This is a genomic window from Maribacter sp. 6B07 (assembly GCF_002700155.1).
Lineage (GTDB): Bacteria > Bacteroidota > Bacteroidia > Flavobacteriales > Flavobacteriaceae > Maribacter > Maribacter dokdonensis.
The window spans coordinates 2,046,619-2,161,961 of the sequence record NZ_PDUT01000001.1 but is presented as its reverse complement, the minus strand read 5'-3'; the positions used below and the strand labels follow the sequence as shown (position 1 = coordinate 2,161,961).

100 protein-coding genes and 1 tRNA gene (2 of these 101 only partly in view) are annotated in these 115,343 nt (G+C 36.1%); 58 read left to right on the top strand and 43 right to left on the bottom strand.

All coding sequences use genetic code 11. The features are described 5' to 3' along the window. The 8 genes from gldN to CSC80_RS09070 form a co-directional block, all read right to left on the bottom strand. Window positions 1–479: the 5' portion of a gliding motility protein GldN gene (gene gldN / locus CSC80_RS09105; protein ID WP_058105077.1), read on the bottom strand. The gene continues 409 nt to the left of window position 1, outside the view; only the first 479 of its 888 coding nucleotides appear in the window; it begins with the start codon at window positions 477–479; its stop codon lies off the left edge, out of view. A 64-nt stretch (window positions 480–543) separates the two neighbouring features. Next, the gene (gene gldM, locus CSC80_RS09100; protein ID WP_058105076.1) at window positions 544–2,103 is read right to left on the bottom strand and encodes a gliding motility protein GldM; all 1,560 of its coding nucleotides are present in this window, start codon (window positions 2,101–2,103) and stop codon (window positions 544–546) included. Window positions 2,104–2,159: 56 nt separating this feature from the next. Further along, window positions 2,160–2,816, bottom strand: coding sequence for a gliding motility protein GldL (gene gldL / locus CSC80_RS09095; RefSeq protein WP_058105075.1), 657 nt, complete (start codon window positions 2,814–2,816; stop codon window positions 2,160–2,162). 85 nt (window positions 2,817–2,901) lie between these two features. Beyond that, window positions 2,902–4,266 carry a gliding motility lipoprotein GldK gene (gene gldK, locus CSC80_RS09090; RefSeq protein WP_091601660.1) on the bottom strand — a complete coding sequence of 455 codons (1,365 nt, stop codon included), beginning with the start codon at window positions 4,264–4,266 and terminating at the stop codon, window positions 2,902–2,904. A 122-nt stretch (window positions 4,267–4,388) separates the two neighbouring features. After that, window positions 4,389–5,546 (bottom strand): formimidoylglutamase, encoded by a 1,158-nt coding sequence (locus CSC80_RS09085; protein ID WP_058105073.1) that lies wholly within the window; start codon window positions 5,544–5,546, stop codon window positions 4,389–4,391. 59 nt (window positions 5,547–5,605) lie between these two features. Beyond that, entirely contained in the window at window positions 5,606–8,095 is a 2,490-nt protein-coding gene (gene topA / locus CSC80_RS09080) for a type I DNA topoisomerase (protein ID WP_074670025.1), read from the bottom strand. Between the two features lie 212 nt (window positions 8,096–8,307). Continuing rightward, entirely contained in the window at window positions 8,308–9,573 is a 1,266-nt protein-coding gene (locus CSC80_RS09075; RefSeq protein WP_099191154.1) for a hypothetical protein, read from the bottom strand. A 72-nt stretch (window positions 9,574–9,645) separates the two neighbouring features. Continuing rightward, complete coding sequence (locus tag CSC80_RS09070; RefSeq protein WP_091601655.1) at window positions 9,646–10,374, bottom strand: hypothetical protein; 729 nt, start codon at window positions 10,372–10,374, stop codon at window positions 9,646–9,648. Window positions 10,375–10,525: 151 nt separating this feature from the next. On the opposite strand from CSC80_RS09070, the gene miaB reads away from it, so the two are divergent. The 7 genes from miaB to groL all read left to right on the top strand — a co-directional run bounded on the left by miaB (window position 10,526) and on the right by groL (window position 17,480). Continuing rightward, window positions 10,526–11,971 (top strand): tRNA (N6-isopentenyl adenosine(37)-C2)-methylthiotransferase MiaB, encoded by a 1,446-nt coding sequence (gene miaB / locus CSC80_RS09065; RefSeq protein WP_099191152.1) that lies wholly within the window; start codon window positions 10,526–10,528, stop codon window positions 11,969–11,971. 19 nt (window positions 11,972–11,990) lie between these two features. Continuing rightward, window positions 11,991–13,277 carry a sigma-54 dependent transcriptional regulator gene (locus CSC80_RS09060; RefSeq protein ID WP_074670029.1) on the top strand — a complete coding sequence of 429 codons (1,287 nt, stop codon included), beginning with the start codon at window positions 11,991–11,993 and terminating at the stop codon, window positions 13,275–13,277. Between the two features lie 21 nt (window positions 13,278–13,298). Continuing rightward, window positions 13,299–13,820, top strand: coding sequence for an LptE family protein (locus CSC80_RS09055; RefSeq protein WP_091601649.1), 522 nt, complete (start codon window positions 13,299–13,301; stop codon window positions 13,818–13,820). A 4-nt stretch (window positions 13,821–13,824) separates the two neighbouring features. Then, entirely contained in the window at window positions 13,825–14,940 is a 1,116-nt protein-coding gene (locus CSC80_RS09050; protein ID WP_099191150.1) for a hypothetical protein, read from the top strand. Between the two features lie 6 nt (window positions 14,941–14,946). Next, the gene (secG, locus tag CSC80_RS09045) at window positions 14,947–15,306 is read left to right on the top strand and encodes a preprotein translocase subunit SecG (protein ID WP_058105065.1); all 360 of its coding nucleotides are present in this window, start codon (window positions 14,947–14,949) and stop codon (window positions 15,304–15,306) included. Window positions 15,307–15,448: 142 nt separating this feature from the next. After that, window positions 15,449–15,727 (top strand): co-chaperone GroES, encoded by a 279-nt coding sequence (locus CSC80_RS09040; protein ID WP_036156781.1) that lies wholly within the window; start codon window positions 15,449–15,451, stop codon window positions 15,725–15,727. 118 nt (window positions 15,728–15,845) lie between these two features. Then, window positions 15,846–17,480 carry a chaperonin GroEL gene (groL, locus tag CSC80_RS09035; RefSeq protein WP_058105064.1) on the top strand — a complete coding sequence of 545 codons (1,635 nt, stop codon included), beginning with the start codon at window positions 15,846–15,848 and terminating at the stop codon, window positions 17,478–17,480. Between the two features lie 400 nt (window positions 17,481–17,880). Here the strand turns inward: groL and CSC80_RS09025 are convergent, their stop codons facing one another. The 3 genes from CSC80_RS09025 to CSC80_RS09015 all read right to left on the bottom strand — a co-directional run bounded on the left by CSC80_RS09025 (window position 17,881) and on the right by CSC80_RS09015 (window position 21,153). Then, window positions 17,881–18,246 carry a cation transporter gene (locus CSC80_RS09025; RefSeq protein WP_058105147.1) on the bottom strand — a complete coding sequence of 122 codons (366 nt, stop codon included), beginning with the start codon at window positions 18,244–18,246 and terminating at the stop codon, window positions 17,881–17,883. A gap of 22 nt (window positions 18,247–18,268) precedes the next feature. Then, on the bottom strand, window positions 18,269–20,560 hold the full coding sequence (locus CSC80_RS09020; RefSeq protein WP_099191148.1) for a TonB-dependent receptor: 2,292 nt from the start codon (window positions 20,558–20,560) through the stop codon (window positions 18,269–18,271). A 179-nt stretch (window positions 20,561–20,739) separates the two neighbouring features. Continuing rightward, window positions 20,740–21,153, bottom strand: a complete 414-nt coding sequence (locus tag CSC80_RS09015; protein ID WP_143751731.1) for a hypothetical protein — start codon at window positions 21,151–21,153, stop codon at window positions 20,740–20,742. Window positions 21,154–21,336: 183 nt separating this feature from the next. Between CSC80_RS09015 and CSC80_RS09010 the strand changes: the two genes are divergently transcribed. The 8 genes from CSC80_RS09010 to rodA all read left to right on the top strand — a co-directional run bounded on the left by CSC80_RS09010 (window position 21,337) and on the right by rodA (window position 30,342). Then, window positions 21,337–22,434 carry a hypothetical protein gene (locus CSC80_RS09010; RefSeq protein WP_099191144.1) on the top strand — a complete coding sequence of 366 codons (1,098 nt, stop codon included), beginning with the start codon at window positions 21,337–21,339 and terminating at the stop codon, window positions 22,432–22,434. A 114-nt stretch (window positions 22,435–22,548) separates the two neighbouring features. Further along, a complete protein-coding gene (locus CSC80_RS09005; RefSeq protein WP_058105061.1) occupies window positions 22,549–22,998 on the top strand; it encodes a GAF domain-containing protein in 450 nt (149 codons plus the stop codon). Window positions 22,999–23,090: 92 nt separating this feature from the next. Beyond that, window positions 23,091–24,623 carry a bifunctional phosphoribosylaminoimidazolecarboxamide formyltransferase/IMP cyclohydrolase gene (gene purH, locus CSC80_RS09000; RefSeq protein WP_099191142.1) on the top strand — a complete coding sequence of 511 codons (1,533 nt, stop codon included), beginning with the start codon at window positions 23,091–23,093 and terminating at the stop codon, window positions 24,621–24,623. A 56-nt stretch (window positions 24,624–24,679) separates the two neighbouring features. Continuing rightward, window positions 24,680–25,708, top strand: coding sequence for a rod shape-determining protein (locus tag CSC80_RS08995; RefSeq protein ID WP_027066022.1), 1,029 nt, complete (start codon window positions 24,680–24,682; stop codon window positions 25,706–25,708). Window positions 25,709–25,880: 172 nt separating this feature from the next. Next, the gene (mreC, locus tag CSC80_RS08990) at window positions 25,881–26,705 is read left to right on the top strand and encodes a rod shape-determining protein MreC (RefSeq protein WP_099191140.1); all 825 of its coding nucleotides are present in this window, start codon (window positions 25,881–25,883) and stop codon (window positions 26,703–26,705) included. Then, complete coding sequence (gene mreD, locus CSC80_RS08985; protein ID WP_058105058.1) at window positions 26,695–27,204, top strand: rod shape-determining protein MreD; 510 nt, start codon at window positions 26,695–26,697, stop codon at window positions 27,202–27,204. Before mreC ends, mreD begins: the two co-directional genes overlap by 11 nt. Beyond that, window positions 27,201–29,069, top strand: a complete 1,869-nt coding sequence (gene mrdA, locus CSC80_RS08980) for a penicillin-binding protein 2 (RefSeq protein WP_058105057.1) — start codon at window positions 27,201–27,203, stop codon at window positions 29,067–29,069. The genes mreD and mrdA overlap by 4 nt, the downstream gene beginning before the upstream one ends. Next, window positions 29,059–30,342 carry a rod shape-determining protein RodA gene (gene rodA, locus CSC80_RS08975; protein ID WP_071340391.1) on the top strand — a complete coding sequence of 428 codons (1,284 nt, stop codon included), beginning with the start codon at window positions 29,059–29,061 and terminating at the stop codon, window positions 30,340–30,342. The genes mrdA and rodA overlap by 11 nt, the downstream gene beginning before the upstream one ends. Here rodA and CSC80_RS08970 read toward each other — a convergent pair. Continuing rightward, window positions 30,339–31,151 (bottom strand): DNA/RNA non-specific endonuclease, encoded by an 813-nt coding sequence (locus tag CSC80_RS08970; protein ID WP_099191138.1) that lies wholly within the window; start codon window positions 31,149–31,151, stop codon window positions 30,339–30,341. The genes rodA and CSC80_RS08970 overlap by 4 nt on opposite strands. 92 nt (window positions 31,152–31,243) lie before the next feature. On the opposite strand from CSC80_RS08970, the gene msrB reads away from it, so the two are divergent. The 3 genes from msrB (at window position 31,244) to CSC80_RS08955 (ending at window position 32,775) form a co-directional block, all read left to right on the top strand. Further along, complete coding sequence (msrB, locus tag CSC80_RS08965) at window positions 31,244–31,702, top strand: peptide-methionine (R)-S-oxide reductase MsrB (protein ID WP_071340393.1); 459 nt, start codon at window positions 31,244–31,246, stop codon at window positions 31,700–31,702. Then, a complete protein-coding gene (msrA, locus tag CSC80_RS08960) occupies window positions 31,695–32,237 on the top strand; it encodes a peptide-methionine (S)-S-oxide reductase MsrA (RefSeq protein ID WP_074670044.1) in 543 nt (180 codons plus the stop codon). Before msrB ends, msrA begins: the two co-directional genes overlap by 8 nt. 130 nt (window positions 32,238–32,367) lie before the next feature. Then, on the top strand, window positions 32,368–32,775 hold the full coding sequence (locus CSC80_RS08955; RefSeq protein WP_091601616.1) for a DoxX family protein: 408 nt from the start codon (window positions 32,368–32,370) through the stop codon (window positions 32,773–32,775). Window positions 32,776–32,839: 64 nt separating this feature from the next. Here CSC80_RS08955 and CSC80_RS08950 read toward each other — a convergent pair whose 3' ends face one another. Then, window positions 32,840–34,978 carry a carboxy terminal-processing peptidase gene (locus tag CSC80_RS08950; protein ID WP_099191474.1) on the bottom strand — a complete coding sequence of 713 codons (2,139 nt, stop codon included), beginning with the start codon at window positions 34,976–34,978 and terminating at the stop codon, window positions 32,840–32,842. 190 nt (window positions 34,979–35,168) lie between these two features. Here CSC80_RS08950 and surE point away from each other — a divergent pair, with 190 nt between their 5' ends. The 5 genes from surE (at window position 35,169) to CSC80_RS08925 (ending at window position 40,029) form a co-directional block, all read left to right on the top strand. After that, entirely contained in the window at window positions 35,169–35,942 is a 774-nt protein-coding gene (surE, locus tag CSC80_RS08945; protein ID WP_058105051.1) for a 5'/3'-nucleotidase SurE, read from the top strand. Between the two features lie 30 nt (window positions 35,943–35,972). Continuing rightward, complete coding sequence (locus tag CSC80_RS08940; RefSeq protein WP_058105050.1) at window positions 35,973–36,257, top strand: hypothetical protein; 285 nt, start codon at window positions 35,973–35,975, stop codon at window positions 36,255–36,257. A 1-nt stretch (window position 36,258) separates the two neighbouring features. Continuing rightward, a complete protein-coding gene (lpxB, locus tag CSC80_RS08935; protein WP_099191136.1) occupies window positions 36,259–37,380 on the top strand; it encodes a lipid-A-disaccharide synthase in 1,122 nt (373 codons plus the stop codon). 68 nt (window positions 37,381–37,448) lie between these two features. Next, window positions 37,449–38,015 carry a C40 family peptidase gene (locus CSC80_RS08930; protein WP_099191134.1) on the top strand — a complete coding sequence of 189 codons (567 nt, stop codon included), beginning with the start codon at window positions 37,449–37,451 and terminating at the stop codon, window positions 38,013–38,015. Between the two features lies 1 nt (window position 38,016). Next, on the top strand, window positions 38,017–40,029 hold the full coding sequence (locus CSC80_RS08925) for a ComEC/Rec2 family competence protein (RefSeq protein WP_099191132.1): 2,013 nt from the start codon (window positions 38,017–38,019) through the stop codon (window positions 40,027–40,029). A 6-nt stretch (window positions 40,030–40,035) separates the two neighbouring features. On the opposite strand, the gene CSC80_RS08920 is transcribed toward CSC80_RS08925, so the two are convergent. Both CSC80_RS08920 and CSC80_RS08915 read right to left on the bottom strand, forming a co-directional pair. Further along, window positions 40,036–41,568: a peptide MFS transporter gene (locus CSC80_RS08920; protein ID WP_058105046.1), complete on the bottom strand. Its 1,533-nt coding sequence runs from the start codon at window positions 41,566–41,568 to the stop codon at window positions 40,036–40,038. 16 nt (window positions 41,569–41,584) lie between these two features. Then, window positions 41,585–43,750 (bottom strand): S9 family peptidase, encoded by a 2,166-nt coding sequence (locus CSC80_RS08915; protein WP_099191130.1) that lies wholly within the window; start codon window positions 43,748–43,750, stop codon window positions 41,585–41,587. A gap of 210 nt (window positions 43,751–43,960) precedes the next feature. Between CSC80_RS08915 and CSC80_RS08910 the strand changes: the two genes are divergently transcribed. Together CSC80_RS08910 and CSC80_RS08905 are read left to right on the top strand one after the other, a co-directional pair. Beyond that, window positions 43,961–45,277 carry a hydroxymethylglutaryl-CoA reductase, degradative gene (locus CSC80_RS08910; protein ID WP_099191128.1) on the top strand — a complete coding sequence of 439 codons (1,317 nt, stop codon included), beginning with the start codon at window positions 43,961–43,963 and terminating at the stop codon, window positions 45,275–45,277. Window positions 45,278–45,288: 11 nt separating this feature from the next. Further along, entirely contained in the window at window positions 45,289–46,200 is a 912-nt protein-coding gene (locus tag CSC80_RS08905) for a GYDIA family GHMP kinase (protein ID WP_099191126.1), read from the top strand. Between the two features lie 50 nt (window positions 46,201–46,250). Here CSC80_RS08905 and CSC80_RS08900 read toward each other — a convergent pair whose 3' ends face one another. From CSC80_RS08900 to CSC80_RS08870, 7 genes are all read right to left on the bottom strand, one after another. Continuing rightward, complete coding sequence (locus CSC80_RS08900; protein ID WP_099191124.1) at window positions 46,251–48,368, bottom strand: peptidylprolyl isomerase; 2,118 nt, start codon at window positions 48,366–48,368, stop codon at window positions 46,251–46,253. Between the two features lie 110 nt (window positions 48,369–48,478). Beyond that, window positions 48,479–49,765: a hemolysin family protein gene (locus tag CSC80_RS08895; RefSeq protein ID WP_074670064.1), complete on the bottom strand. Its 1,287-nt coding sequence runs from the start codon at window positions 49,763–49,765 to the stop codon at window positions 48,479–48,481. Further along, window positions 49,765–49,971 carry a hypothetical protein gene (locus tag CSC80_RS08890; protein ID WP_058105041.1) on the bottom strand — a complete coding sequence of 69 codons (207 nt, stop codon included), beginning with the start codon at window positions 49,969–49,971 and terminating at the stop codon, window positions 49,765–49,767. The genes CSC80_RS08895 and CSC80_RS08890 overlap by 1 nt, the downstream gene beginning before the upstream one ends. After that, a complete protein-coding gene (gene lptC / locus CSC80_RS08885; RefSeq protein ID WP_058105040.1) occupies window positions 49,964–50,578 on the bottom strand; it encodes an LPS export ABC transporter periplasmic protein LptC in 615 nt (204 codons plus the stop codon). Before lptC ends, CSC80_RS08890 begins: the two co-directional genes overlap by 8 nt. A 5-nt stretch (window positions 50,579–50,583) precedes the next feature. After that, the gene (locus CSC80_RS08880) at window positions 50,584–51,957 is read right to left on the bottom strand and encodes a hypothetical protein (RefSeq protein WP_074670066.1); all 1,374 of its coding nucleotides are present in this window, start codon (window positions 51,955–51,957) and stop codon (window positions 50,584–50,586) included. 39 nt (window positions 51,958–51,996) lie between these two features. After that, window positions 51,997–53,283 (bottom strand): hypothetical protein, encoded by a 1,287-nt coding sequence (locus tag CSC80_RS08875; RefSeq protein WP_074670069.1) that lies wholly within the window; start codon window positions 53,281–53,283, stop codon window positions 51,997–51,999. Continuing rightward, window positions 53,284–54,012 (bottom strand): type III pantothenate kinase, encoded by a 729-nt coding sequence (locus CSC80_RS08870; RefSeq protein ID WP_058105037.1) that lies wholly within the window; start codon window positions 54,010–54,012, stop codon window positions 53,284–53,286. 101 nt (window positions 54,013–54,113) lie between these two features. Here CSC80_RS08870 and CSC80_RS08865 point away from each other — a divergent pair. Then, window positions 54,114–54,186 (top strand) — tRNA-Phe (locus tag CSC80_RS08865). A 325-nt stretch (window positions 54,187–54,511) separates the two neighbouring features. Here CSC80_RS08865 and CSC80_RS08860 read toward each other — a convergent pair. Beyond that, entirely contained in the window at window positions 54,512–56,083 is a 1,572-nt protein-coding gene (locus CSC80_RS08860) for a glycoside hydrolase family 32 protein (RefSeq protein WP_236973350.1), read from the bottom strand. Window positions 56,084–56,150: 67 nt separating this feature from the next. Here CSC80_RS08860 and CSC80_RS08855 point away from each other — a divergent pair, with 67 nt between their 5' ends. From CSC80_RS08855 to CSC80_RS08835, 5 genes are all read left to right on the top strand, one after another. Continuing rightward, complete coding sequence (locus CSC80_RS08855) at window positions 56,151–56,657, top strand: rhodanese-like domain-containing protein (protein WP_099191122.1); 507 nt, start codon at window positions 56,151–56,153, stop codon at window positions 56,655–56,657. Window positions 56,658–56,728: 71 nt separating this feature from the next. Next, window positions 56,729–57,400 (top strand): TIGR04282 family arsenosugar biosynthesis glycosyltransferase, encoded by a 672-nt coding sequence (locus CSC80_RS08850; protein ID WP_236973364.1) that lies wholly within the window; start codon window positions 56,729–56,731, stop codon window positions 57,398–57,400. Then, window positions 57,397–58,212: a purine-nucleoside phosphorylase gene (locus CSC80_RS08845; RefSeq protein ID WP_099191120.1), complete on the top strand. Its 816-nt coding sequence runs from the start codon at window positions 57,397–57,399 to the stop codon at window positions 58,210–58,212. The genes CSC80_RS08850 and CSC80_RS08845 overlap by 4 nt, the downstream gene beginning before the upstream one ends. A 44-nt stretch (window positions 58,213–58,256) precedes the next feature. Then, window positions 58,257–58,961: a TIGR04283 family arsenosugar biosynthesis glycosyltransferase gene (locus CSC80_RS08840; protein WP_099191118.1), complete on the top strand. Its 705-nt coding sequence runs from the start codon at window positions 58,257–58,259 to the stop codon at window positions 58,959–58,961. A 159-nt stretch (window positions 58,962–59,120) separates the two neighbouring features. Continuing rightward, complete coding sequence (locus CSC80_RS08835) at window positions 59,121–60,680, top strand: hypothetical protein (RefSeq protein WP_099191116.1); 1,560 nt, start codon at window positions 59,121–59,123, stop codon at window positions 60,678–60,680. 102 nt (window positions 60,681–60,782) lie between these two features. Here CSC80_RS08835 and CSC80_RS08830 read toward each other — a convergent pair whose 3' ends face one another. The 4 genes from CSC80_RS08830 to CSC80_RS08815 all read right to left on the bottom strand — a co-directional run bounded on the left by CSC80_RS08830 (window position 60,783) and on the right by CSC80_RS08815 (window position 64,938). Beyond that, window positions 60,783–61,784, bottom strand: a complete 1,002-nt coding sequence (locus tag CSC80_RS08830) for an N-acetylmuramoyl-L-alanine amidase (RefSeq protein WP_236973349.1) — start codon at window positions 61,782–61,784, stop codon at window positions 60,783–60,785. Window positions 61,785–61,883: 99 nt separating this feature from the next. Next, entirely contained in the window at window positions 61,884–63,176 is a 1,293-nt protein-coding gene (locus tag CSC80_RS08825) for an outer membrane protein assembly factor (protein ID WP_236973348.1), read from the bottom strand. 140 nt (window positions 63,177–63,316) lie between these two features. Next, the gene (locus tag CSC80_RS08820; RefSeq protein WP_058105033.1) at window positions 63,317–64,192 is read right to left on the bottom strand and encodes a hypothetical protein; all 876 of its coding nucleotides are present in this window, start codon (window positions 64,190–64,192) and stop codon (window positions 63,317–63,319) included. Between the two features lie 29 nt (window positions 64,193–64,221). Further along, window positions 64,222–64,938: a DUF547 domain-containing protein gene (locus CSC80_RS08815; RefSeq protein WP_099191112.1), complete on the bottom strand. Its 717-nt coding sequence runs from the start codon at window positions 64,936–64,938 to the stop codon at window positions 64,222–64,224. Window positions 64,939–65,216: 278 nt separating this feature from the next. On the opposite strand from CSC80_RS08815, the gene CSC80_RS08810 reads away from it, so the two are divergent. From CSC80_RS08810 to CSC80_RS08780, 7 genes are all read left to right on the top strand, one after another. Continuing rightward, a complete protein-coding gene (locus CSC80_RS08810; RefSeq protein WP_099191110.1) occupies window positions 65,217–66,563 on the top strand; it encodes an FAD/NAD(P)-binding oxidoreductase in 1,347 nt (448 codons plus the stop codon). Between the two features lie 30 nt (window positions 66,564–66,593). Beyond that, window positions 66,594–68,177 (top strand): 4Fe-4S dicluster domain-containing protein, encoded by a 1,584-nt coding sequence (locus CSC80_RS08805; protein WP_099191108.1) that lies wholly within the window; start codon window positions 66,594–66,596, stop codon window positions 68,175–68,177. Window positions 68,178–68,301: 124 nt separating this feature from the next. After that, on the top strand, window positions 68,302–70,707 hold the full coding sequence (locus CSC80_RS08800; RefSeq protein WP_099191106.1) for a family 78 glycoside hydrolase catalytic domain: 2,406 nt from the start codon (window positions 68,302–68,304) through the stop codon (window positions 70,705–70,707). A 48-nt stretch (window positions 70,708–70,755) separates the two neighbouring features. Beyond that, window positions 70,756–71,247: a hypothetical protein gene (locus CSC80_RS08795; RefSeq protein WP_074670092.1), complete on the top strand. Its 492-nt coding sequence runs from the start codon at window positions 70,756–70,758 to the stop codon at window positions 71,245–71,247. Next, window positions 71,247–71,936: a glycosyltransferase family 2 protein gene (locus CSC80_RS08790; RefSeq protein WP_099191104.1), complete on the top strand. Its 690-nt coding sequence runs from the start codon at window positions 71,247–71,249 to the stop codon at window positions 71,934–71,936. The genes CSC80_RS08795 and CSC80_RS08790 overlap by 1 nt, the downstream gene beginning before the upstream one ends. Window position 71,937: 1 nt before the next feature. Then, the gene (locus CSC80_RS08785; protein WP_099191102.1) at window positions 71,938–73,422 is read left to right on the top strand and encodes a cellulose synthase family protein; all 1,485 of its coding nucleotides are present in this window, start codon (window positions 71,938–71,940) and stop codon (window positions 73,420–73,422) included. A 186-nt stretch (window positions 73,423–73,608) separates the two neighbouring features. Further along, on the top strand, window positions 73,609–74,070 hold the full coding sequence (locus CSC80_RS08780; RefSeq protein WP_099191100.1) for a RidA family protein: 462 nt from the start codon (window positions 73,609–73,611) through the stop codon (window positions 74,068–74,070). Between the two features lie 31 nt (window positions 74,071–74,101). Here CSC80_RS08780 and CSC80_RS08775 read toward each other — a convergent pair whose 3' ends face one another. Beyond that, entirely contained in the window at window positions 74,102–74,773 is a 672-nt protein-coding gene (locus tag CSC80_RS08775) for a class I SAM-dependent methyltransferase (RefSeq protein WP_071340419.1), read from the bottom strand. Window positions 74,774–74,939: 166 nt separating this feature from the next. Beyond that, window positions 74,940–75,566 carry a LysE family translocator gene (locus tag CSC80_RS08770; RefSeq protein WP_099191098.1) on the bottom strand — a complete coding sequence of 209 codons (627 nt, stop codon included), beginning with the start codon at window positions 75,564–75,566 and terminating at the stop codon, window positions 74,940–74,942. A gap of 99 nt (window positions 75,567–75,665) precedes the next feature. On the opposite strand from CSC80_RS08770, the gene CSC80_RS08765 reads away from it, so the two are divergent. Beyond that, entirely contained in the window at window positions 75,666–76,544 is an 879-nt protein-coding gene (locus CSC80_RS08765; protein ID WP_099191096.1) for a LysR substrate-binding domain-containing protein, read from the top strand. Between the two features lie 9 nt (window positions 76,545–76,553). Here the strand turns inward: CSC80_RS08765 and CSC80_RS08760 are convergent, their stop codons facing one another. Then, window positions 76,554–76,802, bottom strand: coding sequence for a DUF983 domain-containing protein (locus CSC80_RS08760; protein ID WP_232231326.1), 249 nt, complete (start codon window positions 76,800–76,802; stop codon window positions 76,554–76,556). A 194-nt stretch (window positions 76,803–76,996) separates the two neighbouring features. Between CSC80_RS08760 and CSC80_RS08755 the strand changes: the two genes are divergently transcribed. From CSC80_RS08755 to argH, 16 genes are all read left to right on the top strand, one after another. Beyond that, window positions 76,997–77,872 (top strand): helix-turn-helix transcriptional regulator, encoded by an 876-nt coding sequence (locus tag CSC80_RS08755; RefSeq protein WP_099191094.1) that lies wholly within the window; start codon window positions 76,997–76,999, stop codon window positions 77,870–77,872. Between the two features lie 19 nt (window positions 77,873–77,891). Beyond that, the gene (locus tag CSC80_RS08750; RefSeq protein WP_099191467.1) at window positions 77,892–78,296 is read left to right on the top strand and encodes a nuclear transport factor 2 family protein; all 405 of its coding nucleotides are present in this window, start codon (window positions 77,892–77,894) and stop codon (window positions 78,294–78,296) included. Beyond that, on the top strand, window positions 78,289–79,071 hold the full coding sequence (speB, locus tag CSC80_RS08745) for an agmatinase (protein WP_099191092.1): 783 nt from the start codon (window positions 78,289–78,291) through the stop codon (window positions 79,069–79,071). The genes CSC80_RS08750 and speB overlap by 8 nt, the downstream gene beginning before the upstream one ends. An 80-nt stretch (window positions 79,072–79,151) precedes the next feature. Then, window positions 79,152–80,471: a mannosyltransferase gene (locus CSC80_RS08740; RefSeq protein WP_236973347.1), complete on the top strand. Its 1,320-nt coding sequence runs from the start codon at window positions 79,152–79,154 to the stop codon at window positions 80,469–80,471. A 237-nt stretch (window positions 80,472–80,708) separates the two neighbouring features. Then, window positions 80,709–81,338: a GNAT family N-acetyltransferase gene (locus CSC80_RS08735; RefSeq protein WP_099191088.1), complete on the top strand. Its 630-nt coding sequence runs from the start codon at window positions 80,709–80,711 to the stop codon at window positions 81,336–81,338. Window positions 81,339–81,557: 219 nt separating this feature from the next. Next, on the top strand, window positions 81,558–82,745 hold the full coding sequence (locus CSC80_RS08730; RefSeq protein WP_099191086.1) for an argininosuccinate synthase domain-containing protein: 1,188 nt from the start codon (window positions 81,558–81,560) through the stop codon (window positions 82,743–82,745). A gap of 110 nt (window positions 82,746–82,855) precedes the next feature. After that, window positions 82,856–83,830, top strand: coding sequence for an N-acetyl-gamma-glutamyl-phosphate reductase (gene argC, locus CSC80_RS08725; RefSeq protein WP_099191084.1), 975 nt, complete (start codon window positions 82,856–82,858; stop codon window positions 83,828–83,830). Window positions 83,831–83,964: 134 nt separating this feature from the next. Next, window positions 83,965–84,759, top strand: a complete 795-nt coding sequence (proC, locus tag CSC80_RS08720; protein WP_071340427.1) for a pyrroline-5-carboxylate reductase — start codon at window positions 83,965–83,967, stop codon at window positions 84,757–84,759. 48 nt (window positions 84,760–84,807) lie between these two features. Then, a complete protein-coding gene (locus CSC80_RS08715) occupies window positions 84,808–85,932 on the top strand; it encodes an aminotransferase class III-fold pyridoxal phosphate-dependent enzyme (RefSeq protein ID WP_099191082.1) in 1,125 nt (374 codons plus the stop codon). Next, on the top strand, window positions 85,929–87,125 hold the full coding sequence (locus CSC80_RS08710) for a glutamate-5-semialdehyde dehydrogenase (protein WP_099191080.1): 1,197 nt from the start codon (window positions 85,929–85,931) through the stop codon (window positions 87,123–87,125). Before CSC80_RS08715 ends, CSC80_RS08710 begins: the two co-directional genes overlap by 4 nt. Before the next feature lie 48 nt (window positions 87,126–87,173). Further along, window positions 87,174–87,941 carry a glutamate 5-kinase gene (gene proB, locus CSC80_RS08705; RefSeq protein WP_091608706.1) on the top strand — a complete coding sequence of 256 codons (768 nt, stop codon included), beginning with the start codon at window positions 87,174–87,176 and terminating at the stop codon, window positions 87,939–87,941. Next, window positions 87,938–88,879, top strand: coding sequence for an acetylornithine carbamoyltransferase (locus tag CSC80_RS08700; protein WP_180268591.1), 942 nt, complete (start codon window positions 87,938–87,940; stop codon window positions 88,877–88,879). The genes proB and CSC80_RS08700 overlap by 4 nt, the downstream gene beginning before the upstream one ends. Then, the gene (locus tag CSC80_RS08695) at window positions 88,869–89,051 is read left to right on the top strand and encodes a hypothetical protein (RefSeq protein ID WP_058105011.1); all 183 of its coding nucleotides are present in this window, start codon (window positions 88,869–88,871) and stop codon (window positions 89,049–89,051) included. Before CSC80_RS08700 ends, CSC80_RS08695 begins: the two co-directional genes overlap by 11 nt. Then, complete coding sequence (gene argB, locus CSC80_RS08690) at window positions 89,041–89,820, top strand: acetylglutamate kinase (protein ID WP_099191076.1); 780 nt, start codon at window positions 89,041–89,043, stop codon at window positions 89,818–89,820. The genes CSC80_RS08695 and argB overlap by 11 nt, the downstream gene beginning before the upstream one ends. A gap of 1 nt (window position 89,821) precedes the next feature. After that, the gene (locus tag CSC80_RS08685; protein WP_099191074.1) at window positions 89,822–90,895 is read left to right on the top strand and encodes a M20 family metallo-hydrolase; all 1,074 of its coding nucleotides are present in this window, start codon (window positions 89,822–89,824) and stop codon (window positions 90,893–90,895) included. Window positions 90,896–90,957: 62 nt separating this feature from the next. Beyond that, window positions 90,958–92,238 (top strand): argininosuccinate lyase, encoded by a 1,281-nt coding sequence (gene argH / locus CSC80_RS08680; protein ID WP_071340433.1) that lies wholly within the window; start codon window positions 90,958–90,960, stop codon window positions 92,236–92,238. Here the strand turns inward: argH and CSC80_RS08675 are convergent. Beyond that, entirely contained in the window at window positions 92,231–93,112 is an 882-nt protein-coding gene (locus tag CSC80_RS08675) for a YihY/virulence factor BrkB family protein (protein WP_074670124.1), read from the bottom strand. The two genes, argH and CSC80_RS08675, sit on opposite strands and share 8 nt — an antisense overlap. A gap of 236 nt (window positions 93,113–93,348) precedes the next feature. Between CSC80_RS08675 and CSC80_RS08670 the strand changes: the two genes are divergently transcribed. Both CSC80_RS08670 and CSC80_RS08665 read left to right on the top strand, forming a co-directional pair. After that, complete coding sequence (locus CSC80_RS08670) at window positions 93,349–101,004, top strand: BspA family leucine-rich repeat surface protein (protein ID WP_099191072.1); 7,656 nt, start codon at window positions 93,349–93,351, stop codon at window positions 101,002–101,004. Window positions 101,005–101,008: 4 nt separating this feature from the next. Next, entirely contained in the window at window positions 101,009–101,935 is a 927-nt protein-coding gene (locus tag CSC80_RS08665; protein ID WP_074670127.1) for a PorP/SprF family type IX secretion system membrane protein, read from the top strand. On the opposite strand, the gene CSC80_RS08660 is transcribed toward CSC80_RS08665, so the two are convergent. From CSC80_RS08660 to mvaD, 5 genes are all read right to left on the bottom strand, one after another. After that, window positions 101,932–102,993 (bottom strand): putative zinc-binding metallopeptidase, encoded by a 1,062-nt coding sequence (locus tag CSC80_RS08660; protein ID WP_099191068.1) that lies wholly within the window; start codon window positions 102,991–102,993, stop codon window positions 101,932–101,934. The two genes, CSC80_RS08665 and CSC80_RS08660, sit on opposite strands and share 4 nt — an antisense overlap. A gap of 34 nt (window positions 102,994–103,027) precedes the next feature. Beyond that, on the bottom strand, window positions 103,028–103,870 hold the full coding sequence (locus CSC80_RS08655) for a S4 domain-containing protein (RefSeq protein WP_071340436.1): 843 nt from the start codon (window positions 103,868–103,870) through the stop codon (window positions 103,028–103,030). Window positions 103,871–103,945: 75 nt separating this feature from the next. Next, window positions 103,946–104,851: a geranylgeranylglycerol-phosphate geranylgeranyltransferase gene (locus tag CSC80_RS08650; RefSeq protein ID WP_074670131.1), complete on the bottom strand. Its 906-nt coding sequence runs from the start codon at window positions 104,849–104,851 to the stop codon at window positions 103,946–103,948. Window positions 104,852–104,863: 12 nt separating this feature from the next. Beyond that, a complete protein-coding gene (locus CSC80_RS08645; RefSeq protein ID WP_099191066.1) occupies window positions 104,864–105,802 on the bottom strand; it encodes a mevalonate kinase in 939 nt (312 codons plus the stop codon). Between the two features lie 146 nt (window positions 105,803–105,948). Further along, complete coding sequence (gene mvaD, locus CSC80_RS08640; protein ID WP_099191064.1) at window positions 105,949–107,031, bottom strand: diphosphomevalonate decarboxylase; 1,083 nt, start codon at window positions 107,029–107,031, stop codon at window positions 105,949–105,951. An 81-nt stretch (window positions 107,032–107,112) separates the two neighbouring features. Here mvaD and CSC80_RS08635 point away from each other — a divergent pair, with 81 nt between their 5' ends. Then, window positions 107,113–107,586, top strand: a complete 474-nt coding sequence (locus CSC80_RS08635) for a TspO/MBR family protein (protein ID WP_058105001.1) — start codon at window positions 107,113–107,115, stop codon at window positions 107,584–107,586. Here CSC80_RS08635 and CSC80_RS08630 read toward each other — a convergent pair. The 7 genes in view from CSC80_RS08630 to CSC80_RS08600 are tightly spaced (at most 58 nt apart) and all read right to left on the bottom strand, a layout consistent with a single transcriptional unit that may run on beyond the window. Then, window positions 107,583–108,122 (bottom strand): DUF1697 domain-containing protein, encoded by a 540-nt coding sequence (locus tag CSC80_RS08630; protein ID WP_099191062.1) that lies wholly within the window; start codon window positions 108,120–108,122, stop codon window positions 107,583–107,585. The genes CSC80_RS08635 and CSC80_RS08630 overlap by 4 nt on opposite strands. 1 nt (window position 108,123) lies before the next feature. Further along, a complete protein-coding gene (locus CSC80_RS08625; RefSeq protein ID WP_099191060.1) occupies window positions 108,124–109,404 on the bottom strand; it encodes an NAD(P)/FAD-dependent oxidoreductase in 1,281 nt (426 codons plus the stop codon). Further along, on the bottom strand, window positions 109,404–110,096 hold the full coding sequence (locus CSC80_RS08620; RefSeq protein ID WP_099191057.1) for a glycerophosphodiester phosphodiesterase family protein: 693 nt from the start codon (window positions 110,094–110,096) through the stop codon (window positions 109,404–109,406). The genes CSC80_RS08625 and CSC80_RS08620 overlap by 1 nt, the downstream gene beginning before the upstream one ends. A gap of 58 nt (window positions 110,097–110,154) precedes the next feature. Beyond that, window positions 110,155–111,930: an alpha-amylase family glycosyl hydrolase gene (locus tag CSC80_RS08615; RefSeq protein WP_099191055.1), complete on the bottom strand. Its 1,776-nt coding sequence runs from the start codon at window positions 111,928–111,930 to the stop codon at window positions 110,155–110,157. A gap of 38 nt (window positions 111,931–111,968) precedes the next feature. After that, on the bottom strand, window positions 111,969–114,272 hold the full coding sequence (locus tag CSC80_RS08610; RefSeq protein WP_099191053.1) for a glycoside hydrolase family 65 protein: 2,304 nt from the start codon (window positions 114,270–114,272) through the stop codon (window positions 111,969–111,971). A 52-nt stretch (window positions 114,273–114,324) separates the two neighbouring features. After that, complete coding sequence (gene pgmB, locus CSC80_RS08605) at window positions 114,325–114,987, bottom strand: beta-phosphoglucomutase (protein WP_099191051.1); 663 nt, start codon at window positions 114,985–114,987, stop codon at window positions 114,325–114,327. A gap of 13 nt (window positions 114,988–115,000) precedes the next feature. Further along, window positions 115,001–115,343 carry the 3' portion of a LacI family DNA-binding transcriptional regulator gene (locus CSC80_RS08600; RefSeq protein ID WP_058104994.1) on the bottom strand. The gene runs 680 nt beyond the window's last position, so only the last 343 of its 1,023 coding nucleotides appear in the window; its start codon lies beyond the right edge, outside the window — the gene reads right to left on this strand; its stop codon occupies window positions 115,001–115,003.

The following is a 115,343-nucleotide window of genomic DNA, read 5'->3' as shown; positions in this document are numbered from 1 at the left end:
GAAATAGTTCTACGAGTAATATACTCTTCAGAAACAGCTTCACCTGCATTCATTTGCTCATACCCATAATCTAGGGTATCAACCATTTGCAAGGCATCTTTTAAATCTGCATAAGTTCTTTTTTGTGTAAAATAAGAATCTGTATAAGTATCTAATTTTCCACTTTTTAAATTTTTAACCAGTACGTGGTATAATGACCTTCTATCTGGTCCAATATCCATAGTATCTGTTGGGTAGTATAATGGGAAGTTTACTCTCTCATCTAAATCAATGGTCTCCCATAAAGTTTTAGACCAAAGTATATCCCTATCATCTACATAACCATATTCTAATGGAGCATCATTATCCACAGCCTTTTGAGCTTCTGTACGAATACCAACCTCACTAGGTTTCTTTGCGTTCAATACATTTGCCTGGGCCATCATTGATAAAGGTAACATTGTTACCGCTCCCATTACTAAAACATTTTTCCAATTCATGTTTGTTTCACTTTAAAATTAACCGGGCAAGACCATAGGGCTTACCCGGTATCATTCCATTTATTTAGTTTGTAATCTCCACTACTACTGGAGATACTTTCTTTAACTTGTAACTCTTATTGTTTGTGATATAAGCTTCGATATCGAATATTTGTACAACATCTCCTCTTTTAGCACGTGATAAAGCTTGTTTAGCCTTAGCATTCATTTTGTTTCCTCTAACAGATACGGTTGGCTGACCTGGTACTTTGAATTTGAAACCGCTTACCGCTAAGTTCAAATCAAAATCGAAGTCTTCTAAACCAGCACCTATAGTAGCGATCTCAACATTTCTCTTTGGAAGTTTAAGACTACCAGTTTGCTTGCTTATGCTACCTTCCGGTCTTGGAATATCCTTAATTCTGAATTCAGACTTAGAAGATACGGACTGACCATCTGGCAATGTACCTGAAGCTGTAATAGTAACATTTCTACCAGTACCTGGTGTCATTACATACTTACTACCACTTACCGCTTTAAGACCTGGAGCAGATGCTCTAACCTTATTGTTAGGTATACCTGGTATAGAGATAGACATTGGGTTAGCAACACCTCTATAAACAACATTCATTTTATCTGCAGCGATCAAAGCAGCATTTGGCTTAGAAATCGTTGCGAAAGAGTTATTAACCTCAACAGGAATTTCTTCACCGTCTTGCTTAAAGTAGATCGTACCTTTTACTTCATGATCACCGGCAGAACCAGAACCAATCAACATTTTAACACCACCTGCCTCTAATTTATAATCAGAACCTTCAGATAATTTTCTTCCGTCTAAAGTCAATTCAGCTCTTACTGGAGTAGAAGAATTATCAGTTTTGCTGATAATGATCTTACCATCGTACTTTTCACCTGCATAGTATGCAGATTTAGTAGCCGAAAGAGATGTTGCAAAGTTCTTTAAAGAAACTTGCTCGGTCAACTCACCTGCCAACATAGATTTCAAAGCTGCTTCTTCAGTTATTTTAACATCAGCTTGTAACTGTGTTAATTTCGCCAAAGATGCTACTAAAGGATACCCTTCGTAGTGGTAGTTGATCCAATCTTGCTTTGTACCGTCTCTTTTTTCAACTTTACCGTTCTCATCTCCTGTTTGGAAACGATCGATAACAGATTGCTTTAAAGCAGCTGGTACTATTGCAGCAACTTGATCTCTATAACCTGTAAGGTTACTCATGAACTTTTTACCGTCTTCCGATAAATTTTCACCTTGAAATAATTTCTGGTCCAAGTAATCGGACATATCCATACGAGCATAATCTTTAGGATCTTCGATCCCTTCCATCATACCTTTTTTAAGTCCTTCCAAATAATCATAATACTCTTGAGACATTGCTTTGATCTGCTGAGCATTTTGATATAACTTGTCATACTTTGCAGCATCTTCAGATGCTTTAGTTCCAAGACTTTCCAAGAACGCATTGTTACTTGCTGTTGTCTTTTCGTTAGAAGTCTCTAGCTTTTCATTCATAATACCGAATGCCGCTAGCACCTCTTTACTCATGTTTAACGCCAACATTGCGATGAAGATCAAATACATTAAGTTGACCATCTTCTGACGTGGTGATTGTTTTCCTCCTGCCATGGATTTTTAATTTAGATTTTTAATTAATAATTGATTCGGGTCGGTAAAAATCCAAATTAGTTTTTGCTCATTGCAGATAACATACCACCATATACACCATTCAATGAAGAAAGGTTTGTAGACAAAGATGCCATTTGATCTTTAAGTGCACTTGCATTTTGAACAACCTCTTCATTAACTGAAGCTTGTTTGCTAGCACTTTCCAATTGTACTTTATAAAGACTGTTCAAAGACTCCATTTGAGCTGCAGCTTGAACCATTTCGCTTGAATATTTCTTAGTAGACTCCATTGCATCAACAGTTGGAGCAATACCTTTAGCAGCACCTTCAAAGTTCTTGATGCTAGTACCTAAGCTTTCCATAAGATTTGCATCTACACCAGCTTCTTTTAATAAGTCATCCAATTTCTTAGATAAAGATGCCTCAGCTTCTTTTACTTCTGTAGCAGCTTGTGCTTTCTTAGGAGCTTTGCTCTCACCACCAGCTAATTCTGGGTATACCAATGACCAATCTAAATCGTCATCTACTGGTTCAAATGCACTGATCGCAAAAATAAGTGCTTCTGTTATAAGACCTATCGCTAGAAGAATACCACCATTTAAAGGTCCTAACTCCCAGTGAAGAATTTTAAATAATGCACCGATAATTACAACTGATGCTCCAAGGCCGTAGGCCATGTTAAATAATTTTTTTGTGGATTTTGACTGTGCCATGATTTTAATTTAATTTAAGGTTTAATAAAAAAGATTTGGTTAAAAAATGAATTTGAATTTATTATAAAACTGTTAATATTATTATTTATTGTGTTGAATCTTCCTCACCCATATAATCTTGTACTGTTCTGAAACCTATGTAACTACGAGCTGAATCTGCATACTCAAAGTCTCTTGTACTTACTTGTAAAAAGTATGCTACATCTTTCCAAGAACCTCCTCTAATAACTTTTCTTGTGTTAGATTGATCACCTCCGTTAGGGTTCATTGTTGAAACATAATCGTAAGCACTTGGATCGTAGCTAGAGTTTGTCCACTCAGATACATTACCGGCCATATTATACATGTTATAATCATTTGGCTCGTAAGATTTGGCTTCTACCGTATATAAAGCGGCATCTGCTGCATAATCTCCACGTTGTGGTTTAAAGTTTGCCATAAAGCAACCCGTATCACTAATTACGTATGGTCCACCCCAAGGATAAGTACCACCTTCGATACCACCTCTTGCCGCATATTCCCATTCTGCCTCTGTTGGAAGTCTAAATTGGTTTACGAACTGCTTTCCACGACTCTTATTATCATCATTCTTGAACTTGGTTCTCCAATTACAGAATGCTTTTGCCTGTTGCCAGCTAATACCTACTACAGGATATTCGCTATACGCATCATGCCAGAAATAATCATTATGCATAGGCTCATTGTACGAGTATGAGAAATCTCTGATCCATACCGTAGTATCCGGATAAATTTCTACCTCTTCTGTTCTGATAAAGTCTTTACGGCTAGTATTTCCTTTTACAGATGCTCTTGCCGCTGCTTCAATATCCATCCAGCTGTACTTATATTTTAATTGCTTAACGTCAATAGTACGTTGACCATTATAAGATTCTTCTTCAGACAAATAGATAGAATCCATAATTTCGGTATAATATTCATCTGGATATTCCGATGTGTCCCACACAAGGTCTTCATCTTTGCTCAACGCTCTACCTTCGTATCCTGTTTCGCCCATACCAGAGTAATTATCCAACATATACTTATCATATACAGATGCTCTTGTTGTATCTGCATCTTTAAATGCATAATCACCAATACCACCTTCTTCTGGACCAATACCTAATTCATCTGCTAAAATGGCCAACTTGGTTCTAACAATAGAATCTTTTACCCATTCTACAAACTGACGATACTCACTATTGGTAATTTCAGTATCATCCATGTAAAAAGAACGTACCGTAACTGTCTTAGTTGGTGCATTCAATAATTTTCCTTGGTCTTCCTCACTCTTACCCATGATAAAAGAACCCCTTGGGATAAGTTCCATTCCATATGGTTTTTCTGGATACCACTTTTTTCCCTGGACTCCGGTTAGCTCACCTTTCTGTTTAGACCCACAACTTGTGAGTAAAAAAACAAACGCTATAGAGGATAACAATAGCTTCTTCATACTTTAGGTTAAATTTCGATTATGGTTTAAACTCAGAATACAATAATTTATTCTAACAACTAAAACTAGGTTTTATATAAAATATTGTATTAAAGTCTTTTAATGCTTTAAAAAAAATTATGTTAATTAAAGCCTTTCTTATAGGCCTTGAACCACCTTTCAGGAATCTGTTGATTACATGCGTCTACATAATCCTTCTCGGTGCAAGGTAATAACGCAGGTGTATTGGCTTTAGTATGTGAAGTAAAAATAGATGGCACTTCTGTCCACCATCTTTCTGTTAATAAGCTTTTGTAGAACACCAATTCTTCATCTTCGCTAGGTACGTTATACTTAACAAAATCATCTGTTTTGGTGTATGGAGATTCTTTAATCCTAAAATTGATACCTTCTATAAAGTACCATATTATTTGTGCTATTAGCTGTTGTGATTGTACGGTATTCTCCATTTCGTACAATCCAAAAACAGACACTTTATCACTGATACCGGCATATCTGGATATTGCACATATTTCTCTACCATTAAATCCGTTAGGAGAGAAATTTGCCGACATAGAAATTTCACTTGCTTTTACAGATCGTAAGTCTAAACTTACCATGTGCGCATTTCTTAGCACAGGCTCTGCCAAAGAAATATCATTTGCAACCTCACCAAGTCTATAGGCATCAAAAAATAAACGCTCCATAAGATCTATTTCTTCCTGGGCATTAAAATAACTTTGATAACCAATATTTGAAAAATTGAAAAGGTTATTAGGTTTGTCTGTAATGATTTTACTCATGTAGGAATGCGAAGATATAAGCTCATCTTCTATACCAAAATCGAACCTGCTATCAATAGCTACCAGGTTGATCATATCCCTAATACCATCAAAAGCCCTGTATGCAGGATATGTAATATCTTGTGTAGCTCCTAAAATGATAGGAATGATATCTTCTTCAAGTAAACCGGCAACTACTTCTTTTACCACAAAATAAGTATCCTCTACAGTTGCGCCTTCTTCTATATCCCCTAGATCTACAATAGTTGCGTTCCAATTTCCTATTAAAAGTTTGTAGAACTGTAATCGTATAGCGGAAACATCTAGCTTTTCGTGTTTTTTCTCATATGCATTTCTAGACTCCCTTACCCCTAAAATGGCTACTGTGGCATTTGCCAATACCGGCAAACCATCCTTTTCAGTATGTATATAGGTGTTTTTACCAATAGATTGACTTGGCAATAACTCATTATGGGCTAAAACTTTGTCCGATACCGGAACTAAAAAATCAAAGGCCATTATTGAATAGGTTTAGAAATCATAAAATTACTACACTCTTATAAAGACTTAAAAATAGATTACTTTTTTTTCTTAGCCTTGGCTTTTGTCTTTTTCTTTGGTGTTTTTTGTTCAATTAATTTCTGAGCTTCTTCCAACGACATTTTTGTAACATCTACCGTTTTAGCCAATTCAACCTTGATCTTGCCCTTAATAACATTATGGCGCCCCCATCTGGCTTTCTCTATCCGAATACCTTCTTCTTCCCAGTTTTGAACGACCTTATCTATTTCTTTTTGTTTTTTAACTTCAATAAGCTCAACAATATCGTCATTTGATAAGTTGTCAAAATCATACTTCTTATTAACGTTGATGAACATACCGTTCCATTTTATGAACGGACCAAACCTACCTACGCCTTTGGTAACCTCTTTTTCTTCGTACATCGCAATTGGCGCGTCCGCTTTTTGCTTGGCAACTATTAATTCTATTGCTCTATCCATCTCTATTTCAAAGGCACTTTCCCCTTTATCCATAGAAATAAATTTATCGCCGAATTTTACATAAGGTCCAAATCTACCCACGTTGGCCAATACCTCTTCTCCTTCATAAACCCCTAATTTTCTAGGAAGCTTAAACAGATCCATTGCTTCTTCATAAGTAATGGTATTCAAAGATTGCTCTGGCAACAAACTGGCGAATGTTGGCTTCTCTTCATCATCTACGGTACCAATTTGAACCATTGGCCCGAATCTACCTAAACGTACAGATACTTGTTTACCACTCTTAGGATCTTTACCTAAAATTCTTTCGCCACTTGCGCGATCCGCATTTTCTTCAACATCTACCACATTTGGATGAAAATCTTTATAAAAGTCTTTCATCATTTTCTTCCAATCTTCATCACCAGAAGCTATTTCATCGAAATCTTCTTCTACCTGTGCGGTAAAGTTGTAGTCTAATATATTGGCAAAATTACTTACCAAGAAATCGGTAACGATCATACCTATATCCGTAGGTACCATTTTTCCTTTGTCCGAACCTACATTTTCACTAAGATTCTTTTCTTCTATTTTATTTGATGCTAATATCAATTGTTGATACTTACGTTCTGTACCCTCAATTGTACCTTTTTCTACATAACCTCTATTAAGGATCGTAGAAATTGTTGGGGCATATGTAGATGGTCTACCAATGCCCAGCTCTTCTAGCTTTTTAACCAAAGAGGCTTCTGTAAATCTATATGGCGGTCTTGTAAAGCGTTCCGTCGCAGAGATAAAATTATTCAGCAAACGCTCACCTTCTTTCATGGCGGGCAACATACCTTCTTGTTCTTCGGCAACATCTTCATCATCTACGCCTTCCATATACACTTTTAAGAATCCGTCGAATTTTATCACCTCACCGTTCGCCGTGAATTCTTCTGAATGTTTATTGGTCTTGATCTTTACATTGGTACGCTCTAACTGTGCATCGCTCATTTGAGATGCAACCGTACGTTTCCATATTAAATCATATAACTTAGATTGATCACGTTCTAATGATGGGGACTGATTACCCATATCAGTAGGCCTAATGGCCTCATGGGCCTCTTGCGCCCCTTTAGATTTACCGGTAAAATTTCTAGTCTCGCTATAAGATTCACCATAGTTCTTTATGATAGCTTCTTTTGCCGAAGCCAATGCTTCATTGGACAAGTTTACACTATCCGTTCTCATATAGGTAATTAAACCTGCTTCATATAAACGTTGTGCCACCTGCATGGTTCTACCCACAGAAAAATACAATTTCCTTGATGCCTCTTGCTGTAATGTCGATGTTGTAAACGGCGCTGAAGGCGATTTCTTTGCTGGTTTCTTATCTAATTTGCTTACCGAGAAATCTGCAGAAATATTCTTTTCTAAAAATGCCTTGGCCTCTTTTTCAGAAGCAAAGGTTTTATTCAGCTTGGCAGAAAACACACTACCCTCTTCAGTCTTAAATTCTGCAGCGATCTTAAATGATGCTTGCGGCTCAAACGCCTCAATATCCCTTTCTCGTTCTACGATCAACCTTACAGCTACAGATTGTACACGACCGGCAGAAAGACCCGGTTTAATTTTTTTCCAAAGTACCGGAGATAATTGATAACCTACCAAACGATCCAAAACTCGCCTAGCTTGTTGTGCATTTACAAGATTAAAGTTGATTTCTCGCGGATTCTCTATTGCCTTCTGAATTGCAGCCTTGGTTACAGAGTTAAAAACAATTCTTTTTGTTTTTTTCTTATCTAGCCCCAATTCTTCTGCCAAGTGCCACGAAATGGCTTCTCCCTCACGGTCCTCATCACTCGCAAGCCATATAGTTTCTGCTTTATCCGCAAGACCTTTAAGCTTTTTAACCAAAGCCTTCTTTTCTTTATCTACTATATATTTAGGGGTGAAATCATTCTCTACATCTACTCCCAACTCCTTAGAAGGTAAATCCGCAATGTGACCAAAGCTCGATTCTACCTTAAAATCCTTTCCCAAAAACTTCTCTATAGTCTTGGCCTTTGCAGGAGACTCAACAATTACTAAATTTTTCGCCATCAACCTTGTTTATACTTACAAATGTATACTAAAAATTATACTTTGAAATTTCAGGAATTTATTTTTTCCCATATTTCAACAGAGATACGCTCGTAATTTCATGAAATTCACAGCTATAAACAAACCAATTGCTCGCCTTCAACGGCTAAAGCTTACGAAATAAAAAGGGGAGGCTATAAATGCCTCCCCTTTTTTTTAACCATTTCATAATTTTACAGCTGTAATGTACTTAACAGCCTAATATCATTATTTACATATTCGTATTGATACAAGGTACCTTCTCCAATCATCAAAAGAGATGATGATAATGGTATAACATCATAAGCAACAATATCTTCAAAAGTGTTGATTAAAGATATATTAGGAGCATTGCTCTTGTCATACACTTTTAAACCAGCAGTACCGTCACAAACAAATAAGGTATCTCCTTTTATTCCCAAACCGTTTGGACCGACCATTGGATAAATCACTTTTAATTCTGGATTTTCCAAGTTGGACACATCTACAACGTAAAGACCACTTTCCGCAGTGCCACAAAAATTACCGCCTTTTAACGTTACATATGCATAATCACCATCAACGACTACGGGATCACAGGCAGTACCGTGCCTAAATTCTGAAATAAACTCTGGCTTTTGAGGGTTTTCAATACTATAAATATACATGCCTTGTGAACCTCCGATAAATAGTATATCACCTTGATTATAAATAGTCTCAATATCCCAAGCTACTTGCACATCATCCAACACCTTTACATTTTCTACATCGGTAATATCAAATATGTTAATATCACTGTAATCTACCACGTATAGATAATTGCCAATAATCTTAAAACGAGCCAAAGAACCGCCCTGCCCTGTTGTTGGCGATTGATTATTAAAATTTTCGGCTACATCTGCAAAAACACCGTCGATGCTATCAAACCTGGCCTCATACTCCTTTACAGGGCGCCTTTCCGTGTTTACTTCCCACCCAACTACAATATCTTTATCATAATCAATATCTCCGTATTCATAAAAATCGGCTTGTGGAAATTCTGTATTGAACAACCAAACATCATTATTATATATGGCATTGACAATACGACTGGTTAAGGTGATATTATTTATATCCGAAATATCGAAAATCACCAAATCACCATAGCTATCCGCATATATCTCATCGTTTTTAATAGATATATCATTGTTGCCTTCCAATTTAATAAATGCGATAGGCTCTGGGTTTGAAGGATTTTGGTTATTTATGACATGAAAACCTTGATTTACATCATTCACAAAAATATAATCTCCGTAAGCGTATATCTTGCCCGAAGTCACAATGGGCACAGGTTCCGTAACGGCTACGGCTTCTGCCTTAAAAGAAACTGCATCTTGTAAAATTGGTCTAGCTACAAGGTAATCTTCATACGGTCCGTCATCATCGCATGACACCAATGCTGATGTAGCAATTACACACAAAACAAAAAAGAAATTTCTCATGGTTTAAATTTAAACGGTTGTACCCTATAGATTAAAGTTACCGCTAATAGTTGCGTTATCAACTAGTTAAATTTACGACCCCTCATTAAAACCTACACCATCCTTATACATATAGTATGCAGGTACTTTACTCAACATTACGGTAAACAATACACCAATACAACATAAAACAAAGCCCAATTGTGCCACAAACGACATGACCAATACCAGACCAAAAATGACCAGCCAATTTTTGTTGCCTAACGTAAAACTTGCCTTAACCATATCTAATGCTGACAGATCATTTGAGAACGCCAAAAAAGCGGGTAGTAATGACATAGGCACTATCAAATAGAACACACCTAACCCACAAGCAAGCCCACCTAAAAGTGAGAGTCCTAAAAGATATAAGGACAAAATGAATACTTTACCCAATCTACCTTCCTTAAAAAAATAAAAGTAGTCATCATTAGCAACCTCATCCATATCCTTTTGCTTACAAATCTTTAGAAAAGCCGCATTCAACGCCAACGCCATAGTGGTAATAGCCAACAGCAAAACAGGAAGCAAAATTACCATGGCAATGACCATCATTGGCGGAAGTTCATTCTGTTCCAGCGCTTCACGATCCGTAATTCCGGCAGCTATCATTGGCACGTAAAACAAAATATAAAATGGCAGTATAACTACAAATGTCAACAATAATGTAATGAAGCCTTGTAGCCACACTTTTTTAAAAAGTTCTATTGATCTGCTAAAAATGGTACCAAAGTCTAGATCTGGTCTACTTTGTATGTGCTGTGCAAGGTTTTCTAAATTCATAGGAGTAAGTGGTTATTTTTAAAGTTAAATCTAAATAATTAATAAGCGCAAAGCTTAAACTATACCTAAATAATCATGTCATCTTGTCATATTTTTGATTATAATAGTATCTTTGCCATCCAAATTATTTTATACGCAACGTATTACAAAAATGGAGAAAACCATAGACGAAAATGTGCAGGGCACAACTTTGGTAGTAGAAGGAAAAGAGACGAACAAACGTAATCTTTATATTGAGAGTTACGGTTGTGCCATGAACTTTTCGGACAGTGAAATTGTAGCTTCTATACTAGCGACCGAAGGTTTTAACACCACCCAAACGTTAGAAGAAGCAGATTTAGTACTTGTAAATACATGTTCTATTAGAGATAAAGCTGAACAGACTATACGTAAAAGACTTACGGAATACAATAAAGTAAAAAAATCTAGACCCCATTTAAAAGTTGGTGTTCTTGGCTGTATGGCAGAAAGATTAAAAGACAAGCTTTTAGATGAAGAAAAAATAGTGGACATGGTCGTTGGACCAGATGCCTACAAAGATCTACCCAACCTGATTAAAGAAGTAGATTCTGGCAGAGATGCCGTTAACGTCATTCTTTCCAAAGATGAAACTTATGGTGATATTGCACCGGTTAGATTAAACACCAACGGCGTAACGGCTTTTGTATCTATCACCAGAGGATGCGATAATATGTGCACCTTTTGCGTAGTCCCTTTTACCAGAGGTAGGGAAAGAAGTAGAGACCCACAGTCCATTCTTGCCGAAATACAAGAGCTTTCGCAAAAGGGCTTTAAAGAAGTTACATTACTTGGTCAAAATGTAGATAGTTACTTATGGTATGGCGGCGGACTTAAGAAAAATTTTGAAAATGCATCTGAAATGCAAAAAGCCACCGCTACCAATTTCTCTAAGCTTTTAGACATGGTAGCACTTGCCTACCCTAAAATGCGCATACGTTTTTCAACATCCAACCCTCAAGATATGACCTTGGATGTTATAAAGACTATGGCGGCACATAAGAATATTTGCAACCATATTCACCTACCCGTTCAAAGTGGAAGCAATCGTATTCTAAAGGAAATGAACCGCTTACACACTATTGAAGAGTATTTTGAACTCATAGACAACATTAGAAAAATAATACCTGACTGCGCTATTTCCCAAGATATCATTAGCGGTTTTCCAACAGAAACAGAGGAAGACCATGCCGACACCTTAAAAGCGCTTGAATATGTAAAATATGACTTTGGTTATATGTACGCCTACTCTGAAAGACCAGGTACTTTAGCAGGTAGAAAAATGGAAGATGATGTTCCTGAACCTATAAAAAAGAGACGTCTTTCTGAAATTATAGCCCTACAAAGAAGCCACTGTCAATTTAGAACGGAAAAGCACGTAGGTAAAATTCAAGAAGTCCTGATCGAAGGAACCTCTAAAAAATCAGAAAATGAGTGGATGGGCAGAAACTCTCAAAGCACCGTGGTTGTTTTTCCTAAGGAAAACTACAAAATAGGGGATTTTGTAAATGTTCAAATCAATGATTGCACTTCAGCAACCTTAAAAGGTCTTGCTGTTGGGTATTCTGACAATAATTAACTTTTAGTAGCCATTTTATATGGAAAGCATACAAAGTATAAAACAACGTTTTGAAATTATTGGGCAAGACCCAAAATTGAATCGTGCTTTAGAAAAAGCAATGCAGGTTGCCGCAACAGATATTTCTGTTTTGGTTACCGGTGAAAGCGGTGTAGGTAAAGAATCGATCCCAAAAATTATTCATTCGCTTTCTCACAGAAAGCATGCTAAATATATTGCGGTGAACTGTGGAGCCATACCGGAAGGTACTATAGACAGTGAACTTTTTGGCCATGAAAAAGGTGCTTTTACAGGTGCAACACAAACCAGAAGTGGTTATTTTGAAGTTGCCGATGGCGGTACCATATTTTTAGATGAGGTTGGCGAGCTACCTTTAACCACACAGGTTCGTTTATTACGTGTATTGGAGAACGGAGAATTTTTAAAAGTTGGCTCCTCCCAAGTTCAAAAAACAGATGTACGCATTGTTGCCGCCACAAATGTTAATATGTTCGAGGCGATTAAAAAAGAACGCTTTCGCGAAGATCTTTATTACCGACTAAGTACCGTTGAAATCAACATACCACCTTTACGTGAACGCCAAGACGATATTCATTTATTGTTCAGAAAATTTGCATCTGATTTTAGTCAGAAATACAAGATGCCCACGATCAGACTAGATGACCATGCCGTTTCTTTACTTACCAAATATAGGTGGCCGGGTAACATACGTCAGTTAAGGAATATTGCTGAACAAGTGTCTGTTCTTGAAGAAAACAGAGCCATTACAGCATCTACCCTGCACGGATATTTACCTAACAACAATACAAGCAATTTACCTGCGGTAGTTTCCAATTCTAAATCTGAAAGTGATTTCAGCAACGAAAGAGAAATCCTATACAAGGTTTTGTTCGATATGAAAGGTGACCTTAACGATCTTAAGAAATTAACCATGGAGCTACTTAAGAACAATGATTCTCAAAAAGTTCAAAAAGAGAATGAAAATCTTATACGTAAAATCTATGGTAATGAAGATGATGAGGATGTTGATTTTGATCATGACACCCAAGATGACACTTCTTTAAACGTTCTGCACTTACCCGAACCTAAAAACGAAGAAGCATCTATTATTCAAGATTCTTACGAAGACAAATATCATTTTGCCGAAGAAATTCAAGAAGAAGAAACCCTATCTTTACAGGAGAAAGAGGTAGAATTGATTAAAAAGTCATTAGAAAGAAACAGAGGAAAAAGAAAGGCAGCCGCAACTGAGTTAGGTATTTCTGAGCGCACACTTTACCGCAAAATAAAACAATACGACCTTTAAATTTAAATGAATCGCATTTCAATGAGATATCTTAAACAATCCATACTATACCTACTACCTATATTTTTATTTTTAAGTTGTGGTGTATACAATTTCACTGGCGGAAATGTGGGTGAAGCAAAAACCTTTAAGGTCAATTATTTTCAAAATTATGCCACTCAAAGTCCCGGTTCTACTTTTGAACCTGGTATGGATAGAGACTTCACACTTGCATTGCAAGATAGAATTCAAAACCAAACCAGCTTAGAATTGATCAGTACGGGCAATCCAGATTTACTATACGAAGGTGAAATTACAGAATATAAAATTTCACCAATGTCTGCAACTGCAGCGCAAACAGCAGCGCAAAACAGGCTTTCCATACGGGTTAAAGTCAGGTTCTACAATCAGTTGAAAGAAGATGCCGCATTTGACCAAAGCTTTTCTTTCTTTTACGACTACCCTGCAGACACACAGTTAGCAACTATAAAAAGTGAAGCCCACGAGGTAATTTTTGAAAGACTAACCCAAGATATTTTCAACGCCTCTTTGGCAGACTGGTAATTACATGAACGTTAAGGACTTTACATATTTTCTAGAAAACCCTACCAAAGTGGTAGAACCCATTCATACCAAACATTTAGAAGATATTATAGCCGAGTATCCTTATTTTCAAGCTGCACGGGCACTTCACTTAAAAGGACTCAAAAACTTAAACAGCTACAAATACAACAAAGCTCTAAAAGCAACGGCTGCTTTTACGACAGATAGAGATGTGCTTTTTGATTTCATTACATCTAGAGACTTTTTACAATATGATACAGCTACGGCAACTATTGCCGAAATTGAGGTCAATAACGCCATTGAAGTTCAAGAAGAAAATAAAGACCTAACAATAGTTCATTCAACTGAAACTAAAGAAAACACAGATTCTCTTGACATTTCTGATGAAGTAATTACCACAAATGACAGTAGCCCCACTGAAGAAACTGAAGATCTAAATGACCCTATTGAAGAAGCACCTACACCTTCTTTTATTACACCATCTCAAGACAACCCCCTACCACAAGACGAAAAAGATGCAGAGCAAATTTTGGACCCGGAGTTGTTTCAATCTAAAAACCCTGATAATACCGAAGAAGAAAATGCGCTAGACATTGGTAAACCTCTAACTTTTGATGCCAAAGAGAAGTATTCTTTTTCAGAATGGTTAAGCCTTGCCTCCAAAAAACCATTAGAAAAATCAGTTGAAGAAGATTCCACTCCTTCAAAAGAGGACGACACCAAAAAGCAACAAACCGTTATTGCAGAAAACAAGGTAGAGGCAGAAAGCCAAAATACAGACAGTGTCAAAGAAAAAAAGACAACAGACAAACCTGTAAAAAAACCAAGGGTAAAAAACGAGGCCATCAAAAAGAAATATGACCGTATTGACAAGTTCATAGCTTCCAACCCCAAAATTGTACCTACGGAACAAAGTACAACCATAGACATTTCACAGTCATCTACCATTAACCAGAACGAGCTAATGACAGAGACTTTAGCAAGGGTTTACCTGGAACAAAAAAAGTATAAAAACGCTATTCAGGCCTACAAAATTTTAAGTTTGAAATATCCAGAAAAAAGTAGTTTCTTTGCAGACCGAATTAAGGCGGTAGAAAAATTACGAAAAGATAATAAATAATTTAGAATGAGTACATTTTCAATTTTCCTAATACTTATCATAGTCGTTTGCTTATTGTTGGTATTAGTGATCATGGTACAGAACCCAAAAGGTGGCGGACTTTCCTCTTCTTTTGGCGGAGGTGGAAACCAAGTAGTTGGCGGAGTAAAAAAAACAGGTGACTTTTTAGACAAGAGTACTTGGACGCTAGCTGGTTTATTAATAGTTTTAATTTTAGCATCTAACATTGCACTTAAAGGCAATTTTGGCGATGCAGATTCTAAATTATTACAAGGTGACGACATTGAAACCGTAGTTCCTGAAACATTACCTGAGGAGGTAACACCACCAGTTACAAATGAAGCTACGCCTTCAGATAGTTTATAGACTACACACTACAATATATTTAAAATGCCAGCTTATGACAAGCTGGCATTTTTTGTTTACAATTTGTCAGTAAAAAGGCAATGGCATAATTTCTGCCTTTACATTTGCACAAAACTAAAAATCAATTTAAAAATTAATAATTATGGCTAAAGTTAATATCAAACCATTGGCAGACCGAGTTCTTATTGAGCCAATGGCAGCTGAGACTAAAACTGCATCTGGACTTTACATTCCTGATACCGCAAAAGAAAAACCACAGAAAGGTAAAGTTGTTGCTGTGGGTCCTGGTACAAAAGATGACAGTGTTACCGTTAAAGTTGGAGATACAGTTCTTTACGGAAAGTACGCCGGTACCGAATTAAAATTAGAAGGTACGGACTACTTGATGATGAGAGAGAGTGATATTCTAGCTATTATCTAAAAATAGCATTTGGCTTGGGCATAAAACCTAAGACCTTTTAATTTTCACGAAATAGATAATTAATAATTTTAATGACCTAAGACATATCATTGGGTCAAAATTTAAACAACAAATAAATATGGCAAAAGATATTAAGTTTGATATAGATGCTAGAGACGGCCTTAAAAGAGGTGTTGATGCATTGGCAAACGCAGTAAAAGTAACATTAGGACCAAAAGGTAGAAACGTTATTATCAGCAAATCATTCGGAGCTCCACAAGTAACCAAAGATGGTGTTACCGTAGCAAAAGAAATTGAATTAGAGAATCCATTAGAAAACATGGGTGCTCAAATGGTAAAAGAAGTTGCTTCTAAAACCAATGATTTAGCAGGTGACGGTACTACTACCGCTACCGTTCTTGCTCAAGCTATCGTAAAAGAAGGCTTAAAGAACGTTGCTGCAGGTGCAAACCCTATGGATTTAAAGAGAGGTATTGATAAGGCTGTTGAAGCCATCGTTGCCGATTTAGCCAAACAATCTAAAAAAGTAGGTGATTCTTCCGAGAAAATTAAACAAGTTGCTTCTATTTCTGCCAACAACGATGAAACTATTGGTGATTTGATCGCTCAAGCTTTCGGTAAAGTTGGTAAAGAAGGTGTAATTACCGTTGAAGAAGCCAAAGGAACAGATACTTACGTTGATGTTGTTGAAGGTATGCAGTTTGACAGAGGATATCTTTCTCCTTACTTTGTTACCGATTCAGAAAAAATGGTATCTGAATTAGACAGCCCATACATCTTGTTGTTCGACAAGAAAATTTCTTCAATGAAAGACTTATTACCAGTATTGGAGCCAGTAGCTCAATCTGGTAAGCCATTATTAATCATAGCTGAAGATGTCGATGGTGAAGCATTGGCTACATTGGTAGTGAACAAATTAAGAGGTTCTTTAAAAATTGCTGCTGTTAAGGCTCCAGGTTTTGGTGACAGAAGAAAGGCAATGTTAGAAGATATCGCAATTTTAACAGGTGGTACGGTTATTTCTGAAGAAAGAGGTTTCTCTTTAGACAACACTACTTTAGACATGTTAGGTACTTGCGAAAAAGTACAGATAGATAAAGACAATACTACTATTGTAAATGGTGGCGGTGTTGCAAAAGATATCAAAACTAGAGTTAACCAGATCAAATCTCAAATAGAGACAACAACCTCTGATTATGATAAGGAAAAACTTCAAGAGCGTTTGGCTAAATTAGCCGGTGGTGTTGCCGTACTTTATGTTGGTGCTGCTTCTGAAGTTGAAATGAAAGAGAAAAAAGATAGAGTTGATGATGCTTTACACGCTACAAGAGCAGCCGTTGAAGAAGGTATTGTTGCCGGTGGTGGTGTTGCATTGGTAAGAGCAAAATCTGTTCTTTCTAAAGTGTCTACCGATAATGAAGATGAGGCTACAGGCCTACAAATTGTAGCTCGTGCCATTGAAGCTCCTTTAAGAACTATCGTTTCTAACGCAGGTGGTGAAGGTTCAGTAGTTATCGCCAAAATACTTGAAGGTAAAGGTGATTATGGTTACGATGCCAAGTCTGAAAAGTATGTTGAAATGATGAAAGCAGGTATTATCGATCCTAAGAAAGTAACTAGAGTAGCATTAGAAAATGCAGCTTCTGTTTCTGGAATGATCCTTACTACTGAATGTGCTTTAACAGATATTAAAGAAGATGCTCCAGCTATGCCTCCAATGGGTGGCGGTGGCGGAATGCCAGGCATGATGTAAAAGCCCCTAAACCCCCAAAGGGGACTTTAAAATTTAAACCGCTCTTGAAATATCAAGAGCGGTTTTTTTCTTTTTAAATATGAGCAACAAAAAAACCACCTTCTTTATTTACAGAAGGTGGTTTTTATGTCCAAAACAGTATGCCTTCTAAAGGCGATAACTAGACTACTTCTTTCTAGGAGCAGCTTTTGGAGCAGCCTTTTTACCAGCTTTTGCCGGTGCAGGCTTTGCAGCTGGTTTCCCTGCTGATTTTGCTTGTGCCATTGGTATAGAATTTAAAAATAAATCTATAGCTAATGTATTTCAGATTTTGATCGGTGATTATTTTGTTGGCAAAAGATTAACTAAAATTTCACCCATTTTTTTCTTTTCAAAACCTCACTCTAAACCAAGCAATTATCTAGTTACCATCATGATGTTGACCATCATCAGAATTGTCTTCCCTATATCTACAACAAGGATGCACACTATTATAAGCTTCTTCTGTTGCTTTTAATTCTTTGGTATCATGACCAACGGCAACGATAGCCGTTTTTATTTTCATTGCATCGGTTTTGCGCTCATCCATTATAATATCCAACTGGTGCGTTGGTATGCTCCAGTTTGCATACTTTACCCCTTTCACATTCAGCGCAGCTTCTTCAATACGCTCTTTACACATGGCGCATTTACCATTGACATCAAATGTCATTTTCTTATTCTTCTCTTGTGCATAGGTTATCACGGCAATTAGCATCATTGCAATTGATAAAATAGTTGTTTTCATAGTATGTATATTAATTGATAAATTAAATTTTAAATCTAAAGCCTGCATAGAACATTCTACCCATAATTGGCGCAAACACTATTGTAGTATCAAAATTTGGACCAAACGGATCATCTGCCCCTAAAACAGGGTTGTCTTGCTGTACATCAGAAAGGTTTTCACCTCCTACATATACCTCAACATTTTCTGAGAACACCTTGGTTATTTGAGCATTCATATGGTTATAAGGCGATGAATACTCAGCCAACTGGTACGCTACAGGATTGCTAGTTGTATCCGGTAGTCTTTTCTTCCCCATACTATGCAAGGTATAATCAAATTTCCACTGAGATCCGTTCTCCTTGGCTTCGGTTTCATACCCTAAATTAACAAAAAATCGATGTTGAGCCAGTAAGGGTTTTTGAAGGTTTCCGCTTCTATAGTCTGTTGATACATCATAGAATTTATATGATGTTCTTAAGTCTAAACGTGGTAATAGTTCATAATTCACCTCAACCTGAAAACTCTTGGCACTACTATCACCATCCAAATTGTAGAAAGAAACTTCCTGAGGGTTCTCCCAATCTACAACTACCTGATTCTTAAAATCAGTGATGTAATAATCTAAAGTAATATCACCTTTTTTGTTCAAGAAATTAAATCCTTGTAAAAAACTTATTCCATAATTCCATGCATCTTCCGGCTCCAAACCATAAACTTCACCATCTGTACTGGCAATATTGATGGTTCTTGCAGAGCCAAATAGCTGCTGATTCTCGGCAAAAATATTGGCAGCCCTTTTACCTCTACCAAAAGACCCCCGTAAACTTCCTTTTTCCCATGGTGTAAATCTAATGTGAAATCTAGGTGTCACAAATGTTCCCAATCTATTATGATTATCTACACGTAAACCTGCGGTTAAACTCACTTTTTCTAAATTCTCATAACTGTACTCCATAAATGCACCTACAGAATTATCTACTCTAGAGTAATCTGTTGCCGACACCAATTCATCATAGCCATCGTAAGCGAAAGTAATACCGGTTTTGAACTTATTTCTAGTATCACCTATAATAGAATTGAATATGAGGTTGCTATACAAACTTTCATGGTTAATATCATAGGTTCTAAATCCAAAGTAGGAATCTTGTTTATGTAAACTGTAAGAAGTTTGAAAACCCAGACTTTGAAAAGGCAATTCCGGAAAAACATAACCTAACTTAATTGACGTATCAAACCGGCGAGTATTGATTTCACTTCCCCACACTTCGGCTCCGCTCAGTGCAAGAACTTCGGCTTCGCTCAGTGACCTATTTCCACTATCTACTCTATCCGTATCTGGCTCAAAATCCACTTGCCCTACTTGTTTTTCATCATTCAAAAAACGAATATTGAAGAAACTAACCCATCCTTTTTCGGCATCTTGATATTGCCATCTGTTCATTACATTTAATTGCTTACCCAAGGGTGCATCTAAAAATCCGTCATTATTGTCATCCTCTTTTTGCGTTCTGGTATTACCATGAACATAAAGTCCTGTGCTCAACTTTTCCGTTAACTTTCTATTGAAATGGGTATTCAATTCATAACGCCCATTTTGATTTACATATCCATTTACAAATACTGCATTATCGGTTAACGGCTTTACGAGCTCTGTATTTATTTGCCCTGAAATACTTTCATAGCCATTAACAACACTACCAGCCCCTTTGGTTATTTGAATACTTTCTATCCACGTACCTGGTGTAAACGTTAAGCCATAAGCCTGCGATGCACCGCGCACCATTGGAATATTCTCTTGGGTTATCAATAAATACGGACTGGTTAAACCCAACATTTCAATTTGCTTAGTTCCCGTTAGCCCATCGGACAGGTTTACGTCTATAGCCGGATTGGTTTCAAAACTTTCCGCCAAATTACAACAGGCCGCTTTTAAAAGCTCATCGCTGTTTACCGTAATCACATTCTGCGGACTAAAATAGGTTTTCTGAATAGCATCACGCTCTTGTTGCACCACCACCTCATCTAGCTCATTTGAAGGCTTTAAACCAATACGAATTGTCTTAGGTTCATTTATAACCAACGTATCGCTTTCAAAACCTACATAACTAATAATTAATTTACTACGCCCTCTTAAATAAGGTATGGAAAATTCACCATCAAAATTAGTGACCACTCCCGTTTGGGAATCTTGCCAATACACATTGGCACCAAAAAGACCAAGCGCATTTGAGCCTTCTGAATCTAAGACCACACCGTCCACCTTTTCTTGTTCTTGCGAAAATATAAAAGCAGGCAGCATAGCCGTTATTAGTATTACTATATATTTATTCATTATTTTTTATTCGAAGTATTTCATTTCATTTATTCCCTAATCTGTGCATCCTGTACACTAAGACATAAAATTTAAATATTGAGACCATGCCACCTACATGAGTTCCAGCAAGGAATATTTAACTTTTAACGGGTATCTACCATTTACGACATGGCATTAAATACCATTATCTCTTGGAATCAAATTAAAAAAACTTCGTGAAGAATATGTAAATCCTCTGTGAGTATAGGAGGAGGATTTACATTACAAAGAATATCATATTCCGTTTCTACAAACAAGCCTACATAGGTACTTGCATAAGAATATAAAAATATCTTTATGGGAAAATCTAAATCTGTTTCATGATAAGTCAAATCATCTTGCCCTTGCATGGTAAACACTTCATTATCACAACAAGGCTTTTTATCTTCAATTGGCTCATCACTTGTTGACATAGCATTTAATCCCAAACAACAATCATCTGCATGTGTAAATACACCAACATCCATAACACGCCCCATACAAAGATGCTTCTCTACTGTCCACGAAATAGTGGACAACAACAACAGAAACACCATTGTCAAGGAAAACAACTTATGAAACAAATTTTTCATGACTACAAAGTTACAGATTATAAAAAATTAAAAATCACATATTTAATGAAATTTAGTACAAGACATTAAATCCCTAGTAATTTCATTAAGAAATATTGCAAAACATATACGATAAAAACTTTTTTCAAGTTAAAAGCACTGAACACATTAACGTAATAACCAATAACTAAATTTTTAACAATTATGAAAAAACAATTAAAAACCACTTTTCTTATTTGCACTATTGCGCTTTTTATAGGCAGTTGTAGTTCAGACGACGGATCTGTTTTTGACACCCCAATACCAGATAACACCGGCGGTGATGATGGCGATGACACTGATGAACCGGAGGTAGCAACAATAGTTTTCAATGAGGCCGTACCTTCATCTAACATAACTTCTGCCTCTGCTAGCGGAGAAGCGGGCACGAATGTAACCGGTAGGGTTATTTTCACCTCAGACGCCACTACTCAACGTAGAATGTATATTACACAAAATTACTTAGGTCAAGGTGAAATGCCTTTTAGTTCTTTTGATTTGGAAAGTGATGATCTTGACAAAGCACTGAAAGCAGACGGCTCTATAGATTTAGATGGCGCCACCAAGAAAGAAATAGATTTTTCATTTCCACTTCCTGTACCAGATATTGAAAACGGTGAAATTGTTTATTCATTTTGGACCACTACAGGCAAAGGTGATTTTCGAGATAGCTCAAAAAGATTGGCATTAGGAGTAGGTCAAATTACGGTTACCGTAGGTACAGGCGCAAACCCTGTAGCTGAAGTTAGGGAATTTACAGATATTAAACTATTTGCCCCTGCACAAGATGGATCAACGGAATCTTTTTTTTCCCTATTAAATGAAACTGTATATAGAATTGATGTAGGGCCTGAGTTTAGAGCTTTCTGGGATTTTGGATATTACTACGGTGCTTCCGGCGCCTCTGCAGAAGACAACGCTTCTTTTGCTTCAACGGAACAATATGATGCTTCTTTTGGATTTGATGTAGAAGGGCTTAAGCCTGGCGCAGAGGAAGAGAATGCCGCTACCGAAACATTGAACAAAATGTTTTTTGCAACTTCTACAACAATAGATGTCGCAGCATTTGATGCAATAGCCTTAAACAGTGAATTAAATTTTATTACAAGTTCTAGCACCCAAAAAATCACGAACTTAAGTGTAGGCGATATTATTGAATTTGTAGATAATTACGGCAAAAAAGGTTTAATTAAAATTACAGCCATAGAACCTGGCTTCAACAATAACGATTTTATTGAATTCGATGTAAAGATTCAACCATAATCTTAAATCATAATCACATATTGAAAAAGAGGATGTTTAAATACATCCTCTTTTTTTTGTTTTAGAGCCTATTGTTACACAGTAACAATATGTATTTTTGTCAAAAAAAAAGGTATGTTCAATTTATTGCGCCCTCAAGTAAGCTCCATAATAGACTCAAACAAAACTCCAGATGCAAAAATGCTAGCCATTTGTGAACTTCTAAAAGCCGAAGTACCACATTATGATTGGGTAGGGTTTTATTTTAAAAACGGGGACAAGCGCGAGCTAAAACTAGGCCAATACGCCGGTGCACCAACAGACCATACCATTATTCCTTTTGGCAAAGGCATTTGCGGGCAGGTTGCAGAAAGTAATGAAAATTTTGTGGTGCCAGACGTACAGGCCCAAGACAACTACATAGCCTGCAGTATTACCGTGAAATCAGAAATAGTTATACCCTTATTTTTAAATGGCGAAAACATTGGGCAAATAGACATAGATTCCAATACTCCAGACCCATTTACAAAGGCAGATGAGACCTTTTTGGAATTCGTTAATTTTGAAGTAGCCAAAATTCTTTAAAACTTTAGGGTTTTTGTTGATAAACTACGCCATTTTGTAACCGCAAAAAAATTACTTTTGCTTGCTTATTAAAAACATTTAAGCATCATACAATGAGCAGTGTAAAAAAAGCGTCTTCAGCCTTAATTTCAGTTTTTCATAAAGACGGATTAGAGCCGATAGTAAGAAAATTTCAAGAATTAGGAATCACTATTTACTCCACTGGAGGAACCGAAAAATTCATCACTGATTTAGGAATAGACGTTGTTCCCGTAGAGGATGTAACAAGCTACCCTTCTATTTTAGGAGGAAGAGTTAAAACTTTACACCCAAAAGTATTTGGCGGTATTTTAAACAGACAGGATAACGAAAGTGATGTTGCCCAGTTGGCAGAGTTCGAAATTCCGCAAATAGACATTGTTATTGTGGATCTGTATCCGTTTGAAAAAACGGTTGCCAGTGGTGCTTCCGAGCAAGATATCATTGAGAAGATAGATATAGGTGGTATTTCGCTTATACGTGCCGCAGCCAAGAACTTTAAAGATGTTACTTGCGTTTCCTCTATGGAAGATTATGCTGATTTTCTTGAAGTTATTTCTGCAGATAACGGAAACATTAGCCTAGAAGATAGAAAGCGTTTTGCTGCTAAATCTTTCAATGTTTCCTCCCACTACGATACTGCTATTTTCAATTATTTCAACCAAAACCATGATTTAGCCGCGCTTAAAGTCAGTGAAACTTCCGGTAAGGTTTTACGCTACGGAGAAAACCCTCACCAAAAAGGATTCTTCTTTGGTGATTTTGATGCAATGTTCTCCAAGCTTCACGGTAAAGAATTATCATATAACAATCTATTGGATGTTGATGCAGCTGTAAATTTAATGTTAGAGTTTAAAAATGACGCACCAACCTTTGCTATTTTAAAGCATAACAATGCTTGCGGACTAGCACAAAGAAACACTTTGCACCAAGCTTATGTAGACGCTTTAGCCGGTGACCCCGTATCTGCTTTTGGCGGTGTTTTAATCAGTAACAAAGAAATTGATAAGGCTACAGCAGAGGAAATACATAAATTATTCTGCGAGGTAGTTATAGCTCCAAGCTACAATGCTGAGGCATTGGAAATTTTAAAAGGAAAGAAAAACAGAATCATCTTGATCCAAAATGAAGTTGACATGCCAGAAATGCAAGTAAGAACTTGTTTAAACGGTATGCTTCTTCAAGAAAAAGATCATAAAACAGATGCTATTGCTGACCTTACGAATGCAACTGCCACTAAACCTACTGATCAAGAGTTAGAAGATCTAATTTTTGCATCAAAACTTTGTAAGCATACAAAATCCAATACCATTGTTTTAGCCAAAAACAAACAACTTTGCGCAAGTGGTACCGGTCAAACCAGTAGAGTAGATGCCTTAAACCAAGCAATACACAAAGCAGAGTCTTTTAATTTTGACCTTAAAGGTGCGGTTATGGCAAGTGATGCATTCTTCCCGTTCCCAGACTGTGTTGAAATTGCCGATAAAGCAGGAATCACCAGTGTAATACAACCAGGCGGATCTATAAAAGACCAATTAAGCATAGATTATTGCAACGAACACAAAATTTCAATGGTGATGACAGGCACACGTCATTTCAAGCATTAATTTCATTACTTTTGTCGATGAAATACACCCTTTTATCTAAAATTTAAACATCACATATGGGATTTTTTGATTTCTTGACCGAGGAAATAGCTATAGATTTAGGTACAGCGAACACCCTTATAATTCATAATGACAAGGTAGTTGTTGACAGTCCGTCAATAGTTGCTAGAGATAGAATTAGCGGTAAAATCATTGCAGTTGGCAAAGAAGCCAACATGATGCAAGGAAAGACCCATGAAAATATCAAAACTATTAGACCATTGAAAGATGGTGTAATTGCTGATTTTGACGCTTCTGAGAAAATGTTGATGATGTTTATTAAGAACATTCCGGCATTAAAGAAAAAATGGTTTCCGCCAGCATTGCGTTTAGTTATTTGTATTCCTAGTGGAATTACAGAAGTAGAAATGCGTGCCGTAAAAGAATCTGCAGAACGTGTTAACGGTAAAGAGGTGTATTTGATCCACGAACCAATGGCAGCAGCTATTGGTATAGGTTTAGACATTATGCAACCAAAAGGTAACATGATTGTTGATATAGGGGGTGGTACTACTGAAATTGCCGTAATTGCACTTGGTGGTATTGTTTGTGATAAGTCTGTTAAAATTGCAGGTGATGTATTTACCAACGACATTATTTATTACATGCGTACCCAGCATAACCTTTATGTAGGTGAAAGTACTGCAGAAGCCATTAAAATAGAAATAGGTTCAGCTACCGAAGACCTGCAATCTCCTCCAGATGAGAAGTCGGTTCAGGGACGCGATCTTTTAACAGGAAAGCCAAAACAAGTTCAAATTTCATATAGAGAAATAGCTAAAGCTCTTGACAAATCTATTTTGCGTGTAGAAGATGCGGTAATGGAAACATTATCCCAAACTCCACCAGAATTAGCTGCCGATATTTACAATACAGGTATTTATCTTGCCGGTGGTGGCTCTATGCTACGTGGTCTGGATAGAAGGCTATCACAAAAAACCGATCTACCTGTGTATATCGCGGAAGATCCTTTACGTGCAGTTGTTCGTGGTACCGGTATTGCATTAAAAAATCTAGAACGCTATAAGAGTATATTGATCAAGTAAGAAGTTCTTTTTTTAAGAATAACTTTTTAACTTCACGATAAACAACCTTTAGTAAAGTTTAAAAATCATTTAATAGTGGTTATGATGATGTTTTACAAGTTAATACTTGTTAGAACTTAACTAACGAGAGTTAATTTCAAATCTCAATTATTGAGTAAAAATTTAGAGGTGAATGCAGCAGATCATAAATTTTTTAATTAGGAATAAGATTTTCTTATTATACCTTTTTTTGCTCTTTATTTCATTCATTTTCACATTTCAATCGCATTCGTACCATCAATCTAAATTTTTAAATTCCTCCAACTATATTACTGGAAGTATATATACTTTCTCAGATAATATAACTTCTTATTTTGGATTAAGGGAAGAAAACACCAGGCTGGTAGAGGAAAACAAACGACTTAGGGATAGGCTATTCAACAACGTATTACTATCGCCTTCAAGAATAGATTCTACTTCTGTTAATTATGAAATAATTAGGGGTAGGGCAATTAATAACAGCTATGCCGATCAACGTAATTATATAACTATCAATAAAGGTGAAAACGATAGTATTGCACAAGATATGGGTGTTATAACTGATAAAGGTATTCTTGGTATCGTGGAAAACACGTCAAATAATTTTTCCACCGTGCAGAGTATTTTAAGTGACAAATCTACCATAAACGCTAAAATCAAAAACTCTAACCACTTTGGATCTTTAGTTTGGGAAAACACGACCGACTATAATGTTGTTCAACTAATTGACATTCCAAGATTGGTGCCGTTAACCATTGGCGATACCATTGTAACGGGAGCAATGAGTAGCATTTTCCCGGAGAATATACCTATAGGAACCATTAAAAGTTTTGATTTGGACAATTCTAAAAGTTTCTACTTTATTAATGTAGAACTGTTCAATGACATGACCAATATTGGGACTATATACATCATTAAAAATTTAAATCGCAAAGAAGTTTTAGAACTAGAAGCAGAAACAGAGGCCAATGATCAATAGTACGACATTTTTAATTGTACTCCGATTTATTTTATTGGTACTGGTACAAGTACTAGTATTCAATAAATTGAATTTTTTTGGGTATATAAACCCACTGGTTTACATTCTCTTTCTTTACTGGTATCCTATCAAACAAAATAGAACTACCTTTATACTTCTATGTTTTTTCTTAGGTCTTTGCGTAGATATTTTCTCTGACACACTTGCCATTAACGCAGCGGCCACAGTAACCATAGCCTATTTAAGACCAACCATAATGCGTTTTGTCTTTGGTGTCAATTATGAATTTCAAAGTTTTAAGTTAAACAATAGCACTAAGGCACAACAATTTACGTTTTTAGCGTTATTGATTATAATACATCACTTGGTATACTTCACTTTAGAAATTTTCAGCTTTGCAAATAGCTTGTTAATTTTACAAAAAACAGTCGTAGTGGGTATTTCCACGTTGATATTAGGCATTTTGTTCAGTACGTTATTCAGCACTAAAAAAGAATGAGAAAAATTCTTTTATCATCTATTATCATTGTAATCGCAATTACCTTTTTGGGAAGGCTATCCTATTTGCAAATTTTTAGTTTTTCTGCAGAACAGGTTTTAGAAGACCCCGCAATTAAAGCTATTTATGATTATCCAGAACGTGGCTACATATACGATCGTAATGGTCATCTATTGGTAGGTAATGATCCTGCTTATGACGTCATGGTCATACCAAGAGAAGTAAAGGCTCTGGACACTTTAGAGTTTTGTGGGCTTTTAGGCATAGAAAAAGAGAAATTCGTTGAAAAATTAAGAAAAGCAAGAGTATACTCCCCTAGACTTCCTTCTGTACTTGTACCTCAACTATCAAAACAAGATTATGCTAAGCTCCAAGAGAAAATGCGTAAATACAAAGGTTTCTATATTCAAAAAAGATCTTTACGTTATTACGACACACCCAGTGCAGCCAATGTTCTTGGGTATATAAGCGAGGTAAACGAAGGAGATCTTGCCGTCAATAAGTATTATGTACAAGGTGAATTAAAAGGCAGAACTGGAGTAGAACGTTATTACGAAGACCTTTTAAGAGGAAGAAAGGGTGTGCAATACATACAAAAAGACAGATTCAATAGAGATATTGGTCCATATAAAAATGGGGAATTAGATACTTTACCTGAGCAAGGAAAACAAATTAGTATTACCATAGATAAAACCTTACAAGAGTATGGTGAAACCCTAATGAACGGAAAAAGAGGTGGTATTGTAGCTATAGAACCTGCTACAGGAGAAATTCTCTCCATGATTTCCGGGCCAACATACGACCCTGCATTATTGGTTGGTAGAGAACGTTCAAAAAACTATACTAAACTTTATAACGACACCATAGCGAACCCTACCTGGGATCGATCCATTCATGCACAGCAACCCCCTGGATCACCATTTAAAACGCTGAACGCACTCATCGCCCTTCAAGAAGGGGTTTTGGATGAGTCTACGACCATTCAGTGTTATCACGGTTTTTATGTGGGCAAGAAAAAAAGAGGCTGTCACTGTGGTGGAGGTTTAAGAAAACTAAATAATGGAATATCTCAATCATGCAACGCTTATTTTGCGGGTGCCTTCAGAAAAATATTCGAAAAATTCGAAACTACGGATGAAGCCATGGATGTGTGGGAAAAACACATGCGAAGCTTTGGTCTAGGCGATTATTTAGGTTACGATTTGCCATTTGGTCAAAGAGGTCGTATTCCTAGTAAAGAATATTATGACAAGTGGTATGGGGATAATAGATGGAGTTCGTCTTATATTATCTCAAATTCTATTGGGCAAGGTGAAATATTGGCAACTCCTGTACAATTAGCGAACATGACAGCTGCCATTGCCAACAGAGGGCACTATTTTACACCGCACATTTTAAAGAAAATTGAAGGCAAGGATATTACAGAACCAAAATTTACCGAAGCAAAGCACACCACGATAGACCCAAAATATTTTGAGCCGGTAGTTCAAGGTATGGCAGATGTATATGTAAGCGGTACTGCAAGATGGTTACAGATACCAGGAATAGAAGTTGCTGGAAAAACTGGTACGGCGGAAAATTTTACCAAAATAGATGGTGTACGTACCCAATTGACGGACCATTCCGTTTTTGTGGCATTTGCACCTGTAGACGACCCTAAAATTGCCATCGCCGTTTATATTGAAAATGGATACTTTGGCTCTAGATATGCTGGCCACATTGCCACGCTTATGATAGAGAAATACCTAAAAGGAGAAATTTCCAGAAAGGATTTGGAAAAAAGAATGTTGGAAAAAACATTGGAAGCCGAATACGCGAAACCCTACAGTGGGGAGGAGTTCAAAATAAACGAGCGTGTCTGGTAGAAGTATACTCAAAAGAATAGACTGGCTAAGTGTTTTCATCTATTTTGCACTGGTGCTCATTGGCTGGATCAATATATATTCTAGCACCTTTACAGATGACAGTAGTTCCATATTCGACATTGGTACCAGATATGGAAAGCAACTATTTTTCATAGGGGTAAGTCTAGTGACTATTGTTATTATCTTAGCATTAGAGGTCAATTTTTACGAAAGATTTTCTAGCCTCTTCTACCTTATTTCAATGGTTTCCCTGCTTGGATTGTTCGTATTTGGTAAAACCATTGCCGGAGCAACTTCCTGGTATGATCTTGGTTTTTTCAATTTGCAACCCTCTGAGCTAGCTAAAGTGGCTACTGCTTTGGCGTTAGCAAAATACTTAAGTGATATACAAACAGATATCAAAAGAAGAAAAGATCAATTTTATGCGTTACTAATTATTATAGTACCCGCATTATTGATCATACCACAACCGGACCCTGGTAGCGCCTTGGTATTCTTTGCCTTAATATTTGTCATCTTTAGAGAAGGCTTACCACTCTATTATTTAGTAGTGCTAGTAAGTTTAATTCTCGTATTTGTTATTACCCTAATGTATGGTACGGTTTGGCTTGTAATCGGTATGGTATTATTTACCATAATTTTATTTGCACTAAAAAAGAAAACTTTCAAAATTCCCGTTATACCACTTAGCCTAACGTATGCTGCAGTTATACTTTTCTCCCTTTCGGTAAACTTTGTATTCAACAATGTTTTTGAACAACGCCATAGAGACCGTTTTGGGCTATGGTTAAGATTGGAGAAAGATCCAAAAAAATTGGAGCAAATTAGAAAGTCTATCGGATACAATACCTACCAATCTGAAAAAGCAATTGAGTCTGGAGGATTTTTTGGTAAAGGCTTTTTAGAAGGTACAAGAACAAAAGGTGACTTTGTACCTGAACAGGATACAGATTATATTTTTAGCACCGTTGGGGAAGAATGGGGCTTCTTGGGTACGGCTACCGTAATAGTTCTGTTCTCGGTGTTGTTCCTAAGATTGATTTCATTGGCGGAACGTCAAAAAAATGCCTTTGCCCGTATGTACGGTTACGGTGTAATATCTATCCTTTTAATTCATTATTTCATCAACATTGGAATGGTGATAGGTATTTTACCTACTATAGGTATACCCTTGCCTTTCTTTAGTTATGGGGGATCTGGTCTTTTATTTTTTACAATTTTACTTTTTATATTCTTAAGACTAGATACCAATAGATTAAAAGAAGGTTTTTAAAATTTCCAGCCCACCGTACTTTTACTACCCTCAAAAGCACTTTGTTGTTTTTTTGATATTTGGTTAAAAAAATCAATACCCGTAGCTTTTTCAATTTCATCCACAGATACCACAAAATTTCTGAGCGATGTGAATTGGGGTTTATTGGGGATTAAAAAAGAAAGCGTGTATATCTTATCATCTTTTTTTTTGGCAATAATTTTATAGAAATAATCAGGAACATCAACATCTTCTTCCCCTATTTCTTCTAAACCTTTTTCCAATACGCCACCAGTAAATACATACAAAGTGCCATATTGTTTTGCCCAACGTCTTGTCTGTTGCTCTAAATCGTTCCAAATACCAGCATTGAACTCCCTATTTTGGGGACTTATATTACTGGTATAAAAGGTTTCATTGTAAGCTTGTAGGGAAAACCTACGATCACCAGCCGGTACCAAATGCCCGCGATCATAGCCAGACCCTTTATAATTACGCCAATCGGCAGATTTTGATGATACAAACGGGTCTTCAATAAAATATGGTCGCTTTCTATCATCATACGTCAAATGACTTTTATCCAACACATAGGCTACCCACTCTGCTTGCTCATATGGTTCATTATAAGACAGGGTAAAAAATGAATGATTTACAATTTCTCCTGTGGTGGACTCGGGTAACAACTCTTCTGGAAAATCATTGGGACCATTATCTGTATCGGTTTTTGAATACGTAGCTGGGGTATAAAAATTATCAAACAACCAAAAACCAACTACGCAAACAAGAATTAGAACGCTATAAATAGTTCTATTTTTATTACGGTATGCCATGCGCCAAAATTACCGTAATTTTGTAAGAATCAAAGCAATTTACCGACCAATAAAACCAGTATAATAAGTCTAAAACGAAAGGAAATATTATGATGTTAACTTGGAAAGATGTTATTCATTTTTCAGTAAATGGTAATCCTGAACCAGACCAAAGGGTTGAAAAAACCGAACTGGAATGGAAAGATGTACTTACGCCCCAACAATTTAAAATTACTCGTAAAAAAGGAACCGAAGCCCCGCATTCAGGAGCCTTATGTTCTGCGCATGAAGCAGGCAAATATGAATGTGTTTGTTGTGCCACACCTTTATTCGATTCAACTATTAAGTTTGAATCTGGTACAGGATGGCCAAGCTTTACGCAACCTATTAAAGAAAACGCCATAAAATATCACAAAGACACCTCTTTTGGAATGATACGGGTAGAGGTTATGTGCAATACTTGCGATGCCCATTTGGGACATGTTTTTCCTGACGGACCAGAACCAAGCGGATTACGGTACTGCATTAATTCTGAATCTATGCAATTAGAAAAGGAGGAAGCCAATGGATAATACTAATTTTGAAGTTGCTACGGTTGGCGGTGGATGTTTTTGGTGTACAGAAGCCGTTTTTCAAGAAGTAAGAGGTGTTCATAAAGTAGTTTCAGGATATACCGGTGGCAAAGCCCCTGGAAGACCTACGTATAGAGAAATCTGTTCTGGTCTTACCGGACATGCAGAGGTTATACAGATTACTTTTGATCCAGCTGTAATAACATATGAAGATATACTGATTATCTTCATGACCACGCATGACCCTACGACCTTGAATAGACAAGGGGCAGATACCGGAACGCAATACAGATCGGTAATTTACTATCACAATGCCAGTCAACAGCAAAAAGCAGATATGGTCTTAAGTGAAATGCAGAAGGTGTATGAAAAGCCCATTGTTACCGAGTTAAGTTCGCTTGGCATATTCTATGATGCAGAAGATTATCATCAAGATTATTATAAAAATAATTCTGAACAAGGATATTGCCAAGTGGTCATTAACCCTAAATTGGCAAAATTAAGGCAGCTACATGCAGATAAGCTGCTGAAATAATACTGTTTTCTGCCTAACGATCATAAATTTCTATTTATCTATAGAAATTTTCCGCTCACCTATGAATGTCAATTTTACTTCATAGGTGAGTTTATTTTTGAGACATAGTAATCCTAAAATCTTACTTATTATGAAATCTCAAAAAACATTCTACTATATTGCCCTAGGGCTTTTTGCTATAGCGGTAATTGGCTCTATAATTAACTCCGTCATAAATTTTGATACTGTTTCAGAAACCTTCACTAAACTAGGCTATCCTATATATCTTATTTACATTTTAGGTGTTTGTCAGTTTATTGGTTTAACCATGATTTTGTTGAACAAATCTCACTGGACCTTAGAGTGGGTATACGCAGGTTTTTTCATGAACTACACCTTAGGTGCCTTAGCCCATTTAGCCGTTAAAGATGGTAACGGTGCATCTGCAGTAGTATGTATAGTGCTACTTTTTGTAACCTATATTCAAAGCAGAAAAATTCGAAATAGCAATAATGAATTAGCTGAATTTGGAAAACCACAATTCGCAAAATATATCTAACTCAAAAAAAAAAAAAAAAGCCGCTACATTAATATGTAGCGGCTTTAAAAGCTTATTTATCTCTTTAATTCTTAACACTTGCCAATTTGCCTTGCTTAATGTTATTCATTTTTAAATCTTCCAAAACATTTACCGCTTCTTCAACGTAAACGTCTTTGGCTAGATTTTTATGCCATCTATTACGTTTTTCACGTAAAACTGAATCTTTTGTAAATAATTGTTCCTCATATCCTAAAGATCGAAAGGTAAGTTGTGAATCGTAATCCGTTAGCTTTTTAAAATAATCAGACTGTTCTTTATCCTTGTCTTTTTCTTCTTTATAGGTATCATAATTCAAAGAAATTTCCGTCTCGTCTTGTTCAGCCTTTAACCATTTGGCATTTTCTTCGATCAATTTAATTTGAGGACTGTTGGCCATACGTTTTTTACTATCGGCAATGGTTTTTTCGTAATCTATATAACCATCCCAAGCTTTATAATCCGCAGGAGTAATCTTATCCCACCCTAATGGATTGGATTGATCTCTTTCGCCTAAATCAATATAACTATATCTATCTGGAACAATGATATCACTTTTTACACCCTCTAATTGTGTAGAACCGCCGTTAATTCTGTAGAACTTTTGGGTCGTAATCTTTATAGCTCCCAAATCTCCATGTTCATTACTACGCAACATATTGTTCAGCGGTATTACATTTTGTACCGTGCCTTTACCAAATGTTTGCTTACTACCAATTACGATTGCTCTTTTGTAATCTTGCATTGCCGCAGCTAAAATTTCAGAGGCAGATGCAGACAATTCATTTACAAGAATAACCAAAGGACCATCCCATTGTATTCTTTCGTCTTTATCATCATATACATCTTTACCCTTATCTTTAGAACGAACCTGAACAATTGGTCCATCTTTTATAAATAGACCTGCCATTTCAACAACGGTCTTTAAAGATCCACCACCATTATCACGTAAATCCAAAATAAGACCTTCCATGCCTTCTTCCTTTAAACGCTCTACTTCTTTGGCTACATCTGTAGCTGCATTTCTTTCGCTATAATCATTAAAATCAACATAGAACTTTGGTAAATTTATAATCCCAAATTTCTCTTGTCCCTTAATGATATTTGCAGATTTCGCATATGACTCTTCCAATTCTACAACATCTCTTGTCAAGGAAACCACATCTAATGACCCATCTACTTTTCTTACCGTTAAGTCTACAACGGTACCTTGTGCACCTTTAATTAATTTGATGGCATCATCTAAACGCATACCAACAATATTAATAGGTTCTTCACCATTTTGACCTACCTTGATAATTTCGTCACCAACTTCTAATCGTTGATCTCTCCAAACTGGTCCGCCAGAAATGATCTCTACAATCTTTGCACCTTCCGGCTTTTTCTGAAGTCTTGCCCCAATACCCTCAAATTTACCAGACATGCTGGTATCAAACTTTTCTTTTTCTTCTGGAGCGAAGTAGAATGTATGTGGATCAAACTCATCTACTATGGTATTGATGTATTGTACAAACCAATCTTTGCGCTCTAAATCACCAACAAAATCAAAAAATTCATCCAATGTAGTTTCCGTAGATTTTCTAGATTGTTCTTCAGCTTCTTTTGGTGAATGAGCAGTATGATCATGTTCATCGGTACTTTCGATTTCCTTGTTCTCCATGTGAGAAATCTTAGAATCATAAGTACCCAAAGTAGCATATTTCAACTGCTTTCTCCAACGTTCTTTAAGCTCTTCCCTATTTGCCGCAAAAGGCTCTTCATCATACTTTATACTGATGCTTTCATTTTCGGAATAATCAAAAGGAGTTTCCAAAACCTCTTTATAAATACCCTTTGCATCATTCATACGTTGCATTAATCTTTCATAAACTATATTAAAGAAAGTGATGTCGGTATTTTTAATTTCATCATCAATTTGAAACTTATATTTTTCGAACTCGGCAATATCCGAAGCTAAAAAATATCTTTTGGTAGGATCTATGACATCTATGAAGTCTTCAAATACATGAACGGAAAAATCGTCGTTCAATGCTTTTGGCTCATAATGCCCCTTTTCAAGTACGTAAGTGATGAGATCCAACAATAATTTATCCTTATCGTCATTTTCAAAATTCTTATTGGTAAAACTGCATGATGCAACTGCCGCTAACATCAATAACAGTACGTAGGCTAAATTTCTTTTCATAAAATTATCTTTTACTTTCCTTTTCAATATCTCCGAATTTGAGGGTTTACAGTAGTGGTAAAAGCCACTTAAACCTCTAAGGTAAAGAAAAAACCATGCCATTTAATGGGCTTGCGATTAATTTTTTGTTAAACGGCCATCGGAACATATCATATTTAAAAACGTATTTTTACTACAGAAAGTATACGCTATGGAAAAACCATTGATTTTAGTTACCAACGATGATGGTATTACCGCACCCGGATTACGCATGCTGATCTCCATTATGAAAAAAATAGGAGATGTTGTGGTCGTTGCACCGGATAGTCCGCAATCTGGTATGGGGCATGCTATTACCTTGGACACCGCCCTATTTTCAAAAAAAATGAAAATAGACTTGGACAATGATGATATTGAAGAATATAGTTGTAGCGGAACACCTGCGGATTGTGTAAAATTGGCATTGCAAGAGTTACTGCCCAAAAAACCCGACATCTGTGTCAGTGGCATAAACCATGGTGCAAATTCTTCTATCAACGTTATTTATTCCGGTACCATGAGTGCGGCCATTGAAGCTGGTATAGAGGGCATTCCCGCTATTGGCTTCTCTCTTTGTGACTATAATTGGGATGCAGATTTTTCCCATGCACAAGATTTTATTGCTACGATCGTTACCCAAGCTTTAGAAAATGGCATTCCTAAAAGAACGGTTTTGAATGTCAATATACCTAAGCTAGAAAAGAAAAAAATAAAAGGCATTAAAGTATGTAGACAAGCAAAGGCAAATTGGAAAGAAAAATTTGACAAACGAACCAACCCCATGGGTAAAGATTATTATTGGCTAACGGGAGAGTTTGAACTTTTGGACAAAGGTGAAGATACAGATGAATGGGCATTGGCCAATGGTTACATCTCAGTAGTACCCACTCAATTTGATTTAACAGCACACCATGTTATTCAGGAATTGAATACTTGGAATTTTTAATTGATAATATTATTTAGAAGCAACACTTTAATGAACATTAAAAAAGAAATTATAATCGGTTTTATTGTAGGTATCATTGCTAATACCATTGGTACTTTATTATATATTCTTTTATTTTCTGATTTGAGTATTACCGAAACATTTCAGGCTGCCGTTACTCAAGAGCATATTGGCAGTCTTTTAGCATTGGGCGCCATTTTAAACTTAATTGCTTTTTTTGGTTTTTTAAAAATCAAAAGAGATCATAGAGCAAAAGGGGTTTTGATCGCTACCATTTTAACCGCTTTTATAATTCTCTATTATAAAATCTTTTAAAATGAAATACTACATTATTGCAGGTGAAGCTTCGGGCGACCTACATGGTTCTAATCTGATCAAAGCAATCATGGCACAAGATGGTGATGCCCAGATCAGATGCTGGGGCGGAGATTTAATGCAACATGCTGGTGGAACATTGGTAAAACATTACAAAGAGCTTGCTTTCATGGGGTTTCTTGAGGTGCTCATGAACCTGAACGCTATTTTCAAAAACATTAAGTTCTGTAAACAAGATATTGCGGCATTTCAACCGGACGCTATAATTTTCATTGATTATTCCGGATTTAATTTACGTATTGCCAAATGGGCAAAAGAGCATAATTTCTTGACCAATTACTACATATCTCCTCAAATTTGGGCATCAAGAGAGGGGCGTATTGAAAAAATTAAAGCCACGGTAGACCACATGTATGTAATACTGCCTTTTGAAAAAGAATTTTATGAAAAGAAACATAATTTTCCTGTCAATTTTGTGGGACATCCTTTATTGGACGCCATTGCCAATAGACCAATATTAAATGAAAGTGAGTTCAGGGCACAAAATAGTCTCGACCTTGAAAAACCAATTATTGCATTACTTCCCGGAAGCAGAAAACAAGAGGTTCAAAAAATGCTCAGTGTAATGCTCTCACTTACTTCTGATTTTTCAGATTATGAATTTGTTATTGCCGGCGCCCCTAGTCTTGATAAAGATTTTTATGGTTCGTTTTTAAAAGATGCCAATGTAAAGTTCATTCAAAATAAAACGTATGATTTACTTACGGTTTCTAAAGCCGCCCTTGTTACCAGCGGTACGGCCACATTAGAAACTGCTTTGTTCAAAGTACCACAAGTAGTCTGCTATAAGGCAAATTGGATCTCTTACCAAATTGCCAAACGCATTATTACTTTAGAGTATATTTCTCTGGTCAATCTTATCATGCAAAAAGAAGTTGTTAAAGAACTTATACAAGATGACCTTACAAAGCAGAATTTAAAAAAAGAGCTCTCCCTTATTTTAAATGGTGAAGCAAGGGCAAAACAACTATCATCTTACAATGAACTTATTAAAAAATTAGGTGGTGCAGGAGCAAGTTCCAATGCTGCTTCTTTGATCCTTGAAAATGCTAAAACTGCATAGGTAGATCTATTTTAAAAAATAATTCTATAATTTTGAAGTTACACGTATTACAGTGTATTCCCTAATTTATGCGTAAACTACCCTTCTTAATAGTTATTTGTTTTTTAGCCAGTTGTGGTGTTAAAAAAAGTTCCAGTTCTGACAAGGAACGAAGAATCTCTGTTGCCGCCGCAAATAATGAGCGAACGGGTAATACTGAAAAACCTACTTATCATAAAGAACACAACATAAACCCACCCGCACCGACCAATACAAAAGCAGACGATATTATTAATACCGCTCTTTCATTTGCGGGTACACGATATAAATTTGGTGGCACTACCAAAAAAGGGATGGATTGTTCAGGATTATTATATGTATCTTTTGGAGAGCATGATGTGCAATTGCCACGCACTTCTTTTCATATGGCGGAAGAAGGTCATAGAATAGCCGTAAAGAATATTAAAAAAGGAGATTTACTATTTTTTAAGACCACCCGTGGATCAAAACGAATTAACCACGTAGGTATGGTGGTGGGTACTGATAATGATGAAATAACCTTTATACACGCATCTACTTCAAGAGGTGTTACTGTTTCTTCTTTAAGAGACGGTTTTTGGAACCAAGCCTTTGTAAAAGCCACAAGAATATTATAAAATGAAGCTCTTAGCGTTTATTCCCATTAGATTAACGCTATTACTTATTCTTGGAATTTTAATTGGGAAATTTTTCTCCTTTGACCTGCTCTACTTAGGTATATTTATTGGTGCTCTTTTTGTACTATTATCCGCCATTTTTTTATTTGAAAAAAACACAAAATCTATATTTTTTGGAATTGTCTCTGCCTTAATTTTTGTGATTTTAGGCACATATTGTTACACTAATGCCCAACCCATAAACCACAATGACCATTACACGAAGATCACTTACACCAACAGTGATTTATGGTCCTTGAAAATTAAGGGTGTGTTAAAGCCCAATCCATTTTCATATCGGTACTATGCAACGGTAAAAGGTATTGGTCAACACCCTACCACTGGAACTATATTAATAAGCATTCCTAAAGATTCTTCTGGAGAACAGTTTCATATTGATGATGAATTTGTGACCCGTACGAAGTTAACCGACATATACCCTACCTTAAACCCGCACCAATTTGATTATAAAAACTATCTAAAAAATGTTGGTATTTATCATCAAATGCAGATTGAACAACATCATTTTACAATTACCTCTAGGTCAAGGACCACTTTAAAAGGTATAGCTTCAAGTGTTCGAAACCATATTATTTCAAAACTTGAAAAAGAAAGTTTTGGTGAAGATGAATTCGGGGTAATTCAAGCGTTGCTATTAGGACAACGATCAGATATTTCCGAAGAGACCTACACCAATTACCAAAAAGCCGGTGCCGTACATATTTTAGCCGTATCTGGACTGCATATAGGTATTTTACTTTTATTAATTCAATTTCTATTGAGTCCGCTAAAACAAATTCCTAAAGGCAGAACTATTATCCTATTGCTATCAGTCATATTTTTATGGGCATTTGCCTTTATAGCCGGACTCTCAGCCAGCATAATACGTGCCACCACTATGTTTACGTTTGTAGCCTATGCACTGTATTTAAACAGACCTAGCAACACCTTCAACATTTTGGCTTTATCCATTCTATTTATCTTATTGTTCATAGATCCCAACCTACTATTTCAAGTAGGGTTTCAAATGAGCTATGCAGCGGTTTTCGCCATCCTCTGGATTTTTCCTATTCTTAGGGATTTGTGGTTTCCAAAAAATAAAGTGGTGCGCTATTTTTGGCAATTACTATGTGTAAGTATAGCCGCTCAACTAGGTGTTCTACCAATTAGTCTGTTCTATTTTCACCAATTTCCCGGTTTGTTCTTTGTTTCCAACTTAATTATCGTACCTGCATTAGGTGTTATTTTAGGCATGGGGATTTTGGTTGTTTTCCTATCTATATTCAACTGGCTTCCCGCTCAATTCGTCTGGTTATACAATAAAATTATTGGGTTTATGAATAACCTTATAGCCTGGGTCGCTCGACAAGAAAGCTTTATATTCGGTGATATTCCTTTTGATGTGGTGCAGCTGATACTCTCCTTCATAGTTTTAGTCATGGGAGTTCAATTATTTACAAGATTTAATTCTAAAAGAATACTATTGTGTCTTGGCAGTGTACTTTGTTTTCAAGGTTATACGATATATCAAGAAATCAACACAAATGAAAAGGTTGAAGCTATGGTATTGCACAAAACCAAGGAGCGCATAATTTTTAATAGAAATGGAAAAGAATTGACCGTTTTAACAGATAACTATAACCAACCAGACTATTTAATTTCAAGATATAGAACTGCTGATCGCATACATAGCGTTAGTTTTGACACCTTAAAAAACGGTTACCATATTAAAAATAATTCGTTGCTGATTATTGATAGTACCGGTGTTTATCCCCTTTCAACATCCGATAAAATTCTTTTAACACAATCACCAAAAATTAATCTGGACCGATTAATAGATAGCATACAACCTAAAGAAATTATTGCAGATGGCAGTAACTACAAAAGTTATGTTGACCGTTGGAAAATTACTTGTATTAAAAATAAAATCCCTTTCCACTACACAGGTGAAAAGGGAGCTTATTATTTTAAATAAGGAATACTAATGTACCTTACCCATTAACTTTTTAATGATCGGTGATGCTACCAGTACAATTAACCCTGCACCTATAGCATACTTGGCTATTAATAAAAAGCCATCTGTATATACCGTTAAGGTTTCAAAACCATTTACATCACCATCTGAACTTTCTATAGCCAATTGTTTACCGATGAAGCCAACAATTTGGAATGCAAAGGCAGATGATAAGAACCATACCCCCATAATAAAAGCTATTAACCTTGCAGGAGCTAGATCGGTCATTTTAGACAACCCAACAGGTGACATAAAAAGTTCACCCACAGATAGCAAGAAATACATTAGCAACAAGTATGTGAACGGTACAAAACCATTTTCATTGGCACTACCGCCACTAATAGCAAGAACGTAAAAACTGATTCCCGCAAAAAGTAATCCCAATCCAAATTTATAAGGCGTTCTAGGGTTCCAATTCTTTTTACTTAACCATGTCCACATCATTGAAATAGGAATAGCCAAAATGATAATAAACATAGAGTTCAAAGAATTGGTCTGTGCAGCCGACATAATACCGTCAAGATCAATATTTCTTGCTGCGAACAACGTAATTACACTTCCGGATAGTTCATGGAAACCCCAGAAAATGGTCATAAAAAAGGTAAGTAACACCGCGACAAACAATTCTTTTCTCTCTTTAATATTCGCTTTGAACATTTCGTAAGCCAAGTATGCCAAAACCGCTATACCAATACCTGTAAATATAATATTGACAATATTCTGATCCGCAAACATACCTTCTGTAGCAACTGCCTTATAAGAAGATAATAACAACGCAATCAACGGTGCAGACAACACAGCTAAAACCGGCACAAGAATTCCTTGTTTTACACCAAGTACCTTTTTTTCCAAGACTTGCTCATTTGGAGGTAAACCTCTATCGCCAAATACATTTTTTTGAATTCCGCTCCAAAAAACGATCAACCCGGTCAACATACCTATTCCTGCCAGACCAAAACCATAGTGCCAGCCATATGTTGCGGCCAGCCATCCACATAATAATGGAGCTACCCAGCCCCCAATATTAATACCCATATAAAATATGGTGAATCCAGAATCTTTTTTAGGATCTCCTTTTTCATACAGCGTACCCACAAAAGTAGAAATGTTAGGTTTAAAGAACCCGTTACCCACAATAATGAGAGACAAGGCCAAAAAGAAGGCCATATTGTTTTCTATAGCCAATACAAAATGCCCTATGGACATAAGAATACCGCCCAAAAAAATTGAGTTTCGCATTCCTAAAATCTTATCTGATAATTTGCCACCAATTACGGTAGAGGCGTATACCAATGAACCATAGGAAGAATAAACTGCCGCCGTAGCATAATCTCTTTCTGCCAAGGCTTTGAATATTACGTCTATCATGTAGAGCGTGAGCAGTGCACGCATTCCGTAAAAGCTAAAACGCTCCCATAATTCTGCAAAGAATAAGTAAAATAAACCCTGTGGGTGCCCAAAAACCTGCTTTTGGTCTGAAAATTCGGTACTTTCAGTCATATTGATGTTAGTTTGATTATAGTTTTTCTTTAATAAAATTGGTCATTTTGTTATAGAGGTGAATTCTTGTATTTCCACCATAAATACCGTGGTTTTTATCCGGATAAATTCCCCAATCGAATTGCTTATCTGCCTGTATCAAAGCCTCGATCATACGCATTGAATTCTGCACATGAACATTATCATCACCAGTACCATGAATAAGTAAGTAATCGCCTTCCAACAAGTGAGGATAGTTAAACGGTGAGTTATCATCATATCCACTTGGATTTTCCTGTGGCGTTTGCATATAACGCTCTGTATATATTGTATCATAAAAAGCCCATGAGGTAACAGGTGCTACCGCAATTGCCATTTCAAAAGTGTCGTTACCCTTTAAAATACAATTTGTGGACATAAAACCACCATAGCTCCAGCCCCATATACCTGTTCTACTTTCGTCAATGTATGGTAACTCGCTTAATTTCTTAGCAGCGGCTATTTGATCTTCTACTTCATATTTACCCAACTCTTTTTGGGTAACCTTCTTGAAATCCCTTCCTTTAAAACCCGTACCACGGCCATCTACACAGGCAACAATATAACCTTCTGCCACCAAACTCTGGTGCCAGTAGTCGTTCGCCCCCATCCAACTGTTAGATACATTTTGAGATCCAGGACCACTATATTGATACATAAATAATGGATATTTCTTAGATGAATCAAAATCTTTTGGCTTGATCATATACATGTTCAAATCATTGCCATTAATTGAAATTGTAGAAAATTCTTTAGGACTCACAGCATAACTTTCCAGTCTTTGTAATAATGGACCATTATCTTTTATATCCTTTACCTTTTTACCGTTTATTGCCTTATGCAGTGTGTATACAGGTGGTATTTCAGCACTAGAATACGTATTTATAAAATACGTAAAATCTGTACTAAATGAAGCATTGTTGGTTCCTTGGGTAACAGCTAATGCCTTTTTATCATCTCCGCCGCTACTAATATTATATACCCCACGGTTTATTGATCCGTTCTCGGTAGACTGATAATAAATTTTATCTTCGTTTTGATCGTAACCATAGTATTTGGTAACCTCCCAATCTCCCTTGGTGATCTGACTCATAAGATTACCGTCTTCCCCGTATAGATATATATGATTATAACCGTCTTTCTCACTGGTCCAAATAAAACTATCATCTTCTAAAAAAGTAAGATTATCGGTAATATCAACATAAGCATCATCTTTCTCTTCCAGTAAAACAGATACTTCATTCTTTTTAGCATTTACGGCATACATTGTTAAATGATCCTGATGCCTGTTCAAGGTTTGAACACTCAACATATCTTTATGGTTCATCCATTTAATTCTTGGTATGTAGTATGCGCTATTTAAATCTATCGCAGCAATATTACCACTAGCCACATCTAAAAGATGTAAGGTAACTTTTGAATTGTTCTCTCCGGCCTTTGGGTATTTAAATACGTGTGGTTGTTGATATAGCCCTGTACCGTAAACATCCATAGAAAATTCGGGCACACTTGTTTCATCAAAACGTAAAAAAGCTATCTTACTTCCATCGGCATTCCATTCGAAAGCTCGTACAAAAGAAAATTCTTCTTCATATACCCAATCTGTTACACCATTTATTATTTGATTCTTAACTCCGTCTTGGGTTATTTGTTTGGTTTCACCACTTTCAATGGTAAAAATATAGAGGTTATTATCCTTCACATAGGCTACTTGGCTACCATCTGGAGAAAACAATGGTTCTTGAATTTTTGATTCACTAACCTTTACTACCTTCTTAGATGCAATTTCATATACATAAAAAACACCCAACCTTGACCTTCTAAAAATGGGTTCTATTTCAGTTGAGAGCAATAATTTTTTTTCATCATCGCTAAAGGTATAAGCTGAAAAGGTAGGTATTTCGGCTAAATCTTCAGAAGATACTACGGTACCTACTTTTTCCAAGGTCTTATAATCATATTTATCTACCGTTGTAGATTGGCTGAACCTGTTTGTATGAAGTACGGTGTATTGAGTACCGTTATTCATGGAACGTAGCGCTTCAAGACCTTCGGTTCTAAAAGCACCTTGATAAATTTCGGAAACTGATATCTTTTTTTCCTGTGCCCAAATAATTACGCTGAACGAAAGTAAAATCAACGTAAATAAGTGTGTTTTTCGCATAAAAATTTGAATTTTGTTAAATCTCTCAAGTTTACCACTATTTCCTTAAAAAAACACGCTTTACTGAAAAAAAGAAGCTGGTTTTAACGCTTTGCTTAGATAAATTAGATTCAGGTCAATATGCTTATCTTTACCAGCGTAAAATTGGAATCTATTGGAGGTGTCCAATTCTTTACAAAACATGAACCATTAGTAGAAAGTTATACCTAAATGACCGAGCCAATAAGTGGTTTTTCCAAACTTTCCAAAGAAGAGAAAATAGATTGGATCACCACAAATTACACCCAGAATGCAGCACAATCAAGAAAAATTCTGCAAACGTATTGGAATCTAGACCAAAGCGTTCAACAGTTGCACGATGAATTTATAGAAAATACCATTACCAACCTCTACGTACCCCAGGGCATAGCTCCCAACTTTTTAATAAACGATACGCTTTATGCCATACCCATGGCCATTGAAGAGAGTTCGGTTATAGCGGCAGCGAGCAAAGCCGCAAAGTTTTGGCTAAAAAAAGGAGGATTTAAAACAACCATATTAGGAACCGAAAAAGTAGGTCAAGTTCACTTTATATACAAGGGCGATACCAATAGGTTAAATTCGTTTTTTACTTATTTAAAGCCCATTTTATTAGCCGAAAGTGCCTCTTTAACTTCCAGCATGGAAAAAAGGGGCGGTGGTATTACAGATATTGTTTTAAAAGATAAAACCAAGCAACTAGAAAACTACTACCAACTACATGCCACCTTTGAAACTAAGGACGCCATGGGTGCCAATTTTATCAACAGCTGTTTAGAGCAATTTGCAGCTACTTTAAAAAAAGAGGCCGGTAGTTACGATGATTTTTCCACACAGGAAAAAGATGTTGAAATAGTAATGAGCATTCTGTCCAATTACGTACCCAATTGTAGCTTACGTGCAGAAGTTAGTTGCCCGGTGGAAGATTTAAAACTTACAGAAGAATTAACACCACAGCATACCGCCGAAAAAATAGTACAGGCCATTAAAATTGCACACATAGAACCCTATAGAGCGGTTACGCATAACAAGGGTATCATGAACGGTATAGATGCGGTTGTTTTGGCCACTGGTAACGACTTTAGGGCCATAGAGGCAGGCGTACATGCTTATGCTTGTAGAAATGGTCAATACAGCAGCCTGACCCATGCATCCATTGATAATGGAATCTTTACATTTTGGATAGAACTTCCCTTGGCTTTAGGTACTGTTGGGGGACTCACAAATTTACATCCGCTGGTAAAACTAAACCTTGAAATACTACAACACCCTTCTGCTGAAGAACTCATGCAAATTATAGCGGTAGCAGGTCTAGCACAAAACTTTGCAGCAGTGAGTTCATTGGTTACTACAGGAATTCAAAAAGGACATATGAAAATGCACCTTTTGAACATTCTTAACCAGCTGGGCGCCAATGAAAACGAAAAAGCTAAATTAGTTACATATTTTAAGACCAACCCCGTAACGCACCACGGCGTGGAACTACAACTTAACGAGATAAGAAAATAAGCCTTTACCATATGCCCACATCCTTTTACAGCAACGGTAAACTATTGCTCACTGGAGAATATGCTATTCTTGACGGAGCCAAAGGTTTGGCTTTGCCTACCAAATTTGGACAGTACCTGAGCTTATCCCACTCAGAGTCAGAGAATTTTATTTGGAACAGTTTAGATGAAAATGATGCTGTTTGGTTCAGTTCAGAATTTTCCAAGAATAGGCTTGAAACCATTCACACTTCTGACCCGGAAGTAGCTCACAGGCTATCTCAAATTTTAGTAGCGGCTAAAAAACTTAACCCTTTATTTTCACCAACTACAGATGAAGTAAATGATGTAGAAACAAAAGTAACCTTCCCTAGAGATTGGGGCCTTGGCACTTCTTCTACCTTAATAGCAAATATAGCATCTTGGGCAGAAATAAACCCCTATGAATTACTGGAGGCTACCTTTGGCGGTAGTGGTTACGATATTGCTTGTGCTACACATAAAACGCCAATTACTTATCAAAGAAATGGCTTTAGTCCAAGCATACAGGAAGTCAGTTTTAAACCTAATTTTGAAGACCGACTTTTCTTTGTTTACCTGAACGAAAAGAAAAATAGTAGAGATGCCATTACCAGTTATCGCAACTTGAATTTCAATAAAACCGAACTGCTTAGCACAATCAACAATATCACCGATAAAATTTTAAGCTGTACTTCTTTGAAGGAGTTTGAACACCTACTCAACCAACACGAAAAGATTTTATCTAAAACACTTCAGGTACCCACTATTAAAAGCGCTCTTTTTGCAGACTATTCGCATACAATAAAAAGTCTAGGTGCCTGGGGCGGAGATTTTGTCCTTGCTATTGGAACAGAGGAGGATATGGTATATTTTAAAAATAAAGGCTACCATACCGTTCTGCCTTATCAAAAAATGATATTATAAAAAAAGAGCATCTAAATTAGATGCTCTTTTATATTTACCAAACTAACTTTTTAGTAAAAAGTAGCTCTTTTATCTTCTATTTCCGCACCTTCTTTAAGAGCGTTATACACTGCTGTATTTACACGAGCAGCAGCTCCTGTTTTTAGTGCATTTGCATATACACTATAATTATCAAGCTTAGGTGCTTCGGTTTTCTTTACAATTTCAATTTTAAAGATTCCGGTGTTTCCTTCTATTAAACCAGAAGTTGCACCTTCAGCCATACTATAAGCTGTTCCTACCACTACAGGCTCGCTACCTGCACCAGGAATTGTAGGAGACTTTACCGTAAGAGCAGAAGCATTTGATACACTTACACCATTATCAGATGCAATAGCACTCATGTCTTTACCTTTATTGGCTGCAATAATCTTTGCGGCTTTACGCTCTTTTCTAATTTTAGGCAACACTAGCACAGAAGCATCTTCAGCACTCATAACACCTTCTGCGTAAGAACCTGTAAGTTGAACTACTGCATAACCGTTATTAATATTGAATCTCTTAATGTCACCAACCTCAGTATCTCCATTGAAGGCCCATTGTACAATATTTCTTTGATTTGGCAATCCAGGAAGGTTTTCATCCAAAGCTTTAATTTTGTTTACCGGACGTACAACATAGTTACCCTCTTTTGCCAATGTTGAAAAAGCACTTTCATCATCTGTAGTTTCCATTTCAAATTTGGTCGCATTGGTAAACAACGTATTTATTGTTTCTTCTGAAGCTACTATATCTCTTGAAACAGTTGCAATCTGAACCACATCTTCCTTATCATCAATTTTAATTACATGAAATCCAAAATCTGTTTCGACCATACCGATCGAACCTTCTGAGTTTCCAAATGCAAAGTCATTAAAAGCAGGAACCATTACCCCTCTTTGAAAGTACCCTAAATCTCCACCATTAGGAGCAGATGGACCATCTGAATTATCTCTAGCCAAGGTTGAAAAAACAACACCAGATTTTTTTGCTTCCCTTAATAGTTCTTTTGCCTTTGCCTCAGCTTCTTCTTTTGTTCTCTTTACTTCCGGGTTTGCTCTTGTAGCACCTTCATAAGCTAAAAGAATATGACTTGCTTTCACCGAACCGTTTGGTTTTCTAGCAATCATTTTAGAAATCTTATAAGAATCACCATCTTTATACGGTCCGTAAATTTGACCTATGTTCAAACTCATTAAGGTGTCCGCAACACTAGATGGTAAATTTTTCTTAGCCTTAAAAATAGTATCGAACTTGGTGTCTGAATATCTATCTAAAAATGCCGCAACATCTTTTGTATTTCTAAAACCTCTGATAGTATCGTTACGGTCTGTTTGAGAATTATACTCGATCGTATCGTCTAAAAGTTTTGTGATTTCTTCTTTGATAGCAGCTTCATCAGCTTCAGAAGGCTTTTCCTGAAAAAATACATACTGTAAATCTCTTGCAGGGTCCTGCTTGTACTCTTCTTTATGCTTGCTAACGTAATCTGCAATTTCGCTTTTAGTTACTGTAATTGTACTATCTGGAATAGAAGTATAAGGTACTCTTACATACTTAATATCCATTTTCTCGTTAGCCAATTTATAATCTAACTCACCTTCTTTTAAGGTAGCACCAACGCCTGCCTTAACCATGTTAAAGTAAGTTTGCTCTTTTGCCAATTGTACGATCTCAGCTTCTGTTTGCAACCAGGCTTCATATTGCGCAGGGTTGTTCACTTTCCAATCTGCAACGGTCTGCTTAAACATATTTGCATCAAACTGACCATTTTGATCTTGAAATTGAGGATTTTGAGCATAACCTGTTGTTCTTAAAAAGTCAACGATCTGATCTTGCTCTATACCAATACCTAAATCTTCAAACTGCTCACCTAAGATGGTCTTTCTTATTTTATTTTCCCAAACCTGATTTACCACTTGCATATTAGATGCAGTAGGACCAATTCTGTTAGAAGCCACCTCAACCTCTTGTCTAAATTCATCAATAGAAATATCTTCTCCATTAATTTCGGCTACGGACGAACCTACTTTATCTCCTCCAAAATTGCTACTGGTAAATACCCCAGAAATAACAAATGCAAAAAGTGCCAAACCTATGATCAAGATCAACACTGTTGTACGTTTCCTAATATTTTCTAATACTGCCATTCTTATTAACGTTTAAAATAATCGTTTGTGGTTATTGGGTGGCAAAACTACCATTTTTAATTGAAATAATAAAAACTAAAAAGCCACCTAATTTATTGATTGATGCACTGTTATTCCTCTTCCAAAACTTCTATGGAAATCAAATCTATTTTTGTGTTGGAAACTTCCAACACGGTAAACTTATATTGCTCTATAGTAAGCTCTACCTCTTTTTCAGGTATTTCACCCAAAGTATGCACTAAAAGCCCACCAAGGGTCTCATATTCATCTGATACAGGAAGGCTTAATTTATAATTCTCATTGATATCATCTACTTCTAACCTTGCAGAGAACAAATAATGACGCTCATCTACCCGCTCTTCCCTTAAATCCGTAGTATCATGCTCATCTTCGATCTCACCAAAAAGTTCTTCAACAATATCTTCTACCGTTACCAAACCAGAGGTACCGCCATATTCATCTAAAACAACAGCTATACTTTTTCGTTTTTTGATGAGAACATTCAATATATCTTGAATAAGCATGGTCTCCGGCACAAACTCAACCGGCAGTAAAATACTTTTAATTGTCTTAGGTTTTTTAAAAAGCTCATAAGAGTGTACATAGCCTATAACATTATCTACGGTATCATTATATACCAGTATTTTAGAATAGCCCGTTTCCGTAAACAATTTCGCCAAGTTTTTTGGAGTTTCATGCATTTCTACCGCAACTATTTCTGTTCTAGGCACCATAACTTCCCTAGCCTTTACAGCTGCAAACTCCAATGCATTCTGAAAGATCTGTATTTCAGTATCTACTTCATCTTCCTCCTCTACCGTTTCCATTTGCTCGGTAATGTAATCTCCCAACTCTAACTTGCTAAATGCCAATTGGACCTCATCACCTGATGTACCAAATACGTACTTCAAAATAATATCGGACACCCAAATAATAAAGTCGGATATAAATGAAAAAAGTATATAAAATAAAAATGCAGGTATCGCCAATAATTTCAAAAGGTTATTGGCATAAATCTGAAATAGCACTTTAGGTAAAAATTCAGCGGTAATCAATATGATGAACGTAGAAATCAAAGTTTGGGTCAACAAACTAAAATCTGTAATCAACAACTGCAAAATTGCATTATCGGGCACTATTTCAGTGAACCAGTTCATGAGCAATTCTCCCATGAAAAGTCCATAAATTACCAATGCTATATTGTTACCAATAAGCATGGTAGCTATAAATTTTGATGGTTTTTTAGTTAACCTTGTCAGTACAGTTGCTAAAAAGCCCTCTTGTTTTTTCTCAATTTCAATATGAATTTTGTTCGCAGAAATAAAGGCAATTTCCATTCCTGAGAAAAATGCTGAAAAAATCAAGGAAAGTATAATGATAATACCGGCTGTACCCACTATTTATTTTGATTATCACGCTTACGCTGTTCAAATTTCTTTCTATAATTTCGTCTAAACAAGAACATACCTATTGAAATTACGGCAAAAAATATAAAGAAATACGCCATACTTCGATCGGTATTCCAATCCGTTATTATTCTATAGATAGAAAAGCCCGCGACTATAACGTACAAATACTCTGTATATCTTAAAATATTAATCATTTTTTTCTTCTTTATCTTCTTCTTTGATCAACATTAAACCATAGGTTTTATGTGCATTTAAAAACTTCAGGTCTTTTTGTATATCCATACCTTCACCATCCATTACAGTACCGTCATCTGGATTGGTAAACGTAAATTTTTCTTGGGTAAAAGCCCACTCATTACCACGATCATAATATAGCTGTGATGTAGCTAGCTTTTTACCGTCATCTCCTTTTATAAGCACATTACCACGTAAATCTACAATAGAAGTCTTAGAGTACAATACTCCATAATCTGCCTCTATCGTTGTTTTTTCATTTTTCTCGTTAAAAATTTCCACTAGTAGACCTTCTGGAAAAGTTTGATACGGAAATGAAAGCTGCTCAAAATCGTTTCTGATCGGTCCGGATAATACTGCCATTACTCTAGACGAACCGTCATCTTCAGATCCTAATTTTTCAGGTGTTTCAGTATAGGTAAGTACAAAATCCTCTACTACACCCCTGGGGTAAATTTTCTTTACCGCTTCTTCACCCACTCTCTTGTAATTATCTTGACAAGATAAAAAAAGCATTGCCATGGTACATACCACGGCAATGCCTCTAAAATTATAAATCTGTTTCATTTTCTCTATAAAGAAGGTACTTTCACGCTACCACCAACCCAACAGTTGAACGTAACGGTCTTACCGGCCATACCTGAACTAAAGATCATTTCTTTAGTTGGAGCTTTAGCACTGTAACTGTTTGCCGCTTGACTAGCTGAACCCCCTAATGAAGGATCCACTCTTCCTGCTTGTCTAGCCATATCTGCAGCTTTCCAGTAAATTGCTCTCTTTTCAAACGCTGAGCTACCACAATCGTTAGCACTTGTTGCGTACAAGTTAGCAATTAAAAGATATGCACGACCATTTGACGGGTTAGCATCAATAGCTTTTTGAGCGTATTTACGTGCAGTAGACTTACTACCTTTTCTTTTATTGATCACCGCAACTTTGTAAGCGATCTTAGATTTCTTATCGTTATCTGTTTCTAGAGATAATGCCTTATCAAAATCCGCAAGGGCACCAGAACTATCTCCGTTCTTCATTTTTAAAGTACCACCGTAAACATAAGCATCTGCAGAAGGATCTAGAGACAATTGTGCTTCAAATAACTTTTGGAACATTGGATCATCTGTACACTCTTTGTTGAACATAAGACCTACCGCTCTTTTTACCCAAACAACATCACCCTTTTTCTCTTCAAAACTCTTTTCATATAAAGGAATAAGGTTACTACAATCTGCCAATGGACCTAATTTAGAATCAATACTACCAGCAATCTTACCATAAACCTCAGAGTAAGAGTTATAAGACTTTAAACGAGACTTTTCTTTTGAAGTTAAAGTACCAGCTTCTTCTTTTGGTAAAAGCTTAGCTATTTTACCTGTAAGCTTTTCATTTTCAGTTTCTATTTTTTCGGTAACTGCATCATATACATCAAAAACTTCTTGTAGATCTTTTCTACCTGCTTTGTGCTCATCAACCAAACTAGAGAAATAGATATATAAAGCCTTTGGGTTTGTAAAATTAGCTTCATCTTTTGTAAATGCCTCGCTTAACATACTGTACATCTTAGCATCATCTGCCATTTTGTTATCGTACATTACCAATGCCTTATCTACCATTGTTTCACCCGGACTAGTTTTAGATGAAAAATGTTTAAGCTTATTGTCATAAAGCCCCATAAGATCGTTGGCAAACTTTTCTTTGTCTGCACCTGTAGCCTTATCTACCTTATCTTTTAGGATACGCTCACCATAAACATATATAGCATTGTTTAATTGAGGACATGTTTCATAAACCATTTTCCATGGCTCATAGGCCGCTTCATAATTTTTAACTTTTGCATGCTCGGAAAATATTGACAGGTTGGTCATACATTCAGGGTTTTGCGCCTGCGCATTGCTCACTCCCATCATCCCAAGGAACATAATTGCCGTGAAGTAAAGTTTCGATTTCATTTTTTCTCTTTTTAAAATGGTTAATGTACTAAATTTTTATTAATTGATTTTTCTTTTCTGGAACCAACGATCGTTCAATGAGAGACCTACATTAAATTTAAAATAGCTTTCTTCAATCAAATCGGCCCTAGTAGTCCCTCTTCTACCAAACTCAAAACCTAAGTTAAGATTAGAGAAACTTCTGCCCAGTGGTAAGCCTAATCCAAAAGTTATGCCAAAGTTATTTATATCAACATCGTTCACCAACATACCCGTCTTATCTAAACGTAGACCTGCACGGTAGGTAACCCTTTTTAAATAACTTGTAAATGAATCATGATCAGGGGTTAGAAAGGCACCAAAGGCAAATGAACTTGCATCTTCATACGCCACATTAGCAGAACCCAAGAAAGCATTTTCAAAAGAACTCATTTCTTGAAAACTATATTCTGCACCCACAAACCATTTATAGTCTTCACCATAACCAATACCCAAAGTAGTAGTGGTCGGTATCTTTAATTCCGTATTCTCTAAATTCTGAGCAGCCAAATTCACCTCTAGCTCTTCTATGGTTACACCACTGGCTACTGAAAAAGAACCCAATTGCCTATCATTCTTGGAAACCAAATTACCTTGGGTGTTCACACGAACCGATGTATGAAGTCTTTGCCTACCCTTAATTAAAGGCGTATAATTTAAAGCATAGTTGAAATCAAAACCATTTACTCTAGATGAACGCCTATCAAATGTACCAAACTGCACATCTTCTATTTGCTGCAACCTTTCACTTTCAAGTGTACCAAAATTGAAATTAACGGTTGCACCAATACTTAAGTCTTTTACAATTTCATACCCAATTGAATAAAAAGCGCGGGTTAAACCACCCTCACCCGTATAAACATTAGTCAACGACCCGCCTGTTTCGGTACGATCATCAACCAAATTATATCCTACCGAAGAATATGGCATTATACCAAACCCCATACCCAAACCTTTACCTACACTAAAACCAAGTGCCAAGTAATCTAAACTTGTAATAGAGCTTTCCTCTTCTGCTGTGAAACTTTTAAGCGTAAATTGTTTATTGGAGACTCCTGCGGTATAGGTCACCAATCCTTCCCTATCCATAACTTCTAGACCTAACTTACCAAAAGCCGCTGGGTTTTTTAAATTGATATGAATACTATCGGCATATACACCAATACCTCCCATCATTTGATTTTCTACCGTACTGTTATTTTTTAAGTCACCTATTCCGTAAAAAGAATAAGGAGAAACAGTACCATCTTGAGCGTACAAACCAATAGTGGTTATGTATACAATTGTAATTACAATTTTTCTGATCATTTAGTGCTTGTTGTATTCCAGCAAATAATTAAGCCCTTTCAGGAGAAATTTGGAATCCGCAAATATGGTATTTTTTAATCGTTTAGACAAAAATAGTGTGTCTCCACCGGTTAAAATAACTGTTAAATTTTTAAATCTTGCTTTGTAAAGATCAATGACACCGTCTATTTCCAGTGTAATTCCATTTACCGCCCCACTGTGTAGACAGTTTTCTGTGGTGTTGCCAATGTAGTCTAACAGCTCCTTTTTTTCGAGTAACGGCAATTTAGATGTTTGGTAATGCATAGCATTGTACCGCATTTGCAAGCCTGGGGAAATTGCGCCGCCTAGGTACTCATCAAAATCATTGATCATATCAAACGTAACACAGGTTCCGGCATCAATAACCAAATTATTTTGATGTGGATTATAATAATAGGCAGCCGTAGCCAAGGCCAAACGATCTACACCCAAAGTTTGTGGAGAGGCATATGAGTTCTTAAACGGCACTTTTGACGCATGACTAAGCTCATGAAGTTCACTAAAAATAGCCAAAACCTTAATCTGGTCCTTTGAAATTGACCCTACACTAGAAATTATTGAAAATTCTATTTTAGGAAATTCCTTGAAAATTCTTTTTACCGCCTCAACAAACAAATCTACAACAACAGTCTCTAAATGAATTATTTCCGACTTTTTAAAGATCGCTAATTTGACATTTGTATTACCCGCATCAACAATTAAATTCATGTTGCAAAGATTAAAAATTAAAAAAACATTTTTCTTTTTTTACGATTTAGTTTGGAAATCATAAAATTGAAATTATATTTGCACCCGCTTACAGCAAGCATGGTGCCTTAGCTCAGTTGGTAGAGCAATGGACTGAAAATCCATGTGTCCCTGGTTCGATTCCTGGAGGCACCACAATAAATCCTTACTTAACGGTAAGGATTTTTTTGTTTACATCCCTTTCTTTTCTACACCAAAAATATACAAGGATAGCCAACCTACATACCATTACAGCTGTATTTTTCACTTTATAAGTTGTAAGTAGACAAATTGTAGAGCTTCCAGTGAAAATTTGCAAATCAAATTAGTTGCGGTACTGTTAACATCGACTAAAGACTACTTTAGCCGATATTAACACAATATAGTGAAGCAAATTCCTACCAATAGATAGAAAGTAAATAAAGATTAAATTTCAGCGTAAATTCAATAGGCGCAATTCACACACTGATTTTACAACATGTTAATCCCAAACCCGTTCTACCTTATGTTCTGTAAAATCTTCAATTTTTAATTCATTTTCTGAATTGTTCACAATGGTCAAAGCCCTAAAAAACTCATTGGGGAAAATTTGATTGGTCATCACATACTGACCCTCATTGATGAATAGCTCTAACGAAGAATGGTCTAAAAGCATCATTATTTCTATAGGTCCGTCCGGTATATTCGGAATCTTCATTTGTTGAACACCAGGAGCAAATTTTTCACTAAAGTCTACCTTACCCGATTTTCTTCGGTCAAAAGTGACAACTTTCTTGTCCCTATCAACATCTATACTCACGCTATCGCCATTTTTATTTCTAAAGTACATTTGCGCATTGGGCACGGAAAGCGTAAACTGTATTTTACTCTGGTTTCCATATTTAAGAGGCATAATTCTTTTTCTCGTAGGCAAGATTTCCAAAACACTTTCCGGATAAGCCATTGCTACGTGGCTCTCAAAACTTTTTAACGGATAGTTGTACAACAACACGTCATCATTTACTTTCCGCAAGGTCAATTCTCTAGGCACTGTCATTGCACTTCGCCATTTATCGGTAGGTGTATCTCTTGCATAGTCCCAATTGCTCATCCATCCAATGAAAACACGTTCATCATTTGGTGCATCGTTATAGGTTACTCCTGCATAATTATCCCTACCTAAATCTATCCACTTATGCTCCACTTGGTCCGAGGTAAATGTTTCTCCATCAAAATCTCCTATAAAATATTGCGTACCACTACCCCCATTTGGTGCACCCGGATTTATACTGATCAACAATACCCATTTTATCTCATTTGTACCTTCAATCTTCAACGGAAATAAATCTGGACATTCCCAAACACCTCCATGAGCACCTTGCTCTTTACCAAACTCACTAACTTTTTCCCACTCTTTTAAATTAGGAGAGTTCCATATTTGCAAATGATCACCTGCTACCAGTAGCATTGTCCAAGTTTCTGCCTTATCGTTCCAAAACACTTTAGGATCCCTAAAATCTTTAATACCGGTATTACCGATTACGGGGTTGCCTTCATACTTGGTCCAACTATCACCATTATCTAAGCTATAGGCAATGCCCTGAGTTTGAAAATCTTTATTACCTGCTTGCTCGCCCGCCATGTCATGATAGGTAAAAATAGCCACCATTGCCGTCTGATCTTCCGTTCCAAAACCAGAAGTGTTATTATGGTCCATAACGGCACTACCAGAAAATATCAATCCATGTTCATCTGGAAAAAGTGCAACTGGTTTATGCTTCCATTTCATCATATCTTTACTTACCGCATGACCCCAATGCATAGGTCCCCAAACGGTACTATCCGGGTAATATTGATAGAACAAATGATATTCCCCATCAGTATAAACAAGTCCGTTTGGATCGTTCATCCATTTTTCTTCTGGTGTAAAATGATATTGAGATCTATAGGGTTCTACATAATATCCCGTAGGCTCCAATTCTTCATTAACAATATCCTTTTTCACCTCTTGCTTACAACTTGCCATTGAAATAACAGATAATAGTATAAACAACTGTAAGCCTTTACTTTGCATAGTTTTAACCATAAATTCACTCTTATATTGGTACTTCTTAAAACCTTATTATAGTACCTTTGTAAGGATGAAAATACTAATTTTTAAATTAATATTCAGTTTTGTAGTTCTCTTACCTTTGTCCAATAAAAGCTTAGCACAAGACAAAATTACAAAGGCTTTGAACTCTTGGAACCAAGGCACTATACCCTTTGTATATTTTGATAATCTACCGATTACCGATTCTATTGCATACCTAGATACAAGGGAAAAAGAGGAATTTGAGGTAAGTCACCTAAAAAATGCCATTTGGGTAGGATACAAAACATTTGACGAGCAAAAAGTTCTAGAATCTTTACCTGACAAAACACAACCTATTATAGTATACTGTTCTATTGGTGTACGCTCAGAAGATATTGGAGAGAAATTAAAAGAATTAGGGTATACAAAAATTCTAAATCTTTATGGGGGAATTTTTGATTGGAAAAATAAAGGCGGACAAGTTTTTAACAGCAAAGAAATACCTACCGATAGTGTTCATGCTTTTAGCAAGCATTGGGGCAAACTTTTACAAGAAGGAATTAAGGTGTACTAGTTAGGAGTTAGGAGTTAGGAGTTAGGAGTTAGGAGTTAGGAGTTAGGAAAATTTAAAGAATCAGATTGGGAATATTACAAAACAATAAAACGGAAAAAGACGAGAAAATTATAGATTTCACTCTCGCAAACTCAAACAACCTTTTGCTTATTTTCACCAGAAACCCAGAACTTGGTAAAGGCAAAAGGCGTTTAGCTGCAACTGTAGGTGACCAAGCCGCATTTGATATTTACAAATTCTTATTAGCGCACACGGTAGCCATTACCAAAAATCTTTATGCCGAAAAACAGGTGTATTACTCTGAAGAAATTTGGAATAACGATGTTTGGGACAATTCTAAGTTTGATAAAAAAATACAAATAGGCGATGACCTTGGCATTCGTATGGCAAATGCCTTTCAAGAAGGTTTTCATAACGAATATCAAAAAATCATTATCATTGGCAGTGATATGCTAGACCTTTCTCAAGATGATTTAGAAGATGCATTTAAGGCTTTAGAGAAAAACGATTTTGTAATAGGTCCTGCAGAAGATGGAGGATATTATTTATTGGGCATGAAAAAATTTATGCCCGAACTTTTTAAAAATAAATCATGGGGAACGGAAACCGTTTTAAAGGACACCTTAGCAGACCTGAAAAATGAAACAACCGCCCTTTTAGAAACAAAAAACGACGTTGATTATTATGAGGATATAAAGGATATTGAAGCCTTTGCCCCTTTTTTAAAACATATGACAAAATGATGAAAGAAGAACTTTTAGAGTCTGTAGCTTACCTTAAGAACAAAGGTTTTGACAACCCAGAAATTGGTATTGTACTGGGCACAGGATTGGGAAAATTAGTAGATAGTATTGAAGATCCCATAGATGCCCATTATAACCACATTCCATTTTTCCCATTGGCCACCGTTGAATTTCATACCGGAAAATTAGTCTATGGTACCATATCCGGAAAAAAAGTTGTGGTCATGCAAGGTCGTTTTCACCTTTATGAGGGGTATGACTTTCTAGACATTACCTACCCTATTCGCGTAATGCATATGTTAGGTATTTCAAAACTGTTTATCTCTAACGCCGCTGGTGCGGTAAACCTAGATTTTAAGAAAGGAGATATGATGTTGATAGAAGATCATATTAACCTTCAAGGAGGCTCTCCATTAGCATTCAAAGGTGTAAGCGAATTTGGCGAACGTTTTGCAGATATGTCCGAACCTTACGATGTAGATATGCGCAACAAACTTACCGCCATTGCAAAAGAGCATGACATTTCATTGAAAAGCGGTGTATATGCATCTGTTGTAGGACCTCAATTGGAAACCAGGGCAGAATACAGAATGATCAAATTAATAGGTGCAGATGCAGTAGGTATGAGTACCGTACCAGAGGTCATAGTTGCCAATCACTTATCATTACCCATAGTAGCCGTTTCTGTTTTGACCGATGAGTGCGACCCAGATAACCTAAAACCTGTTGATATAAGTGAAATTATCTCCATTGCCGAAAAAACAGAACCAAAAATGGTGAAATTATTCAAGGAATTGATCAAGCAACTGTAAGGTACTCCAGTATTTGACTACCATAAGTTAGCAAGTATTGATTTATGAGTACCCCACAGCCAACCATTAGTATTATTATACCGGTATTAAATGAAGAAAAGTACATTAAAGATGTGCTTTTCTCCATTTCTGCCAATGCACGAACCAAGTGCATTAAAGAAATATTAGTCATTGATGGCGGTAGCACGGACCAAACAATTACCAATGCTGAAGCATACGGAGCCACAGTATTAAAAAGCAAAAAAGGGCGTGCTGCACAAATGAACTTTGGTGCTACAAATGCCAACGGTGAAATTCTCTATTTTTTACATGTTGATACTTTACCCCCAGAGGGTTTTGACAAAGAGATCATTCAAGAATTCAAAAAAGGATTTGAAGTAGGATGCTTTCAAATGCGCTTTAACAGCAACAGTAGATTTTTAAAATTCTTTTCTTGGTGCACCCGTATAAACCACCACATTTGTAGAGGTGGTGATCAATCACTTTTCATTACCCGTAAACTTTTTCACCATCTAAATGGTTTTAATGAAAGCTATATTGTATATGAAGACAATGAATTTATTCAGAGAGCCTATAAACTAAAACCATTTAAGATAATTTCTTCTGCTGTAACCACTTCTGCCAGAAGGTACGAAGAACGTGGCATGATTAGGCTACAGTATCATTTTGGCATGATCCACTTAAAACATCGTTTAGGCGCAAATCCAAAAGACCTATACCAATATTACCTAAAACATATAGCCGCTTAAATTATTGGCGCCTTTTTATTTCTTCACATTTTAAAAAAATTTACGACACCTATTAGTTACTATAAGTAGGTCTAAGTTTTAAAATTACCCAATAACGGGTATTGTTCTCCAGTATCTACCATTTTACATTTATAAATGTTAATTTAAAACTATACCAAAATGAAAACCAACGTATTAAAGCACTTTTTCTTTACTGTATTAACTCTTTTTATTATCAGTTGTGATAAAGACGAAACCGAGGTAACCGAAAATGAACAACAAGAACAAGAACAGATTGAGGAACCAGAAGAGGAAGTTACAGACTCTACAGTTGTTTTAGCCGAAGAAAGGGAAACTGTCATAAACTCCCTTACAAATGGAAATCAACAAACATGGAAAATTACTGAAGCTATTTTGACCAATAATTCAGGGACTTTTAATATTTCAAATAATTTTAATGTTATTGACGACGAGCTTATTTTCATCAATGAAGTATTTGCAGGTTCTAAAACAGACTTTAACGGTACGTTAGAATGGAGACCAGGAAATTTCATTGAAACCGAGGCTACAACAATAGAGGAAACCTTGGTAGATTATTATGAATCTCCTTTTAAAACATCCTTTGATTTTGTTAGTGAAAGTAGCGCTAACTTGGAAAGCCCCGGTTTTACATTTACCTATGTAGACGAAAATACAATTACAGGAACCGTTTTAGGCGAAGGTTCATCAACTATTGATATTATACTTAGCCCAAAATCAGTGGAGGACTATGTACAAGTACCTACTGAAACATTATCTTTTTCACCTGCTTTCACCTATCCATCAAATGCAGTTAGCGGGATGTCCCCAGGAATGACAGGGTCAAATAGCAGCAATAGTATCTATATTGTAACCAGGGAAGATGGCATGAGAGGTTCAGAATCCATGAATCCAGAACGCGTCTCAAGATTCGATCTTGAAAACGGCAACCTCACTGATCAATTATTTTTTCAAGGAGATTTTGTTTCAAAACAACTTCATATTATAGACAATAAACTAAAAGTAGTTGGCGGGCAATATATAAATACATATGATATAGGCTTACAGACAAATCCTACCAGTGCTTCTTATGAAGGTCAGATTGCATTATCTAGACATGGGTCTGCCGTAATAAACGACGAAATTTTTATCGTAGGCGGATCTCTTGGCGACACACAAAATGTTGGTAATGAAATTTATAAATGGGATGATCTTAATTCATCACTTTCTCTTGAAACTACCATGCCAGAAATTAGAAGTGGCGCCCGCGCAGAAACCGTCCAAAACAAACTATATGTTTTTGGCGGCACAGAAGAGTTCGTTGGTCAAAATGCAAAAAATACTATTTATATCTATGATTTTGAAACAGGGGATTTGAGCACTGAAACCATGCCATCATCTGTCCATTTTACCTTCACCGGTAAACATGAAAACTTAATAATTGTGGGAGGACAAATTAAAACATTTACAGATGATGCCGATGCAGATGGTAACCCTGACGGATTTTTAACTCAGGTTGATAATGATCCTTATTTAGGGGTGTACAATACATTAAACAATGAATTCACTGAATTGAGCACTAACCTAACAAGTTCTGAAAATGAAACCATTCATTCTATGACCGTAATCAATGGAAAAATATATATTCTATACGGTCAACAAGAAGAAGTGGCAGAAGGAGAATTTCAAAATTGGGATGTTTTAGTAGCAGATTTAAACTAGATATCTACTGATTTAATTGCAATCTTATATATTAACCTTTACGGACATAACAACCGTAAAGGTTTTTTTATAGCAGAACAATTTAGACAGTTAGTAGTAGTTCTATTCCCCTTCATAGTCCAGCAACACCCCTTCACTGATCCATTTTGCCAATGCCTGCCTATTATCTGGATCTACGATCCTTACTTGATCTTTGGCATTTCTAATATTTCCAATTTCGATAAAGGTCATAGCAGGGTGAGTCTTTTTCACCAAATAAAGAGAGGTTCTATCCTCAAAAGTACCAGAGTAGCTTCGGTTTGGTTGGTATTTCTTATACTTGGCCTCAAAGGTCTTATGAATACTTTGCGCCAACCTTTTACCATTTTTACTATGCTCATGGTGATAAAAAAACACATCTATGTTCTGCCCCTCACTTCTACTATCTACATGTGTAACTATCAATCTTTGATAGTTGCCTTTATTAGATTTATATAAATCATTTACAATTTCTACACGCTGCTTTAATCTCGCAACTTGATTTAAAGGTATTGTTTTGTCTAAATAAGCCACCTCATCATGGTCGATCTCTAATATAAAATCATCTCTAATACCGTCATTGGGATCTTGTATAATAATATAGACTTTTGCACCATGGGAAAGCAATTCTTTTGCCAAACGCAAGGTTATGTCATATGCATATTCATCTTCTGCAATGGCCTTACCGGCATATATGCCCATTGCCCCGGGATCAGGACCGCCATGACCGCTCACCAAATAATATATGGCACCTTTTAATCGCTCACTTTTCTCAATGACATTTTTATGCTTCTCACCAAATATATCGTAAGAAACACTTTCCAATTCCTTAATTTCCTTAGACTGTATCTGCAAGGAATCTACAATTGCCACAGTATCTAATTTTACAGCTGGCATAATGTATGTTCTACCCGCAATAAGATGTACACTATCGCGTAAATTATCATTGTTCAACAACACAAATTCATCAAACACTTCATAAGGGTCAACACCTTGCTTTCTTAACAGTGACAATATACCGTCACCAGGTTCTGCAACAATAGTTTTTAATGAATCTTGCCCAAAGCAAAAAACACTTAAAAACATACATACTACTATGGTAAAATTATTGTAATTCATCTTGGTACCAAACGCAAGGTCTATGCCATAATTTGCGGAAGACCTCTCATAAAGACACAAAGATTGCTAAAAATATTGACCAATACCAAAGACAATACCATTGTCTCCGTCTTTTGTGATTCCGTAGCCGTAATCTATTCTAAATATTGCATTGAAAATGCGCTTGTGCATAAACCTGAGCCCTAAACCTGGGTAAATTCTAAGGTTTTCACTTTTCCATAAGTCATCAAACCCACCAGCCGGGTTTCTCCATGTACCACCATCAATAAAGAAATTTCCTTGTAGCACAAATTTATTTTTTTCGATGATGGTTTGTCTGTATTCCGTATTCAGCACAATCATAGCGGTACCCCTATCTATAGTGTTGCCTACACCTCTTATATTTAAGTTATTATCTACGGTAAAAGGAGCGAACGGACTGTCCACGTTACTTGCCAAACCTAAACGCAATCTATTGGCCCAATTTCCCCGATCTCCAATTCTTTTAAAAAAGGTGAAATCGTTAAAACCAATTAAAAATTCAGGTAAATTATCATCGGTACTACCTACGTACTGAAAATTTAGTTGACTTCTAAATCCGTCTAAATAATGATAGTAATAGTCCAACCCGTTATAATCATAAATAAATTTGAACAAATGCTTATCAACATTTAAGTTCAATGGAACATCTGCACTGGTAGCACCGTCAACATACGCATAATCCTCAGTAAAAAAACTGAAACCAAATTCCATTCTGTTGAATAAATTGAACTCATACAACGCCAACAGCTCAAATCCTGTATTGCTATACCTATAATCTGCGGTATCGTTTTCAAAAAACACCGGCTCAAGTGTTGTAAAATTATTATAGTTCAATGCTAGACCCAACTTACTGGTAACCAAGTAAGGTGCCCTTACACTTACCCCAAAAGAACTATAATTATCATACTGATAAAACGCTCCTAAAGTAATATTTTGCCCAAAGGAATTAAATTCTTGCAGCCCTACCCTAAATGCGAAATTATCATTGGAAGAACTAAACAGATTGGCAAATGGTATTAAAGTAAAATTTTCCTCTACAACATATTGCACAGTACACTGGTCACTAGGTAATAAATTCACCTTATAATATGCGTGAGATATTGAGGGCAGCTTTTTTAAACGGAGAATATCTTGATCCATTACTACAGAATCCAACTCCATACCTTTCTTTAAGGTAACCAGCTTTTCAATAAAAGAAATCTTAGTCCGCTTTGTTCCTGAAATCTGCAGTTGACTTACCACATTGGTTTGCCCATACGCAGATGAGCATACTAAAAACAATACTACAACAACCAACAGCATACCTTTACATTTTGAGGTATTTAAGTCATTAACCATAAGGACATTTCATCTTGACTCTCAATATAGAACAAATTAAGTACGGAATCAATTTTAGTTAAAAACAACATGATTTAAACCAAAAAAGAGTCTAATTGCCCTACAACAATAGACTCTTTTAAGAAACACTCAAATAAAAATTAAAAAATACCTCTTAACCCTAGATTAAATGTTTGTCCTAAACCGGTATTACTACCGCGTACAAAATTAGTATACAGCAATTCTAGGTTCAAGGCACTTGTTAACTGATACTTTGCACCACCACCAATGGCAGTGAAATCTTGTGCAAAATTGTTACCTAAATCCAATCGTTGAGAATGTTGCGCCAAAGCTAAAACTGTGAATTTACTCGAAGGAAAATAGCTCAAGAACAAACCTGGGGTTAGGTTTAAACTATTATTGGCAAAGCTCTCTTCTTTATCACCAAAACTCAACTCTGAGTTTATTTCACTAAAAAGTTGCCATTTGTCTCCCGGAAAAGTATAGTCATAGAAAAATCTATTCTGCCATATGTAACCTTTTTGATCTAGGAAAACCCCGTTTTCAGTTTCATTATCCACTAACGGAATAAAGAAAGAACTCTGTATGGAAAAATTACTTACCGATGCTATTGGCACAAACTTTACAGATGGTGCAATAGAGGTAAGTCCAGATCTAGCCGTGTTATTTTCGCCATCAAATTTAAAAACATCGGTAGCACTTCTATCACCGATCACGTTAGATCTAAATTCTAAAATAGCTCCTATATTCCATCGTTTATTGGTTCCTACACCTGTATATCCTTCTAAAGTAGAGGTAAAAAAGGTTTGTCTAGGTTCAGTACCGTCTGTAAAAGTACTTTTGGTCTGTGTGTATAAATTGTTGAACCATTTTACATCATACTGACCCTTACCTACCAATTTTGAAGGTGTATACTGTTGAATATTACTTTTCTGCTGCAAACTATCTTGGGCAAAGCCCGATATTATTGAGCAAAAGAAAACTATTGAAAATATCGTTTTTGTTGAAACTCTCATCTTTGGTTTTTTTTTTAATTCTAAATTGATTATTTGGTTTCGTTCAAAGACCAGTCATAAGGATAGTAAGATACCTTTGCCCTTTCTGGTAATTGTTCTTTTCTGTAGGTATTAATAAAATCTACGGTGCTTCCTTTTTGTTCAAAATCTCCCTTATACCACTCGAATAATTGTGAAATTTGTACCTTATTCTTATTCACTTTTATAAAATTGGGGTTGTTCAATGCCAAAACCGTTTGTTTTTGTAATTGACTGTTCAATGTAGCCGGTTTATATGCCGTATTTATAATAGGAGGGCAACCCAAACCTGCACATACCAATACAAAATGAAATCTTGCTTCAGAAGGAAATTCCGCTCTCAGCAAATTATTCTCTATACCGTTCAGGGTTATGGATTTACCGCCAACCTCATGTTTAGTTTTATCAAAAAATCCAGGAACATCCAATGGTGATTTTAATGGGTAATTGTTTACAATACCGTCTATGACCAATAAATTATAAGCATTGATCCAAAAGGCTTGGTATTGTATAGCATCAGATTTAGAAACCGAAATACTCTTTGCTATTTCCAAAACGGCATTTAAACTTTTTGGGTCATTTTTAATTGCGGCATACTTCACTTTGCCGTTCACTACATTGGCTTTAAAAAAGCTATCGCTTTTGCTAAAAAAAGTAGTTAAATCTTGTGCCGTTATATTGTTTACAGCAAAAAGGATAAACAAAAAAGGTATAATAGTTTTTTTCATGGTAATCTTAATTTAGAATTGCTTTTGAGATTGTTTAAGTCGGTCATTTTTTAAAAACCATACAAACAAAAAAATATTTTTCAACGATTTTTTCAATACTTACGTCTCAATTAATCACTGATTTTCTGGATGTTACAAAGACGTTTTAATTTCATTAAAACGCAAACTACGATTAAAAGTATCACAGAGTTATAACAAGTTTATAATCTTTCTAAATTAAAATGTAGCTGTTAAGTTATTACCTTTAATACCGACACAACCACCAACAAAATCATTTTATGGATCATATTGTAATTATAGGTAATGGCATTTCTGGGGTCACTTTAGCTAGACATATTCGTAAACTATCGGACAAAAGAATTACTATTATTTCTGCAGAAAGCGATTATTTCTTTTCGCGAACAGCCCTAATGTATGTTTACATGGGCCACATGAAATTTGAACATACCCAACCTTATGAGAACTGGTTCTGGAAAAAGAACAGAATTGATCTTATGAACGGTTTTGTTGAAAAAGTAGACACCGATTCTAAAAAATTACTTTTAAAAGGAGGTTCTACCGTTTCTTATGACAAATTGGTAATTGCAACAGGCTCAAAACCCAACAAGTTTGGCTGGCCCGGTCAAGATTTAAAAGGTGTACAAGGACTGTATTCCAAACAAGATCTAGAAATGCTAGAAAAAAATGCTCCTAACAACAAGGTGTGCAATAGAGCGGTAATTGTTGGTGGCGGACTTATAGGTATAGAAATGGCAGAAATGTTACGTTCTAGAGAAATACCGGTCACCTTTTTAGTTCGTGAAAAAAGTTTTTGGAACGGTGTGCTACCCGCAGGAGAATCCGCAATGATCAACGAACACATAATAGAGCACCATATAGATTTACAGTTAGACACTAATCTTGAAAAAATTATTGCCGATGATAACGGTCATGCCAAAGCTGTTGTTACAGATAAAGGTGAAACCATTGAATGTAACGTTGTTGGCCTAACTGCCGGTGTTGCCCCTAATATAGATTTTCTAAAAGATTCTGGCATAGAAATAGGCAGAGGTGTTAAAGTAAATAGATTTTTAGAAACCAACATAAAAGACGTGTACGCCATTGGTGATTGTGCAGAGCAACATGAAGGCATAGGTAGCAGAAGACCTATAGAGGCCGTATGGTATACTGGTAGAATGATGGGCGAAACCCTAGCACAGACTATTTGTGGAAACCCAAGAAAGTATAATCCCGGTCACTGGTTCAACTCTGCTAAATTTTTAGATGTGGAGTACCAAACTTACGGATGGGTGTTTAGTGAACGAGGCAAAAAAGAAACTGAACAGCATTTTCATTGGAGACACCCCGAAGAAAAAATATGTATTACCGTAGCGTTCGACAAAGACACTAATCAATTTTTAGGTATCAACACTTTTGGCATACGCATGAGACATGAGATCTTTGACCAATGGTTAACGGAGAACAAAGATATTGATCATGTAATGACTTACTTAAAAGATGCCAATTTTGATCCGGAATTCTACAAACTACATGAGGACGCAATTGTTGCCAAATACAATAGCGATTACAACAAGAACATTAATCCGAAGAAAAAAAGTTGGAAACGAATTTTCAGCATCGCCTAACTCAATTATTAAAATAAAAACACACCTACCATGGGTAATTTAAATAGAAGTATGTCACTTGCGGGAGAACCACCAAAAGCTTTGAACACTGGCCAAAAATTGGCAGTAATAACAGGTATGACCGGTATGGGCATTCTTATTTTACAATTGTTCAATTTAAATTTAGGCAATAGTGCACTATGGCTTTCAATAGCTATTCTTGCCATTTTTGCCGGAATTATTTGGTTTTCACAAGCTGCATATGCACATAAACATAAAGGGATAAAAAATGATGGGGTTTGGTTTAAATCAATGTCCAGCAGAGGTGTATTAGCCTGGATGGCAGGTATCGCCTTAACAGGATTCTACATTGTTCTTTACTTTTATCCGCAATATTTAGGACTAGTAAAAGATGGTGACAACACTGGTTTAATTGCATTATTTGACCCGTTGAGCAAAGCTTTAAGTGGCAACCCAGCCAGCCATTGGTTTGTTTATGGTACGCTATATACCGTAGCTATTTTGGCTTTTGGAGCTAAATTTATTTGGAAATACCGTCACAATAAATACGAACAGTTAAGAACGGTAAGTGTTATGTTCTTTCAAACGGCATTTGCATTCTTTATCCCAGAAATTATGGCAAGGTTAAACGGTGATTTACCCTATTATGACCTTAAGAATATGTGGCCCTTAAATTATTATAATTTTGAGCGTTACCGTATTAACGGTTTCATAGATTCTGGCAGTGTAGGTATGACTATGTTATTCTTTGGGATCATATCCATATTTGTTATATCTCCTTTCTTAACCTATAAATATGGTAAACGTTGGTACTGCTCTTGGGTTTGTGGTTGTGGTGGCCTGGCCGAAACTGCTGGAGATTCTTTTCGTCAATTAAGTGATAAATCTAAATTCGCCTGGAAAGTTGAGCGCTGGGTAGTACACAGTGTAGTAGTATTCGTAACCTTAATGACTACTGCGGTAATCTACTCTTATTTAGGTAACGACACCAGTAAATACTGGCTAACAAAAACCATGTTTATTTCTGGCGTTGCCATTATTTTAACCGCTGTATTTGCGTGGGTAATGATTTACAAAAGAGACGAACTTGAGAAAGATGCCAAATATGGCGCTATTGGATATTTTACCATAATAGCGGTATTAATAGGCATGCACTTTTTTAGTGGCTCTGGAAACATATTCATTTTTAAAGCAGAAACCCTACGTTCTACCTATAGCTTTTTGATCGGTAGTATTTTCTCCGGGGTAATAGGAACAGGTTTCTACCCCATTTTAGGAAACCGTGTATGGTGTAGATTTGGATGCCCAATGGCCGCAATATTAGGATTTCAGCAACGTATGTTCTCTAAATTTAGAATTACTACCAATGGTGGTCAATGTATCTCTTGCGGTAACTGTTCTACCTACTGTGAAATGGGTATAGATGTACGTGCTTACGCTCAAAAAGGCGCAAACATTGTACGATCTAGTTGTGTTGGCTGTGGTATCTGTTCCGCTGTTTGCCCTAGAGGTGTATTAAAATTAGAGAACGGACCAGAAAAAGGACGTATAGACTCTAAAGAAGTTTTGTTGGGCAATGATGTTGATTTAATGGATCTTGTAAACAAAAACTAGTGGTATTCAGTAGGGTCATTTAGAAAGTGCCCAAAGTTATCATCTAGGAAAAAGAACATGAAAGATTGGTTTTAGCTAATCTTTCATGACCTTTACAACGTAATAACCACCATAGAAATTAAAAATGAATCGCTTTCTTTTTATCATAATTCTCCTCTCTTTGCATTTGCAGGGGCAAAAAGAAATTAATTATCCTGAGGTAATTTATGGTAAGGAAAATATAAGCGCCAGCTGGGTTAGCCACCCAGATATTAAAGGAGGAGAGGACACTGCAGTGTTATTTAGAAACACTTTCAATATCACCGATTCTAAAGAAGATTTCATCATTAATATTTCTGCAGACAATCATTACTTTCTATATGTAAATGGGCATTTTATTACCCACGGTCCTCAATTAAGCGACATTCAGCACTATAAATTTGAAACCTTAAACTTAAAAGACTATCTAAACAAGGGCAAAAACGTTATCGCCGTTAAGGTCATCAATTTTGGAAAAAGGAGATTCTTAGGCATGCAGTCCATATTTACTAGTGTTATGGTAAATGGCGTTACCAACAATGCAACGATTATCAATACCACTGGAAACAATGATAATTGGCTAAGCACTATAGACCAATCGTATAAAGCCAATGAAGTGGTTTGGAGAGGTAATGGAGAAAAGGCGATCGTTGGCGGATTCTATGCAAACAACCCAACCGATATTGTTGATATGAACCACTACCCAACAAATTGGGAAACGTTGGATTATGATGATTCCAAGTGGAAAAAGGTTGATTTTTTTGAGAATGCAAGTAGCATGGGCGGTTCCATTGCCTATTTGTTAGAACCTCGTAATTTGCCTTTGCTTTCGTGGGATGAGGAACCTGTAGGTAGTATTGTAAGGTCAAGTAACCCTATTGACACCGCTTTCCCAAAAACAGGTGAACTTAGAGTTGCTCCAAACAAGAATATTACTTTTTTAATCGATCGACAATATGTTACCAACGGTTTTCCTGAACTGATTTTTAGCAAAGGAAAATCAGCCAAAATCACTATTAAATATGCCGAGAATCTTTTTGGTGAAAACAATGAAAAAGGTGATCGAAACAATATTGAAAACAAACAGCTTTTAGGGTATTACGATGAAGTTATTTCTAACGGTAATGTGGCTCAAAAATTTATTCCTAATTGGATGCGCACTTTTCGTTTTATAGCATTTGAAATAGCTACCAAAGACCAAGAACTTATTCTAGAAAAGTTTGTAAATCATAGATCACGAACAACCATACCATCCATCGCAAAGTTTAGATCTGACAATACCTTGTACAATGATATTTTTGATATCTGCAAACGCACTATAGATATCTGCACACAAGATTATTTTTTGAGCGATGCCTATTATGAGACCATGCAATATGTTGGCGATACCAAAATACAGGCTTTAATTTGGCAGGCATTGAGCGGTAATACGGCACATACCAAAAATGCCATTCGCCAATTTGATCATTCCAGGGATTCTGATGGCAATATATTGGGCGCCTATCCTCTGCGCTCCACATTTATTTACCCTACCTATTCTTTGGTGTGGGTAGATATGATTGCCGATTATTATAAAACCTCTGGTGACAAAGCATTTATACATACTTACAAAGACGGCATCACCAATACTTTAGCTGGTTTTGAAAAGAACATGAATGAGCTTAATTTGGTAAATAAAACACCCTATCGCTATTTCGTTGATTGGTATACAGGACCCAATAATGGCAGTGGTACGGCAACAAAAAATGATGGTCTTAATTCTGCCGTTGTAAGCCTACATTATGTTCATGCACTACAGAACGCCGCACTACTTTTTAAAGAAATAGGAGATGATCATACCTATAACAGCTATAAAAATAGAGCGCAAGAAATTATAGCATCGGTCAACAAACATTGTTACGATGCCAAAAGAAAGCTCTTTGCTGAAAGACCTGACAAGACCATTTATGACCAACATACCAATATCATGGCTATATTGACCAATGCCATACCATTGTCAGAGCAAAAGGATTTATTGTCGAAAATTTTAACCGAAAAAGATTTATTACAGGCTACCTATTACTATCGCTTTTATCTTTTTGAAGCGATAAAAAAAGTAGGCGCACCAGAGCTATTCGACCTTGCACAAAAACCTTGGGAGCAAATGATCAACGATCATATGACCACTACACTAGAACGTTTTGAAAGTACAGAAAAACCAACACGTTCAGAGGTTCATCCGTGGAGTGCATCACCAGCCTATTTTTATTTTAATTATTTGGCGGGCATCCGGTCCGTAAAAAATGATTTTGAACAAGTTGAGATCGTTCCTGCTTTTGGTGAGCTAAATGAAATTAAAGGTTTACTCCCCACATCAAAAGGGAATATTGAATTTGAACTAGAAAAAAATAAAGAAACGTTATCCGCTGTAATAACCATTCCAAGCAATATGATCGGAAACCTGGTTTGGGGCGGCAAAAATATTGCACTAAACAAGGGAAAAAACCACTATACCATACAAAGGGACAAATAGCAAGTAAAATTGCATACCGTATGAAACCAGTGAATTAAATGAAATAATATGAAGCTATTAAAACCCACATACGCCATATTGATCTGTTTAGGATTGTTAGCTTTTATAAAGCCCGAAGACAAGCATTATAAGCGTAACTTTTATGATGACGGCACCATAGAAAGTGAAGGATGGATGCGGTATAATACAAGAACAGATTACTGGACTTTTTACCACCCTAACGGAAACAAATCTCAACAAGGATTTTATTCTTACGGTAAAAAAGACAAATATTGGTTTTTCTTTGATGAACACAGAGTTAGAACTAAAGAAGGACGGTTTAAAGATAATAGTGAAATTGGTTGGTGGCTCTTTTACGACCCACAAGGGCGTATTAACCATAAATGTCAATTAACAAATGGAATAAAGGACGGGTATTGTTTAAAGTATAAAGATGCAAAACTCATATCTGCCGAAAAATATAGTAAAGGAGAAAAAATTAAAGAATGGACATCTTTTAGGGCCTTTACACATGAAAATAGTTTATCTGATTTAAAATAATGACAGACATAAAGGTAATTATACCAGCTTTTAACGAAGCAGATTCTATAGCACATGTCATCAACGAACTGCCCAAAACGGTATCTGAAATAATCGTTGTAAACAATAACTCTACAGATGACACAGTAAAAAATGCAAAAGCCGCGGGTGCAACGGTACTCACAGAAAACAAAAAAGGCTATGGCTATGCATGCCTGAACGGGTTAGATTATGTGGCAAAAAAATCTGAACAACCAGATATTATCGTATTTATTGATGGAGACTATTCTGATTATCCGGAAGAGCTGGATAAGGTAGTTGCCCCAATTTTGGAAAATGACATTGATTTTGTAGTAGGTGCCAGAGAAAAAAGTTTAAGAGAAGAGGGTTCTATGACCCCACAACAGGTTTTTGGCAACTGGTTGGCCACATTTTTAATGCGTTTGTTTTTTGGCGCAAAATTTACGGATTTAGGTCCATTTAGGGCAATTAAATACGAAAAGCTCAAAGAATTGAACATGGAAGACAAAACTTATGGGTGGACAGTTGAAATGCAACTAAAAGTTCTTAAGAAAAAAATGACATATACCGAAGTACCAGTACGTTACAAACGAAGAATTGGTATCTCAAAAGTATCAGGAACCGTAAAAGGTAGTATATTTGCTGGCATAAAAATTTTGGGGTGGATCTTCAAATACAGTATTAAATAATATGGAACTAGCTTTAGCATATTTCATCATCGTAATTTATAGTATTTCTTTACTATTAATTTTCTTTTACAGCTTGGCACAGCTAAATCTGTTGATCAATTATTTATCACAAAAGAGACAGCACCAAACGGCACCAAAATTTAATCTGTTAGACCCAAAAGAAATTCCGTTCGTAACCATACAACTTCCGGTCTTTAACGAAGAGTATGTAATGGACAGGCTTTTAGAGAACATCGCAAAAATTGAATACCCAAAAAGTAAATTGGAAATTCAGGTTTTAGATGATTCTACGGATGATACCGTAATAGCTACCGCTGCAAGCATAGCTAAATTACAGGAGACCGGTCTAGACATACAACATATTACAAGAACAGACCGATCTGGATTTAAGGCAGGTGCCTTAAAAGAAGGATTAAAAATAGCTAAAGGTGAATTCATCGCTATTTTTGATGCAGACTTTTTACCAGCTGCAGATTGGCTTAAAAAAACCGTTATCTATTTTAAAGATGAAGAAATAGGTGTAGTGCAGACCCGTTGGGGCCATCTAAACCGAGACTATTCCACTTTAACTAAAATACAGGCGTTTGCTCTTGATGCCCATTTCACATTAGAGCAGGTAGGGCGTAACAGTAAAGGTCACTTCATCAACTTTAACGGTACCGCAGGTATTTGGCGTAAAGAGTGTATTCTTGATGCCGGTAACTGGGAAGGAGATACCCTCACAGAAGATTTGGACCTAAGCTACCGCGCACAGTTAAAAAACTGGAAATTTAAGTATTTAGAAGATGTAGAAACCCCGGCAGAACTACCTGTAGTTATCAGTGCCGCTCGTTCACAACAATTTCGTTGGAACAAAGGTGGGGCAGAGAACTTTAGAAAAACGGTTTGGAGCGTTATTACCGCAAAGAACATTCCATTTAAAACCAAGTTCCATGGTGTTATGCACTTGTTGAACAGTTCCATGTTCTTATGTGTGTTTTTGGTAGCTATATTAAGCATACCATCGCTTTATATTAAAAATACCTATGGTCATTTGGATTGGGTATTCTCTTTGTTAAGCTTGTTCACGATAAGCACCATTATATTGTTTGTCTGTTATTGGTTTACCTACAAGAGTATACAAGGTAGCGGCTTTGATAATTTTGTAGATTATATACGAATTTTCTTTACTTTTTTCTCGGTTGCGCTTGGGTTCTCTTTACATAACACCATTGCCGTACTTGAAGGTCATATGGGTAAAAGAAGTGAATTTGTACGTACTCCAAAATTCAACATTAGCTCATTAAAGCAAAGTTGGAAGGGAAACAAATACCTAGCTAAAAAATTATCGCCCAATATGATATTGGAATTTGCATTAATGCTCTACTTCATGTTTGGCATGTACAGCGCCATACCATTAAATGATTTTGGACTGTTTCCATTCCATTTTATGTTATTTCTAGGGTTTGGGTTTGTATTCTTTAAATCTTTGACCTCAAGGGCTTAAAAGCACTATAATTGCAATATTTTAAAAAGATAACTCAACTGGGTTATCTTTTTTTTTCAAGACATCCTAATATAACCTGAACGCCAGAAAGACCATTTACACATTTATTTTTTATACAATAGAGGGTAAAAAAGATTTTCACTTTATATTGTGATTGCTATAGAGAATAGCATCAAAATTTAAAACATGGATCCTAAAGAAAATCTCAAAAATTTAGGACTTGAACTTCCTACAATATCAACACCAGGTGGCAATTATGTTTCTGTAAATATTAGAGATAACATAGCTTACATTGCCATTCAATTTCCTATTTTAAATGAAAAGTTCTTATACCAAGGTAGATTAGGGAATGAGATTTCAACCGAACAAGGGTATAAAGCTATGGAACTATGCGCCTTAAATGTATTGGCTCAAGTAGAAAGTAAAATTGGTTTTCATAAAATTATAGGTTTAAATCATTTTGATGCCTACTTTCAGTCAGCAGAAAACTGGGACGAATCGCCAAATGTTGTCAATGGAGCATCTAATTTGTTCGTAAAGGTTTTAAATGAAAAAGGCCAACACTCAAGAGCAATATTTGGAGTACATAAATTACCCAGAAATTTCTGCGTTGGACTAACAGCTACCTTTACCATTAAAACCGAATAAAGACCATGGAGCATAGCGTGATAAAAATACATTAACTCAACTTATAAGCTGTGGTTACAATGACACCGTGTTGATCAACAACCCTTAACAGCTCTTTTGACTTCACTGTTTTTAAGTTAAAAGGTGACTTTTGTAACTTTATACCGCTTTTCATTTTAAGCCTTGTACCTTGACCCGAAATAATGTCTATGTTGGCAACAAACTTTTTGTTTGGCAAGTGCTCCGTAACAATAACATAGGTGTACTGCATTAACTTACGAGTAATCTGAAGAACTTCGGCATTAGATAAATGTTGTAGTACTTGTCTTAAGATAGCACAATCTGCAACAGGAAGGTCATCTACTGCAATATCCAAACATTGAAACTCTACGTTCTTTGATTTAAACTTTTTCTTGTTGTACGTAATTAATTCCGGTACTATATCAACGGCAACATAATTCTTGGTATAACTTACCAGTTCTTTACCTATATTAAAATCTCCACATCCTAAATCACACACGGAAATAGGGTTTTCAAATGAAGTTAAAAAAGTAGTTAATGTCTCTATATAAGGTTTTACAATTTCCGGCTTATGAGAACCTTCACCCGAATAAAAATCTTCAGTACCACTACCCCACAGATTCATTTCATACACTTGTTGCATAGCCTTTTTGGTTGGCCAAGGAATCTTATTTGGTTTAATACCCTTTTTATCAGTATTCATAAGCAACAGTGCAAAATTTCGACTTCAAAATAAGGTATAAAAATTTAAAAATCACCACCTAACCTGAGAACATAAAATTAGTTTGCGTACAAATTCCCCTATTCATGGCTTTCAGCAGGTAGTTACCCCAAACTATCAGTGGTGATTATTTAATACTTATAATCGTTTATTTAAAGAAGGCTATTTTAATACCCATTGAAATAAATGCCAAGCCTCCTATTTTATTTAACAGTTTACTTGAACTAGGGTTTTCTTTGATCTGGTTAGAAAAAACACTTGCGAACAAGGTTAAAATAATATACCAAACCACCCCTATAAACGCATAAGTTACACCTAACATTACATACGGCATTGGGTTATGTATTTGGTTGGCGGATATAAACTGCGGAAAAAAAGCAACAAAGAATAATGCAACTTTAGGATTTAATGAATTAGTCAAAAATCCTGACCAAAAATCACTTTTCACCTTTTGACCATTAGTTGACAATTGCTCTAAACCATCAAAATCGGTTCTTTTTCTATAAGTTGCCACCCCTAAATAAATAAGGTATGCAGCACCTAAATATTTAACTGCGGCAAAGGCAAAAGCTGATTTGGCCAATAATACGGAGACTCCCATTGCCGCACACAAAGTATGCGTTAATATACCCACATTTACTCCTAATGCCGCTTGTATTCCAGATTTTCTTCCTCGTCCCAAAGACTTGTTCAGCACAAAAAAAGTGTCTAAACCAGGTGTCATTATAAACAATAATGCCGATACCATAAAGGTTACAAAGTTTTCTATACCCATAGCTCTATAATTTTAAAAATCCACAAGGCAAAGAAATGACTCTAAAGGTTTATGAAAAATACATATTTGTAGCTTTTTAATGCATAAATTGCATTAATTATGACTACACAGCAAATAAAATATTTTTTAAGCCTTGCCACGGAACTTCATTTTTGGAAAGCTGCAGAAAAATTGTTCATATCTCAATCTACCTTAAGTAGACAAATTCAATCATTGGAAGAAGAAATTGGTTATCAACTATTTAAACGAAATAAACGCAATGTAAAACTCACCGATGCGGGTATTTTCCTAAAGGACAAATGGGCTACTACCATCAATGACCTTGATCATTTTCAAAAACAGGCAAAGAAGATAGACCAAGGCACTTCTGGCCATATTTCCCTTTCTTACCCAGGTTCAATTGCCTTTAGTTATCTACCGCTTTTCTTAAGTAAAATCAACGCTAGCATACCAGATTTAAAACTAGAATTAACTGAGCCTATAGATGAAAACCATGAAAAATTGCTACTTAATTATGATACCGATATTGCTTTTAATAGAGATGCTATAAATAACACTCATATAATGTCGTATAAATTACATACTGAACCTATCTGCCTTGTGGTTTCTGAGAAACATTGGTTGACCAATACAACCTTAAAGGATTTAAAGGTGTTGCAAGATGAAAAATTCATTATTTCTGGCTTGCATAGAAACACTTACTTTCCTTCACTATTAAGAAGTCTTTTTCAAAAAAACGGTTTTGAGCCAAAAACTGTTATTGAATCTGATTTTGGAGGTATGATCATTAATCTTGTAGCACAAGGCCTAGGCATATCTATACTACCGTTATCCTATAAATTCTCAAATGCAATTGGAGTTAGGTTTATAGAGCTAGATGAAACTATTAGCTTATTTATGAACTGGAGAAAAAATGATCCTAATAGAATAACAGAAAGAGTAGTTAAACTTGCCAAAGAAATGACAAACCCTACTTAAATCAATATTTTAAAGTTTGTAGAATAAATGGATCCAAATAGATCTTGATAGCCTAAAATTAAAAGTGCTCATCAATATAGTTACCAAAGCAATAATAGCAAATACCCGCAACGGAGACAGATCTACAAAATACCAAAACAACACAAGGCTTATTATCATTTGTGCCACAGCCAAGGCATAACTAACGAACATAGCTCCAAAAAAGAAGCCCGTTTCTTTTTCAAATTTAAAATTGCATTCAGAACACCTTTCATTCATTGTCGGCATTTTAAACAAAAAAACATTTCCTTGCCCACTAAAGACCTTACCCTCATTACAATTAGGACATTTGCATTTTACAACATTCAACACTTTACTCATGACCCCCATTTTTATACTGCAAAATTAAGACATAAAATAAATGTTTCGATCGTATCATAAGCGCATATATTTGTATTTTTAAGACATTTTATATGAAAATTCCCGTTTTACATATTAGTCAGTTTTTAAAAAACAAGCCGTTACACAGTCTTTATGTAAACTCTTTTGCAGACCATATTCAAATCAATAAGAATCTTATAAATAAACCTCATACCCATAATTTTTACTTGTGCGTTATTTTTACCAAAGGCACCGGCACACATGAAATAGATTTTGACACCTACCCAATAGAACCCGGAAAGGTCTTCTTCTTAAAACCTGGGCAAACTCATTTTTGGAAATTTGAATCGCAACCAGAAGGTTATATTTTCTTTCACTCTCAAGAATTCTATGAACTTAAATTTTTGGATCATTCCCTAAATTCTTTTCCTTTTTACTATTCCAACCAAAACCCGCCTTTGCTTCAATTATCTAAAGAGAAACTGAAACACCTAACCACTGTTTTTCAAGAACTTTTTACAGAGTACAGAGAAGAAAATTTACTAAGAGAAGCTAAAATCATTAGTCTTATACATTATATATACATAGAACTAACGCGTGCATATACTGCCGACACTATTATAGAAAAATTAGGATCTAACAGCTATGCGAATATACTTGAGCGACTGGAAAAATTAATTAACGCACACTTTTACACCGAAAAATTACCTAAATTCTATGCTGAAAAACTAAGTATTACAACCAAACACTTAAACAGAGTGGTTCAAAAGACCATCAGTAAAACTACAACTACCTTGATCTCTGAGCGTATCATGTTAGAAGCTAAACGTTTGATCGTTCATTCTAATGACAACCTAGCCAATGTTGCAGACACCTTGGGGTATTCTGACTATGCCTATTTTTCAAAATTCTTTAAATCAAATACAGGGATGACCCCAATGGAATTCAGAAAAATATATTTTCATTAAACCACTACAAGATATCATGATGAATTTAGAAACAAACAAAAGGAACGCCATCGCTTTTTACAGAACGGCATATTTAGGAAACCCAAAACTGGCCATAGAAATGTATGTTGGCAAAGAATACCTTCAGCATAATCCCGCAGTTGCCAATGGTACGCAAGGTTTTATAGATTATTTTGAACGCATGCAAAAAGAATACCCTGAAAAATCTATTGAATTTGTACGTTGCATTGCAGAAGGAGATTTGGTTGCAATACACACGCACCAAGTATGGCCAGGAAATGACCAATATGTTACAATGGATTTTTTCAGGTTTGATACAAATGGAAAAATATGCGAACATTGGGATGCTATACAGCAAATACCAGAGAAATCTGAAAATCCAAATACTATGTATGAACCCATCAACTTAAAGTATTATGAATAAAATTAATATTCAAGGCATTAATTGGGATGCAAAATCATCTTTTCAAAGAGGTCCTGCAAAAGCACCTGCCCTAATCAGAAAAGCACTGTACAGTGATTCTATGAACTTATGTACGGAGCTTGGAACAACAATAGAAAATGACCTAATAACGGATAATGGTGATTTCAATATTGAAGACTATTTTGATATCGCCACTATTACCCAAAAGAATATTGAAAACGGTGAAAAGTTACTGACCTTGGGTGGCGACCACTCCATAACTTTCCCGATTATTAAGGCGTTTCATAACCATTATCCAAAACTTGACATTCTACATATTGATGCCCATGCGGATCTATACCATGACTATGAAGGCGATCCTTACTCTCACGCTTGTCCTTTTGCCAGAATTATGGAAAACGGCTATGCCGTAAAACTTGTTCAAGTAGGCATTCGTACCTTAAATCCACATCAAGCTTCACAAGCAAAAAAGTTCGATGTTGACATTCATGAAATGCGTAACCTAGATTTGAACGCCATACCCAATTTTAAAAATCCCTTGTACATTTCTTTAGATATGGATGGTTTTGACCCTGCCTTTGCACCAGGGGTTTCCCATCATGAACCGGGCGGACTCTCTTCTCGTCAAGTTATATATTTAATTCAGGGTATAGACGCCCAAATTGTGGGTGCAGATATTGTGGAATACAATCCTGATCGAGATTTTAATGATATGACCGCATATTTGGCAGCTAAAATGATGAAAGAGCTTTTAGGAAAATTGATGGTCCATTAAATTAAAAATAAATAAAAAACCATTAAATTGACCTGTTACTAAATTGAAAACCCCTAATGCCAACTAGCTTTAAAAACTTTTTGAAACTCCATAAAGTTTCCCTCACCTTAGCGGTATTAAGTTTTGTATTCTACTATACGTTTGCCTATCATTTACCTAGAACAGATTTCATAAAACTGATTACCCTATTTGTTGCCCTATTCTTTTTCTGTTTTAAGCTGATACAATTTGAAAAACACAACTTTAGGTTTTTACTGGGTATAGGCGTCATATTTAGACTGGTATTTTTATTTGCAGAACCTAATCTTTCACAAGATTTTTATAGATTCGTTTGGGACGGACATTTAGTAGCCAATGGCTATAACCCCTATCTACACACTCCAGATGAGTTAATGCAAAACATGGTATCAATAATACCGAATGCCAAAGAGCTGTACGACGGTATGGGTAGTTTAAGCGCAAGGCACTACAGTAATTACCCCCCTTTAAATCAACTTATTTTTGCCTTGGCCACTATTCTTGGCGGCAAGAGTCTTTTTGGATCTTTATTCGCTATGCGTTCAATTATAATTCTGGCTGATATAGGTATTTTCTATTTTGGCAGAAGGTTATTAAAAAACCTTAATCGATCTCCGCATCTAATATTCTGGTATTTCATTAATCCGCTTGTAATAGTTGAACTCACCGGAAATCTTCATTTTGAAGGGGTCATGTTGTTTTTCTTTATTCTATCGATGTTTTTATTGTCCATAGATAAATGGAAAACCGCCGCAATGGTTATTGCCTGCTCCATCTCCATAAAATTAGTACCTCTTTTATTCCTTCCTATTTTTCTAAAATATTTGGGTTGGAAAAAAAGTATTGTTTTCTATAGCATTATCGGCATTACGTCCATAGCTCTTTTTCTGCCTTTTAACACGCCAGAATTTATAGACAACTATAGTAGAACCATTAAACTTTGGTTCTCTAATTTTGAATTTAACTCGAGCCTCTATAACCTTGCCAAAAAAACAGCCGTTCATTTTGACGCAAAACCTTGGGAGTTCATTAAAGAATACGGTAAAATTACCCCACTAATAACTGTTATTACTGTAGGGTTATTTACATTTTTCCCCAAGAAATACGACTTAAACAGGGTACTTTGGTCAATGATGTGGGTTTTGACCATTTATTATTTCATATCTACCACAATACACCCTTGGTATATTATATTTTTAGTGCTACTATCTATTTTCACTTCATATAGATATGCCATTATTTGGTCTGCCGCCGTAGTACTTAGTTATTATGCATATTCCCAAGCAGATTTCAAAGAAAGCCTTTGGCTTTTAGGCATTGAATATATTTCAGTATTTGCCTATTTGACTTATGAAATTGTTGCACATCGTAACAAAAAGTAAACTTTTTGTAAAAATTATGTCATGCGGGATGTCAAATAAATATAATTTGTACATTTACCCCGTAATGAACGAAATAAACTACTTTTTATATAGCACCGTGAGCCCAGTGGCTCTAGCGCGCCCGTTCACATCTCGCCGTCGTCGCCCGTAAGGGTAAGATATATTTATGGAATTAGGTGAGTCCATTTCCGCACAACAAATCAAATTTATTTTTTACACTTTTAAATCTAACTGGCAATGAACTTAATTGTTGCTAACGAATCACATTTTAAATACGCTCAGGATATCTGCGATACCATAGCTGAATCTGCCAAAGTACGCGGTACCGGCATAGCAAAACGTACCCCAGAGTATATTCAAAGAAAACTTTCTAACGGTAATGCCATACTTGCATTGGACGGAGATAAATTTGCGGGTTTCTGCTATATAGAAGTATGGGGACACGAGAAATTTGTAGCAAATTCCGGACTCATAGTACACCCAGATTATAGAGGGCAAGGTCTAGCTAAAAGCATTAAAGCCAAAATCTTTGAATTAAGCAGGGAGAAATTTCCCGATGCCAAAATATTTGGAATCACCACAGGTTTAGCAGTGATGAAAATCAACTACGAACTAGGCTATAAACCTGTTACATTTTCCGAACTTACAGATGACCCTGAGTTTTGGAAAGGTTGCCAAACTTGTAAAAATTTTGACATCCTTACGAGAACTGAACAAAAAATGTGTCTCTGTACCGGTATGTTATATGACCCTACCACAAAGAAAAAAACTGAGAACACTAAAGAAATGAACGGTAAGGCATTTACAAGATTAAAAAGTATAAAAGAGAGTTTGTTTCTGAGAAGAAAAGAAGAGAAAAGTAAATAATAGAGTATAGAGTATAGAGTATAGAGTATAGAGTATAGAGTATAGAGTATAGAGTATAGAGTATAGAAAATTAAAAAATATGAGCTGAATGCTAAAGGTTTCAACCTTCTTTCTAACATCTCTTCTCTAATTTCTATTTTCTTTTTCTAACCTCTCTTTTCTAACCCTATCAAACCAAAATAATAATTACCCGGTATCACTGGAATTGAACATATTACAATGAAAAAATTAGTACTAGCATACAGCGGCGGATTGGATACTTCTTATTGCGCCAAGCATTTATCAAAAGACAAAGGATTTGAAGTTCATGCAGTAAGCGTGAACACAGGAGGTTTCTCTGTTGCGGAAATAAAGGAAATTGAGAAGAAAGCTATTGAACTGGGCGCTTCATCTTATACCTCTATAGATGCCGTACAGACCTTTTATGATAAAGTAGTAAAGTATCTTATTTTTGGTAATGTACTTAAAAACAATACCTACCCACTTTCCGTAAGTGCAGAAAGAATTGTACAGGCAATAGAAATTGTAAACTACGCTAAAAAAATAGGCGCTGGTTATATTGCCCACGGTAGCACAGGCGCGGGTAACGACCAAGTACGTTTTGATATGATTTTCCAGATCATTGCCCCAGAAATTGAAATCATCACGCCTATTAGAGATAACAAATTAGCTAGGGAAGAAGAGATCGCATACTTAAAAGAAAACGGTGTAGATTATCCTTGGGAAAAAGCAAAATACTCTATTAATAGAGGACTTTGGGGTACTTCTGTTGGTGGCGAAGAGACATTAACTTCAGAAAAGCCCTTACCAGATAGCGCCTACCCAAGCCAATTACAGGAAAAGAACCCTACAGAGGTAAAACTTACTTTTGAAAATGGCGAATTGGTTGCTATTGATGGTGCAAAAGACAACCCAGTTGCAAATATTGAAAAACTAGAGGATTTGGCATCTAAATATGCCATTGGAAGGGATATTCACGTTGGCGATACTATTATAGGTACCAAAGGCAGAGTTGGGTTTGAGGCTCCTGCTTCTTTAATTATCATAAAAGCACACCACTTATTAGAGAAACATACACTTACAAAGTGGCAACAATATCAAAAGGAACAACAAGGCAATTTCTATGGTATGTTATTGCATGAAGGCAATTACTTAGATGCCGTAATGCGTAACATAGAAACCTTCTTGACAGATACTCAAAAAACGGTTTCCGGAGATGTATTTGTAGGCTTATATCCATTTCAGTTCAGGTTACACGGTATTTCATCTAAACATGATTTAATGACCGATGCTTTTGGTAAATATGGCGAGGTCAATAAAGGATGGACAGCAGATGACGCTAAAGGATTTATTAAGATTCTTTCAAATTCCGGAAAAATCTACAACCATGTAAATGGGGATAAATAGTTAGGAGTTAGGAAAAATAGTATTAAGTAATGAGTACTAAGTATTAAGTAAAGAATTAAAAGTGTTGTTTAAGTACTTAATACTTCGCACTAATTACACAAAAGAAAATTATGATTAAAGCAGGTATTATTGGTGGTTCTGGTTATACGGGAGGTGAGCTAATTCGCATCTTATTACATCACCCAGCTACTGAAATCGATTTTGTATTCAGTACTACTAGAGCTGGAAAAAAGGTGACAACGGCTCATCCAGATCTATTGGGGGTTACTGATATAGCGTTTACGGATAATGTAAATCTAGATGTAAACGTTGTTTTTCTATGTTTAGGCCATGGTAATTCTACCGCATTTTTAAACGAGCATCATTTTTCAAAAGATACCGTTATTATAGATTTAAGCAATGATTTTAGATTGCACACCGATGCCAATTTCAATGGTAAGGAGTTTGTTTATGGTTTACCGGAATTATTCAAAACTGAAATTGAAAATGCAAAATATATAGCTAATCCAGGTTGTTTTGCAACTGCTATCCAATTAGCATTGCTACCCTTGGCAAAAGCGGGGTTGTTGGACAATGAAGTACATATAAATGCTGTAACCGGTAGTACCGGTGCGGGTGTTAGTCCGTCTGCAACTTCTCACTTTTCATGGAGAAATAATAACGTTAGCTGGTACAAACCTTTTACGCATCAGCATTTAGGGGAAATCAACGAGAGCTTACATTCATTTCAAAAAGATACTGGCAATCTGTATTTTATGCCCAATAGAGGGAATTTTACCCGTGGTATTTTGGCAACTTCCTATACCAAATTTGAGGGTAGTTTAGAGGATGCTAAAAAAATCTTTCAGGAATTTTATAATGATGCGGTGTTCACCCAAATATCAGATGAGCCCATCAATTTAAAACAAGTGGTAAATACAAATCAATGTCACATCCACTTACATAAACATGAAGATGTGCTGTTGATCACCTCTGCCATAGACAACTTATTAAAAGGTGCATCTGGGCAAGCGGTGCAGAACATGAACTTAATTTTCGGTTTGGAAGAAAACCTAGGACTTAATTTAAAAGCCGGGGTCTTCTAAATGATTTGTTGGACTATTGAAATAACATAAGATTGAAATAAAATTAATGGGGACTAATTTTAAGTAGTGATATGAAATTTACGGTTTACTTCATACTTTTTACTTAGCACCTTTTACTTAATACTACACCAAACATGAAAACAGCCATTATAGGTACAGGTAATTTAGGACTTTCTATTGCTAAAGGCATATTGAACAGTAATGGTGCTACCAGTATGTACCTTACCAAAAGAGATACCACAGCTATAGCAGAATTTGAGAAATATGATAAGGTTACCGTTACAAATGACAATAGAATAGCCGTTGAAAATTCAGATATTTTAATTTTTGCCGTACAGCCTATTCATTTTGCCGCCATTTTAGAAAGTATAAAAGATCTATTGACGGATAAACATGTAATCATCTCAACTATTACCGGATTTAGTATTGAAAAAATAGAAGCGGTAATTGGTAAAGACAACTTTATCATAAGAAGTATGCCCAATACGGCTATTTCCGTGGGTAAATCCATGACCTGTATCTGTAGCAACGAAAAAGGTAAAAAAAGGGTTGAATTGGCAAAAGCCATTTTTAATAGAATGGGACATTCTATGGAAATCCCCGAAGGTCAAATGCAGGCTGCAACCGTAATCTGTGCAAGTGGTGTAGCTTTTTGGATGCGCTTAATACGTGCCACCACCCAAGGCGCCATACAGCTTGGTTTTGATGCCAAAGAGGCTCAAGAACTTGCTATGCATACTTGTAACGGTGCCGCAAGCCTTTTAATAGAATCCGGTAATCATCCTGAAGAAGAAATTGACCGTGTTACCACGCCTATGGGTTGTACCATAACCGGTTTAAATGAAATGGAACACCAGGGTTTAAGCTCATCATTGATACGCGGAATTATTTCCTCGTACGACAAGATCACCGAATTCAAAAACAAGTAAACACGCTACCCAACCCGTTCATTATTTTGAACTTGAAACTTTTCAACTATGAAATTATTTGACGTTTACCCTTTATATAATGTAACCCCGGTTTCCGCAAAAGGCATTGTAGTAACTGATGACCAAGGACAGGATTATTTGGATTTCTACGGCGGGCATGCCGTTATTTCCATTGGCCATACGCACCCACATTATGTAAAGCGTTTAAAAGACCAATTGGATAATATTGGGTTTTATAGCAATGCGGTACAAAACCCTTTACAGGTAGAATTGGCCAACAATTTGGGTGAAGCATCCAATTGTGAAGATTACAATCTATTCATGTGCAACTCTGGCGCAGAGGCAAATGAAAACGCATTGAAAATGGCTTCTTTTGTAACCGGAAAATCAAAGGTAATTGCTTTTAACAACGGTTTTCATGGACGTACTTCTGCTGCGGTAGCAACAACGGACAATCCATCTATCAATGCTGAAATTAACCTGCAACATGAAGTTGTTTTTCTTGACCTAAACGACAGTAAGGGTTTTGAAAGGGAAATATCAAAGAATGTTTGTGCCGTTATCATTGAATCTATTCAAGGCGTTGGTGGTTTAGATGAACCTACGACCGAATTCTTACAGAACGTTGCTTTGTTATGTAAAGAGAATGATGCATTATTAATAGCAGATGAAGTACAATGCGGATTTGGCAGAAGCGGAAAATTCTTTGCATTTCAACATCATAATATTCAACCGGACATCATTAGTATTGCTAAGGGAATGGGCAACGGTTTTCCTGTAGGTGGTATTCTTATTCACGAAAGTATAAAGGCAAAATACGGAATGTTGGGCACCACTTTTGGTGGCAATCATTTGGCTTGCGCAGCCACCATGGCGGTTTTAGAAGTAATTGAAAAAGAAAATCTAATTCAAAATGCTAAAGCATTAGGCGAATATTTCAACGAAAAGGCAAAAGAAATTCCGCAAGTAAAACGGGTAAAAGGAAAAGGCTTAATGTTAGGGCTTGAATTTGATTTTCAGGTTGCCGATCTGCGTAAAAAATTAATTCACGAACATTTTCTATTTACAGGTGGCGCAAAAGATAAAACAGTGCTAAGAATTTTACCTGCACTGAATATTACAAAACAAGATTTAGACGTGTTTTTTACAGCTCTTAAAAAAGCCCTATCATGAAGACAACCCTAAGCATATCTAAAAGGAATGCCGTACTTAAGCGTATGGCCGAATTGGTGCAGCAAGAAGAATCAATTCTAATATCTGCCAATGAAAAAGATTTAAATTCTTTTGAATCAGGCGATATTGCAATGGTTGATCGCTTAAAGGTAAACAAGACCAAGGTAGCAGAAATGATTTCTTCCTTAAAAAAATTAGCTGCCTTGCCAGACCCTTTGCATGTAGAACGTTTTCAATTTACCCATGAAAATGGTTTAGAGATCAGTAATAAAACTGCACCTTTCGGTACAATCATGATTATTTATGAATCTAGGCCAGATGTTACCATTGAAGCTGCGGGCATCGCATTTAAATCAGGCAACAAAATATTGCTAAAGGGGGGCAAAGAGTCTTTGAACTCCAATTTGGTTTTAGTAAACCTATGGCACAAAGCTTTGGAGTCTTGCGATTGTGCTACGGACTGGGTAACCTACCTAAATTATTCCAGAACAGAAACTCAGCAGTTTTTAGAAAAACCAACACAAAAACTAGACTTAATTGTGCCTAGAGGTGGCGAAAAGCTGATCGCTTTTGTTAAGCAACATGCACAGTGCCCGGTAATAGTAAGCGGTAGAGGAAATAACTTTGTATATGTTTCGCACGAGGCAGATTTGCAAATGGCACTGGATGTTATCGTCAATGCAAAGACCACAAAAATTTCCGCTTGCAATGCCGTTGACAAAGTCATCATTTCAAGAGATTTACCACGCAAGGCAGAATTTTTAAGTCATTTGATCAAGACCCTTAAAAAACACAATGTTGAAATTTTGACCGATGCCAAATTAGCCGGATTAGATGGCACCTCTCAAATGGAAAATGAATCTGTTTGGTTTGAAGAGTTTTTGGATTATAAAATTGTACTAGGGCAAGTGCCAGATGTAGATGAAGCCGTACAGCTCATCAATACCTATGGAGGCGGCCACTCCGCTTCTATCATTACTAAAAATGAAGAGGAAGCAGATGTTTTCATGCAATCTGTGGATACCGCTGCGGTATACCATAATGCATCTACCCGCTTTACGGATGGCGGACAATTTGGTCTTGGAGGAGAACTAGCCATTAGTACAGATAAATTACATCAACGCGGCCCTATAGGATTACAGCATTTAGTAACCAATAAGTGGTACGTAAAAGGAAATGGACAGGTAAGGTAGTTAGGAGTTAGGAAAATAAGATTTCCACCTAACATAAACGATATTAAAATGTTGAAAAAGAGAATTTTATTGAAATTAGGTTCCAATACCTTAACCAAAGACACTGATCATATTTCCCGAGGAAAAATTGAGGATATTGGTCGGCAAATTGCCGCTCTAAAAGATAAGTTCGAATTTATTATTGTGAGTTCCGGTGCCATTGCCGCTGCAAGGCAGTTTGTTAAGTTGGAACATAATGGAGAAGAAATTAATGTAAAGCAGGCATTGGCATCTATTGGTCAGCCTCACCTAATGCGCATTTTTCAAGAAAACTTTAGGGAGCTTGGGCTCTTTACATCACAATGTTTGCTATCCTATTCCGATTTTGAAAATGAGCAAACTAGAGCGAATATTAAAAACACCATTAATGTTCTTGTTGCCAACAACTTCATTCCTATCATTAATGAAAATGATACCGTTGCTACTGATGAGATCAAATTTGGTGATAACGATAAATTGGCCGGTTTAACTGCATCGCTTTTATCTGCTGACATTCTTATCATTGCTACAAATACAGATGGTATTTATACAAAATCCTCTTTAACGACTTCCACACCAAAAACAATAGAAGCCGTTTCAGACCTGACCAAATTGCTCAAAGAAATAGGGGAATCCAAATCTACCCACGGTACCGGTGGTATGCAGTCAAAAATTGATGCAGCCACCATTGCACAAAAAGCAGGTATTGAAACCTGGATCACCAATGGCCTGAACGATAACTTTATTATTGATGCCATTGAAAATAAAAGCACATTTACAAAAATAACATCATCATGAATTACCTTTCAATAAACGATATAGACGTTTTATCCAACTGGGTAAAAGAAGCCATAACACTAAAAAAGCAACCTAAAAAATTTAAGGAATTAGGTAAAGACAAAACTATTGGGTTGTTATTCTTTAACAACTCGCTTCGTACACGTTTAAGTACCCAAAAAGCAGCAATAAATTTGGGTATGGAAGTTATTGTAATGAATTTTGGTAGCGAAGGTTGGGCTTTGGAATATGCCGATGGTACCATTATGGACCAAGGAACTTCTGAACATATTAAAGAGGCCGCCCAAGTAATTTCGCAGTATTGCGATATCATTGCCATCCGTGCCTTTGCCGGTTTAGTAGATAAGGAACTAGATGAAGCCGAAGAGGTACTCAACGGTTTTAAAACATATGCTACGGTACCTATCGTAAATATGGAAAGCTCTGTGGGGCACCCATTACAAGCATTAACCGATGCCATTACTTTAGAGGAACACAATTTTAAAAATAACCCTAAGGTTGTTCTTTCTTGGGCGCCACACCCAAGGGCTCTACCACATGCCGTTGCCAATTCATTTGTACAAATGATGCAAAAGCAACATGCCGATTTTGTGATTACGCATCCTGAAGGTTATGAACTGGACCCTAACATCACAAAAGATTGTACTATTGAGCACGACCAAGAGAAGGCTTTAGAAAATGCCGATTTTGTTTATGTAAAGAACTGGAGTAGCTATACCGATTATGGTCAAATAAAATCGCAGGACCCAAACTGGCAAATGACACTTAAAAAATTAGGCAAGGCAAAATTTATGCACTGTCTTCCTGTTCGTAGAAATGTTGTTGTTGCCGATGAAGTTTTGGATAGTGACCAGTCTTTGGTTATAGAACAGGCAAATAACAGAACCTACGCAGCACAATTGGTGTTAAAGAAAATACTGGAGAGCAATGAAAATTAATAAGTGGATCTATATTGGTATTGCGCTATTCGCCCTCATCCTTTTTGTAATGAATATGGTAGATATTGACCATAGCACCGCTCATTGGAAAGCCTATATGGGTCCGGTCAGTAATATTATTCTAATAATCGCCATGGTACTCATGTTCAAATTTGCAGATTATGAAAAATAAATTAAGTGTTGTAAAAATTGGTGGTAATGTAATAGAAGACGAAAACGCCCTAGACGTTTTTCTCACTGCCTTTTCTAAACTTGAAGGCTTAAAAATTTTAGTCCATGGCGGTGGAAAATTAGCCACTCAATTAGCAACCAAACTTGGCATTGAGTCTAAAATGATAGATGGCAGGCGTATTACCGATGGCGAAACCGTTGATATTATAACCATGGTGTATGGCGGCTTGGCAAACAAGAAAATAGTTGCACAACTACAAGCTAAAAACACCAACGCAATTGGATTAAGCGGTGCTGACGGTGATAGCATACAGGCTCATAAACGTCCTGTTAAAGAAATTGATTACGGATTTGTAGGCGATATTGATGGTGTAAACGCTGCATTATTATCCAAGCTTTTAGCGGCGGATTTAACACCCATTTTCTGTGCCTTATCGCACGATGGTGCCGGACAGTTATTGAATACCAATGCAGATACGATTGCCTCTGAAATTGCAATAGGCATGGCACCTACCTTTGAAACTACGTTGTATTATTGTTTTGAGAAAAAGGGGGTTTTAATGGATATTGCCGATGAAAACAGCGTAGTTAAAGACATTAATACCAATACCTATAAATCACTTTTATCCGATGGTATCATTGCTGACGGAATGTTGCCAAAACTTCATAATTGCTTTCATGCCCTAAACCACAACGTAGTAAAAGTATGCCTGGGCGATGTTACCATGTTAGATAAAAACACAGAACTGTTCACGACAATAAAACTTTAAGATGAACCAAACAGAACTTACAGAAAGTGCAATTGCATTACTGAAGCAACTCATATCAATAGAATCTTTTTCTAAAGAAGAAGATAAAACAGCCGATGCAATACAGGCTTGGCTGGCAAAATATGACATACCTACGGAAAGAGACCTCAACAATATTATTGCTAAAAATAAATATTGGGACGACTCAAAACCTACATTATTACTGAATTCGCACCACGATACGGTAAAACCAAATACGGCATACACCAAAGATCCTTTTTTGCCCCACATTGAAGATGGCAAGTTGTTTGGCCTTGGTAGTAATGATGCTGGCGGACCGTTGGTTTCCCTTTTGGCTACTTTTGTAAACTATTATAATGCAGAAGACCTTAATCACAATATTTTAATGGTCGCCTCTGCAGAAGAGGAGAATGCCGGTGAAAATAGCTTGCGCGGTTTATTGCCAAAACTTCCACATATAGATGTAGCCATTGTTGGTGAACCTACTTTGATGCAACTTGCTATTGCTGAAAAAGGATTGGTGGTTTTTGATGCTGTTGTTAAAGGTACTCCATCGCACGCCGCACATCCAAACAATGATAATTCCATATACAACACCATTAAAGTTCTAGAATGGTTCAAGAATTATTCTTTCGAAAAATCTTCTGAAGCCTTGGGCGATGTAAAAATGACGGTTACCCAAATAAATGCTGGCAAACAACATAATGTGGTACCGGCACAGGTAGATTTAGTAGTGGATGTACGTGTAAACGATGCATATAGCAATAAAGAAATTGCAGATTTATTAAAGAAGGATGCGCCATGCGAATTAAAGGAGCGATCTTTACGTTTAAATTCATCGAAAATAGATAAAGACCATCCGTTGGTGCAATCTGGTATTGCCTTGGGCAGAACAACTTATGGCTCACCTACATTATCTGATCAAGCAGCGTTAAGTTGCCAATCGTTAAAATTAGGACCTGGGGACAGCACACGCTCCCACTCTGCCAACGAATTTATTTATGTACATGAAATTGAAGAAGGTATAGATTTATATATTAAATTATTAAAAGGCTTCCTTTCAATCAACAATTAAAAATAACCAATTACCAATAAACATTGTTCATTGCTTAATTGATAATTGATAACTGACAACATATGAAACTCTGGGATAAAGGATTTAGCACCGATAAAAAAATCGATCACTTTACAGTTGGCAACGATAGAGAATTGGATTTACACTTAGCAAAATACGACGTTATTGCCTCTAAGGCACATGCAAAAATGCTGGGTAAAATAGGATTGATTTCCCCCAAGGAAACCGCTGAACTTGTAAAAGAACTTGATAATATTGCCGCGCGAATAGAAAAAGGCACATTTTCTATAGAAAATTCTTTTGAAGACATGCATTCTAAAATTGAATACATGCTGACACTAAGTCTAGGAGATACCGGTAAAAAAATACATACTGCACGTTCCAGAAACGACCAAGTTCTTGTAGCCATGCATTTATACCTAAAAGATGAATTGACAGAAATAAAGGCGATGACAAAATCGCTTTTCAACCTTCTTTTGTTAAAAGCACAAGAGCATAAAGATGTTATGCTACCAGGTTACACACACTTACAGATTGCCATGCCATCTTCTTTTGGGCTATGGTTTTCCGCCTATGCAGAAAGCTTAATAGATGACCTTTATTTTATTGAAGCGGCCTACAAAGTTGCAGATCAAAATCCGTTAGGTAGTGCTGCCGGTTACGGTAGTTCATTTGCTATAGACCGTAGTTTTACCACCAAAGAAATGGGTTTTGAAACCATGAAATATAATGTGGTTGCAGCACAAATGAGTAGAGGAAAAGCTGAAAAAGCTACCGCTTTTGGTATTGCCAACATTGCAGCTACCCTATCTAAAATGGCCATGGATATTTGCTTGTATATGAGTCAGAATTTCGATTTCATCTCTTTTCCAGATGAGTTAACCACGGGTTCCAGTATTATGCCACACAAGAAAAATCCCGATGTGTTTGAGTTGGTACGTGGCAAATGCAACAAACTACAGTCTATTCCTAATCAATTGACATTGGTCATCAATAATCTACCTAGTGGTTATCATAGAGATTTGCAATTGGTGAAAGAAATTATTGTTCCGGCAATTCAAGATATGAAGGCTTGTTTAGAGATTTTAACTTTTAGCCTAAAGGAAATCAGAGTGAACGATAGTATTCTAGACGACCCAAAATATGATTATTTGTTTAGTGTGGATACATTAAATGAGTTGGTACAAAGCGGTATGCCGTTTAGAGATGCCTACAAGAAAATGGGTATAGAGATCAATGCAGGTACTTTTACTCCAAAAAGAGATATTCATCATACACATGAAGGAAGTCTAGGTAATTTATGCTTAAAAGAGATTCATGATAAAATGAAAAAACTCAACTGATTTTCACATACTTATCAGAATAAATCTTGGTAAACTGCGCTCCAAAAGTGACTATTAAACTAGAGTAGGACACCCAAAGCATGACCAAAATTATACTCCCGGCCGCCCCATAGGTAGAGCCGGGTTCCGCTTTTCCAAAATAGAATGCCAAAGCATATTTACCAAGTAAAAACAATACAGCAGTAAGTGCGGCACCTACTTTAACCGCTTTCCAACGAACATGAGTACTGGGCAAATACTTGAACATAGCCCCAAATAATAAGTAGATAAAACCAAGTGATAATATTAGATCTAAAACGAACCCAAGTTCTAACATACCATCTGGCAAAAGTCTGGAGAGCTGCGTTGAAAACGCCGATAATAGAGAAGTCAACACAAAACTAACCAATAATAAAAAGCCAATAATAATTATAAAACCAAAACCTTTTAAACGCATAAACAATGTAGAAATAAACTCATTTGTGTATTTAGGTTTTGCCTCCCAAATTTCATTCAATGCGTTCTGTAATTGATAAAATACTCCAGTAGCACCATAAATTAACACACCGATCCCTAAAAGGGTAGCAATTAACGAAGTTTGCTGACTACCTTGATCCTTGATCATCTCTTGAATAGATTGTGCGGTTTCTGGTCCCATGGCAGAAGAAATTTCAGCGAACAATTCTCCCTGAACTATTTCCTTACCCCAAATACCGCCAACTAATTCCAATATTAAAATAAGCAGACCTGGCAATGACAATATTGCATAATATGCTATAATAGCACTAATCTGAAATGGCTCCTTTTCCATCCAAGCATGATACGTTTTCAGTAATAACTTAGGGAGATGGGATAACTTAAAATTAGATATTTTGCTTTTAGTTTCAGTAGACATTCAATAGTGAATTTACGCTATGATTAAATGTAACACAGATACCTTTTTTGTAATAATGCTATCCAAGAAAATACTATCTCTTTAGCAATATCGCCTAGACACCAACTACCTGATTTAAATGTATTTCCGTTAGGAATTCCATTACACAACTATTTAACTAGTATTCACAACAAATAATTTTAACATTTGACATACATGAGCATATTTGAAAAACACATTTGATCAAACTAACCAGCATGTCATTACTTAAAAAGAGTATTGCCCTTTGTCTTTTTCTATTAAGTGCCAACTTATTTTCACAATCATTTACTTCTATCTGGAATACCAATAATACCGAAACTGGATCTTCACTCAACAATGAAGTTACCATACCAACAAATCCGGCATTCACTACTTATAATTACAATGTAGATTGGGGAGATGGGTCTTCAGATACTGGAATAACTGGAAATATCACCCATACCTATGCAAACCCAAGTACCTATACAATTGAAATAAGCGGCACTTTTCCATCTATCTATTTTAATGATGACAATGCCAGTGACAAATTAAAAATCATTGAAATATTGGCTTGGGGCACCATACAATGGCAGACAATGGAAAATGCTTTTTATGGCTGTGAAAACTTAAATTTTGATTTAATTGATTCGCCAGATTTAACCCAAGTAACTTCATTGAAAAATATGTTTAGAGGAGGAACTTCATTCAATGGAATTGTAAATGATTGGGATATAAGTACGATTACTGATCTATCTGGAACTTTTGCAAATTGTAACACCTTTAATAGACCTTTAGATTTATGGGATACAAGTAACGTTACAGATATGTCTGAAACCTTTTATGGTGCAAATCAATTTAATGAACCATTAGATAATTGGAATACTAGTGCTGTAACCATTATGAAAGGAATGTTCCGCGGGGCTGCACGTTTTAATCAAAATATAAACAATTGGAATGTTAGCAATGTTACTGACATGTCTCAAACATTTGCATACACTAATGCCTTTAATACACCTTTAAATAACTGGGATGTTAGCATTGTCACAGATATGACCGCTATGTTTGATGGGTCAGGTTTTAATCAGCCTATTGATAATTGGAATGTTAGTAATGTTACTACTATGTCTGGCATGTTCAGACATGCTCAATATAACCAACCCTTAGCAAGTTGGGACGTATCTTCTGTTGTTAATTTTTCTGATATGTTTCAGAGAAATAGAACATTTAATCAACCTTTAAATAGTTGGGTCGTAACTAATGCTACGGATATGTCTGGAATGTTCGATGGTTATTACTGGGACCAAGTTTATAACTACCCTTTAGATAATTGGAACGTAAGTAATGTTTCCGATATGAGTTATATGTTTAGAGATAACTCTGGTTTTAATCAAGATATTAACGGTTGGGATGTAAGCAATGTTACCAATATGCAAGGTATGTTTTCACAAACAGATGTTTTCAATCAAGATCTTAGTGGTTGGAATGTGAGTAACGTTACAAACATGTCTACAATGTTCCAACAGGCACAATTATTCAATCAGCCTCTAAACAATTGGAATATAAGTAATGTAGATAATATTTCATCAATGTTTGATAGGGCTTCAAATTTCAATCAACCATTAAATTTATGGAACGTCAGCAATGTTACTAGTTTCCAAAATATGTTTAACCGTGCAAGTTCTTTTAATCAAGATATAACGGGCTGGAATACATCTAATATTACCAATATGTCCGGTATGTTTACTTCTGCCACCAGTTTCAACCAAAACTTGGATGTTTGGGATATTTCTTCTGTAGCTAATATGACAAATATGTTGTCAAATAGTGGCTTATCGCAGGAAAATTATGATAATACTTTAATTGGTTGGTCTGGGCAAACTGTAAACTCCGGAATAAATCTAGGTGCTACAAACCTACAATATTGCGATGCCCTTAACCAAAGACAAAGTTTAATAGATGATGATGGTTGGACAATATCAGGAGATGTAGTAAACTGTTCTTATGTACTTTGTACAGATATAACTATGCCACACGCCAGTGATACAGCAACACCAGCAAATAGTGATATTCGTTGGGATCCAGCACCAAACGCTACTGGCTACCGTATTTACTTAGAATTAGAAAGAGGTGGCTTAAGAAACTATGTTAATATAAATGGTTCACCAGCAAATAATCTAGATATTGGCAATACAGTAGGAATTAGTTTCACTAACGAATTTGACCCAGGAGATATCGTTTATGTTACCGTAGTACCTTATAATGGTGAAGGGGATGCTGTAGGATGCCAAGAAATTAGTTTTACCGTGGTGGAAAGTTGGGTAAATAGCCCAGACGCATTTAAACTAACCTATGATACTACCTTGCAAGAAGGCACAACCACGACACCAATTAACCAACTTATGATTCAAACCCAATCTGGTTTAACTTACGATTATAATATTGATTGGGGAGATGGGCAATATGACAATAATGTAACTGGAGGTATTACACATACCTATTTAACTCCAGGAATTTATACAGTAAGTATAATTGGAAATTTTCCTAGTCCTAGACACAATCAATCCAGCGGTGATGCATACAAACTTTTATCCATAGATCAATGGGGAACTCAGGTTTGGGAAAGCATGAACAACGGTTTTGCCGGCTGTGAGAACATGGAATACAACGCAACGGATATTCCAAACCTTTCCAATGTTACGGACATGTCTAGTATGTTCATTGTTTGTAGAAAATTTAACGGTAATATTAATGACTGGGATGTTAGTAATGTAACTTCTATGTACGGTATGTTTGGTGTAGCCTCAGTTTACAATCAGCCATTAGACAGTTGGGATGTAAGTAATGTAACCAACATGAATTTTATGTTTTCTGGAGCTAGTGAATTTAATCAGAACATAAATAATTGGAATACAGGCAGTGTAACTAATATGTCAAGAATGTTCAGACAAGCAACTGTTTTTAACCAACCTTTAAATAATTGGGACTTAAGCAATGTAACCGAAACATCCCAAATGTTTAGTTATACAGATGCGTTTGACCAACCTTTAAACAATTGGAATGTAGCTAATGTAATTGATATGGAAGAAATGTTCCATTATGCTGAACTTTTTAATCAAGATATTCATAGTTGGGAAGTTACCAACGTTACTAATATGGCTTCTATGTTCAACTATGCTACTAGCTTTAATGAACCACTAAATAGCTGGGATGTTTCATCGGTAACCAATATGGCTTCTATGTTTAATGGTGCTGATGCTTTTAATCAACCTTTAAACAGTTGGGATGTCAATAGGGTAAACACTATGGTTGCCATGTTCAGTAGTGCTGATAATTTTAATCAAAATATAGATAGTTGGAATGTAACCAATGTAACCAATATGTCTTCCATGTTTAGCTATGCTTCAAGTTTTGACCAACCACTAAACAGTTGGGATGTAAACTCTGTGGTAAACATGTCCAGTATGTTTCGTGGTGCAGCAGTATTTAACCAACAGTTAGAAAACTGGGATGTTAGTGCAGTAGCAAATATGACTTCTATGTTCGAAGATGCCGTAATCTTCAACCAACCTATAAATACATGGAACGTTAGTTCGGTAACACTAATGGAGTCTATGTTTGAGGATGCTGCAGTATTCAATCAAAATTTGAATAACTGGAATACTGCGGTAGTAACCAATTTTGAAGCCATGTTCAAAAACGCCCTAGTTTTTAATGAGCCTTTATCCAATTGGAATACTGGCGAAGCTCTAACCATGCAAGAAATGTTTAGTGGAGCAACTGCTTTTAACCAGAATATAGATCCTTGGGATGTTTCTTTTGTAACTACTATGCAAGCTATGTTTAATGACGCTACCAGTTATAACCAAACCATGAATTCTTGGAATGTAGCTTCTGTAACTACTATGGAAGACATGTTTAAAGGCGCAACAGCATTTAATGAAAATATAAGTGACTGGAATGTTCGTGGTGTTATTACTATGGAAGAAATGTTCAGTGGTGCCACCGCCTTTAACCAAAACATAAACAACTGGCGTATTTCTGGAGTTGAAAACATGGATTATATGTTCAGAAATGCATCTACATACAACCAACCTATGGATTTATGGAACCCTGGAAATGTTTCTATGCGTGCTATGTTTGATAATGCCATTGCTTTTAACCAAAGTTTAGCTGAATGGGATGTTAGTAATGTTACTAATATGAATGATATGCTAGACCATACGGCTTTGGTTAGAGAAAACTACGACAACACCTTAATTGCATGGTCGGAACAAACTTTAAATAGTGGAATTACCCTTGGCGCAGAAGATTTACCGTATTGCGATGCCCAAGAAGAAAGACAATCTATGATAGATAATTTTGGGTGGACATTTGATCAAGATGTTCGTGATTGTCCTATTCCAGACTGTACCCTACTTACCGCACCATTAAACGGCGATACAGATGTACCGGTAAATACCAATATTACTTGGGAACATACCCTATATGCACAAGGATATAGATTAACTGTCGGTACAACATCTGGTGGCAATGACATTGTTAATAATGAAACTATAACCAATGAAACATCATATGAATTTGCTTCAGATTTTAATACAGGCGATACGGTTTATGTAACTTTAATTCCTTTTAACGATGAAGGGGATGCTGTTGGTCCTTGTACCGAAGAAAGTTTTACCATATCAAATGATCCGGCAACCATACCAGATTGTACCACTTTAATTGAGCCTTTAGATGGAGCAACTGATGTTGCCGTAACCACAGACCTAAGTTGGAATCCAATTTCCAACGCAGATGGTTATAAAATTACTGTTGGCACCTCTACTGGCGCAAGCGATATTCTTAATGCTGAAGATGTTGGAAATATTACCACATATGACCTTACAACAGATTTACCAGAGGATAGTGATATTTTTGTAACTATAATTCCTTATAATGATGAAGGGGATGCTACAAGTTGTACCGAAGAAAGTTTCCATACCGAAATAATTCCGGTACCCCCAACATGCACCAATTTAACTTCTCCACTAAATGGAGCAACAGATGTTGCCATAGATAGCCATTTAAGCTGGACAGCTATAAGTAACGCAACAGGGTATTTGGTTACTGTTGGCACCACATCGGGGGGTATTGAAATAGTGAATAATATTGATGTAGGCAATGTAACCACCCATGATATTCCTGCTGATTTACAAGAAGCACGATTACATTTCGTAACTATAATACCATATAATGATGAAGGTGATGCAACAGGCTGTATGGAAGAAACCTTTACTACAGGAGATTCTACCAGTCCGCCATCTTGTACAACATTAACCGCTCCAATTAATGGTGCATCCGCTGTAGATCCAGCTACTAATTTAAGTTGGACAGAATTAACCTCAGCAACAGGATTTAAATTATCGGTTGGAACTTCAAGTGGAAGTTCTGATATTTTTACAGGTGATGTGGGTAATGTAACTACTTACGATCTTACTGCCAATTTGCCTGAAAGCACTACTATTTACGTAACCGTAACCCCTTACAACGATAATGGTGATGCTATTGGCTGTACGGAAGAAACCTTTATTACTGATGGTCCACCTTTATGCACTACCCTTATAGCTCCTTTAGATGGCGCTACCAATATCGATGTAGACACAAATATAGAATGGAACGCTGTTGCCAATTCAAATGGTTATAGGGTCACCGTAATTGCCAGTAATAGTACCGCAAACAATATGACCGATTTTGAAATAACAACAGGTACAACTTTTGATTTTTCCAATGATTTTATACAAGGCGAAACGGTTACTGTTACCATAAAACCCTACAACGATAGCGGAGAAGCCTCAGGGTGTACATCTGAATCGTTTACAATAGTACCACCACCAATACCTAACTGTACATCACTAATTACCCCATTGAACAATACTTTTGATGCCGATATCGATACGGATATTAGTTGGAATGCCGTAACCGGAGCTACTGGCTACAAATTAACCGTCACCGCAAGTGAAAGCACTAACAACAACCTAAACGAGGTTGATGTTATCGCAACTTCTTATGATTTTACAAGTGATTTTATACAAGGTGAAACGGTAACCGTAACCATAAAACCATACAATAATTCTGGTGAGGCAGCTGGCTGTACTACAGAAACATTTACCATAAAACCAGTACCTACATGTACTAACTTAACACAACCAACAAATGGTGATATGGCAGTTGTGACCAACACCTCAATCTCCTGGAATACAGTAACAGATGCTATTGGATACTTTGTAACCGTTTCAGGAAGCTCAAGTACAACTAATAATGTGACAGATTTAAAAACCACAAACACCACTTTAGACTTCTCAGAAAGTTTTAACCAGGGAGAAACGGTATCGGTAACCATAACACCATATAACGAATCTGGTAACGCCATTGGTTGTAGTACAGAAAGCTTCACCATAGAAGCCCTACCTGTATGTACTACCCTAGTTCTACCAGCAAATGGCGATATAGATGTGCCAGTGAATACCGATTTAGAATGGGCAGAAATTGCAGAAGCCGATGGTTATCTGCTTTCGGTAACTGGTAGTACAAGTTCAGCGAATAACATCAACGAACTAGATATTACTACTGGTAACACCTATACTTTTACAAGCGATTTTGAACAAGGTGAAACTGTTGAGGTAATTATAATACCTTATAATAATGCCGGCGAAGCTATTGGATGTTCCTCTGAAAGTTTCAATATAAAGGCCATACCAAATTGTACAAATTTAATAGCTCCAATAGACGGAGCAGAGTTGGCTGAAGTTAATGAAATCTCATGGAACACCATACCTAATGCCAATGGTTACAAACTGACCATAACCTCAAATAACAGTACAGAAAATAACGTAACCAATTTAGAAATTACAGATACTTCATACGTTTTACCTAATGAGTTTAACGAGGGAGAAACCGTTACAGTAACCATTATACCTTATAATGAAGTAGGTGATGCCTTAGGTTGTACTGCAGAAAGCTTTACCATTAGACCATTACCTTCTTGTACCAGTTTGATCAGTGCTTTACAAAATACAAATAACGTTGCTGTAACCGCTGACATTGAATGGAATGCCTCTAACGATGCAGATGGTTATAGAATTTCCATAGGTACAAGCGCTAACGGCAATGATATTGTAAACAATGAAGATGTTGCATCTTTAACCAGCTACATATTAAATGAAGACCTGCCTTCTGAAACCTTGATTTTTGTAAGTATTACCCCCTATAACACCTCTGGAGATGCCATTGGTTGCAACTACGATAGTTTCACCACAGAAATCATTGCTCCTAATTGCTCATCCCTAATGAGTCCGGCAAACGGCGAAACCAATGTTCCTCTAGAGAGCACCATTACTTGGGAAGATGTCGATAAAACAGATGGATACCGGATATCTATTGGAACCTCTCCGGATACAAATGATATTCTTGACAATTTAGATATGGGGTTAGCTACGCAATATACCCATGGCGAAGAGTTTCCGTTCAATACTGAAATTTACGTCACCATTATCCCTTACAACAGTGTTGGGGAGGCTATGGCTTGCGACCAACAAAGTTTTACCACTTTAACACCTGAAGATGAGACTAAATATGGCTTTTCTCCCGATGGTGACGGAATAAACGAGTATTGGCATATAGAGCATATTGAGTATTATCCAGAAAATGTCGTCAGCATCTATAACCGATGGGGAGACATGGTGTTTCAGATTAAAAATTACGATAATGCCTCTAACGTATTTTCAGGTATCGCTAACATGAGCACTAAATTAGGTGCGGATCAATTGCCAACTGGTACTTACTTTTTTAACATCGAAATTGATGGTGAAACCATTTTAAGAAAAACACAAGGCTTCCTTGTTTTAAAGCGATAAAAACATGCAGAATTTATATAAGAACATCGCTTTAATGGCGTTAATTAGCTTTGCCCTGATCAACTACAGCTCAGCACAGCAAACCCCTACTTTTTCGGAATATAATTACAACCCGTATTTAGTCAATTCCGCTTTTGCCGGATTGGCACCAAGCGCAGAAATAGGCATTAGCAACACGGGCACCTTTAACCAAATTGAGGGTAGTCCCAAAAGCTTTGCATTAAGTTTTCACACCCCTTTAAATCGAGGTAAAATAGGTTTAGGAGCAGGATTAATAAGAGATGAAATTGGTGTAACCACCTCAACTAGTGCATTTGCCACATACTCCTATAAAATTTTCTTTGACACAAAAAAGAATAGACCCTACTGGCAAATCTATACTCCTAATTCATTATCATTTTCCATTTCACCTGGAGTACAACAATATCAAGATAACTTATTGGAATTAGGAATAATGGACGATCCTAATTTCGCAATGAACATTAATGCTACAGTACCAACAATTGGTCTTGGATTTTTATTGAACCTGGCAGACGTTTATGTAGGGTTTTCAACACCTAACGTAATTGGCGACATGCTCGTTTCAGATGATAACGTAGAAATAAATGTTCCCTATTACGGATATTTAGGCTATCGTTTTTTCTCCAATAAATTTGAAGAACTAATGATAAAGCCCAACTTATTGCTGAAATATGAAAATGGCGCGCCCTTTCAAATAGATATGAATATAGCCGTAAGCTTTAAAAATCGTTTTGAATTAGGTACAGGCTATAGGTCCAACTCATCAATAAATTTATTGGCTGGTGTATACTTGTTTAAAAATATAAGGGCAATTTACAGTTACAATGTAGCCACTAACAATTCTACATTAGGGAACACCCATGGTATTATTGCTACCTATCGTTTTGGTCAAGGGTTTAGTAGAGATTAAATACCTTTTAACAATTTATGAATAAACTCTAATTTTTTCTCAACAGGTTTTGAGATTATAAACGGATAGGGATCATCTTCTCCCAAAGAACGGTTCATACTATTAAGTGTAAATAAAAGGGGAATACCTGTTTCCATTATTCTACTAAAATCAGTAACGGTATATGGATCAAAAGCCGCATTCATTTTCAGGCTTTTCTTAGCAATTATTTTAGGATTTGATTTGAGACCGAAATTATAGGCGGTTTCCAATACATCAGTCAAGTGTAAGTAATGGGACCACGTTTCTGCCCAATCTTCCCAAGGGTGGGATGATGCATATTTACTTATAAAACTTTGTTGCCAATTTGCCTTTGGACCATTATTATAATGGGTGGTCAATGCATCTGCATACGATTGAGATTCATCACCAAAAATGCTCCTAAAATCCGCTAATACCTCCGGATTATCACGAATTAGCAAATCCCAATAATAATGTCCCACCTCATGTCTAAAATGACCGAGCAAAGTTCTATACCGCTCTGCCATTTGCTGTTTTACCTGCTCGCGAAAAACAGGATCCGCTTCCGCTATCATAAGGGTAATTACACCATCTGCATGACCCGTTTTTAATCCTTTTGATTCTTCTGGAAGCTCATCTTTCTCCAAAAAATCAAAGCAAAAACCTTTATCATCATCTATTGTTTTGCTAACTACCGGTAGTCTAAAACGCAATAATTGATATACCAATCTGTGCTTGGCAACCTCTATATATTTCCATTTTTTAAGATTATCATCATCTAAAAGATGCGGAATTGTTCTGTTCAGGGTACAGGCAAGACAGAATTTGCGACCTCTAGAAACGTCAACCAACCAGTTACAGACCGTGTGCTTATAGTTCTCACAATATTCATAGGTCTTTCCATCCAGTTCTTTAACCTGCCATTTAGCAGCGCTTGGATCTAAAGAAACAATTTTATTGTAATATGATGAATAACCCAGTTTAAAACCGCAGTTTAAACATGTATTGTTTTCAAAAACAACCGTACTCTTACAATTGGTACACTGAAATAATTTCATATCCTATAGCCTTTATTAAGACAAGGAGCATGTACTATTTGATCATTTTGAAATTAATGATTTCTTGTTCTGTCAAATATCTCCAGTGCCCTCTTGGTAAATCTTTTTTGGTAAGACCACCATAAACTACCCTATCCAATTTTTGGATTTTATATCCTAAGGTTTCAAACAAACGCTCTACAATTTTATTTCTAGAACTATAAATTTCAATACCAACTTCCCTTTTGGGAGCATCTGCAATGAAACTTATATCCTGTACACGAACTACTTTTTCATCTACAACGACCCCTTCTTGAATTTTCTTTAAATCGGCACTTCGTAATTCTTGCTCAAGTACTAAATGATATATTTTACGTAGACCGTTGATAGGGCTTTTTAACGTCTTGGTCATATTACCATCATTGGTAAACAAAAGTAAACCTGTATGTTCTTTTTCCAATTTATCTACAGGAAGTAATTTTGACTTAGAAGCACTTGATATTAATCCAGAAACGTGTCTTTTACCTCTTTCATCGCGAATGGTGGTAACAAAGTCTTTTGGCTTGTTAAGTAGTACGTATTCTCTTTTGACCGGATTCAATAATTGACCATCGAATTTTACTTCATCGCTTAACTTTACCTTGTAACCCATTTCGGTTACAGGCTTACCATTTACTGTTACACTACCGGCGGCAATGTATATATCGGCATCTCTCCTAGAACATACACCAGAATTGGCCACGTATTTATTCAATCGAATTGAATTAGGATCTTGCGGCTTACTTGGAGTTACATTTTTTTTAATGGGCGAATTACCACGGGCGTAGCTCTTTTTTTTAAAATTACCACCTTGCCTACCTGACGGTTTCTTACCTCTACTAGAATCATCCCTGCTCATAATTGTACCAATTTTGCACAAAGGTAGCAAATTGCATTGCGGTTCAAATAGTTATATGCAACATATTACCAACAACTACAATATTCTATTTAAAACTAAGTCTATGTCAATAAGAAGAATACTGAACACCCCCATTACTATGATCAATTTGAGAATATTATGCAACCAAACATAATCTTTACGTGCCTTGGCCCTAAACAATAAGACTATAAACAACAGTAATAGAAGAACACATAATATAAAATAGATATTCATGTGGCCTACATCAAATCTAAAAATCAATAATAACGACGGTACTAAAGTCAAAAGAATTAAAAATGAGATCAATAGTTTAGATGTTCTTGCGCCATAAATAATAGGAATGGTCCTATAATTCTGTGCTAAGTCACCAGAGATATTTTCCAAATCCTTAATTATCTCTCGAGCAAGAATAAGTAAAAAGAGAAATACGGCATGCACAAATATTACCGTCTGTATGTTCTTATAATAAATAAACACCACAAAGAAAGGAGTAATAGCTAATGTGGCGGAAATAAAATTACCTAAAAACGGAATTCTTTTTAGCTTATGGGAGTAGATCCAGATACCAAAAATATAAGAGGAAAAAAAGAATACAGCTTTAAATGAAACATAACTGGCCGCAATTACCGCTATAAAATTCAACACAAAATAAGTAGTTAGCTTAAACCGTTGGCTTACCAAACGATCCAGCATACTTTTTCTTGGTTTATTTATGAGGTCTTTTTCAGCATCATAAAAGTTATTAATGATATAACCACCCGCAATAACCAAAGCAGATGCCAATACGATAACAAAGAGATTAATATCCAATACTACTCTACGTACCGGAAGTTCAGGAGCAAGTATATAAATGGATGCCAAATATTGCGCTAGAGCTATAACTAAGATATTATACCCCCTAACTACTGAAAACAGACTCAATACCTTTAACAGTAAGAGCTTATTTTTTCTATTAAGCATTATGGAAATTACCTAAAAATTATAAACTACTTCCAGTTTATAATCTTTTAACGCAGTTTTAGCTTTTTCCAAATCCTCTGTAAACCCTAATATGTAGCCACCACCACCTGAACCACACAATTTTAGGTAATAGTCATTGGTGTCTATACCCTTTTTCCATAAATCATGGAATTTTGCCGGTATCATTGGCTTAAAGTTATCCAATACTACGTGCGATAGCTGTTTTAAATTACCGAACAGGGATTTTATGTTACCATTTACAAAGTCTTCTACACAAGCATCCGTATGTTTTATAAATTGGTTTTTCAACATACTTCTAAATCCATCATTCTTCATTTGCTCCATGAAAATCTGAACCATAGGAGCGGTCTCACCAATAATACCGCTATCCAATAAAAATACAGCTCCTTTACCTTCTGCATTCTGTGATGGAATACTTGTTGATTCAATATTATCCTTAGAGTTAATGAGAATGGGCAAACTTAAATAACTGTTCAAAGGATCAAGGCCAGAGGACTTACCATGGAAAAACGACTCCATTTTACCGAATATCGTTTTTAGTTTCAACAATTTCTCTCTGGTTAAATTTTCAAGAACGGTAATTTTATGTTGAGCATACTTATCATAGATTGCTGCAACCAAAGCACCACTACTACCTACGCCATACCCCTGTGGTATTGAACTATCAAAATACATACCCGCTGCAACATCCGACTTTAAAGTATCCAAATCAAATGATACCAATTTAGGCTCATCTATGGTCAACTTTTCCAAATACAGGGCAAAAGCCTCTAAACTCTTGTTAGATTTTGTTGCTTCTTTAGAAACACTTGCGTCAGATTTTAAGGCCCCTTTATAAAAAATATAAGGTATGGATAAGCCTTTGGAATCTTTAATAATGCCATACTCCCCGAAGAGAAGAATTTTTGAATAAAATAAAGGTCCTTTCATTTTTAATAACTAAGCAAGCATTGAACTTATATAAATATAGTCAAAGAAACACATAAAGTTGAACGTTTTACCCAAAAAGGTTAAACAAAATAGTAAAACCGTTCTTTTTACAAACGTAGGTTGCACACAAATAGTGTGCAAATCATTTACAACTTCTTAGCACCCAGACCAATTCGATCACAAATATACTGCCCATTTTGACAAAAAGAAATTAACTTCTCTTTAATAAACGGAAAAACGATATCTTTTTCATTTTCAGGGTATAGCACATGGACATTTGCCCCTGCATCTAATGTAAAACAAACATGGGTATTGGATGTTTGTCTAAACTTCCAAATTTCATTTATAATAGAAAGTGTATTGGGTTTCATTAAAATAAAATAAGGATTACTAGTCATCATCATAGCATGTAAAGTAAGTGCCTCACTTTCTACTATACCTATAAAATCATTTAAGTTACCCTCTGCCAATATTGTACGCAGCTTATCTAAATTCTCATGAGCTTGTTCAAATCTTTGCGATGCAAACGGATGACCATGCATAAGCTCATGACCAACTGTACTACTTACTTGTTTCTCCCCTTTGTCTACCAACAAAATGGTATCATGAAAATTATTGAAAATATCATGTACTTTGTAGGGATATTTAACCCCAAACAAATTTGAACTACCTTCAACCGAAGAGGTTTCTCCCCACTGCACCAAAGGACCTTCAATACTTCGGCATGCACTACCAGACCCTAAGCGCGATATAAAGGATACCTTATTGTTGAAAAAATCATCAGTAATTGGTGCTGAAAAAGTCCTTTCCATTTCCATAAAACACAAAGCTAAAGCAGACATTCCACTGGCAGATGAAGCAATACCACTACTGTGCGGAAATGTATTTGATGTTTTTATGACCAAATGATATTCTTTTAAGAAAGGAAGATATTTTTCTATCCTTTTTAAGAATGTTTTAATCTTTGGTTTAAACTCTTCTTTTGGCTGATCTTCAAAAAATAGATCCAAAGAGAATTCGTCATCCTTTCTTATTTTTTTCTTGTATTCTACACTGGTTTTGGTCATACAAGCGGCCAGCGTAAAACTTATAGACGGATTGGCAGGTATTTGATTCTCCCTTTTTCCCCAGTATTTAACCAATGCAATATTGCTAGGTGATGTATACCCAACAATACCTTCTTCTTTCAATGTAATATATGATGATGGAATAAAATCTTTTTCTGACATTGAATTTTCAATTTGTGCAAATATAGTTTTTAGGGCTATCAATTAAAATAAATCCTTATTTTAGAGCTAAACACTAGCCAATTGAAAAGAAAGCTTACCTACATATTTATCGGCATAGTAATATGCTCTACTATAGGTTTCTTGAGTAGTGTAGTTACGCAGAGCTCTGTAAATAGCTGGTATTTAACACTGAACAAGCCAAGTTTTAATCCACCTAATTGGATTTTTGCCCCCGTTTGGAGTGTACTCTACATTATGATGGGTATTTCTGCTGGTTGGGTCTGGGCAAAAGGTTTTCACCATAAATGGGTTAAGACCGGACTTTATCATTTTGGATTTCAATTACTCTTAAACGGTTTATGGAGCATTGTTTTTTTTGGACTTAAACAGCCCTTATTGGCCCTATTGATCATTGTAGCGCTATTAATTGTTCTGGCACTTACTATAAAATGGTTTAAGGTAGTCAGTAAATTTGCAGCATATCTATTGACTCCATATTTCTTATGGGTATGCTTTGCTACGGCCCTAAATTTTAAAATATGGGAATTGAACTAATTGGACAGTTCTAACAGCTTACTCATTGTCCTGTAATTTCTAGTGGTTGCCTCAACTTTCAACTTACGCTCAACATAATTATTATTCAATTTTGCTTTACCATAACCCGCTGTACATTTTAGATACATACAGTCATTGGCAACTAAAAAATCCTCAGTTTTAAATGTCTCTTTGCTTAACTTATCTACAGCTTCTACGTTTGGTATCTCATTCAGCAGAACAAAGTAATTTTGTTTTTGCAAATTCTCATCATCTGTTTTAAACGGATTCCGATCTAATATTTCTTTTAATTTAGAAATGGTCATCACTATGACAGGAACTTTAAAATTAAAATGGCTGAGAATTGCCTTAGAAATCAGATTTTCTAATTCTTTAGAATTTTCCAATCCACTTTTAAATACCACGTTACCACTTTGTATGTACGTTTTAACATCTTCCAATTTTTGCTTGGAGAGCAATTCTTTTAGCTCCTCCATTTGAATCTTATGCTTGCCACTTACATTAATGCCTCTTAAAAATACAATATAGGTGTTCATATTATTCAAAATTTGTATTTAGATCGTTAACTACACCTTGGGCCGCAATATAACCTCCGGTCCACGCATTCTGAAAATTGAATCCGCCAGTAATAGCGTCCACATTTATAATTTCACCAGCAAAATAAAGATTAGTTAGTATTTTACTTTCGTAAGTCTTAAAGTTGATTTCCTTTAAATCTACACCACCTGCCGTTACAAATTCTTCTTTAAAAGTGCTTTTTCCATTTACTTGAAATATACCCGCTGTTAATTGTGCCGCCAAATTTGACAACTGTTGTTTTGAAACTTCGGGCCATGTTAAGGTATCATCTATATTAGAGGCTTTCACTAAATTAACCCACAGGCGCTTAGGTAAATCCAATACCTTGGTTCTTAGAACGGTCTTCTTTTCTACCTGCTTTACCTTAAGAAATAATTCCAATAACCCATCATGATGATATTCCGGGGCCCAATTTACCTGTATTTTAAACTGATAATTGTACTGCTCTAAAATTCTTGCTCCCCAAGCGGATAATTTTAAAATAGCGGGTCCGCTCATACCCCAATGTGTTATTAACAAAGGTCCTTCTGAAGTTAAAACTGCAGTATCTGGTTTTAGTTTTACTTTCTTTTTGCTAATATTCTTTTTAGGTATCACTTTGACCTCTGCATGTGTAGCCACACCAGGAATATCCGAAATACGCTCATCTTTAATATTAAAAGTGAATAACGAAGGAACCGGCTGAACAATACTATGCCCTAACGCTTGTACATAATTCCACATTTTTGGATTGCTGCCAGTAGCTAAAATGAGCTTTTTACAATACATATGACCATCACCAATGGCAACCTTCCATATTACCCCTTCCTCCTCTTTAATTTGCTCTATACCGGTTACAGAACAAAGTGTTTTTACCTGAACACCTAATCTATCCGCCTCTGAAAGAAAACAATCAATAATGGTTTGTGAAGAATTGGTGACCGGGAACATTCTACCATCTTCCTCAATTTTTAGGGCAACGCCACGTTCCTCAAAAAATCCGACAGTATCTCCACTTGCGTAGGTATGAAAAGGACCCAATAACTCTTTTTGGCCCCGTGGATAGTTTTTGCTTAGATCTACAGGATTAAATTCAGCATGGGTTACATTACAACGCCCACCACCAGAGACTTTTACCTTTGTGAGTACTTCCTTACCTCGCTCTAAAATTGCAATTTTGGTTTGCGGTCTACTCTCAGCTATATGAATGGCTGCATAAAAACCGGCTGCACCGCCACCAATGACCAGAACATCATGCATTAATTTACTCGTTCAGGAAAGTTGGTAATTATGCCATCTACACCTACATTTTTCATTGCTTCAATATCTGCAGGTTCATTTACCGTCCATGTATAAATTTTAAACCCGGCATCATGTATTGCTTCGGCTTTTTCCTCATCTAATTTCTTGAAATACGGATTAATGGCCACTGCATTCAACTCTTTTGCCACTGGTATTGCTTCTAAAGGGTCTTCTTCCGTTAATACAGCAATGGCAACATTAGAATTATATTTGCGCATATCCTTCAACTCATCCCAATTAAAGCTGGAAATAATAAAATTATCGGGCGACCAATTTTTCTGCTCAATGTAATATTTCATAATATGATTTACCCTATCTGCCGTACCAGCACCTTTTAGCTCTATGTTTAATGCCACTTTATTATCAATGAGTTTTAATACCTCTTGCAGCATGGGTATTTTATGCCCCCCATCAACAATTACCTGCATTAAATCTACTATATAATAATCTTCAATGTTGCCAGGTGCATTAGTAATTCGATCAAGCTTATCATCATGAAAAACTACTACTTCCCCACTTTTTATTTTAAAAACATCGATCTCTATCATATCAACCCCAAGATCCAATGCCTTTTGAATGGATGGCAAGGTATTTTCAGTTTCGTGGCCCATGGCTCCTCTATGACCAATGACTAAAGGTTCTTTTTTCATATGACATGATGCTAAGGTTAAACAAATAAAAGCCAGGATAATTCTATAAAGCATGGGTTTATGATTTTAATTCAAAAATAAAGGATTCTAAAGGATTTAGGTTAATTGAAATATGACCTTCACCATTTTCTATACGTAAAGAATTCACATGACCGTAAAGAGCATCGTTCAGTGGATAAATTCCTTCTTTTAACTTCCAAAGATTCACCAAATCTACAGGTATTTTTAAGTCGAACGAAAAATGGTCATTAACATCAAAATTTGAGACTATTATTAATTTTTGATTTTCCGACCAACGGACATAGGACAATACACGGTGATTATAGTTTTCGGTAATTTCTTTATTGTAGAAATGAATCTCTCTGTACGCACCCATTAAAGCTTCACTACTGATAGTGATGTTCAACAAACGTTTGTAAAAATCTCGCAAAGCGGCTTCTTTGGGGCTAGATTGGCCGCCATCAAATTTTTTATCATTGACCCACCTTTGGTGATGCGGCACGCCTATATAATCAAAAATAGAAGTTCTTGACGGACTACCAAAACCTGCATGTTCTGCTGCCGGCTCACCTACTTCTTGCCCAAAATAAATCATAGTGGGCGATGTACTTATGGTAGCGGAAACAACCATTGCCGGTCTCCCAATTTCTGCATTACCAACAAATTCTGGACTAGCAATACGCTGCTCATCATGGTTTTCTAAAAAGTGGAGCATATGATGCTCTATATCTCGTAAACCATTTTGTACAACCGGTAAGTGATCAGACCAACCATAGCCTTTCATAATATGTTTAAGTCCATCATAAAAATCCACTTTATCATATAGATAGTCCATTTTCCCCTTATGAATATATGTTCTATACAAATCTGGATTATAGACTTCTGCCATTAAAAAAGCATCGGGATTTTTCATTTTAATAGATGAATTCAAGTAACTCCAGAATTCAACAGGGACCATTTCTGCCATATCATACCTAAAACCGTCAACACCCATATTTAACCAATACAAAGCAATATCCTTAAATTTTCTCCAAGAACTTGGCACTACTTTTTTCTTCCAATACTCAAAATGTTCTTTATGGTCTTTTTCTCCATAATCGTTCGGCAGCATATCAAAATCCAGTCCGCCATCTGGTCTTACCCCATAATTGATGCGTACAGTTTCATACCAATCGTTCATATCCGGTTGCGGACTACGAGAACCATTACCTGTCCACTTTGCAGGAATCTCTTCTAATTTTGGATAGGAAAAGTTTGGAGCATCTCCACCTAAGGGAACATAACCATCTCGCCATTGTGGAGTTTTAAATTCCGTCCCCGGGATGTAATAAAAATTATTGTCCTTTTGATACTCTACGGATGTATCATCTCCAAAACCAAAATCAGAAACACCCTTTGGATTAGTTTTCCCCTCATACTTTCTAGCTACATGATTAGGCACAATATCTATAATCACCTTCATGCCGGCCTTATGTGTACGCTCAATAAGTGATTTGAACTCTTTTAATCTATTTGATGGATTTTTAGCCAAATCTGGGTTAACATTGTAATAGTCCTTAACAGCATAAGGAGAACCAGCCCTGCCCTTGACTACATCTGGATCATCATTTGATATTCCTATTTCAGTATAATCATTTATTACGGCATGATGCGGTACCCCGGTATACCAAATGTGGGTAACACCCAAATTCTTAATTTCCGTTAGTGCCTTTTTATTAAAATCAGCAAACTTGCCTACCCCATTCTCCTCAATAGTGCCCCAAGGCTTATTATTGGTATTCGTATTTCCGAACAACCTGGTAAATACATGGTAAATAACAATTTTATGATTCATGGGGCATTTTAATTTTTAGTACTAACTACAGCAAGAAACTATACGGTGATCAACTCATCTGGAAACAACTCTACTTTTTTACCATTGACACGAATAGAAACTTCTTTTGTTCCAATTAATTGAAAAGTGGTACAATCAGCGGTTACGTTCACTTTTATGATCCGATTTCTAAAATTAACCTTAAATGAATATGCATTCCACTGATTTGGAATCTGAGGTTTAAACGATAATTTATCGTTTACCACACGCATACCACCAAAACCTTCAACAATACTCATCCAAGTACCAGCCATAGACGTAATGTGCAAGCCTTCTTCTACCTCCTTATTATAATCATCTAAATCTAATCTAGATGTTCTTAAATAAAAATTATATGCTTGCTCCATTCTACCCAATTTAGCTGCCTGAATACTGTGCACACAAGGGGACAAGGAAGATTCATGAACGGTAAAAGGTTCGTAGAAATCAAAATGCCTCTCCAGGTCTTCTGTAGAGAAATCCTCTTCAAAGAAATAAAAACCTTGCAGCACATCTGCCTGTTTTATATAAGGTGATCTTAAAATACGATCCCAACTCCATTTTTGGTTAATAGGTCTTTCAGATTTTGGCAAATCATCCACTTTAACCAATTCTTTATCCAAAAAGCCATCTTGTTGCAAGAAAACACCATATTCCTTTGAATAAGGGAAATACATTTTATTGGCAACCTTCTTCCACTTTTCACATTCCCTATCGGTAAGTTTGGTTTTGCCCACAACCCTATGGTAATCATCCGGATAACCGCTCTTAACCTTATCTAATTGGGTCAACGTATAGTTTATACACCATTTTGCCAAATAGTTGGTATACCAGTTATTATTGACATTATTCTCATACTCATTAGGACCCGTAACCCCTAACATTACATATTTATTTTTGTCTTTTGACAAATTAACACGCTGATGCCAAAACCTTGAAATGCCTATTAAAACCTCTAAGCCCATTTCTGGTATGTAGCTATAATCACCGGTATATCTAAAATAGTTGTGAATTGCAAAGGCTATGGCTCCATTTCTATGTATTTCTTCAAAGGTAATTTCCCATTCATTATGGCATTCCTCGCCATTCATAGTCACCATTGGATATAATGCCGCACCGTTTGAAAAGCCTAATTTCCTAGCATTTTCAATAGCCTTTTCTAAATGATTGTAGCGATACTTTAATAGTTTTCTAGCCACTTTATCATCTTTGGTAGCCATATAGAAAGGAATACAATATGCCTCTGTATCCCAATACGTACTACCACCATATTTTTCACCGGTAAAACCTTTAGGTCCTATGTTTAATGTAGAATCGGTCCCCAAGTACGTTTGGTTCAATTGAAAAATATTAAAACGAATTCCTTGCTGCGCTTTTATATCACCTTCAATGACAATATCGCTCATTTCCCAAATTGCCGCCCAAGCCTCTTTCTGTTTTTGTAAAAGCCCTTCAAAGCCAATTTCACTTACTTCACTGAGTTTATTATGAGCAACTTGCTTCAACGAGTCGTTTGGGTGATTTCGTGTAACGGTATAACCACCAAACTTTGTTAAAGTTACAGTTGAGTTAGCCTCTACCTCCTGTTCAAATTTCAATGAAACGAAATTATCCGTCTTTTCCGATGCAACACCTACAACTGTGGCACCCTCATAATCTAAAGAAGCCTGCATAAAGGTGCAGGTCTTAAATTCCGTTTTCATAGTGTGCGCTTCAATAAACGCACGATTTTCTTCGATACTTACATTTGTGGTATTCCAAAATTTGTCGTCCCAATTACTGTCCTCATTGGTAATACCACTGTCAAGATATGGCTCAAACACCAAGGATGCATTGGCATTCAATACTTTGATTTGATATGAAATAGCACCTACTTCATCTATCTCCAAACTCAAAAATCGCTTTACCACAACTTCAATTTCCACATTATTTGAAGTTACCGCCAAAAAGCTACGTGTATACACGCCTTCTTTCATATTTAACTCCCGTCTAAAGTTCGAAACTTTTTTGCAAGTGGCTATATCTAATTCTTCGCCATTTATTTTAATATTGATGCCAATCCAATTGGGTGCATTTAAAACCTTGGCAAAATACTCCGGGTAACCATTTTTCCACCAACCTACCCTGGTCTTATCTGGATAATATACCCCGGCAATATAACTACCTTGAAAAGTATCTCCTGAATAGGTTTCCTCAAAATTGGCACGTTGCCCCATGGCGCCGTTACCGATGCTAAAAATACTTTCAGAGGATTTGACATTTTCCTTATCAAACCCTTCTTCAATAATGCACCATTTATCTGGTTTTATATAATCTTGATTCATTAGTTTCTTGTTGTGTTACGATCAAAAATAAAGCAACTAGCTATAGCTATCTTTATTTATTTTTATTTAATAATAATTCCAAAAACTGATTGTCTATTTCTGTGAAATCCTTAAAATTATACTGCGCTTCATTAAGAATATCTGGATCCCCAATTCCAATGCTGACCATATCTGCCGCATTAGCTGCTTGAATACCCGCTACGGCATCTTCAAAAACCACACATAATTCCGGTTTAACTTTTAGGTTGTCCGCGGCAATTAAAAACACTTCTGGGTCTGGTTTTGCTTTGGTAACGTTGTTACCATCTACAATGCTATCAAAATATGGTAAGAGACCTACTTTTTCCAATATAGGTTGCGCATTTTTACTGGCAGAACCCAAGGCAATAGGAATATTTCTTTCCTTTAAAAAATTTAATACCCTTGGTACGTCTGGTAGAATTTCGCTAGCGTCCATCTTTTCAATATAGGCCAGGTAATCTACATTCTTCTCTATCATCCAAGTATCAAATTGTTTTTGTGTAGCCTTGACATTACCTATATCCAAAAGAATTTCCAAACACCTTTTTCTACTTACGCCCTTAAAAAGTTCATTTTGTTCTTTGGTAAATTCAAAACCCAATTCGTTTGCCAGCTTACGCCATGCCAAATAATGATATTTAGCGGTATCCACAATAACACCGTCCAAATCAAATATAAAACCTACTTTACCCATTGTATTATAACTATTAATTAATTGTTGAACCCCGTTTTACCAAAGTTGCATTAATAACTTCTGTCTTAAACGGCTCCTCTACTAACTCTACAGATTCCATTCTTTGGATCAATAGTTTGGCCGCTAGTTCTCCCATTTTCTCACCATGCTGCGCCACAGTACTTAATTGGGGCGATGAATACCTAGAGAGTATACCGTCGGTAAAACCGATTATCGAAATATCATCTGGAACGGTGTATCCTAAATGCTGAATTACACTCATGCATTGAATGGCGAATATCTCATTAACACATAATACTGCATCAACGTCATTATTCTGAAAAAATTCGGTTATTAAATTTGTATTATCCCGATCA

Excerpts from the sequence above, each read along its gene's own strand:
- CSC80_RS08795 (WP_074670092.1), top strand. The coding sequence starts at position 70,756 with ATGAAGCTATTAAAACCCACATACGCCATATTGATCTGTTTAGGATTG.
- CSC80_RS09020 (WP_099191148.1), bottom strand. The coding sequence starts at position 20,560 with ATGAATAAATATATAGTAATACTAATAACGGCTATGCTGCCTGCTTTT.
- argH (WP_071340433.1), top strand. The coding sequence starts at position 90,958 with ATGAAACTCTGGGATAAAGGATTTAGCACCGATAAAAAAATCGATCAC.
- mvaD (WP_099191064.1), bottom strand. The coding sequence starts at position 107,031 with ATGTCAGAAAAAGATTTTATTCCATCATCATATATTACATTGAAAGAA.
- CSC80_RS09050 (WP_099191150.1), top strand. The coding sequence starts at position 13,825 with ATGAACGTTAAGGACTTTACATATTTTCTAGAAAACCCTACCAAAGTG.
- gldK (WP_091601660.1), bottom strand. The coding sequence starts at position 4,266 with ATGAAGAAGCTATTGTTATCCTCTATAGCGTTTGTTTTTTTACTCACA.
- CSC80_RS08930 (WP_099191134.1), top strand. The coding sequence starts at position 37,449 with ATGCGTAAACTACCCTTCTTAATAGTTATTTGTTTTTTAGCCAGTTGT.
- CSC80_RS09015 (WP_143751731.1), bottom strand. The coding sequence starts at position 21,153 with ATGAAAAATTTGTTTCATAAGTTGTTTTCCTTGACAATGGTGTTTCTG.
- CSC80_RS08815 (WP_099191112.1), bottom strand. The coding sequence starts at position 64,938 with ATGAAAAAAACTATTATACCTTTTTTGTTTATCCTTTTTGCTGTAAAC.
- CSC80_RS08730 (WP_099191086.1), top strand. The coding sequence starts at position 81,558 with ATGAAAAAATTAGTACTAGCATACAGCGGCGGATTGGATACTTCTTAT.
- CSC80_RS08685 (WP_099191074.1), top strand. The coding sequence starts at position 89,822 with ATGAACCAAACAGAACTTACAGAAAGTGCAATTGCATTACTGAAGCAA.
- CSC80_RS08660 (WP_099191068.1), bottom strand. The coding sequence starts at position 102,993 with ATGAAATTATTTCAGTGTACCAATTGTAAGAGTACGGTTGTTTTTGAA.
- CSC80_RS08735 (WP_099191088.1), top strand. The coding sequence starts at position 80,709 with ATGAACTTAATTGTTGCTAACGAATCACATTTTAAATACGCTCAGGAT.
- CSC80_RS08995 (WP_027066022.1), top strand. The coding sequence starts at position 24,680 with ATGGGATTTTTTGATTTCTTGACCGAGGAAATAGCTATAGATTTAGGT.
- CSC80_RS09005 (WP_058105061.1), top strand. The coding sequence starts at position 22,549 with ATGTTCAATTTATTGCGCCCTCAAGTAAGCTCCATAATAGACTCAAAC.
- CSC80_RS08880 (WP_074670066.1), bottom strand. The coding sequence starts at position 51,957 with ATGAAATCGAAACTTTACTTCACGGCAATTATGTTCCTTGGGATGATG.
- CSC80_RS08650 (WP_074670131.1), bottom strand. The coding sequence starts at position 104,851 with ATGCTTAATAGAAAAAATAAGCTCTTACTGTTAAAGGTATTGAGTCTG.
- speB (WP_099191092.1), top strand. The coding sequence starts at position 78,289 with ATGAATAAAATTAATATTCAAGGCATTAATTGGGATGCAAAATCATCT.
- CSC80_RS08645 (WP_099191066.1), bottom strand. The coding sequence starts at position 105,802 with ATGAAAGGACCTTTATTTTATTCAAAAATTCTTCTCTTCGGGGAGTAT.
- CSC80_RS08625 (WP_099191060.1), bottom strand. The coding sequence starts at position 109,404 with ATGCATGATGTTCTGGTCATTGGTGGCGGTGCAGCCGGTTTTTATGCA.
- CSC80_RS08655 (WP_071340436.1), bottom strand. The coding sequence starts at position 103,870 with ATGAGCAGGGATGATTCTAGTAGAGGTAAGAAACCGTCAGGTAGGCAA.
- CSC80_RS09040 (WP_036156781.1), top strand. The coding sequence starts at position 15,449 with ATGGCTAAAGTTAATATCAAACCATTGGCAGACCGAGTTCTTATTGAG.
- CSC80_RS08790 (WP_099191104.1), top strand. The coding sequence starts at position 71,247 with ATGACAGACATAAAGGTAATTATACCAGCTTTTAACGAAGCAGATTCT.
- CSC80_RS09010 (WP_099191144.1), top strand. The coding sequence starts at position 21,337 with ATGAAAAAACAATTAAAAACCACTTTTCTTATTTGCACTATTGCGCTT.
- CSC80_RS08840 (WP_099191118.1), top strand. The coding sequence starts at position 58,257 with ATGAGTACCCCACAGCCAACCATTAGTATTATTATACCGGTATTAAAT.
- proB (WP_091608706.1), top strand. The coding sequence starts at position 87,174 with ATGTTGAAAAAGAGAATTTTATTGAAATTAGGTTCCAATACCTTAACC.
- CSC80_RS08940 (WP_058105050.1), top strand. The coding sequence starts at position 35,973 with ATGAACATTAAAAAAGAAATTATAATCGGTTTTATTGTAGGTATCATT.
- CSC80_RS08955 (WP_091601616.1), top strand. The coding sequence starts at position 32,368 with ATGAAATCTCAAAAAACATTCTACTATATTGCCCTAGGGCTTTTTGCT.
- pgmB (WP_099191051.1), bottom strand. The coding sequence starts at position 114,987 with ATGGGTAAAGTAGGTTTTATATTTGATTTGGACGGTGTTATTGTGGAT.
- topA (WP_074670025.1), bottom strand. The coding sequence starts at position 8,095 with ATGGCGAAAAATTTAGTAATTGTTGAGTCTCCTGCAAAGGCCAAGACT.
- proC (WP_071340427.1), top strand. The coding sequence starts at position 83,965 with ATGAAAACAGCCATTATAGGTACAGGTAATTTAGGACTTTCTATTGCT.
- CSC80_RS08845 (WP_099191120.1), top strand. The coding sequence starts at position 57,397 with ATGATGAAAGAAGAACTTTTAGAGTCTGTAGCTTACCTTAAGAACAAA.
- CSC80_RS08860 (WP_236973350.1), bottom strand. The coding sequence starts at position 56,083 with ATGCAAAGTAAAGGCTTACAGTTGTTTATACTATTATCTGTTATTTCA.
- CSC80_RS08665 (WP_074670127.1), top strand. The coding sequence starts at position 101,009 with ATGCAGAATTTATATAAGAACATCGCTTTAATGGCGTTAATTAGCTTT.
- CSC80_RS08805 (WP_099191108.1), top strand. The coding sequence starts at position 66,594 with ATGGGTAATTTAAATAGAAGTATGTCACTTGCGGGAGAACCACCAAAA.
- CSC80_RS08920 (WP_058105046.1), bottom strand. The coding sequence starts at position 41,568 with ATGACTGAAAGTACCGAATTTTCAGACCAAAAGCAGGTTTTTGGGCAC.
- miaB (WP_099191152.1), top strand. The coding sequence starts at position 10,526 with ATGGAGAAAACCATAGACGAAAATGTGCAGGGCACAACTTTGGTAGTA.
- CSC80_RS08890 (WP_058105041.1), bottom strand. The coding sequence starts at position 49,971 with ATGATTAATATTTTAAGATATACAGAGTATTTGTACGTTATAGTCGCG.
- CSC80_RS08810 (WP_099191110.1), top strand. The coding sequence starts at position 65,217 with ATGGATCATATTGTAATTATAGGTAATGGCATTTCTGGGGTCACTTTA.
- purH (WP_099191142.1), top strand. The coding sequence starts at position 23,091 with ATGAGCAGTGTAAAAAAAGCGTCTTCAGCCTTAATTTCAGTTTTTCAT.
- CSC80_RS09085 (WP_058105073.1), bottom strand. The coding sequence starts at position 5,546 with ATGGCCTTTGATTTTTTAGTTCCGGTATCGGACAAAGTTTTAGCCCAT.
- CSC80_RS08835 (WP_099191116.1), top strand. The coding sequence starts at position 59,121 with ATGAAAACCAACGTATTAAAGCACTTTTTCTTTACTGTATTAACTCTT.
- CSC80_RS08830 (WP_236973349.1), bottom strand. The coding sequence starts at position 61,784 with ATGTTTTTAAGTGTTTTTTGCTTTGGGCAAGATTCATTAAAAACTATT.
- CSC80_RS08905 (WP_099191126.1), top strand. The coding sequence starts at position 45,289 with ATGCCCACATCCTTTTACAGCAACGGTAAACTATTGCTCACTGGAGAA.
- CSC80_RS08855 (WP_099191122.1), top strand. The coding sequence starts at position 56,151 with ATGAAAATACTAATTTTTAAATTAATATTCAGTTTTGTAGTTCTCTTA.
- CSC80_RS09055 (WP_091601649.1), top strand. The coding sequence starts at position 13,299 with ATGAGATATCTTAAACAATCCATACTATACCTACTACCTATATTTTTA.
- CSC80_RS08710 (WP_099191080.1), top strand. The coding sequence starts at position 85,929 with ATGAAGACAACCCTAAGCATATCTAAAAGGAATGCCGTACTTAAGCGT.
- CSC80_RS08760 (WP_232231326.1), bottom strand. The coding sequence starts at position 76,802 with ATGAATGAAAGGTGTTCTGAATGCAATTTTAAATTTGAAAAAGAAACG.
- CSC80_RS08775 (WP_071340419.1), bottom strand. The coding sequence starts at position 74,773 with ATGAATACTGATAAAAAGGGTATTAAACCAAATAAGATTCCTTGGCCA.
- lptC (WP_058105040.1), bottom strand. The coding sequence starts at position 50,578 with ATGAAACAGATTTATAATTTTAGAGGCATTGCCGTGGTATGTACCATG.
- mrdA (WP_058105057.1), top strand. The coding sequence starts at position 27,201 with ATGAGAAAAATTCTTTTATCATCTATTATCATTGTAATCGCAATTACC.
- CSC80_RS08765 (WP_099191096.1), top strand. The coding sequence starts at position 75,666 with ATGACTACACAGCAAATAAAATATTTTTTAAGCCTTGCCACGGAACTT.
- gldL (WP_058105075.1), bottom strand. The coding sequence starts at position 2,816 with ATGGCACAGTCAAAATCCACAAAAAAATTATTTAACATGGCCTACGGC.
- CSC80_RS09060 (WP_074670029.1), top strand. The coding sequence starts at position 11,991 with ATGGAAAGCATACAAAGTATAAAACAACGTTTTGAAATTATTGGGCAA.
- CSC80_RS08915 (WP_099191130.1), bottom strand. The coding sequence starts at position 43,750 with ATGCGAAAAACACACTTATTTACGTTGATTTTACTTTCGTTCAGCGTA.
- argC (WP_099191084.1), top strand. The coding sequence starts at position 82,856 with ATGATTAAAGCAGGTATTATTGGTGGTTCTGGTTATACGGGAGGTGAG.
- CSC80_RS08970 (WP_099191138.1), bottom strand. The coding sequence starts at position 31,151 with ATGGCATACCGTAATAAAAATAGAACTATTTATAGCGTTCTAATTCTT.
- CSC80_RS08820 (WP_058105033.1), bottom strand. The coding sequence starts at position 64,192 with ATGAGAGTTTCAACAAAAACGATATTTTCAATAGTTTTCTTTTGCTCA.
- secG (WP_058105065.1), top strand. The coding sequence starts at position 14,947 with ATGAGTACATTTTCAATTTTCCTAATACTTATCATAGTCGTTTGCTTA.
- CSC80_RS08785 (WP_099191102.1), top strand. The coding sequence starts at position 71,938 with ATGGAACTAGCTTTAGCATATTTCATCATCGTAATTTATAGTATTTCT.
- CSC80_RS08770 (WP_099191098.1), bottom strand. The coding sequence starts at position 75,566 with ATGGGTATAGAAAACTTTGTAACCTTTATGGTATCGGCATTATTGTTT.
- CSC80_RS08900 (WP_099191124.1), bottom strand. The coding sequence starts at position 48,368 with ATGGCAGTATTAGAAAATATTAGGAAACGTACAACAGTGTTGATCTTG.
- CSC80_RS09025 (WP_058105147.1), bottom strand. The coding sequence starts at position 18,246 with ATGAAAACAACTATTTTATCAATTGCAATGATGCTAATTGCCGTGATA.
- msrB (WP_071340393.1), top strand. The coding sequence starts at position 31,244 with ATGTTAACTTGGAAAGATGTTATTCATTTTTCAGTAAATGGTAATCCT.
- CSC80_RS08825 (WP_236973348.1), bottom strand. The coding sequence starts at position 63,176 with ATGGTTAATGACTTAAATACCTCAAAATGTAAAGGTATGCTGTTGGTT.
- CSC80_RS08870 (WP_058105037.1), bottom strand. The coding sequence starts at position 54,012 with ATGAATTTAATTGTTGATGCGGGTAATACAAATGTCAAATTAGCGATC.
- CSC80_RS08675 (WP_074670124.1), bottom strand. The coding sequence starts at position 93,112 with ATGTCTACTGAAACTAAAAGCAAAATATCTAATTTTAAGTTATCCCAT.
- CSC80_RS08620 (WP_099191057.1), bottom strand. The coding sequence starts at position 110,096 with ATGAAAAAAGAACCTTTAGTCATTGGTCATAGAGGAGCCATGGGCCAC.
- CSC80_RS08610 (WP_099191053.1), bottom strand. The coding sequence starts at position 114,272 with ATGAATCAAGATTATATAAAACCAGATAAATGGTGCATTATTGAAGAA.
- gldM (WP_058105076.1), bottom strand. The coding sequence starts at position 2,103 with ATGGCAGGAGGAAAACAATCACCACGTCAGAAGATGGTCAACTTAATG.
- CSC80_RS08755 (WP_099191094.1), top strand. The coding sequence starts at position 76,997 with ATGAAAATTCCCGTTTTACATATTAGTCAGTTTTTAAAAAACAAGCCG.
- CSC80_RS08950 (WP_099191474.1), bottom strand. The coding sequence starts at position 34,978 with ATGAAAAGAAATTTAGCCTACGTACTGTTATTGATGTTAGCGGCAGTT.
- CSC80_RS08780 (WP_099191100.1), top strand. The coding sequence starts at position 73,609 with ATGGATCCTAAAGAAAATCTCAAAAATTTAGGACTTGAACTTCCTACA.
- mreD (WP_058105058.1), top strand. The coding sequence starts at position 26,695 with ATGATCAATAGTACGACATTTTTAATTGTACTCCGATTTATTTTATTG.
- CSC80_RS08670 (WP_099191072.1), top strand. The coding sequence starts at position 93,349 with ATGTCATTACTTAAAAAGAGTATTGCCCTTTGTCTTTTTCTATTAAGT.
- mreC (WP_099191140.1), top strand. The coding sequence starts at position 25,881 with ATGCAGCAGATCATAAATTTTTTAATTAGGAATAAGATTTTCTTATTA.
- CSC80_RS08695 (WP_058105011.1), top strand. The coding sequence starts at position 88,869 with ATGAAAATTAATAAGTGGATCTATATTGGTATTGCGCTATTCGCCCTC.
- CSC80_RS08615 (WP_099191055.1), bottom strand. The coding sequence starts at position 111,930 with ATGAATCATAAAATTGTTATTTACCATGTATTTACCAGGTTGTTCGGA.
- CSC80_RS08630 (WP_099191062.1), bottom strand. The coding sequence starts at position 108,122 with ATGAACACCTATATTGTATTTTTAAGAGGCATTAATGTAAGTGGCAAG.
- CSC80_RS09075 (WP_099191154.1), bottom strand. The coding sequence starts at position 9,573 with ATGAGAAATTTCTTTTTTGTTTTGTGTGTAATTGCTACATCAGCATTG.
- CSC80_RS08925 (WP_099191132.1), top strand. The coding sequence starts at position 38,017 with ATGAAGCTCTTAGCGTTTATTCCCATTAGATTAACGCTATTACTTATT.
- argB (WP_099191076.1), top strand. The coding sequence starts at position 89,041 with ATGAAAAATAAATTAAGTGTTGTAAAAATTGGTGGTAATGTAATAGAA.
- CSC80_RS09070 (WP_091601655.1), bottom strand. The coding sequence starts at position 10,374 with ATGAATTTAGAAAACCTTGCACAGCACATACAAAGTAGACCAGATCTA.
- CSC80_RS08750 (WP_099191467.1), top strand. The coding sequence starts at position 77,892 with ATGAATTTAGAAACAAACAAAAGGAACGCCATCGCTTTTTACAGAACG.
- CSC80_RS08800 (WP_099191106.1), top strand. The coding sequence starts at position 68,302 with ATGAATCGCTTTCTTTTTATCATAATTCTCCTCTCTTTGCATTTGCAG.
- CSC80_RS08910 (WP_099191128.1), top strand. The coding sequence starts at position 43,961 with ATGACCGAGCCAATAAGTGGTTTTTCCAAACTTTCCAAAGAAGAGAAA.
- CSC80_RS08700 (WP_180268591.1), top strand. The coding sequence starts at position 87,938 with ATGAATTACCTTTCAATAAACGATATAGACGTTTTATCCAACTGGGTA.
- groL (WP_058105064.1), top strand. The coding sequence starts at position 15,846 with ATGGCAAAAGATATTAAGTTTGATATAGATGCTAGAGACGGCCTTAAA.
- lpxB (WP_099191136.1), top strand. The coding sequence starts at position 36,259 with ATGAAATACTACATTATTGCAGGTGAAGCTTCGGGCGACCTACATGGT.
- CSC80_RS08715 (WP_099191082.1), top strand. The coding sequence starts at position 84,808 with ATGAAATTATTTGACGTTTACCCTTTATATAATGTAACCCCGGTTTCC.
- surE (WP_058105051.1), top strand. The coding sequence starts at position 35,169 with ATGGAAAAACCATTGATTTTAGTTACCAACGATGATGGTATTACCGCA.
- CSC80_RS08875 (WP_074670069.1), bottom strand. The coding sequence starts at position 53,283 with ATGATCAGAAAAATTGTAATTACAATTGTATACATAACCACTATTGGT.
- msrA (WP_074670044.1), top strand. The coding sequence starts at position 31,695 with ATGGATAATACTAATTTTGAAGTTGCTACGGTTGGCGGTGGATGTTTT.